This window comes from Pseudoduganella sp. GW821-FHT11H04, assembly GCF_058807935.1.
Window position 1 is genome coordinate 110796 of sequence record NZ_JBXARE010000004.1, and the last position, 115343, is coordinate 226138.

Here is a 115343-nt window from a genome sequence, read left to right on the forward strand (position 1 = left end):
CAGCTGCTTGTCGCCGTTGCCCGCGTAGTAGTGCAGCAAACGCGCACCGCCCGACAGGTCGACCAGGGTCGTAATCGGCACGCCATCGCCACGCGCGTTAGGCAGGGCGGCGACTGGCACGGAGTAGACCTTGCCGTTATCGCCGAAGCCCAGAAGAGTATCCACGGTACGGCACTCGAACGCGCCATACAGCGAGTCGCCTGCCTTGAAGGTGAATTGCGCCGGATCGTGGCCGATGCCGGTACGCGCACGCACCCAGCCTTTTTCGGAGATGATCACGGTCACCGGTTCGTCGGCCACCTTCTGTTCAACGACTGCCTTCTGCGCTTCCTCGATCAGGGTGCGGCGCGCGTCGCCATAAGTCTTGGTGTCGCCGTCGATTTCCTTGATGACCAGGCGGCGCAAGGTGGCAGGGTTGTCCAGCACTTCCTGCAGGCCTTCGCGCTCCTTGCGCAGTTCCGACAGCTCCTGTTCGATCTTGATCGCTTCCAGGCGCGCCAATTGACGCAGGCGGATTTCCAGGATGTCTTCAGCCTGGCGGTCCGACAGCTTGAAGCGTTCGATCAGGGCCGCCTTCGGCTCGTCCGAATTGCGGATGATGGCGATCACTTCATCGATATTCAGCAGGACGATCTGGCGGCCTTCCAGGATATGGATGCGCTCATCGACCTTGTTCAGTCGGAACTGGGTACGGCGGGTCACAGTCGCGAAGCGGAACTCGATCCACTCGCCCAGGATGTCGCTGATGCCCTTCTGGCGCGGGCGGCCATCGCCGCCGATCATCACCAGGTTCATCGAGGCAGAGGTCTCGAGCGAGGTATGCGCCAGCAGCATGTGCATGAACTCAGTCTGGTTCTGGTTCTTCGACTTAGGTTCGAACACCAGGCGCACAGCGGCCTCGCGACCGGATTCATCGCGTACCTTATCCAGCTGGCCAAGCAGCAGGCCTTTCAGCGCCACTTGTTCCGGCGACAGGGCTTTCTTGCCCAGCTTGACCTTAGGATTGGTCAGTTCTTCGATTTCTTCCAGCACCTTCTGCGACGAAGTGCCAGGCGGCAGTTCGTACACGACGGCTTGCCATTGGCCGCGCGCCAGTTCTTCGATTTTCCAGCGTGCGCGCACCTTCATCGAGCCGCGGCCCGAGGCGTACATATCGTCAAGCTGCGCGCGTGGGGTGATCAACTGGCCGCCGCCCGGGAAGTCCGGGCCAGGGATCAGTTCCATCAGTTCCGCGTGGCTGATCTTCGGATTGCGGATCATCGCCACGGCGGCTTTGGCCACCTCGGTCAGGTTGTGCGAAGGGATTTCCGTCGCCAGGCCCACCGCGATACCGGAGGCGCCGTTCAGCAGCACCATCGGCAGGCGCGCCGGCAGCAGGGCAGGTTCCTCGTACGAGCCGTCGTAGTTCGGGATGAAGTCCACGGTGCCCTGGTCGATTTCGTCCAGCAGCAGGCGCGAGATTGGGGTCAAACGGGCTTCGGTGTATCGCATTGCCGCGGCGCCGTCGCCGTCGCGCGAACCGAAGTTACCCTGGCCGTCGATCAGCGGGTAGCGCAGCGAGAAATCCTGCGCCATACGCACCAGCGCGTCGTAAACCGACTGGTCGCCGTGCGGGTGCAGCTTACCCAGCACGTCGCCGACCACGGTGGCGGACTTGCGCGGCTTGGCAGTCGGGCCCAGGCCCAGTTCATTCATCGAGTACAGGATACGGCGCTGCACCGGCTTCTGGCCGTCGCACACGTCCGGCAGGGCGCGGCCCTTGACCACGGAAATGGCGTAGTCAAGGTAGGCGCGTTCGGCGAAGGTCGACAGGGTCAGAGTTTCGCCGCCGTCATCACCGCCACTGCCACCGCTTGGCGGCAGTTCCGGAGTTGGTTCGTCAAAGAGATTTGCTTGAGTCATTTTGTTTGCTTTCTAAACCGGTAATTCGGTGTCAGACCCGCAGGGTCAGACACCAGGCCCGCACCGGTCGCGTACCAGTGTCTGACCCTGCGGGTCTGACACTGGTTTGCCGGGTTTAAATGTCCGCTTCTACTTCGTTGCCGTGTTCCTCGATCCATGCGCGGCGGGCGGCGGCTTCGCCTTTGCCCATCAGCATATTGAAGCGCGCGGAGGAGTAGCCGTGGTCGAAATCGCCCAGCGACACTGGCAGCAGGCGGCGAGTGTCCGGATTCATGGTGGTTTCCCACAGCTGCTCGGCGTTCATCTCGCCCAGGCCTTTGAAGCGGGAGATGGTCCAGGAGCCTTCTTTCAGGCCATCCTTGCGCAGCTTGTCTTCGATCGCAACGAGTTCGCCGTCGTCCAGTGCGTACAGCTTCTGGATTGGCTTCTTGCCGCGTGCAGGCGCGTCGACGCGGTATAACGGCGGACGGGCGATGCAGATATTCCCGTTCTCGATCAGCTTCGGGAAATGGCGGAAGAACAGGGTAAGCAGCAGCACCTGGATGTGGGAACCGTCGACGTCCGCATCGGAGAGGATGCAGATTTTGCCGTAACGCAGGCCGCTCAGGTCCGGCGCGTCGCCGTAGTTGTGCGGGTCGACGCCGATCGCCACTGCGATGTCGTGGATCTCGTTGTTGGCGAACAGGCGGTCCTTGTCGGTTTCCCAGGAGTTCAGCACCTTGCCGCGCAGCGGCAGGATGGCCTGGAATTCCTTGTCGCGGCCCATCTTGGCCGAACCGCCCGCCGAGTCACCTTCGACCAGGAAGATTTCGGTGCGGGTCACTTCATCCGATTCGCAATCGGTCAGCTTGCCCGGCAACACAGCCACGCCGGAAGATTTCTTCTTCTCGACCTTCTGCGCCGAACGCAGGCGCGATTGCGCTTGCTTGATCACCAGCTCTGCCAGTTTCTTGCCGTAGTCGATGTGCTGGTTCAGCCACAGCTCCAGCGCAGGCTTGGAGAAAGTCGACACCAGGCGCACCGCATCGCGCGAATTCAGGCGCTCCTTGATCTGACCCTGGAATTGCGGGTCCAGCACTTTGGCGGACAGCACGAAGGAAGCGCGTGCGAACACGTCTTCCGGCAGTAGCTTCACGCCCTTCGGCAGCAGCGAGTGCAGCTCGACGAAATTCTTCATTGCGCCGAACAGGCCTTCGCGCAGGCCCGATTCGTGGGTACCGCCGTTCGGGGTCGGGATCAGGTTGACGTAGGATTCGCGCACCACGGCGCCTTCCTCGGTCCATGCCACGACCCACGATGCGCCTTCGCCTTCGGCAAAGCCTTCCGCATCCGGGGTCGCAAACTGCTCGCCCTCGAACAGGGGAATCAGGGTTTCGCCGCCCGAGGTGGTCTGGGCCAGTTGCTCGTTCAGGTAGCCGCGCAGGCCATCCTTGTACATCCAGGTCTGTTCGTCGCCGTTCTTGGCGTTCTTCAGCGTGACGGTCACGCCAGGCAGCAGCACGGCCTTGGAGCGCAGCAGTCGTTGCAGCTCGACTTGCGAGATCAGCGGCGAGTCGAAATACTTCGCATCCGGCCAGGCGGTGACGCGGGTACCGGACTTTTTGCCGTCTTTCGGCGCAGGCTCGGAGCGCAGCGGTTCCACCAGGTCGCCGTTTTCGAAGGCGATATTGTGGAAGCCATTGCCGGCGTCGTCTTTACGCCACACTGCGATTTCCAGGCGCTTGGACAGCGCATTAGTCACCGACACGCCAACGCCGTGCAGGCCGCCCGAGAAGGCGTAGGCGCCGCCCGAACCCTTGTCGAACTTACCGCCCGCGTGCAGGCGGGTGAAGACGATTTCCACCGTCGGCACGTTTTCTTCCGGATGCAGACCGACCGGGATACCGCGGCCGTCGTCTTCGACGGTGATGGAACCGTCGGCATTCTGCGTCACGATGATATTTTTGCAATGGCCGCCCAACGCTTCATCGGAGGCATTGTCGATCACCTCCTGGATGATGTGCAGCGGGTTCTCGGTGCGGGTGTACATGCCCGGGCGCTGCTTGACGGGTTCCAGTCCTTTGAGGACGCGGATGGATGATTCGCTGTAGTCGGAAACTGGTTTTTTAGTGGCCATACTTGTTCTTGGTAATGCAAAGTGCTGTGATTATATACAGTATTTCCCGGTAACTTGCGATTAGTTGATGCCTTTCGCACAAGCTTGACCGAACGCATGCTTGCGCATTCTATCCGCAACGGCGGGTGGCGCAAGGGAATCGCGGCAGTAAAATGGGATTATGACCACAGATCGGCGCCCGTTCGCAGTCAGGCTGGTTGGCTTCCCACCGGAGGCCGGGCGGGCGCTTGCGCAGGGTTTGGCCAGGGCGCCGGCCGACGGACCCTTCTATATGTGCCTGTCCGAAGACAGCCTGCAGGACCCCGACATCTACCTCGCCAACGGCACCGAACTGAAAGCACTGGCAGCCATCGCATCGTTGGCTGCAGGCGACATTCGCCCGGCCCTGGTGCTGGGCGCGACCGGCGTTGCGCTGACCTACCCAAACCTGCCGCTGCCGGTGCAATGGGCCACGATGTACGCCGAACTGGCCCGCCTGGTGGAGCGCCGCGCCGAAGTGCTGGCCGGGCTGTCGGCTTCCGGGCAGTCGATGGTGCCCGAGCGCCGCCGCCGCGAACGGCTCGATCTGGACCTGACTGAACCTGGCGTCTATGAAAAGATGCGCAAGCCGCGCCGCGAAGGCGCCGTGCTGTGCGTGGACGCCAACGCCACCTTTAGCGAATACCTGGGGATCTCGCTCAAACAATTCAGCACCCCGGTGTTGTGGGCAGTGGACGGTGTGGCTGCGCTGGCGCTTTGCCGCCAGCAGGCGGTCGCCGTCGTGCTGCTGGACTTCGCCGCCCCCATCATCGACCACTACCTGCTGTGCGCCCACCTGCGCAGCGAAGCCTCGCAGCCCGAGGTGATCTTCCTCGTGCAATCGGCGCACGACTACGACACCACCCGCGCCCACGCCGCCGGCGCCGCCGGCATGCTGGACAAGCCGCTGGCCCAGCACCAGGTCCAAGCCGTCCTCCGCAAATTCATGCGCCTCTGAAATGTCCACCGTGGGGTCAGGAACAATAGTGGACATTTCCCTCAGAAATGTCCACTTTTGTTCCTGACCCCACGGTGGACATTTTTACGCTTCCTTTACTGGCGGGGACTGGGTTTTAAGGCTGTTTTTACGGGCGAATCGATAGAGTTCTGCTTCGACTTCATCGAAGGAATTCGTCACCATGAAAAAACTTATTCTTGCCTCCGCCGTGCTGACGGCGTTCACCGTATCGGTCCGCGCTGAAGAGGCCAAGCCGGATAATGAAATCAGCTTTAATGCTGCCGTTACATCGGACTATCGATACCGTGGCATTTCCCAGACCCGTTTGAAGCCTGCCCTGCAGGGTGGCATCGACTATGTCACCAATCCGACCGGCTTCTATATCGGCGCATGGGCCTCTACTATCAAGTGGGCCAAGGACGCCGGGGGCGGAGGCAGCGTGGAACTGGATATTTACGGCGGCAAGCGTGGCCAGATCACGTCCGATGTCAGCTACGATGTCGGTGTGCTGAGCTACGTCTATGCCGATAATGGCCTGAAACACGTGCCAGGCTTCGCCAACGCCGACACCACCGAAATTTACGGCCAGGTCGGCTATGGCCCAGCGACCCTGAAGTATTCGCATTCGCTGACCAACCTGTTCGGCTATATCGACAGCAAGAACTCCGGCTACCTTGACCTGGGCGCCAATATCGACGCCGGCAACGGCTACACCATCAACCTGCACGCCGGCCACCAGCGCGTGCACCACAACAGCGGTGCCAGCTACACCGACTGGAAAGCCGGCGTGACCAAGGACCTGGGCTTCGCCAGCGTACAACTGGCCGCCGTCGGCACCAATGCCAGCAAGACTGCCTACGCTTCGCCCGCCAATGGCAAGTTCCTGGGCAAGAACGCCTTGCAACTGACCCTCAGCAAAACCTTCTGAGCGGGATAGGGCCTGCGTCCACGGCGTCTGCGGGCGCCATTTTTACGTCTTGTTTACAGCAGCCCGCCGAGTCTTTACACCGATTTTAGGCGCGGCTCGATAAGCTGGTTCACAAGTAAACAAGACTTTTTCGGGGAAAGAAATGGACTTCGTATTTTTAGGCGCAATCGTCGCCTTCATCGCATTGATTGCGGCCATGGCGGCGGGCTGCGACAAGCTGGGAGGTAAGCAATGAACATCTTTTACGTCGTCGGCTCGGTCGCCACGGCCGGCCTGCTGGCCTACCTTCTGATAGCCCTGCTCAAGGCGGAGGATCTGTAATATGAGCACCCAATCCTTCCTGTTACTGGCCGTTTTCATGGTGGTGCTGATTGCCGCCGCCTGGCCGCTGGGCGGATGGCTCGCCCGCGTGGCGGACGGCCGCCAGATGCCGGGCCTGGGCTGGCTGGGCGCCCTGGAAAAACTGCTCTACCGCGCGGCCGGCGTGCCCCTCGACCTAGAAAAGCAGGGCATGGGCTGGAAAGCTTATGCCACTGCGCTGCTGGCCTTCAACGGCCTGGGCGTGCTGTTCGTATACGGCGTGCAGCGCCTGCAGCAATGGCTGCCCTTGAACCCACAGGGCCTGGCCAATATCAGCCCGGATTCTTCGTTCAACACTGCCGTCAGCTTCGTTTCCAACACGAACTGGCAAGGTTATGTGGGCGAGCAGACCATGAGCTACCTGAGCCAGATGTTGGCGCTGGCGCCGCAGAACTTCTTCTCGGCCGCCACCGGCATCGCCGTCGCCTTCGCCCTGATCCGCGGCTTTGCGCAGCGCTCGGCCAATTCGATCGGCAACTTCTGGGTCGACCTGAACCGCGTCACGCTGTACGTGCTGCTGCCGCTGTCCTTCGTCTACGCCGTCTTCCTGGTGGGGCAGGGCGCGATCCAGAACTTCTCCGCCTACAAGGAAGTGAGCCTGGTCGAAACCGTCGCCTATTCGGAAGCCAAAACCGGTGCCGACGGCCAGCCGCTGAAGGATGCCGCAGGCCAGCCAGTCATGGAAGGCAAGACTGCCAGTACCCAACTGATCGCCATGGGCCCGGTCGCTTCGCAGGAAGCGATCAAGATGTTGGGCACCAACGGCGGCGGCTTCTTCAACGCCAACTCGGCCCACCCTTACGAAAATCCGACGCCGCTCTCCAACTTCGTGCAGATGCTGTCGATCTTCCTGATCCCGGCCGGACTGTGCTTCGCCTTTGGCCAACTTGTGGGAGACCGCCGCCAGGGCTGGGCGGTGCTGGCTGCGATGAGCATCATGTTCGTGGTGGCAGCAGGCGGCATCATGGCAGCCGAGCAGTCCAGCCATCCTGCCCTGCAAGCGATGGGTGTTGACCAGTCGGCCACCGCACTGCAGCCGGGCGGCAATATGGAAGGCAAGGAAGCCCGCTTCGGTATTGCCGCATCCGGCCTGTTCGCCGCGGTCACCACCGCTGCGTCGTGCGGTGCGGTAAACAGCTTCCACGATTCCTTCACGCCGTTGGGCGGCATGGGACCGACCCTGCTGATGCAACTGGGCGAAGTGATCTTCGGCGGCGTTGGCTCCGGCCTGTACGGCATGCTGATCTTCGCCATCATGGCGGTGTTCATTGCCGGCCTGATGATCGGGCGCACCCCGGAATACCTGGGTAAGAAGATCCAGTCGTACGAGATGAAGATGACGTCCATCGCCATCCTGGTCACGCCGACCCTGGTGCTGGTGGGGACTGCCGTCGCCGTCATGCTGGAGGTGGGCAAGGCCGGCGTGGCCAATCCCGGCGCGCACGGCTTCACCGAGATCCTGTACGCCTTCAGTTCGGCCGCCAACAACAACGGCAGCGCCTTTGCCGGCATTTCCGCCAACACGCCGTTTTACAACACCATGCTGGCCATCGCCATGTGGTTTGGCCGCTTCGCCATGATCGTTCCGGTTCTGGCCATTGCCGGTTCGCTGGCCGGCAAGCAGCGCCTGCAAGCGACCTCCGGCACCATGCCGACCCATGGCCTGATGTTCGTGTGCCTGCTGATTGCCGTGGTCCTGCTGGTTGGCGTCCTGAATTATGTTCCTGCCCTGGCGCTTGGCCCGGTCATTGAGCACCTGCAACTGTATAAATAAGGAGTGCACACCATGTCGCAATCCCAGGCGATTCCAGTCGCCCAACCAGGCCAGCGCCTCAAGCTGTTTGAATCAAAGCTCGTGCTGCCAGCCATGATCGAGTCCTTCTACAAGCTTAATCCGGCGGTGCAGTTGCGCAGCCCGGTGATGTTCGTCGTGTATGTCGGCAGCATCATCACCTCGCTGCTGTACGTGCAGTCGATCTTTGGCAAGGGCGAAGCCAGCTCCGGCTTTATCCTGGCCACTGCGATCTGGCTGTGGTTCACGGTGTTGTTCGCCAACTTTGCCGAAGCGCTGGCCGAGGGCCGCAGCAAGGCGCAAGCAGCGTCGCTGCGCAGCCTGAAGCAAAGCGTCACCTCTAAGAAGCTGGCCGCTCCGAAGCATGGCGTGCAATGGCTGCCATGCCCGGCCACCGACCTGCGCAAGGGACATTACGTGCTGGTGGAAGCGGGCGACGTGATCCCGATCGACGGCACTGTGATCGAAGGCGTGGCATCGGTGGATGAAAGTGCCATTACCGGCGAATCGGCCCCGGTGATCCGCGAATCGGGCGGTGACTTTTCTTCCGTCACCGGCGGCACCCGCGTGCTGTCCGACTGGCTGGTAGTGCAAGTCACCTCAAATCCAGGCGAGACCTTCCTCGACCGCATGATCGCCATGGTGGAAGGCGCCAAGCGCAAAAAAACTCCCAACGAAATCGCACTGACCATCCTGCTGGTGGCGCTGACCATCGTGTTCCTGGTGGTGACCGCGACCCTGCTGCCGATGTCCATGTTCTCGGTGGAAGTGGCCAAAGCCGGGACCCCGATCACGATCACCGTGCTGATCGCGCTGCTGGTGTGCCTGATCCCGACCACCATCGGCGGCCTGCTGTCGGCCATTGGCGTGGCCGGCATGAGCCGCATGATGCAGGCCAATGTGATCGCTACTTCCGGCCGCGCCGTGGAAGCCGCCGGCGACGTCGACGTGCTGTTGCTGGATAAAACCGGCACGATCACCCTTGGCAACCGCCAGGCTTCCGGCTTCTTTCCCGCTCCGGGCGTGAACGAGCGCGAACTGGCCGATGTTGCGCAACTGGCATCGCTGGCCGACGAAACGCCGGAAGGCCGCAGCATCGTAGTATTGGCCAAGCAGAAGTTCAATATCCGCGAACGCGAGTTGTCGCCGGTCCACGCTACCTTCATCCCGTTCACCGCGCAGACTCGCATGAGCGGCGTCGACATGGACGGCCGTGAAGTGCGCAAGGGTGCCGCCGAAGCAGTGCGCAAGCACGTGGAATCGCAGGGCAAGGACTTTCCTGCCGAAGTGCTGCGCGCCGTCGACGATGTGTCGCGTCGCGGCAGCACGCCGTTGGTGGTGGCCGATTCCGGGCGCGTGATGGGCGTGGTGGAGCTGAAGGACATCGTCAAGGGCGGCATCAAGGAGCGTTTCGCCGAACTGCGCCGCATGGGTATCAAGACCGTGATGATCACAGGCGACAATAAGGTGACAGCTGCCGCCATCGCAGCCGAAGCAGGCGTGGACGACTTCTTGGCCGAAGCAACGCCGGAAGACAAGCTGAAACTGATCCGCGATTACCAGTCCGACGGCCGCCTCGTCGCCATGACCGGCGACGGCACGAACGACGCGCCGGCGCTGGCCCAGGCCGACGTGGCGGTGGCCATGAGCTCCGGCACGCAAGCTGCAAAAGAAGCCGGCAATATGGTCGACCTGGACTCGAATCCGACCAAGCTGTTGGAGATTGTGGAAATCGGCAAGCAGATGCTGATGACGCGCGGCTCGCTGACGACGTTTTCGATTTCGAACGACATTGCCAAGTACTTCGCGATCATTCCGGCCGCCTTTGTCGGCACCTATCCGCAGCTCAAAGCGCTGGACATCATGCACCTGGCCAGCCCGAATTCGGCCATCATGTCCGCCGTGATTTTCAACGCGTTGATCATCGTGTTCCTGATTCCGCTGGCCCTGAAAGGCGTGCGTTACCGCGCCATCGGCGCCACTGCGCTGCTGCGGCGTAACCTGCTGGTCTACGGCGTCGGTGGCCTGGTCCTGCCGTTCATCGGCATCAAGCTGATCGACCTGCTGCTGGCAGCGTTCAACCTCGTTTAAGCTGGAGAATACGATGATTACTACTTTCCGCCCCGCCCTGGTGCTGTTTGGGGTACTTACCCTGGCCACAGGAGTGCTCTATCCGCTGGCAGTGACCGGCGTCGGCCAGGCATTATTTCCGCACCAGGCGGCCGGCTCCATTATTGAGGTGGATGGCAAGGCGATCGGTTCTACGCTGATCGGCCAGCAATTCACATCGCCCAAGTATTTCTGGGGCCGCCCGTCGGCCACCGGCCCGATGCCGTTTAACGCCAACGGTTCCTCGGCCTCCAATCTGGGCCCATTGAATCCCGCATTCACCGATGCTGTCAAAGGCCGCGTGGCTGCGCTGAAGGCTGCCGATCCCGCCAACACGGCGCCAATCCCGGTCGACCTGGTCACGGCCTCGGGCAGCGGCCTGGATCCGGAAGTCAGCCTCGCGGCAGTGAAGTACCAGCTCAACCGCGTGGCAGTCCAGCGCCACATGGCGCCGGAACAGATGCAAAAGCTGGTCGACGAGCACTCGGGCAAGCAGTACTTCGGCATCTTTGGCGAGCCGCGGGTGAACGTGCTGGCGCTCAATCTGGCGTTGGACGGGAAAACACCGCATACTCGCTGACATGATTCCACTCGACGAAGACCGGCCGGACCCCGACGCGCTGCTGGCGCATCTGCAGGAGCAGGATCGCAAGGCCGCGCGCGGCAAGCTGCGCATCTACTTCGGGGCCTCGGCGGGAGTAGGGAAGACCTACGCCATGCTGTCGGCCGCGCGCAAGCTGCAGGCGGCAGGGCAGCAAGTGCTGGTCGGCGTCATCGAAACCCATGGCCGCAGCGAGACTGCGGCGCTGCTCGAAGGGCTCGACGTGCTGCCCCTTAAGCAAATTGATTACCGCGACAAAGTCCTGCGCGAATTCGATATCGACGCGGCGCTCGAACGCCGCCCCCCGTTGATTCTGATCGATGAACTGGCGCATTCCAATGCGCCCGGTTCGCGCCATCCCAAGCGCTGGCAGGACGTGGAGGAGCTACTGGAAGCGGGGATCGACGTTCTCAGCACCGTCAACGTACAGCACCTGGAAAGCCTGAACGACGTAGTGGGCGGTATAACTGGCATCCAGGTCAACGAAACCGTGCCGGACACCGTCTTCGACGCCGCCGACGAAGTGGTGCTGGTCGACATCCCTGCCGATGAACTGCTGGCGCGCCTGAAAGGCGGCAAGGTCTATCAGGAACAGCAAGCCGAACGCGCCGCGCAGAACTTCTTCCGCAAAGGGAACCTGATCGCCCTGCGCGAACTGGCCTTGCGCCGCACCGCCGACCGCATCGAGGACGATGTACGCGCCTACCGTGTCGAGCAATCGATCGACACCATCTGGAAGACCGGCGCCTCGGTGCTGGCACTGGTCGGGCCGCGTCCCGGCTGCGAGCAAGTGGTGCGCAGCGCTGCGCGCTTGGCGGGGCAGTTGGGCACTGAATGGCATGCAATTTACGTCGAGACGCCGGCCTTGCAGCGCCTTCCCGCTGCGCAGCGCGAGCGGGTGTTGAAGATACTGAAGCTGGCGCAGGACCTGGGCGCCACGACGGCGGTCCTTTCCGGCAGCAATGTCGCCTCCGCAGCGGCGGAATACGCGCGCAGCCATAACCTGTCCAAGATCGCGATGGGGCGGGCGCACCGCAGCAGTCCGTGGCGCCGTTCCCATATCCGCAGCCTGGCAGCCTACGCGCCTGACATTGACCTGATCGAGGTCTCGGGTAGCGAACGCGAAGCGCCGACCGCAACGGCGGCCTCCGCCTCCACCGCCGCTGAAGACGCAGTGGAGGACGCGCTGCGCTTCAAGCGGCGCGCCGTTGGCTACGGCGTGGCGGCCGCTTCCAGCGTGGGGATGGCCTTGGTCGCAACGCTGCTGCTGCCATTCTTCGACCTGGCCAATATCGCCATGCTTTTCCTCCTGGTCGTGCTGCTGGTCGCGGTGCGCTACGGACGTGGCCCGTCCGTACTGGCGACTTGCCTCTGCGTGGCGAGCCTGGACTTCTTCTTCGTTCCGCCGCGCTTCAGCTTTGCCATCTCGGACCTGCAATACATGGTCACTTTCGGCGTGATGCTGGCGGTCGGCCTGATCACTGGCTACCTGACGGCTGGACTGCGCTTCCAGGCGCGAGTGGCCTCCTACCGCGAAGCGCGCGCCCGAGCCCTGTATGAATTTGCGCGTGAGATGTCCGGCGTGCTGCAGACGGAGCAGGTGTTCGAAACCACGGCGCGCTTCGTGCAGTCCACGTTCAACGCCAAGGCGACCCTGCTGGTGCCGGATGCCGAGGGCCGCTTACAGCTGCCGCCCGGTGCCGCAGCGCCACGGGCATTGGACCGGGGCGTCGCGCAATGGGCATTCGACCATGCAGAAAGTGCCGGCCTTGGCACTGGCACGCTGCCGGCAAGCCCGCTGTTCTACATGCCCCTGGTCGCGCCAATGCGCACGCGCGGCGTGCTGGCGATCGAGCCGGCGCAGCGGCGCTGGATCCTGATCCCCGAACAGCGGCAGCACCTGGACACCTTCGCCGCGCTGGCCGCCATTGCGCTGGAACGCGTGCACTACGTCGAAGTTGCGCAGGATGCGCTGGTGAATATGGAATCCGAGAGGCTGCGCAACTCCCTGCTGGCGGCCCTGTCGCACGACTTGCGCACGCCGCTTACGTCGCTGGTCGGACTGTCCGAATCGCTGGCCGGATCGCGCCCGGCCTTGTCGGAGCAGCAGCTGGAACTCGCCAATTTCCTGCACGCCGAAGCGCTGCGCATGAGCGCCCTGGTCTCCAACTTGCTTGACATGGCCCGTATCGAAAGCGGTGAACTGAAATTCAACCTTCAATGGCAGCCGCTGGAAGAAGTGGTCGGCAGTTCTCTGCGAGCCAGCCGCCTTCAACTGGCCGGCCATAAAGTGAGCACCCAGCTTTCGCTTGGCCTGCCGCTGCTGCGCTTTGACGCCGTGCTGATCGAGCGTGTGCTGTGCAACCTGCTGGAGAATGCGGCCAAATACACACCGGCCGGAGCGTCGGTCGTCATCTACGCCGTACAGCGCGGCGAATATGTTCGGGTGATGGTGTACGATAACGGCCCCGGCGTGCCGCGCGGCCGCGAAGAAGCGGTGTTTGAAAAATTCACCCGCGGCGAAAAGGAATCTTCCAAACCGGGCGTTGGCCTGGGACTGGCGATCTGCCGCGCCATTGTTGAAGCGCATGGCGGCACCATTGCGACGGACAAATCGCCGATTGGCGGCGCCGCCTTCGTCTTCACGCTGCCGGTCGGCACGCCGCCGCAGTTGCCGGAAATCGAGGAATAATGAGCACGCAAGAAAACGAGATAGCCCCTACAGCCTTGCTGGTGGAAGACGAGCCGCAGATTCGCCGCTTTGTCCGCGCGGCGCTGGAACAGGAGGGCTGGCACGTCCACGAATCGGCCACCATGCAGCGAGGCCTGATCGACGCCGGCACGCGCCGCCCGGACTTGGTGATCCTCGACCTGGGCCTGCCCGATGGCGACGGCATCGACTTCATCGCCGACCTGCGCGAGTGGTCGAATGTGCCGGTGATCGTATTGTCCGCGCGTGTCAACGAAGCGGACAAGATCAAGGCCCTCGACGCTGGCGCAGACGACTACCTGAGCAAGCCCTTCGGAACTGGCGAACTGCTGGCCCGCGTGCGCGCAACCCTGCGCCGCCAGCGGCAGCCGCAAGCCGACAAGGCTGGCCAGGTCAAGTTCGGCGAAGTGCTGGTCGACATACAAAACCGCCGCGTCACCAAGCGCGGCGAACACGTGCACCTGACGCCCACCGAATACCGCCTGCTGTCCGTGCTGGTCGCCAACGCCGGCCGCGTGATGACAGCGCCGCAGCTGCTGCGCGCGGTTTGGGGGCCAGCGCAATCGGACAACAGCCACTACCTGCGCATCTACATGGGCCACCTGCGCCACAAGCTGGAAGACGACCCCGCCCAGCCGCAATACCTGCTGACCGAAACCGCCGTCGGCTACCGCCTCCAAGTCGGCTAAATGTCCACCTTGGGGTCAGGAACGAAAGTGGACATTTCCAAAGGAAAATGTCCACTTCGGTTCCTGACCCCACGGTGGACATTTTTATTTGGAAAGGGAGCGCATTGCGCGCTCGAGGCCTTCGATGGTGATGGGGAACATGCGGTTCTGCATGATCTGGCGGATCACGGAGATCGATTGGCGATATTGCCACAGGCCTTCGGGCTCGGGGTTGAGCCAGATGAACTTGGGGAAGTGGCTGGTGAAGCGGCCTAGCCATTCGGCGCCGGCTTCTTCGTTGTTGTATTCGACCGAGCCGCCGGGCTGCAGCACTTCGTAAGGACTCATGGTGGCGTCGCCGACGAAGATCAGTTTCGTGTCGGGCGGGTATTTGCGCAGCACGTCCCAGGTGGCGAAGCGTTCGGCATTGCGGCGGCGGTTGCTGCGCCACAGGTAGTCGTACACGCAGTTGTGGAAGTAGTAGAACTCCATGTTCTTGAACTCGGTCTTGGCGGCCGAGAACAGTTCTTCCGCGCGTTCAATATGGTCATCCATCGTGCCGCCCACGTCCATCAGCATCAAAACCTTGACGTTGTTCTTGCGCTCGGGCTGCATCTTGATGTCGAGGTAGCCGGCGTTGTTGGCGGTGGCGCGGATGGTCTGGTCCAAGGCTAGTTCTTCCGCTGCGCCTTGGCGTGCGAACTTGCGCAGGCGGCGTAACGCGACCTTGATGTTGCGGGTGCCGAGTTCGCGCTCGCCGTCGTAGTCCTTGTAGGTGCGCTGCTCCCACACTTTCACTGCCGTGCGGTTGCCGCCCTTGCCGCCGATGCGGATGCCTTCCGGATTGGTGCCGCCGTTGCCGAACGGTGAAGTGCCGCCGCTGCCTATCCATTTGTTGCCGCCTTCGTGGCGTTCTTTCTGCTCTTTCAGCAGCTCGTTCAGGCGGTCCATCAGCTTGCCGTAGCCGAATTTTTCCAGCGCGGCGATCTGCTCGGGTGTCAGTTCGCGCTTCATGCGCTGCAGCAGCCAGTCGAGCGGGATTTCTTTCGTGGTGTCGAAGACGGCGTTGATGCCTTTGAAGTACTGGCCGAAGGCGCGGTCGAACTTGTCGTAGTTGGCCTCGTCCTTCACCAGGCACAGTCGGCTCATGTAGTAGAAGTCGTCCAGCGATGGTTCCAGCACCTGCTTTTGCATGGCTTCCAGCAGGGTGAGGAATTCCTTGATCGTGACCGGGATCTTGGCATCTTTCAGCGTGAAGAAGAAGTCGATCAGCATGCCGTTCCCCTACGCGCCAGCAGGTATTTCAGTTGGGCCTTCACTTCCGGCCATTCACCGCGCACGATGCTGTACATGACCGTGTCGCGCACGGTGCCGTCGCGGCGCACGGCGTGGTGGCGCAGCACGCCATCCTTTTTTGCGCCCAGGCGTTCGATGGCGGCTTGCGAGGCGTGGTTGTAGTTGTCGGTGCGGAAGCCGACCAAGGCGCAGCCCAGGGTTTCGAAGGCGTGCGTCAGCAAGAGCAGCTTGCACGTGGTGTTGACGTGGGTGCGCTGCGCGCTGCGTCGGTACCAGGTGTAGCCGATTTCTACGCGGTCGATGGCGGGGACGATGTCGTGGTAGCTGGTGGTGCCCAGCACCGTGCCGCTCGCCGCTTCGATCACGGCGAAGGCGAGGCGGGAAGGGCGCATTTCCAGCGCCGTGGCGATGTAGGCTTCCACTTTGTGCGGCTCGGGCACGGAGGTGATACGCAGGTTCCACAGCTCGCCGTCTTGCGCGGCCTGGCGCAAGCCGTCGGCGTGCTGCGGGCCGAGCGGCTCAAGACGCAGGCCGTTGGCTTCCAGCGTGACCGGGGTTGGAGCTTCCATCAACGGTTGGTCCTCTGCATGAATACCAGGCGTTCGAACAGGTGAACGTCCTGTTCGTTTTTCAGCAGGGCGCCATGCAGCGGCGGGACAGCGGCTTTCTGGTCCTTGCTGCGCAGGACTTCCGGCGGGATGTCTTCGGCCATCAGGAGCTTCAGCCAGTCGAGGAATTCGCTGGTGGACGGCTTCTTCTTCAGGCCCGGCACGTCGCGCACTTCGTAGAAGGTTTGCAGGGCGGTGGCCAGCAATTCCTGTTTCAGGTGCGGGTAGTGGACTTTGACGATGGCTTCCATCGTGTCCTTGTCCGGGAATTTGATGTAGTGGAAGAAGCAGCGGCGCAGGAAGGCGTCCGGCAGCTCTTTCTCGTTATTGGAGGTGATGATGACCAGCGGGCGGTGCTTGGCCGTCACCATTTCGCGCGTCTCGTAGACGTAGAACTCCATGCGGTCCAGTTCGCGCAGCAGATCGTTCGGGAATTCGATGTCGGCTTTGTCGATTTCGTCGATCAGCAGCACGACCGGTTCCGGCGCGGTGAAGGCTTGCCACAGCACGCCTTTGACGATGTAGTTGTGGATGTCGCGCACGCGCTCGTCGCCCAGCTGGGAATCGCGCAGGCGGGAGACGGCGTCGTATTCGTACAGGCCTTGCTGGGCCTTGGTGGTGGATTTGATGTGCCACTGCATCAGCGGCATATCGAGGGCGGCGGCCACTTCTTCGGCCAGCATGGTCTTGCCGGTGCCCGGTTCGCCCTTGATCAGCAGCGGGCGTTGCAGGGTCAGGGCGGCGTTGACGGCCAGTTTCAGGTCATTGGTCGCGACGTAGTTGTCGGAGCCTTCAAAGCGTTGCGGTGCGTGCATATAAATACTTCCGGTGAGGTTATCACCGGAAGTATATGCTACGGACGCTTACGGGGTGCAGTTGCCAGCGGTCGGCCAGGCGGTGGTGCCGTTCACGGCGAACGGCGTCGCCAGTGGTGCTTTGTAGCCCTTCGATTCGCATGGAACTACCCAGAAGCGCTTGCTGGTTGCCGGGTAGCCGTAGCTGGCCACCTGGGTAGCGGCGTTGGCGCTGTATTTGAGGCCCCACATGTCGAAGAAGTTGCGCTGGTCGCGGTGCGTGATGTGCGACATTACTACCAGCATGTAGTCTTCGGCCGTGATGCTCGAGATCGAGCTGCGGTTGGCGTAGACGGCGTTGCCAAAGCCCAGTTTCACACGCTCGATGCTCCAGGATGCATCGCTGTCGTCCGCCTTGGACAGAAGGCGGTCATGCAGGTAGAGCAGTCGATACAAGTCCCAGCCTTCATCGCCCAGGATGTCGCGGTTATCCAACGCGGCTTGCCAGTAGAACATCAGGCGGCCCCAGAACAGGTCGGAACCGTCGAACCACAGGTTGTTCTTCACATAGTCCGCCGGCGCGGATTGCAGCTGGGCGGCTTGCAGCAGGTTGAAGGTCTCTTTCTGCTGCAGGCTGCGGCCTTTTTGCGGGGCCGAAGGGTTGGTGCGGTTGTAGCGCAGCCATTTGTGCATCGGGAAGATGTTGTTCGACACTTCGCCGCTCTGGCCACCATACAGCCTGAAGTGGCCATACTGCAGGTTGTGGCCGAACTCGTGCGATTCACCCCAGCCCAATGGGTCGAAGCCCCACCAGCTGTCAATTGGATTGCCGGAGCACAGGTCGCCGCAATTCGGACGGTCGGCATTGTAATGCTGAACGCCAGTCAAGCCATGGATGGACTGATTCGTGCAATCCCAGCCGTTTTGCTGGCAGAACGCGGTTACGCCGGGCGTCAGTGCCAGGTTGCTGCCGTTGAAGGCGGCCAAGTTGTAAATATCCTGATAGACATAGGTGTCGGTGTCGCTGAGCAAACGGGAGACATCATGGTTGTACAACGCGATCGATTCCTGCATATTAGCTTTGGTCGCGTGGATTTCGATGCTAGGCGTCAGGATTTCCGACCAGCCCAAGGCATTGTTGTTGACATCGGCCGCGAAGCTGGCTGCACTGTCCGGGCCGGTGTAGGCCGCTTGCTGGCCGACGCCGATGAACTTCAGCTGGATGTCGGCCGGCGTTGCGGTCGATTCCACTCGCACATAAATCACGCCGCCATAAGGATGGTTCATCCTCAGCTCGCCGCCTGCGGCCAGCGGGATTTCATTGCCCCACATGAACCTTGGGCGGTCATAGGCATCGCCGAAAATATTGGAGGTGCCGCCGCGCAGCTGGTTAACGTAGACCCAGATCTTGGCCGGGTTGTTATCCAGTCGTTGGACGGTAAAGAACGGGCGGCCAGGCAGGGCGTAGACGGCGGTACTGGTGGTGAATTCCTCGCCGCGCGAAGTAATCGTACGGTTGACGGTCACAGCCGGAACGCTGGCTGGAACCACGGGACTGAAGCTGCTGCCGTTCAGGTTAAGGGCCGGCTGGATGTTACGGTTGTAGGCCAGCGCATAATCGGCGAACAGCGCCTGCAAGAACTTGTTGACCGGGGTCGAGTTCTTGCTCATCGGATAAAGGGTGTTCTTGCGATAATAGTCGCCCAGCAGTACCAGTTCTTTCAGCAAGGTGGTGGCGTCGGGCTGGAACAGGCGCTTGCCCGAGGTTTCCATGGTGGCGATCCAGGTCTTCAGGTATTCCGCACCTTGGTAGAACTCATTGCTGATGCCAGAGAGCGCCTTGCAATCGTCTTGGTTTTTCGGATCGCATTGGCTCAGGTCGAACGTGTAATTGCTAGCGGCAATGTGCTCGACCAGGCGAGACAGCGGTTGCAGCGGCTTCAGCACCGCGGACTGGGCCTCGGCCATTGCATTCTGGTTAGTCCAGCTCGCTTTATCTTCGGACCAGTAATTGCCATTTTCCGGCAGGGACTGCAAGCCCAGCAGATCGGTAATCTGCGTCAGTCCGCCACGAGTGTAGCCGACGGCATGCTCATACAGGAATGGGCGGCCGGAGGCCATCGATTGGTTCAGGAAGCTGACCAAGGCGGCATTGTTGTCATTCAGGGCTGTGCCCTTGCTCCCGACCACCACCAGGGCGCTGCCTTGGGCACAGCTGGACAGCTGCGTGTCATCGTTACAGCTGGTGACTGTCCAGGCCGGGTATTGCTGGTTGAACCAGGTCTTCAGCGAGTTTTGTTCGTTGGTGGTAAAGCGCAGCAGGTTGATGGTGCGTGCGGCGCTGATGTCTTGTTGCTGGCCGGTCAGCAGCCAGGACAGCAAGCGGCGTGTCGGCGTCTGCATGGCCAGGTTGACGCCGTGCTGCAAGTCCCAAATCAGGTCGCCGCCGAAGCCGGCCACGCGGGCAGCTTGGTTACGGCCGGCAACGATGAAGCTGCGGCCGCCATTACCGGCCAGCAGCGAGTAGGTACGGACCGCTTCCAGCGAGTTGGCCGGGGTCAGGAAGGTCGAGGAGTAACTCGGGTCGTAAGTAATGGCATCGCTGCCCCAGACCTGGTTCAGGATTTCGGCCTGCTCGCTGTCGCGTTGGACGAACTCCTGGCGGATAGCCGACAGCAGCTGCACATTATCGGGCAGCTTGTCGACGTTGCCATACGCCAGGGCTGTGGTTAGTGGATCGGTACCGCTGGCGGCCAAGGTGACTTTTTCCTGTCCGGCCTGGGAGCCGTTGGGCGAACTGGTATCGTTGCCGCCGCAAGCAGAAAGCAATGCCGCGAATGCTAACGTTACCATGTTTGGGCGGAATTTCTGACTTAATTTGATTTTCATCATTTTCCCAATGGTTGACGGTGAAAGGACGGGCCCGATGCGCATCGTTAGCGGCGCAGGAACTCACCATCCAATGTAGCATTGATTTCCATGAGGAAACAAAAGTGCGCGCTTTCGGGGTGTAGAAAAGCGGAAGTCGTGCAGCGAAATTTCGAAAATTGAATGAAAGAAGTGAGTGTTGCTAGATCTGCCTTATGGACGATCCTCCAACTAGTAAGGTAAAATCGCAGGTTGAGAGCGCGAAGGGCAGGTTTTTGCGCCAGGCAGTATTCGATTACAACTGATTCTGAAGCCCAAACTATGAAAAAAATCTTCGCACTCCTCGCGCTGGCCGCCGTAGCGCAAGCTGCCGCAGCCGCGGACATCGTCGGCGACGCCAAGAACGCTAAAGGCAAGATCGAGATGTGCATCGGCTGCCACGCAATTGCTGGCTACAAAGCGACTTTCCCGGAAGTGTTCCAGGTTCCAATGCTCGGCGGCCAGAACGCCAAGTACATCGAGAACGCACTGAAGGGTTACCAGAAGGGCGAGCGCAAGCACCCGACCATGAAGGGTATCGCCGTGAGCCTGTCCGACCAGGACATCGCTGACATCGCAGCGTTCTACTCCCAGCAGAAATAAGGCCCGGTACCATGAAAAAACTGATTATTGCTCTGTTCTGCTCCGCAGTGTCGTTTAGCGCCCTGGCTGGCGGTAACGTCGAAAACGGTAAAGCCCTGGCCGAGAAGTACAGCTGTGCTGCCTGCCACGGTAAAGATTTCAACTCCCCGATCGACCCGAGCTATCCTAAGCTGGCTGGCCAGCACAAGGACTACCTGGTGCACGCGCTGACCGCTTACAAGCGTGGTGACGCGCCGAACGGCCGCTCCAACGCGATCATGACCGGCCAGGTTAAGCCGCTGACCAACAAGGACATCCAGGACCTCGCCGCTTACCTGCACTCGCTGCCAGGTTCGCTGGTCCTGAAGCGCTGATCCAGCGCCTCGCTAAAAGAAGCCCGCCACGTGCGGGCTTTTTTGTTGGCCGCCGCGCCGCCCCATAAAAAAACGCCACCCGAAGGTGGCGTTTTTGCATTGCGTCGACGACGCCGTGACCTTAGTAGCCTGCCGGATAGGTGGCGGTGGCAGTCATGACAATCGGCGCTCCCACTTTCGCCGTGGTGGCGCTCAGGTAATTCATCGGGAAGTACAGCTGCTGCACCGCCGGGGTGCCGTAGGCTGCAACCTGCGCCTTCGCTTCAACCGAAGTGGTCACGCCCCACAGTGCGAACATCGGCCCCATGTCGCGTCCAATAATATTGGAGCTGGCGATCAGCAGGAAGTCGTTGCCGCTGATCGAACCTGGATAGGTGGAGTAAGTGCCGAAGCCGTAACCCGTGGACTTGGTGGCCCAGGTCGACGATGCCTGTCCAAAGTTGCGGTCCAACAGATAAAGCAGCGTGAGCACATCCCAGCCGTCCGGGAACTGGCCATTGTAATAGCGTGCATATTCCACCAACTGACGGTAGAACATCACACGCGCCGAGTTGTTGGCGGCATAGGAGGTATCGCTCCAGGTGGAGTTGTACATGGCCGTGGCGGGATCCGTCGTGCCGAGAGCCGCCTTCATATCGTTGAACACCGCTACGCCGGTGTTGGCACGGGCGATGATTGGCGATGCCTGGCCGGCCGTGGTCATGTTGAACTTCATCTGCTTATGCATTGGGAAGATGTTGTTCGAAACTTCGGTCGATTGGCCGCCGTAGACCTTCAGGCGGCCTACCTGGAGGTTATGCCCAATCTCATGCGACTCACCCCAGCCGAGCGGGTTGAATGCCCAGTCCTGGTCGTATGGGTTGCCCGAACAGCCGCTGCCGCACAGCGCGTGAGCATCGCTGATTACATGCTGCATGGTGTCGCGGCGATGCTGCGTGCCGGTGCAATCCCAGCCTTTGCTATTGCAGAAGGCAGTCACTGCGCTGGTCAGGGCGAGCTGGCCGCTGGACGAATTGAAGCCGGCCAGTTCGTAGGTATCCTTGACGGTGTACTTGTACGTGTCGGAAGCCAGGGCAGCCATGTCGCCGCTGTAATCGGCCATGGTTTCCTTGAAGTGGGCCAGGGTCGAATGCAGGGTCAGCGTATCGGTGGCAAAACCTACCCAGTTCGTGGCGGTGGTGTTCACTTCAGCCGCGAAGGTAGCCACCGCCGTCGGATCGTTCGGGTTGCGCAGCACCGGGTGGGTGATGACGCCATCCACTTGCACCGTTACCGTTTGGCTGCCCGATGCTGCGGCGTCGATGAACAGCATCAGCGGGCCGCCGTATGGGCTGGTGATGGAGATCGCCTTATTCGCCGTCAATGCCGCACGCGGCGACGAAATCTGCGTCGGGCGATCGAACTTATCCTTGTCGAACTCCCTGGTGGTGTCGCGCAGCATGTTCAGGCCAAACTTGACCGTGCCCGTACCGCCGTCGGTGCGGGTCAGCGTCACCTTCTTGCCTGGAATGACGTACAGGCCGGTCAGGTACTCCTTGGTTCCGCTGGTTGGCAGCGCGACGGTCACCGTTTGCGAGATGGTCTGTGTGGCGGCCGGAATCATAGTGGCGAAGTTGCCCAGGTTCTTGGCCACTGCCGAACTGTCGCGGCTGATGTACGCGGTTGTATCGGAGAATAAGGCGCGGAAAAAGTCCTGCTTATTGACCGTCTTGTCCATTGGGTAGCTGACGTTCTCGCGGTATTTGTCGCCCAGCAGCACCAGCAGCTTTTCCATCTGGTAGCCAGGCTGGTTGAACAGGCGCGTGCCGTTGGCATCGAGCTGGCGCATGGTAGTGCGAATTTGCCCGGCCAGCGTGCCGAACTCGGACATATAGGTGCTGTCGCTGTCGCAATTGATCGGGCTCGAGGTGCCGCAGCCGCTCCAGGAGGTGCTGAACGTGCCTTGCTCCAGGCGTGCCAGCAGGCTTTGCACGCTCGTCAACCTCGCGGGCTGGGTTGGCAGGGTCGAAGGAGTAAAGCCTTTCAAGCCTTCCTCGCCCCAGTAGTTGGAGGATTGCGCCAGTCCGAAGTAGGTGGACAGGCGAATCGCCAGGTCGCTGGCGTCGCGGTTGTGATTCAGGTAGAGCACAGGAATGCCGAGCGCTTGCGCGCTACTGACCGCTTGCATCACGGTGTCGCCGGAATAGTTCTTCCCTTGGTCGCTGCCGATCACCAGCAGGTTGGCGCCTTGCAGGCAGCCCGCCAGGGCGGCGCCATCGCATGCGTCGTCGGCCTGGGTGCCGGTGCTTGGCTGGCCATTGATGGTGGCGCCCTGGTATTTGGCGTAGAACCAGTCGCGCACTTTCTTCTCATGCGGGTACCAGTAGGTTTCGGTCCCGGGCACCTGCGACACGACCACTTTGAATGTGGCGGGAGAGCCGGCGGCGGCGGAAAGCCAGCCAACCGTGTTGACCATGAACTTGTCCATCTCGGCGTTGCCGGGAACGCCAATCGGATTGCCGCTGAAGGCTGCGTAACGCGCATTGGTCGTCGGTGCGGTGCCTGCAATGCCCAGCGCAACGCCGGTGCCTGCCGTGGCGCCCTTGTACTTCCAGTTACTCGGCAAAATAATATGGTTGCGCGCCGAATCCTGCAGCGTGAAGTAGCCGGAATCGTGTGATGGGTCCCAGTCGATGTTGCCTACGTTGCTGGAGAGCGCTTGCCGGACATTGGCATAGGCGGTGATTTGCGTGGACAGTACCGACTGGGCCGCCGTCAACACTGCTGGCAACGTCACATTGCTGGAATTGCCAGAGCCCAGCGCGACTTCGAGCGGCGAAGTGCTTGGGCCGTTCGGAGGGGGAGGGGTAGTTGGTGTAGTCGGCGTGGTCGGCGTGCCCGGATTGGTGGTGACGGGAGGAGGCGTCGTGCTGCCAGGGCTTCCGGGTGGGTTGGTGCTGCCGCCGTCGCCTGCACTGGTACTGCCGCCGCCGCCGCAACCAGCCAGGCTGGCTGCAATGACGAGCAATGGCATTGTTGCGCGCAGGCCGCGATGGACCGTAAGTAGTCTAGCGATATTCATCTATTCGGATAATTGTTGACGCAAAGAAAGATAACGGTAACATGAAAATGGACTAATTTTGTTTTCTTGTTACAACTGGCAAAGACATTTGTGCGAATTGGTTGCTTAAAAGTAACAAGTTGCCTGCGCGCTCAAACCACGCTTGCCGAGTTTCGTCACAGCGGCGGATCCGTTCAGTTCCGCCGCTGTTAATCTTTCTGCATCTGGCTGGGGAGAAGACGATGGCTTACAAACTGAATATCAATGGCGTGGCGCGTACCGCGGATGTTGAGGGGGACATGCCGCTGCTGTGGGTGCTGCGCGATACGCTGGGGCTGACAGGGACCAAGTATGGCTGCGGCGCCGGTGCTTGCGGGGCGTGCACCGTCCAAATCGACGGGCAGGTGGTGCGCAGTTGCGTGATGCCTGTCAGTGCGGTCGGCAAGGGCAAGGTGCGCACCATCGAGTCGCTGTCGCCGGATCGTTCGCACGCTTTGCAGCAGGCCTGGATCGCGGAGCAAGTGCCGCAGTGCGGTTACTGCCAGTCGGGCATGCTGCTGGCGGCCGCAGCGCTGCTCAAGTCCCACCCCAAGCCAACGGATGCGCAGATCGAGGCGGCCATGACGAATCTTTGCCGCTGCGGTACTTATCCTCGCGTGCGGCGTGCGATCAAGCGCGCTGCGGGCATGAAGGTGGAGGAAGCAGCATGAGTGGCCGTCGCGATTTCCTGAAGACCTTGGCCGCTGGCGGCTTGCTGGTCGCGGTCGGGCCTGCGCTTGTCGCGAATGCGGCCGAGGCGCCGGCTGCGGGCGCTGCACCGGCGCCGGTACCGCCTCCGCCGGGCTGGGTGCGCATTGCTCCGGACGGCGGCGTCACCATCCTTTCCAATACCAGCGAAATAGGGCAGGGCACCGGCACCGCCATCGCCCAGTTGCTGGCCGATGAAATGGACCTGGACTGGAAAACCGTGCGCATCGACATGGCGCCGGTGGAGAAGCAGTTCATCAACTCCGGCTGGGGCGAGTACGCGACGTACGGCAGCGGCGGCGTGGCGCGCCAGTTCATGCAGTTGCGCAAGGCTGGCGCACAGGCGCGCGCCATGCTGGTGGCTGCGGGCGCCGCGGAATGGAAAGTGCCGGCGAGCGAATGCGATACGCAGCTTGGCGCGGTGATCCACAAGCCGACCGGCCGCAAGCTGTCGTACGCGCAGCTGGTGGCGCAGGCTGCCGCGCAGCCGGTGCCGGCCGAGCCGCCGCTGATGCCGAAGGAGCGCTGGCGCCATATGGGCAAGGACGTGGCGCGCCTGGACCTGCCAGCCAAAACCGACGGCAGCGCGGTGTACGGCATCGACGTCAAAGTGCCGGGCATGCTGTACGCGGCGATCCAGCAATGCCCGCACTTTGGCGGTAAACTGGCCTCAGTCGATCCACAGCCCGCGCTGTCCCGGCGCGGTGTGAAGAAAGTGGTGCAGTTGCCGGATGCAGTGACCGTGGTGGCCGACAGCTACTGGCGCGCGCAGCAGGCGCTCAACGCGCTTAAGCCGGAATGGGATCTCGCCGCAGCGAGCAAGCATTCCAGTGCGCCTTATCGCGACATGCTGCGCGAGGCCGTCCTGAAGGATGGCGACGTGGTGTTTCCGCGCAAGGGCAAAGCGGAAGATGTCCGCGCGGCGCACGACGCTGCCGCCGCCAAAGCCACCACATGGCTGGAGCGCAGCTACAGCGTGCCCCTGCTGGCCCACGCAACGATGGAGCCGATGAACGGCACCGCCAGCGTGAAGGATGGCAAGGCAGAACTCTGGCTGCCAACGCAGGCCCAGGACACGGCGCGCACCCATGTCAGCAAGGCACTGGGCATCGCGCCGGAAGCGGTCACCATCTATACCACCTTGAGCGGCGGCGGTTTCGGGCGCCGCATCGAGGCGGACTTCGCCGTGCAGGCCGCTCTTGTTGCGCGCGAGGCTGGCGTGCCGGTCAAGCTTGTATGGAGCCGTGAGGAAGATATGCGCCACGGCTACCATCGCCCGGCGGCCTTGCTGCGCATGCGCGCAGGCTTTGACGCCAGCGGCGCGGTGGCGGCAGTGAGCCAGGACAGCGCAAGCGATACCGTGTTCAATTACTCGCGCTTTGGCGCGGACAAGCAATACGCCAAGCCCTTCGACGGCAGCGCTGTGGGCGTGCTGATTACTCGCTACTACGGCTTACCAGGTTTCGTGCACCGCACCCACACCGTCGAAGCCGGCGTGCCGCTTGGCTACTGGCGTTCAGTCGCTGCGTCCCAGAACAACTTTGCCACCGAGTCCTTCGTGGATGAACTGGCCCAGCATGCGAAGCAAGACCCCTTCGATTACCGGCGCAGCCTGATGAAGCAGGGCAGCCGCGAACGCGGGGTGCTGGACCGGCTGGAAGCGGCTTCCGGCTGGCGCGACAAGGCCGCGCCGGGACGCCATCGCGGTATGGCTTTCGCCTGGGCCAATGGCACCTATATCGGCCAGGTGGTCGAGCTGTCGGTTGATGCGCAATCGCGCGTCAAGCTGCACCGTATCACCACGGTGCTCGATTGCGGTATCACCGTCAATCCACGCAATGTGCGGGGCCAGATGGAGGGCGGCATCATCTTCGCGTTGACGGCGGCCTTTTATGGCGAGATCACGGTCAAGGAGGGGGCGGTGGAGCAGTCGAACTTCACCGACTACCGGCTGCTGTCGCTGGCCGAAACCCCGGCCATCGATGTCGTGATCGTCGATAGCAGCGAGGCGCCCGGCGGCGTGGGCGAAGAAGCGGTCGGCCCGCTGGCGCCGGCCCTGGCTAATGCCTTGTTTGCTGCTACCGGCAAACGCTATACCGACTTGCCCCTGGTGAAGGCAGGCCTGCGCCTGGCTTAAATTTTTGCTGCACTGCGATTATTGGATAGTTTCCGCACGGAACGATTCGTCTATGATGACCGTATCGAGTCTTCGCGGAGGTGCAGGGAAATGGTGGTCTTGCTAACTGCATTGCTGGCGGGCGTGGCAGTGCTGGCGCTTTGCCTGCTGGCCAGGCTGGGGCGCCGGTCGCAAGCCTTGCTGGCGGCCACGCTGCCATGGCTGATCAACGTCGGCCCGGCGCTGGCGGTGGGATCGGAACACTTGATGCGTCCAGTGATTTTTGCGGCGATCACCAGCCCGCTGGTGTTCGCCCTGATCTGGCATATGCCGATCGTCCGGGTGGACGAAGTTTAAATCCGGCGCTTGACCGCTTCCACGTAGGCGGCGCCATCCGGCGGCACGCCGCGGCGCTGGGAATTCCAGATCATCTCGCCCAGGCACTCCATGATTTCGTGGTGGGCCGCATGTTCGGTGCCCAACTTGCGCGCCAGGCCGATGAAAGCTTCGCGGATGCCGCGCGGCTGGTCGATCGACAGCTGCTCCGTGATCGAGAGGTGCATCGACAGGTGCAGGAAGGGATTGGCCTCGCTGCCTTCCACCGAATAGTCGCGCGCAATGGCGGCTTCCACATCTTTCAGCTGGTCGTGGTATTCGGGGTGGGCCATGATCCAGTCACGGGCGATCAGCTCGATCGGATCCATGATTTCATTGGCATTGGCTTTGCGGTAGACGTCGCAGAAGAAGCGGCGGACGTCGTGGGAAGACGGTGTAAACATAGCCCGGCATTATATAAGACAAAAGGGACAGCCCTCGCAGGCTGCCCCTTTTGTTATTCCTTTGTTACCAGTTCCGTATCCGGCGGCGGCGTCACTGTCGGCGGTTGTGGCTTATCGCCGCTGCGCTGTCCACGCTGGCCGTGAGGCTGGCGCAGGTAGCGCGAGGAGTGGCGGCGGTCGCCATGAGCAGGCCAGGTCAGGAAGCGCGATAGCTCCTGCAAGGCGCGCTGATAGACTTCGCGCTTGAATTCGATCACCACGTCCAGCGGAACCCAGTAATCGTGCCAACGCCAGGCGTCAAACTCAGGATGGTCGGTCAAGCGCAGGTTCACGTCGTTGTCGCGCGCGCACATGCGCAACAGGAACCAGATCTGCTTCTGGCCACGGTAATGGCCGCGGATTTCCCGCTTGATGAAGTGATCAGGCACCTCGTAACGCAACCAGTCGCGCGTGCGGCCGATAATCTTGACGTGCTCCGGACGCAGTCCGATTTCCTCTTCGAGCTCGCGATACATTGCTTGCTCCGGCGTTTCACCATACTTGATCCCGCCCTGCGGGAACTGCCACGAGTGCTCGCGCACCCGCTTGCCCCACCACACCTCGTTATGCGAGTTGAGCAGGATGATGCCGACGTTGGGGCGAAACCCTTCACGATCGAGCATATTGCACCTCAAACTTTCTGTGGCCGAGGCGTCCTTTTATATTTTTGACTACAAATCAAACTGCAATAGCGCTCTTTGTATAAAGTTTGGACGCATCGGGCCAGCTAATCCTTTAAAATTAGGTTGATTATAACTCTCTCTTTTTAAAAAGAATTCACCGATATGCGTGCATCTCGTTTTTTTATTTCAACCCTCAAGGAAGCTCCATCTGACGCGGAAATCGTCAGCCACAAGTTGATGATGCGCGCGGGCATGATCAAACGCCTCGGTTCCGGCATTTATACCTATATGCCAATGGGCCTGAAAGTGATCCGGAAAGTCGAAGCAATCGTCCGCGAGGAAATGAATAATGCCGGCGCTATTGAGCTGCTGATGCCTTTGGTACAGCCAGCCGAGCTTTGGCAGGAAACCGGCCGCTGGGACAAAATGGGGCCGGAGCTGATGCGCGTAAAAGACCGCCATGGCCGCGACTTCGCCATCCAGCCAACTTCCGAAGAAGTTATTACCGATGTGGTGCGTAGCGAGATTAAATCCTACCGCCAGATTCCGTTGAATTTTTACCACATCCAGACCAAGTTCCGCGACGAACGCCGCCCACGCTTTGGCCTGATGCGCGGCCGTGAATTCACCATGAAGGATGCGTATTCCTTCGACCGCGACCTGGAAGGCATGCAGAAGTCGTACCAGATCATGTTCGACGCCTACACCCGCATCTTCACCCGCTTCGGCCTGAAGTTCCGTGCTGTGGCGGCCGACAACGGCGCCATCGGCGGTACCGGTTCGCATGAATTCCACGTGATCGCCTCCACCGGCGAAGACGCGCTGGTTTACTGCCCAAGCTCCGACTATGCGGCCAATATGGAAGCGGCGGAAGCTGTCGCTACCGGCGCCCGCGCTGCTGCCGGTGCGGCATTGGCCAAAACTTCGACCCCGAAGGCTGCCAAGTGCGAAGACGTGGCCAAGCTGCTGGGCATCGACCTGAAACAGACCGTCAAGACCATCGCCCTGACTTCCGAAAAAGAAGACGGCTCCAAGCAGCACTTCATGCTGCTGCTGCGCGGCGACCATGAACTGAACGAAATCAAGGCGAGCAAGGTGCCGGGCCTGGCGCAGAACCGCTTCTCGACCGAAGCCGAAATCCTGGAAGTCTATGGCTGCAAGCCTGGCTACCTGGGCCCAATCGGCGCCAAAGGTCCGGTGACCGTGGTGGCTGACCGCACCGTGGCGCTGATGTCCGACTTCGTGACCGGCGCCAATGAGGAGGATTTCCATTTCACCGGCGCCAACTGGGGCCGCGACATGGCGGAACCGGCCCTGGTGGCCGACCTGCGCAATGTGGTCGAAGGCGATGCTTCGCCGGACGGCAAGGGCGTGCTGGCCATCGAGCGCGGCATCGAAGTGGGTCACGTGTTCCAGCTGGGCACTGCTTACTCTGAATCGATGCAAGCGACTTACCTCGATGAGAACCAGAAGCCGGCCCCGCTGCAGATGGGCTGCTACGGTATCGGCATCACCCGTATCCTGGGCGCCGCCATCGAGCAGAACTTCGACGACAAGGGCATCATCTGGCCGGCTTCGCTGGCGCCGTTCGAACTGGTGCTGTGCCCAATGGGCATGGACCGCTCGGAGCTGGTGAAGGCCGAGACCGAGAAGCTGTACAACGCGGCAGTGGAAGCCGGCATCGACGTCATCCTGGATGACCGCGGCCAGCGTCCGGGCGCCATGTTCGCCGACTGGGAACTGATTGGTGTTCCCCATCGCGTCGTGATCGGCGATCGCGGCCTGAAAGAAGGCAACCTGGAATACCAGGGCCGCCGCGATGCTGAAGCGACTGCCGTTCCTGTGGCTGAAGCCCTGGCCTTCATCAAGGGCAAGATCCAGAAGTGATCGCCATGGCCGGTACACCGCGCAAACAGGGACGTGACCGCCGCCGCTGGTGGGCGCGTCCGCTGCGCTGGTGGCATACGCTGGCCTTCGCCAGCGGCGTGCTATGCGCGCCGTTCGGCTTTGCCGGCAACCAGAAGGAGGAAGCGCTGGCCGACGGTGTGCGGCTGGCGTTGTCCAACGCCATCATGGATGCGCGGCCGCCCAAGCCCGTCTTCCCCAATCCCGCCGACCGTACGCAGTACGATGCCTGGTTTGGCGCCATGTCGGACCGGCTGAAGCGCCGCTTGCCGGACGAACTCACGCGCCGCGAATTCCTCGAAACCGCCTGGTACGAGGCACGCCGTGCCGGCCTGGAGCCGAGCCTGGTGCTGGGACTGATTCAGGTCGAATCGGCCTACCGCAAGTACGCCGTGTCGATTGTCGGCGCGCGCGGCTATATGCAGGTGATGCCGTTCTGGACCAATGTGATCGGCGACAGCGACCGCTCCAAGCTGTTCAATATGCAGACCAATTTGCGCTACGGCTGCTCCATCCTGCGCATGTATCTCGACATGGAGCAGGGCAACCTCTACCTCGCCCTGGGGCGCTACAACGGCAGCCGCGGCAAGCCCGAGTATCCCAATGCCGTCCTATCCGCCTGGAATAAGTGGAAGCTTTAAACTATCTAAAAATGTATTGATTTGTCGGAAATCTTTACAGATGTTTAATTTTGAACATTTGTAAATTCGCTAAGTAACTGAGGGAAAAGGGAATTTTCTTTTAGGCATGATTCCTGCTTGGCAATGTTGCTTTATCTAAAACATTACCATCTAGGGAGAATGCAATTTTGGGCAATACCGCAATCAAGAAGCTGCTGGGCGTAGTTCTGGCAATTGGCGCCATCGGCAGTGCATCGGCGACGCCAGGTACCTCGCTGACTTCTGGCAACACGCCAATGATCACCTCCGGCGCCCTGCCGGATTCTCCAGGCGCCCACGTTGATCCGAACGTCGCATCGTCGCGCTTCTCGGGCGTGGTCAGCCTGGCTATCCAGTACGACGGCTCGCAGTACATTTGCTCCGGCACCCTGGTCAGCAAGCGCCAGATCGTAACCGCCGGCCACTGCGTCGACACCAACGGCAACGGCGCGCTGATCGACCTGAACAAGCCTGGCAATAACGTGCTGGCCGTGTTCAACTCGACTTCCTCCGGCGCCGGCTCGGCTGTGATCGCTGCCTCGAAGGTGTCGATGCACGCTGATTACCAAGGCTTCGGCCGTTGCCCGGTCGGCTCCGGCCTGACCGGCCAGTGCGTCAACGACGACGTAGCCGTTGTGACCCTGAACCGCGATGCGCCTGCCAGCGCCAAGATCTACAAGATCGCCACCAACGAACTGGTGTCCGGCACCCACATCATCATGGCCGGCTACGGCACCTCCGGCGACGGCGTGAACGGCTACACCGTGAGCCCAGCCTTCCGCGTCAAGCGCAGCGGCGAAAACTATGTCGACCTGTTCGGCCTGGACGATGAGCATGGCCGCACCGGCCGTGCTGAAATCTGGTACGGCGACTTCGACGGCGGCGGCAAGGACACCTTCTGCACCCGTTACGACGCTTGCTCGCCAATCCTGCCGAACAACCGTGAATCCGGTATCGGCGGCGGCGACTCCGGCGGTCCTTCCTTCGTTGAGATGTACGGTGAGCTGATGCTGATCGCTACCAACACCTTCAGCAATTCCGCTGGCTACACCGCTGGCACTTTCGGCAGCTACTTCGGCGGCATGGTGCTGCATAGCTACCTGGACTACATCGCCCAGGAAACCGGCGGCACCGCGCTGTTCGTGCCGGAGCCGGGTTCGCTGGCCGTGTTCGGCCTGGGCCTGCTGGCGCTGGCTGGCGTGGCTCGTCGCCGCAAGCAAGGCTAATTAAATCGGTAGCAGGATCGCGCTGGCACTGACCATCGCGAACAGCAGCCCTCCCAAGGGCAGCAAGCCGTAATGCAGGAAAGGCGCCACCAGTTGCGTGGCGCCCGCGACGCAGGCAAAGGAGAGGAACATCAGCAGTCCTGCGCCTTTGCCGGCGTCGTCACCGGCGGCGCTCAAGGCGCCGCCCATGGTGGCTGCGCCGCGCAGTCCCAAGCCGCCGCAGAACAGGGCGGCAAGAATTGCCAGCACGAGCAGGCCTTGTGTGCCGGTCAGTCCCAGCAAGGCCATTCCCATCAAACCAGCTCCCGCCACGAATTGCAGCAGCGTCCCGCTGCGCATCAGCCATTGCTGGCCGAGGCTTTTCACCAGCCCCACGGCAGCCGTGGCGCCGGCCATGAAGGCCAGCACACCGCAGATCTGCAGGATGGCGAAGGCTTCGATTCCCAGCCCAAGCGCGTGCGTGACCAGGACCGGCGCGCTGGCCACATACATCAGCAGGGCGCCGAACATGAGGGCATAGCCCAGGGCGTAGCGCAGATAGCGGCGGTTGCGCAGCAGCGGCGCGTAACCGGTCGAGGCCGCGGCGCCGGCGTTCTTTGGCGCCGCGTCGGCGGAGGCGGTGGCCGGGCCGACGATGCGCGCGACCAGCGGCAGCAGCAGGAGCGACATCGCTGCGATCAGCCAGAACGTCGTGCGCCAGTCGGCGTACAGCACAATCGCTGCACCGGCGACGGGACCGATGGCGGGAATGGTGGATTCGGCCATGGCCACCATGGCCAGCGCCTTCACCGCATCCGCTTCGTCGAAGCGGCGCCGGATCAGGGCGGGTACGGCAACCGTTGCGGCGCCAGCGCCGAGGCCTTGCAGCAAGCGGCCCGCCAGCATCCAATCGATGCCGGGCGCCATAGCGCAAACCAGGCTGCCGCCTCCAAGCAAAGCGGTGCCGGCCATGATGGTACGGCGGTCGCCAAAATGGTCGGCCGCCCAGCCCCAGGCCAGTTGCGACAGCGCCAGTGCCGCCATGAACAGCGCCATGGTGGCCTGGGCGGCAGGAATGGACGCGCCCAGTTCAGCCGCCATGACGGGAATCGCCGGCAGGTACAGGTCGGAAGCGAGCAAGCCCAGTGCAGTCAGGCTGGCCAGCGGGATGGCGAGTCGATGTAGGGCGCGCATAAATAAAAAGCCCCGAGCGCGTGGCGTCGGGGCTCCTCGAATGGCTGCAACAGCCAGAAGCAGCTTATTTCAGGTGGTCGGAAATCAGCTTGGTCATTTCAAACATGGAAACCTGGGCTTTGCCGCCGAAGACAGCTTTCAGCTTGTCGTCCGCATTGATCATGCGGCGGTTTGCGGCGTCCTGCAGGTTCAGTTTCTTAATATAGTCCCAGACTTTTTTGGTCACTTCGGTACGCGGCAGCGGTGCGGAACCGACTACGGCGGACAGTGCGCTCGATGGAGTCATTGCCTTCATGAAGGCTGCGTTAGGTTTACGTGCTGCTGGTGCTGCGGCTTTCTTTGCTGCTGGCTTGGCGGCTGCCTTCGCTGGAGCGGCTTTTTTAGCTGCTGGCTTGGCGGCGGCTTTCTTTGCTGCTGGTGCTGCTTTCTTGGCTGTTGCCATATTCGAGCCTCCTTAACAAACAAATGGATAATTGCGCAATACTATCGCACGGCTAATATTGGCGGGGGTTTGCAGCTTGTGCAAGTGTTTTTGTGGGTTTTTTAGGGGAAACAAGACTTAAACACAAAAAAAGCCGCCCGAGGGCGGCTTTTTGCGGCTTCGCGGGGCTTAGCGCATGCCCGGCATCATGCCTTTCATCGAGCGCATCATCTTCATCATGCCGCCGCCCGAGAGCTTTTTCATCATGGTCTGCATCTGGTCGAACTGGGCCAGCATGCGGTTGACTTCCTGCACCTGGACCCCGGCGCCGGCCGCGATGCGGCGTTTGCGGGCGGCCTTGATCAGTTCCGGCTTGGCGCGCTCTTTCGGGGTCATGGAGTCGATAATGCCGACCATGCGGCGCACCTGCTTTTCAGCCTGGTCCATATTGGCGCCGGACGCCGCTTGCTGGAACTGGGCCGGCAGCTTGTCGAGCAGGCCGGACATGCCGCCCATTTTCTTCATCTGCGCCAGCTGGGCCTTGAAGTCGTTCATGTCGAACTTGCCGCCCGATTTGACCTTGGCGGCCAGTTCGGCGGCGGCCTTGGTGTCAACGTTCTTCTGCGCTTCCTCGACCAGGGCCAGGATGTCGCCCATGCCCAGGATGCGGTTGGCCATACGCTGCGGGTCGAAGGCTTCCAGGCCGTCCAGCTTTTCGGACACGCCGGCGAACTTGATCGGCTTGCCGGTGATGTGGCGCACGGACAGCGCAGCACCGCCGCGCGAGTCGCCATCGAGCTTGGTCAGCACCACGCCGGTCAGCGGCAGGGCGTCGTTAAAGGCCTTGGCGGTGTTGATCGCGTCCTGGCCCAGCATGGCGTCGACCACGAACAGGGTTTCGATCGGCTTGACCGCGCCGTGCACGGCGGCGATCTCTTTCATCATCTCTTCGTCGATACCGAGGCGGCCGGCGGTGTCGATGATCAGCACTTCATGGTGGTGCTTCTTGGCCCAGTCCAGCGCGGCCAGGGCGATGTCGACCGGCTTGTCCTGCGCGGTGGAGGGGAAGAAGTCGGCGCCCACTTGCGCGGTGACCGATTGCAGCTGGGCGATAGCGGCGGGACGATAAACGTCGGCCGATACGGTCAGCACTTTCTTTTTCTTCTGTTCTTTCAGGTACTTGGCCAGCTTGCCGACGGTGGTGGTCTTACCCACACCTTGCAGGCCAGCCATCAGGATGATGGCCGGCGGCTGCTGGGCAAAGGACAGCTGGGAAGCGTCCGCACCGAGGTCGGCCCCCATCAGGGCGCCCAGTTCGCGCTGCACCACGCCGACCAGGGCCTGGCCCGGGGTCAGCGAGGAAATCACTTCTTCGCCGAGCGCCTTTTCCTTGACCTTGGCGATAAATTCGCGCACGGCCGGCAGGGCGACGTCGGCCTCCAGCAGCGCCATGCGTACTTCGCGCAGCATCTCGGCGGTGTTGGATTCGGTCAGGCGAGCCTCGCCGCGCATCGTCTTGACGACTTTGGCAAGGCGCGTAGTCAGGTTGTCTAGCATTGGTGGCCTACTAATAATAGAAGCGGAAAATCCCGCCATTTTACCTTAGGAGTTGGCCGCGACGGCAGCGGCACTCTTTGCAGCCCGCTCTCTCACCAATTGTCACTCTCGTGCACAATTTGTGAAATAAACAAAGTTTCCTGTTGACAAGATGCGCTGGCGCCGTGCATCTTGCTGATAAGTTAATTTTCGAAAGCATTTGTGCAAACGCTGGCTGTTCCAGACCTGATCGACACCCCCGCGCCTGGCCGGCGGCGCGTGCTGCGCCATTGGCGCCGCGCGGTGTTGTTTGCCCTGGCTTGCGCCGGGCTGGCAGTGGCCTGGCAAATGGCGCGTCCGGCGGCCGCGCAGCGGCTGGCCGACGCCATGCCGCCGGAACTGGCGGTCCAGCTGGGCCAGGACATGTTGCACGAACTGGATATCCATACCCTGCTGCCGAGTGAGCTCGATATCGCGCGCCAGCATCGCATCAGCAGCGCCTTCGCCAGCCTGCAGGCGCCGCATGAAGGTGCGCCGCGCCACCGCTTGCTGTTCCGCAGCGGGCACGCCGGCGCTACCGCTTTCACCCTGCCTTCGGGCGACATCATCGTGACCGATGCGCTGGTGCGGGCCTTGCCCGACGACGGCGCGGTGCTGGCCGTGCTGGCGCATGAACTGGGCCACCTGCACCGGGGCCATATGCTGCGCCGCCTGGCGCAGGAGGCGATGCTGCCCGCCGCCGCCAGCGTGGTGCTGGGGAATACGGAATGGCAGGTCGCCAGCGTGGCGGCGCGTGCGCCCAACCTGGCCTGGCCGCTGCAGGACGAAGTGGAAGCGGACGATTACGCCGCCGACCTGCTGGAACATAACGGCCTGTCGCTGCGCAACCTCGCCGAAGTGCAGGAAGAGCTGTCCCGCCTGGGCAGCATGCAGCGCGCTTACCTGGCGATCCATCACCCCAGCGCCGAACGCCTGGCGCACCAGCGCGAACGCAGCGCACTTTAATCCCCGCTGTTGTCGATGTATGATGGGCGCGCGGCCGCGCCGGCCAAAATTTACCTATGGAGAGAGCTGGATGAAACTGAAAAGTATCGGCAAATCGGTAGCGCTTGCTGCGCTCGTGTTCGCAGGCAGCGCGCAGGCGCAGGAAGTTGTACGCCTGGGTAACCTGAAGTTCGCCCACTACGGCGCCGTGTCGTATATCAAGGAGATTGCGCCGAAGTGCGGCATCAAGGTTGAAGAGCGCGTATTCGCCAAGGGCCTGGACGTGATGTCGGCCATCCTGGCGGGCGAGCTTGACGTGGGCGCCACCGCTTCCGAAGCGGCTATCTCCGGCCGTGCCGGCGGCGCGCCTATCTACGCGGTGGCCGGCTTTGCCAAGGGCGGTGCGCGCCTGGTGAGCCGCAGCGACCTGAATATCAAATCCATCAAGGACCTGAAAGGCAAGAAGGTCGGTGTGACGCGCGGCGGCATCCAGGAAGTATTGCTGCTGGCCGAACTGCAGCAGGCCGGCCTGACGGCATCCGACCAGCCGGGCAAGGACGTGCAACTGGTGCTGCTGGCCTATGCTGACCTGAACCAGGCCCTGCTCGGCAAGCATATCGACGCCATGATGCAGTCGGAGCCGCAATCCTCGCAGGCCATCAACAAGGGCTACGGCATCGAGATCATGAAGCCGTATAACACGCCGATCGGCGAACCAATCCGTACCATGGTCATGACGGAGAAGTTCTACAAAGAGCGCCGCCAGGTGGCGGAGAAGTTCATGCGCTGCTTCGTGGAGTCGACCAAGACTTTCATCGACCAGCCGGCGACCGCTGAAAAATACGTGCGCGAGACTGTGTTCAAGGGCCAGATCACCAGCGACGATTTCCAGGATGCGATCGGCAATTCACCATACTCCTACGACATCTCGCCTGAACATATCCAGGTCACCACCGACATCATGGTCAAGACCGGCGTAGGCCGCATGGCCAAGCCTCCGGTGGCCAAGGAATGGGTCAAGACCGACCTGCTGGAGCAAGCCAAGAAATCGCTGGGCGTTAAATGAAGCTGGCCTGGCGCGACATAGGCGTTGGGCTGCTGGCACCGGCGACGCTGGTGCTGGTCTGGCATTTCGTGACTTACCACGGCTGGGTCAATCCGCAGGCGCTGCCTTCGCCGGAAGCAGTGGCGCGCAAGTGGGTGGAATACCTGCTGCCGCTGCAGCCGTATGACGGCAATGGCCACTGGCTGTCCTGGGCCTTCTCCGGTGAGTTGATCCAGGACGCAATGGGCAGCATGTTCCGCGTCCTGGTCGGTTTTGCCCTCGGTGCGGGCCTGGCCTTGCCGCTCGGCCTGGCCATGGGGGCCAGCGCCCATGCCTACCGCCTGTTCAATGTGCTGGTGCAGATCATCCGCCCGGTGCCGCCGATCGCCTATATTCCGTTGTCGATGCTGTGGTTCGGGCTGGGCAATCCGCCGGCCATTTTCCTGATTTCGCTGGGCGCTTTCTTCCCGGTGCTGATCAACACCATCGCCGGCGTGCGCCAGGTCGACGGCATCTATCTGCGGGCGGCGCGCAACCTGGGCGCTTCCGGCCCGACCATGTTCCTGCGCGTGATCCTGCCGGCAGCCGTGCCGTCCATCCTGGCCGGCGTGCGCATCGGCATCGGCACGGCCTTCATCGTGGTGATCGTGGCGGAAATGGTGGCGGTGAATAACGGCCTTGGCTTCCGCATCAGCGAGGCGCGCGAGTACTTCTGGTCGGACAAGATCATCGCCGGCATGATCACCATCGGTTTGCTGGGCCTGGCCATCGACGTGGCCATGGACCGCCTGAACAACTACCTGCTGCGCTGGCACCGCGGCCTGGAGAGCTAATGAGCGCCGCGCATATTGAAGTAAACGGTGTCAGCAAGGTATTCGGCACCTCGGTGGTGGCGCTGCAGAACATCAACCTGGAAATCCCGCGCGGCCAGTTCGTCTGCCTGCTGGGGCCTTCGGGCTGCGGCAAGTCGACGCTGCTGAACGCCATCGCCGGCTTTGCGCCGCCTTCCAGCGGCAGCATCATCGCCGACGGCAAGCCGGTGAGCGAACCGGGGCCGGAGCGCGGCATGGTGTTCCAGGAGTACGCGCTGTTCCCGTGGATGACGGTAGCCGACAACGTGGCCTTCGGCCTGGAGATCAAGGGCATGCCGAAGGCGGAGATCGATGCCACCGTGGAGCGGCTGCTGAAAACCCTGTCGCTGCAGGATTTCCGCCACCGCTTCCCGAAAGACCTGTCGGGCGGCATGCGGCAGCGGGTGGCCATTGCGCGCGTGCTGGCGCTGGATTCGCCGATCATGCTGATGGACGAACCATTCGGCGCACTCGATGCACTGACCCGGCGCAACCTGCAGGACGAGCTGCTGCGCATCTGGGGCGAGCTGAAAAAGACCATCATCTTCGTCACCCACAGTATCGAAGAAGCGATTTACCTGGCCGACCGCATCGTGGTCATGACTTACCGTCCGGGCACGGTGAAGCGCGATCTCCTGGTCGACATGCCGCGCCCGCGCGACCCGTCGGCGCCGGAGTTCAATGCTTTGAAGCGTGAGCTGGGACAGTTGGTGATGGAAGAACAACAACGGCACCATAACGACGAGTTGCGGGCCGCGGCCGTTGATTAGCCGCAGTGTTAAACTTACTGGATGCAAACTTACTTTCTGATCGCAGCAACGCTGCTTTACCTGGTCTGTGGTTTCCTCCCCTCGCGCAAGGCCGTGCCCATCGCCGCATTGACGGCGGGCGCCTGGCTGCTGCACGGGGCGGCATTGTGGGCCGACGTCATGGTGCCCGGTTCGCTGCGCGTCGGTTTTGCCACCATGCTGTCGTCGGCGCTGTGGATTTCGGTCGGCGCCTATTGGCTGGAGAACCAGAATTACACGCTGGACGGCCTGCGCCGCATCGTGCTGCCGGTGGCTGCGCTGGCGGTGGCGCTGCAGGCGGGCTTCCCCGGTTCGCTGATCCCGACCACCGGCCGTCCGGTCATGCTGGGCTGGCATATCGCCATCGCCACGCTGGCTTATAGCACGCTGACAATCGCCGCCTTCCACGCGGTGCTGATGGCGCTGCAGGAGTCGCGCTTGCATACGCGCGACGACCGGCCCGGCTTTTTCGCCACGGCGCTGGACCAGCTGCCGGCGCTGCTGACGATGGAAAAGCTGCTGTTCCGCCTGATCGGTTTCGGCTTCGTGCTGCTGAGCCTGACCGTCCTGTCGGGCATCGTGTTTTCCGAAGAATTGTTTGGCCGGGCGCTGAAGTGGGACCACAAATCGGTCTTCACCCTGTTGTCCTGGGTCCTGTTCGCATCCCTGCTGGCCGGCCGCCACTTCCGCGGCTGGCGCGGCAAGACGGCCCTCAGCTTCACGCTGGCGGGCTTTGCGACTCTGCTGCTGGCCTATGTCGGCAGCCGCTTTGTACTGGAAGTTGTTTTGCATCGAGGGTTGGTATGACACGCATTCTTTTCTGGCTGGCGCTGGTGTTCCTGGTGATCGCCGCCATCCGCAGCAAACTGCGTAAGATGAGCGGCCCGCCGCAAGGCAGCCAGCAAGACGGCCAGGCCGCGCCGCGCCAACAGCAACGCCCATCGGAGCTGGCGACTGAAAAGATGCTGCAATGCGCGCATTGCGGCGTGCATTTCCCCGCCTCTGAAAACGTGCCGGCCAATGGCCGTGACTACTGCTGTGCGGCGCACGCCCCGCACTAAGGCGCTACCAGCGTGTTTGCCCGCCTCCATTCCCTGTCGGCCGCATCGCGCGATACCTTCTGGCGCTCTTTAAAGGCGCTGGGCGCGACCCGGATCGTGATCGCCCTGGTGCTGATGGTGTATTTCGGCACCGAGCGCCTGCGTCTGTCGCATGAACTGACGGTGCAGATTTGCCTCATCTACCTGGTGACGGCCGTGGCGCTGCAGGCGCTGGCCAGCCGCTGGCGGCGCCAATTCATGCTGCAGCTGATGTCGCAGGTGGCCTGCGACCTGACCTGCATCTCGCTGCTCTATATCGCCGCCGGCGGCATGCGTTCCGGCCTGGCCATCCTCTACCTGTTCCCGCTGGCCGGCTGCGCGATCCTGGCGCCGCTGGTGCTGGCCTTGTTCAGCGCTTCGCTGGCCACGCTGTTCATGCTGGGCCACACCATCTACGAAGCCATCTCCGAAGGCGACTCGCCGGTGCTGCAGGCCGGCCTGTATGGCGTTGCCTGGTTTGCCGTCGTGCTGGTGGTGAACCGCATGGCGGCGCGCCTGATCGGCCAGGAAGAACTGGCGGCCCAGCGCGGCATTGAGGTTGGGGTGCAGCAGGCTGTCAACCGCCTGGTGATTGCGCATTCGGCCGACGGCATCCTGGTGGTCGGCGCGGACGGCGCAATCTATATGAGCAACCCGGCCGCGCAGCAAATGCTGGGCGGCACGGCGCTGGTGCTGGAAGGTGCGGCATTGCAGCCGCTGGCCTCTGCCTACGAAAGCTGGCGCGCCGACCCGTCGCAGGCCACCGCCTTCATCACCATCAAGCCCTATGCCGACCCGGAGCAGGAAGAAATGACGGCTGCCTGGAGTGCGCGGCGCGACGTGCCGCTGCACCTCAAGCTGCGTTTCGCCGCCGCCGATACGGCCGGCCTGGACGTCGAGCGCAATGTGATCTTCCTGGAAGACGTGACCGGCATCGAGGAAAAGGCGCAGCAGCTGAAACTGGCCTCGATGGGCCGCCTGACGGCCAGCATCGCGCATGAAGTGCGCAACCCGCTGTCGGCGATCGGCCACGCCAACTCGCTGCTGGAAGAAGATTTGCAGGCGCCGGTGCACAAGCGCCTGCTGAAGATCATCAACGACAATGTGGCGCGCGTGAACCGGATGGTGGAAGACATCCTGAAGCTGTCGCGCAAGGCGCAAAGCCACCACGACCCGATGGAGCTGGATTCCTTCCTCAACGAGTTGAAGGCGGAATTCGACGAGACCCACCGCCTGGACAGCAAGATCCTGTGCCTGGGCGGCATGCGAAAAGTGACGGTGCGCTTCGATCCGCTGCACTTGCGCGAGGTGGTACTGAATCTTTTAAACAACGCTGTGCGCTACGCCAGCGGCACCCCTTCCAGCATCCGTGTTTTCACCGTGCAGGCGGCAGGACACCCGCTGGAGCTGCATGTACAGGACGATGGCCCCGGAATTTCACCGCAGGTGAGGGCGCATTTGTTCGAGCCTTTTTACACCACGTCCAGCAAGGGCACCGGACTGGGTTTGTACCTCGCTCGCGAATTGTGTTTGAATAACGATGCCATGCTGGATTACGAACATCGCTTCGATGCCGGCGTGGATGAGGGCGGCGCACGCAAGTCGAGTGGCCGCTTTGTTATTACTTTTGCGAGATTTGCATGACTTCTCCACGTGTGCTGGTCGTTGATGATGAAGCCGACCTGCGCGAACTGCTGGAAATAACCCTGTTGAAGATGGGGCTGGACGTGGACAGCACCGAGACCCTTCAGCATGCGCGCCAGCTGTTTGCCGAAAATGATTACCAACTGGTGCTGACCGATATGCGCCTGCCCGACGGCCTTGGGCTGGAACTGGTGCGCGAAGTATCGGCCAGCGGCAAGAACATCCCCATCGCTGTGGTGACGGCTTTTGGCAGCGCCGAAAACGCCGTGGTGGCGCTGAAGGCGGGCGCCTTTGACTATGTGAGCAAACCGGTGCAGCTGGACCAGCTGCGCGTGCTGGTGCAGTCGGCGCTGCGCGTGACCGACAGCGCACCGGCGGCCGCGCCGGCGCGCGGGCAGCAGCCAAGCCGCTTGCGCGGCAATTCGGCGGTGATCCAGTCGCTGCGCGCGCAGATCGCGCGCCTGGCGCGTTCGATGGCGCCGATCGCCATCAACGGTGAGTCGGGTAGCGGCAAGGAGCTGGCGGCGCGTGAAATCCATGCTCAGAGCTCGCGCGCGGACAAGGCTTTCATCGCGGTCAACTGCGGCGCCATTCCCGAAGCTTTGATGGAGGCTGAATTCTTCGGCTACCGCAAAGGCGCTTTCACCGGCGCGGCCGACGAACGCGATGGCTTCTTCCAGGCGGCCAATGGCGGCACACTGATGCTGGACGAGGTGGCGGACCTGCCGCTGGCCATGCAGGTCAAGCTGCTGCGTGCGATCCAGGAACGGCGCGTGCGCAAGATCGGCGCCACAGCGGAAGAACCGGTGGACGTGCGCATTATCAGCGCCACCCACAAGAACCTGGAAAAGCTGGTGGAGGCAGGCCAGTTCCGGCAAGACTTGTTCTACCGCCTGAACGTGATCGAGCTGCGCCTGGCGCCGCTGCGCGAACGGCTGGACGACCTGGAAGAGCTGGTCGGGGCCATCCTGGCGCGGCTGGGGAGCTTTGAGCACAAAGCGGTGCTCGGGCCGGGCGTGCTCGAGGTGTTGAAGACTTATTCCTTCCCGGGCAATGTGCGGGAACTGGAAAATATCCTGGAGCGCGCGCTGGCGTTTTCCAATGATGGCGTGATTTCGGCGGAAGACCTGGCCTTGAAGGGCGGGGCGATGCCGCCACCTGCGCCTGCTGTGGCGGCCGTACCGGCTGCGCCGGTCGTGCCCGAAGCAGCCGCCGAGCCGGAGCCGGTGCCCGACGCCGAGCCTGCTCCGATTGAAGCGCCATCCATGCCGCCGTTGCCGGTGCTCGACATCCTGCCGAGCAACCTGCCGGCCTACCTGGAAGCGGTGGAGCGCGAGATTATCACCCGCGCCCTGACGCAAACTCATTACAACCGCACCCAGGCCGCCCAATTGCTGGGCATCAGCTTCCGCCAGCTGCGTTACCAGATGCAGAAGCTGAACATCCAGGATCCCGGGTGACCAGGATCCGGGCGGCGCGACCTGCGCCGCCCGGATCGACTATAATCCCGGTCCGCCGCGAAAAAGACCCCATTTTGCTGTAGCGTTTTTGCCAACGCACAATCTCCTGCTGCGTCGCAACATTGCTTATTAAATCAGCAAAGAAAAAGCAGTGTTAGTGCTCGCTCACCGCCAATCGCCCGCAGTGATTGGAGAATGCAAAAGTCAATAAGAAATCGTGGTCTAAACGAAAAAATTTCACCTTGTATGATCGGGAAGCGGTCACTACAATTAGTGGACGGAATTCGATGGTTCACTAGATATAGTGGTCATAAACAAATACTGAATACGCGGAGCATAAATGCAATCTACTCAAGACATTTCCACCACTCAGGCGCCTCAAGTGCCTGTTTCCGCTGGCGAAACCGCTGGCGGCGTCGCTGTTTCCGCTAGCCAACTGGCCGACTACCGCATCATCCGCCGCAACGGCGCCGTGGTAGCTTTCGAGCCATCCAAGATCGCCGTGGCAATGACCAAGGCCTTCCTGGCAGTGAACGGCGGCCAGGGTGCGGCTTCCGCCCGCATCCGCGAACTGGTGGAAGAACTGACCCAGAAAGTGGTGGCAGCGCTGATGCGTCACCAGCCAACCGGCGGCACCTTCCATATCGAAGACGTGCAAGACCAGGTTGAACTGGCCCTGATGCGCTCCGGCGAACACGATGTGGCGCGTTCCTACGTGCTGTACCGCGCCAAGCACATGGAAGAACGCCGCCTGAAGAAAGAAGCGGCCGGCGCCACCGCCACCGCAGAACCACAGATCAACGTCACCGAGAACGGCGTTGCCCGTCCGCTGGTGATGCAGGAAGTGCGCGACCTGATCGGCGCCGCCTGCAAGGGCCTGGAAAAGCACGTCGATGCCGACGCTATCCTGGCCGAAACCGTGAAGAACCTGTACGACGGCGTGCCGGTCGAAGAACTGCACAAGTCCGCCATCCTGGCTGCCCGCGCGCTGATGGAAAAGGACCCTGCGTACTCCCAGGTGACCGCACGCATCCTGCTGCACACCATCCGTAAGGAAGTGTTCGGCAAGGAAGTGCCGCAAGCCGGCGCCGCCGCTGCCTACATCGAGTACTTCCCACAGTACATCGCCAAAGGTATCGCTGCTGAACTGCTGAACGAAGAACTGGGCAATTTCGACCTGGCCAAGCTGGCCAAAGCCCTGGTTGCCGACCGCGACCTGCAATTCGGCTACATCGGCCTGCAAACCCTGTACGACCGCTACTTCCTGCACGTGCGCGATGTGCGCATCGAAATGCCGCAGGCCTTCTACATGCGTGTCGCCATGGGCCTGGCCCTGAACGAGACCAACCGCGAAGCGCGCGCCATCGAGTTCTACAACCTGCTGTCGACCTTCGACTTCATGTCGTCGACCCCGACCCTGTTCAACTCCGGCACCCAGCGTTCGCAGCTGTCCTCCTGCTACCTGACCACCGTGTCCGACGACCTGGAAGGCATCTACGACGCCATCAAGGAAAACGCATTGCTGGCCAAGTTCGCCGGCGGCCTGGGCAACGACTGGACCCCGGTGCGTGCACTGGGCGCCCACATCAAGGGCACCAACGGCAAATCGCAAGGCGTGGTTCCGTTCCTGAAAGTGGTGAACGACACCGCCGTGGCAGTGAACCAGGGCGGCAAACGTAAGGGTGCAGTCTGCGCCTACCTGGAAACCTGGCACATGGACATCGAGGAATTCCTCGACCTGCGCAAGAACACCGGCGACGACCGCCGCCGCACCCACGACATGAACACCGCGAACTGGATTCCGGACATGTTCATGAAGCGCGTGATGGAAAAGGGCAGCTGGACCCTGTTCTCGCCGTCCGACGTACCTGACCTGCACGACAAGTTCGGCAAGGAATTCGAAGAAGCTTACCTGGGCTACGAAGCCAAGGCCGCTTCCGGCGAACTGCGCCTGTTCAAGAAGATCGAAGCGCTGGACCTGTGGCGCAAGATGCTGTCCATGCTGTTCGAAACCGGCCACCCATGGATCACCTTCAAAGATCCTTGCAACATCCGTTCGCCACAGCAGCACGTAGGCGTGGTGCACTCCTCGAACCTGTGCACCGAGATTACCCTGAACACCAACGCCGACGAAATCGCCGTCTGCAACCTGGGTTCCGTGAACATGCCTGCCCACATGAAGGAAGGCAAGATCGACCACGTCAAGCTGCAGAAGACCATCCGCACCGCGATGCGCATGCTGGACAACGTGATCGACATCAACTACTACGCCGTTGAGAAAGCACGCAACGCCAATATGCGCCACCGTCCGGTCGGCCTGGGCGTGATGGGCTTCCAGGACTGCCTGCACATGATGCGCCTGCCTTACGCTTCGATGGAAGCGGTGCAGTTCGCCGACACCTCGATGGAAGCAGTGTGCTACTACGCTTACCTGGCTTCGACCGAGCTGGCGGAAGAGCGCGGCCGTTACCAGTCGTACGAAGGTTCCCTGTGGTCGCGCGGCATCCTGCCGCAAGACTCCGTGCGCCTGCTGGCAGAACAGCGCGGTGGCTACCTGGAGCAGGACCTGTCGTCCTCGATGGACTGGACCCCGGTCCGTGAACGCATCGCCAAGTTCGGCATGCGTAACTCGAATTGCGTGGCGATCGCCCCGACTGCAACCATTTCGAACATCATCGGCGTGTCGGCTTGCATCGAACCGACTTTCCAGAACCTGTACGTGAAGTCCAACCTGTCCGGCGAATTCACCGAGATCAACGCCTACCTGGTGCGCGACCTGAAGGCACGCGACCTGTGGGACGAAGTGATGATCGCCGACCTGAAGTACTTCGACGGCTCGCTGAGCAAGATCGACCGCGCACCGCAAGACCTGCGCGACATCTACGCCACCGCGTTCGAAGTGTCGCCAAGCTGGCTGGTGGAAGCAGCATCGCGCCGCCAGAAGTGGATCGACCAGGCGCAGTCGCTGAACATCTACATGGCAGGTGCGTCCGGCAAGACCCTGGACGAAACCTACAAGCTGGCATGGCTGCGTGGCCTGAAGACCACCTACTACCTGCGCACCATCGCTGCGTCGCACATGGAGAAGTCGACTTCCCGCACCGGCGCCCTGAACGCCGTGTCCGCGAACGTGCCTGACGCTCCAGCCGCCGTAGCTGCTGAGCCAGACGGCGCCGCCTGCTACCTGCGTCCTGGTGACGACGGTTTCGAGGAATGCGAAGCCTGCCAGTAATAAAATAAGGTGTAAGCTTGGTGTCGGACCCTGCGGGTCTGACATCGGTTTACCGGTTTTGAATACAAGAGGAAATAATACAAATGCTATCCTGGGACGATGAAGCCGCGGCAGCACCGCGCGCCAACCCTGCAGTAATGGGCGCCGCCGCCGAAGCGAGCGCCGAACAAGTCGCGCTGCGCGTGAATGCCGACGACAAGCGCGTCATCAACGGCCAGACCGACGTCAACCAGCTGGTGCCATTCAAGTACAAGTGGGCCTGGGACAAATACCTGGCCGGCTGCGCCAACCACTGGATGCCGCAGGAAGTGAACATGCAGCGCGACATCGAGCTGTGGAAGAACCCGAACGGTCTGTCCGAAGACGAGCGCCGCCTGGTCAAGCGTAACCTGGGCTTCTTCGTTACCGCCGACTCCCTGGCAGCGAATAACATCGTGCTGGGCACCTACCGCCACATCACCGCTCCTGAGTGCCGCCAGTACCTGCTGCGCCAGGCGTTCGAAGAGGCGATCCACACCCACGCTTACCAGTACATCGTGGAGTCCCTGGGCCTGGACGAGCAAGAGATCTTCAACGCCTACAACGAAGTAGCGTCGATCCGCGACAAGGACCAGTTCCTGATCCCGTTCATCAACGTGTTGACCGAACCGACTTTCAAGACCGGCACCCTGGAGACCGACCAGCAGCTGCTGAAGTCCCTGATCGTGTTCGCCTGCCTGATGGAAGGCCTGTTCTTCTACGTCGGCTTCACCCAGATCCTGGCGCTGGGCCGCCAGAACAAGATGATGGGCGCTGCCGAGCAGTACCAGTACATCTTGCGTGACGAATCGATGCACTGCAACTTCGGTATCGACCTGATCAACACCATCAAGCTGGAAAACCCGCAACTGTGGACCCCGGCCTTCAAGGAAGAGATCAAGGGCCTGTTCCTGCAGGCTGTTGAGCTGGAATACCGCTACGCCGAAGACACCATGCCACGTGGCGTGCTGGGCCTGAACGCCGCCATGTTCAAAGGCTACCTGCGCTTCATCGCCAACCGCCGCGCGACCCAGATCGGCCTGGAAACCCTGTTCGACCAGGACGAGAATCCATTCCCATGGATGTCGGAAATGATCGACCTGAAGAAGGAACGCAACTTCTTCGAAACCCGCGTGACCGAGTACCAGACCGGCGGCGCGCTGAGCTGGGATTAAACTCCCGCTCCACGATGAAAGCCCGGCACCGCCGGGCTTTTTTTTTGTAAATCGCGGATTACCGGGAGCCCCACCTTATTGCAGACGGTGGCGCAGGTGTGTCAGACCCTTGCCGGATGGCCGTCCCGTCTGACACGGGTTTACCGGGTCTTGCTTTACTCAGCCGCTAGCCGTGTACGCCTTGGCGACATCTGTGTTGAACGAGAGGCAAACGGGTCGCCTTGAACTGTTGTCAGCCCGATTTCCAAAACCAACCCGGCAAGGGTCTGACCCGCCGGCACCACCGACAGCGGCAAGATGGTAGGGCCGGTAATCCGTGATGCGCCTTTTTTTGTCGATCCGCCAGCACGTCGTCCGTCGTGTCATTACAAACACGAGGAGACGATCATGGCGCTGACGCTACTTCTTTTATATGCCCGCCCGATGACGATCTGGGGTTGGCACTTGTTACTCGCCTTCTGTCACTCTGCCAGGCGCTCAGGGATGGGCTTGAGCCGGTAGACTTCATGGAAGAACAAATCCGCCTTGTGCTGGTCGGAGCAGAAGTTGGTGACTTCCTTGATCCTGCCTTCTTCGAAGCGGAATACCAGGCACCAGGTCAGATCGAGCCCGCTGCCGTGCGTGCTCCATCCGCGGTGGTGGTCGATGACGTAGTCTTCATGCTCGGCGATCGCATAGGGCTGGGCCTGGAATCCGGCTTTGCCCAGCTGATCAAAGAACGCCAGCACTTCCTTGATGCCATGCTTTTCCCCGGCGAGCGGATGGTGGCCGGGAATGCGCCAAATAATGTCTTCAGCCAGGACGTCCCTGACAGCTGCGACGTTATTGTTGGCATACGCTTCGAACAATGCACCGATCTTTGGCAGGTTGGACACGGAGATCTCCTTCTAAGTTAAGTGGTTCAATGTGAGCGCCAGTTTAGAAATTAACGGGCAAAGGTAGTGTAGCGATCTTGCGGAAGCTGTCGTGAAATTGCGATGGCATGGTAGATTGTCATATGACCTCCGCTTCCAACCTGGCTGCAGCCGATGAGTTGTCACGCGTCCTGAGTACCACGCCGCCGCTTGATCCGCAGGCGTATCGGGGCGATGTGCGGCTGACCACGCGCTTCCGTCATGGGGCCGTCAATGGCCGGGTTTTGCCAATGAATGAGCACGTCGTAATGACTTATTACGGTGCAAGTCAGTCGTATTCATGGCGCGATGGCCAGCGCCGTTCGATCGGTGTCAAAAGGCCGGGCTTGATGACTTTCATTCCCAGGGGGCATGAGGCGCATTGGGATGTGGCCGGCAACGTGGAGGTGTCGCACGTTTATCTGTCCGATGCACAGCTTCAGTCTTGTGCGGCGACGTTGGGGAGCGATTTACAGGACGTGCAATTTGCGGACCGGATTTCTTTCGACGATCCTGTCGCATCGCACATGCTTCAGGTACTGGCGTTGGAGGCTGCGAATCCTCTTGAGCATAGCCGGCTGTTTGCGGATCAGGCCATAGAGCTGCTGTGCTTGCATCTTGTTCGGTCGCATGTTGCGGCGGGCATGCGTCCTGTGCGGGACGCGCTTCCGGGCTTGCAGGCGTGGCAGCTAAAGCGGCTTCGTGAATATGTCCATGAGCGGCTGGACCAGGATCTTCTGCTCGATGAACTTGCTGGCATCGCTGGGCTCAGCCGATTCCATTTCTGCGTGTCGTTCAAACGCGCCACCGGCCAAACGCCTCACGAATGGCTCACCCATCTGCGAATGGAGCGAGCACGCGCACTGTTGGCCCTGCCGCAGTTGTCGATTTACGAGGTTGCACTCGAAGTCGGCTACCAAACGCCGTCGGCATTCGCGTCGGCTTTCCGCAAGACGCAGGGCACGACGCCATCGGCTTTTCGTGCCGCTGTTACGCGCGCTTGACCTGATCCACCACGCTCTTGAGCTTACTTTCCTCGTCTGGCGCCAGCGTGACGAACTTGCAGCCGATGTGAAGCTGCTCGCCTAGCAGGAAAGAGCGGAAGGCGCGGGTGACGCGGATTTCCATTTCCGTGACCGTGATGGTTTCCGCTCCCATATCCAGCACCACGTCGCGCAGTTTTCGGCCCCGCAGCAAGCCCTTCGCCTCGAGCTTTGAACAGCGAAGGCCAATACCGCCCTGCGAGAAATCGTAAATCGGTATCTCATGGGGAGTCGTGCCGTTCATGACGAACGAGGCCAGGAAATTGGCGCCGAGCGGCGTTTCAAGGCGCTCGAAGGCGCGCCGGTTCATGACTGTGCAGGTCTCGGGGAACGTCATCGGAATCAGATGAGGCTTGCCGGGCACAGGCCTCCATTCCGGATCTGTCTGGCGAAACTGCATTTTCGCGTTGCCGAGTACAGTCACGAAGGTTAGCTTGCCGGGCTGCAGGGTGGCGCCCTCGTTCAACTCCATCACGAAGTGCGGCAATTCGGGATCGACGGACAGGATGCGTGCCAGTACTGGCTCGCGGCTGCCGGCAGCGTAGATTGAGATTGCATCGCCATTCGCCGCCAGCAAGGTCAGTGCGTCGCCGATCTCATCTTCGCTGGCCATGTCATATGAATTGGCTGAAGGCGGGAAAGGTGCAATCGCATCTTGTGGCCTTGGCGGCCCTTTGCGGATCGGGATTGCTTTGGGATCGCTGAGCAGCATATCGTTGATAGCGCGTGTCTATAAACTCATCATAGGTTGTGATTTGCTCAATAGCAACGTATTTCCCGAAAGCTTGTCGATTTGGCTGGGTCTCGTCCGTCGTGAGATCACAGACACAAGGAGAATCCGATGACTATCACCATTTCCGCATTTGAACGTTCGCCGGATGGCGGCAAGGGGCTGGCGCGCGATACGCGTCTTCGCTGGGCGCTGGAGGAAGTGGGGCAGCCTTACGAGGTGCGGCCGGTTTCCTTCGCAGCGATGAAGGAGCCGGCGCATCTGGCGCTTCATCCCTTCGGGCAGATTCCCACCTTTGAGGAGGGCGATCTTGTGTTGTTTGAGTCGGGCGCGATTATCTTCCATATCGCCTCGCACTTCGCGGGTTTGTTGCCGGAGGAGGGCAGTGCCCGAGCTCGGGCGATTACGTGGATGTTTGCTGCGCTGAATACAGTGGAGCCGCCGATTCTTGAGCTGTCGATTGCCAAGTTCCAGGAGGGCGACAAGCCGTGGAGCCAGGAGCGCTTGCCGCTGATTGCGGACCGGATCCGCATCCGGCTGGGTCAACTATCCGCCCGCCTGGGCGATGCAGAATGGCTGGATGGCGAATTCAGTGCGGGAGATTTGATGATGGTCTCGGTGCTGCTACGAGTGCGGCCATCGGGCATCCTGGATGAATTCCCCCGCCTTGCCGCCTACGTCGCCCGCGGCGAAGCGCGCCCGGCATACAAGCGGGCCTTCGCTGCCCAATTGGCGTTTAACACGGCCCAGCCGGCCAGTTGAGGGGCAAGCTATCTATTGGCCTGCAAGGAGTCTCCGCATCAGCAATGCCTTGAGATCGCGTCTGGCATCGCACACGAGGTGAATATATGCGGTATTGCCGCGTATTTCGTAGACGATGCGATTCATGCCGGAATTGACTTGGCGGTATTGGCGAAACTGGAGTTTTTCCAATTCGGCGGGAATTGATCTAGGGCGCGGCAAACCCCGTCGATTACGGCGGGGTCAAGAGCGCGGATGGCGAACGCCTTTTCCAGTCATGGTTCTTCACGCTCAAGGTCAGCCAAAACGTCTTCAGCTGGACGGAACTGCCCTTGATCGATCTCTTTCTGGCCAAGTGCAAGTATCTTGAGAAGGGCAAGACTCTGCTCATTTTCTTCGTAAGTGCGCACATCCATGACGACCAGCTTTGCTTCGCCATTTTGTGTAATCAGATAAGGCTCGCGGCTTTGGCTGACCTCGCGGACGATTTCGGCTGCATTGCTTTTCAGATAGCTGATCGGCTTGATGTTGGTTGAGAATTTCATGATAGGCCTCGGGAGTGCAGGGTGCCCGGTCAATCATAGTCCGAATTCCATCTGAATTTAGTCGGGGTGGCGCACGGTTGAAATCACGTTTTCTTGATCTTTGTATAATTGCGCTTTTTGTAAGATTTCCGCAAATCAACTATCAAGAAGCAATGGAAGAAGTGACGACAACTGGCCGGAAGCCCTCCAGGAAATGGGTTCGTATCGCGATTTATGTTTTTGCCGCTGTGGGTTTGCTGTTCTCCGCGATGATCGCGGTGATGGCGTTCCGCGATAGGCCGCAGGCGCTACATTCCTTCGATGCGAATGAGGCGATTTCCGAACTCATGACGCGCAACTATGGGAAGTATTCGGAGTCTCAGCGTGGCTGGCTGTATGTCGACGAGGAGAACCATTCGACTTACCTGGTCACGGTGGTGCAGCAGAAGAAGGTCGATGGCAAGGAGGGTGATGAGCTTTATGTCGTTGCCAGCGGCCGCACGATCGAAACCAATGGCGCGCAGGATTCGTTCTATGGCGTGTTCCAGCTGCGCTATAGCGGCGGGCAGCTGTATGAGTATAGCGACGTACGGCGTTCGAGCGGCGCCGATCCGGTGACGCCGGAGCGTGTGCATTTCGAGGCGCTGAGCGCTGATGTCTGGGGCTGGGTGGTAAAGGTCTCTGATATTGAGACCGGCGATGGCGAAGAGATCACCAATACGCGCAATGTGGTGCTGGCTCCGCACAATGAGCAGATTGCAGTCCTGGCGCAGTTCGATGCTGCGTCCGAGGTGATCGGCTCCGGTGGATGCGAGGAGACTGAGCGTCGCTATGCCGAGTGGAAGCAGGCGAAAAGCGAGAAAAAACCGGCGAAGACCGAGGGCGACACTTCAGGTGAATCCACTTCGGAAGTGGAAGACGACGGCGAAGACTGGGAGCCTCCGCGCTGCACCAGGCTGCAGTGGACTTATCGCACGGACCCGGTTGGCGATTCGACGTTTACGCCGCTGTACGTCACGCGCAAGCCGGGCATGAAAGACGGCGTGAAGCTTGAGGCGAAAACCTGGAAGGTGATGTTCGATCCGAAGAGCTACACCTATCTGCTGCCGGAAGAATTGAAAAACATCGGCCTTTAACGGAATTGGGCCATGATGCGTGACAGCGTGCCGTCTTTGGCGGCGGCCGCGATGGCGTGGTTGGCTTCGGCCAGGCTGAGATGGCCCCGGCGCGATACGGCGCAGCGTGTATCGAAGCTCGCTGCCGTCAATGGCGGATGCAGATTGAGCGGTGCGGCCCGCACTCGCTGTCGGTAATCGAGCACGCCGCGTGCAATCAGGATGTGGTGCACCCGGCCGCGCGCGAGCTTTTCAAGATTGGTTTGCATATTGGGCGAGTCGTCCCGCACAAAACCATCGCCAAGTACTGCTTGGATCTCCGGATGCTGGTAGCCGAGGATGGTGCCGATGGGCTGTCCGCGCAGGTCGGCGATTGATTGCGGGCGCGGTTGGCTGGCATCGGTGACCAGGACTTCTTCCGCCGTGAAGACAGGCTCAGTCCACAGGTAATCCCCCTCGATCCATTCCGGCATATAGCCGCACAGGATGTCAGCCTGGCCTTCCTGCAGCGCCCTTGCGATGCGCTTGCGCGGCAGAAGCAGGAAGCGCAATTCGCGGCCCGTGCCTCGGGCCAGCATCTCCCCAAGCATCTTGTGTACGCCATCGGTGAGGCGGCCGTTTTCAATGCGCGACATCGGCATATCGGCCGCGCGGTCGACCAGTACAACAAGTTCGGTGCACCAGGCCAGTGGCGCCGACATGAGCAGGCAGGTGAAAACGAGGAGACGCAAGGGAGCCATACGAAGCGGGGCAGAAAAGATGCCTCATTATGCACTGCGATGGCCGCTTTAAATGGTGATATGATGTCCGACTGAATTACATCATATTGTGATATATAATGCCGTCCTCACCAGATTCACTGGACAAGGCCGACTTCATGGCCCTGTCCGAGTTCCGCTACCAGATGCGGCGCTTCGAGCGCTTTTCCGAAAACGCAGCGCAGGCCGAGGGCATCACGCCGCTGCAGTACTTGCTGCTTTTGCATATCAAAGGCTATCCGGCCCGGGACTGGGCCACGGTGGGCGAGTTGGCCGAGCGGCTGCAAGCGCAGCAGCATGGCGTGGTTGCTTTGCTAAGCCGCTGCGAGGCGGCTGGGCTGGTCGAGCGCCGGCCCAATGCCTTGGACCGGCGCAAGGTCGAAGTCCACGTGCTGCCTGCCGGCGAAGAGGTGCTGCTGCGCCTGGCCGCCATCCACCGCGCAGAACTGCAATCGCTGCATGGCGTGTTCACTGTTCCAAACTTGCCTCAGAAACCATGAAACCTTACGATCCGCGCCGCGACTTCAGCGGCGACGCGCGCCTGCTGCCGATTGGCGCCATGGCTGCTTTTATCGGCGCGCTGAGCACGGGCACTGCCTGGCTGCTGCTGAAGGCGATTTCGCTCTTCACAAACTTGTTCTTCTTCCAAAGCCTGTCGACGGCGCAGCAGTCGCCGGCTGGCCATGCGTTGGACGCTTGGGTGATTGCGGTGCCGGTGATCGGGGCGCTGGTCATCGGCCTGATCGCGCGCTACGGTTCGGAGCAGATTCGCGGCCACGGCATTCCGGAGGCGATCGAGGCCATCCTGTTCAAGCGCAGTGCAATGTCGCCCAAGGTGGCGGTGCTCAAGCCGCTGGCGTCGGCGATTGCCATCGGCAGCGGCGGACCGTTCGGTGCGGAAGGTCCGATCATCATGACGGGCGGCGCGGTCGGTTCGCTGTTCGCCCAGCATTTCCACTTGAGCGATGCTGAGCGCAAGACCTTGCTGGTGGCGGGCGCGGTGGCGGGCATGACGGCCGTATTCGGCACGCCGATTGCGGCGCTGCTGCTGGCGGTCGAGCTGCTGCTGTTTGAATTGCGCCCGCGCAGCCTGCTGCCGGTGGCGATTGCCTGCGCGGTGGCCGGCTTCCTGCGGCCGCTGCTGATGGAGGCGGGGCCGCTGTTCCCGCAACAAAGCCCGGTGCTGCCGCCGGTGGCCTTGCTATCCTGCGCCCTGGCCGGTGTGCTGTGCGGCGCCATGGCATGGCTTCTGTCGACAGCTTTGTACCGGGTTGAGGATGGCTTCCACAAGCTGCCTATCCACTGGATGTGGTGGCCGGCGCTGGGCGCGATTGCCATTGGCGTGGGCGGCTATTTCCAGCCGCGTGCCCTGGGCGTGGGCTACGACGTGATCGGCGACCTGCTGCAAATCCACCTGGCTGCCGGCGTGGTGGTCACGCTGCTGGTGGCGAAAGCTGTCATGTGGCTGATCGCACTGGGCTCGGGTACATCAGGCGGCGTGCTGGCGCCCTTGCTGATGCTGGGCGCTGGTCTTGGCACGTTGTTGGGACCTTACCTTCCGGGCGGTACGCCGGCGGTCTGGCCGTTGGTGTTCATGGCCGCCACGCTGGGCGGCATGATGCGCGCGCCGATCATGGCGACGGTGTTCGCCTATGAGCTGACGCACGATGCGAACGCGCTGCTGCCGGTGCTGGCCGCTTCAGTGGTGGCCTATGGCTTTACCGTGATCACCATGCACCGCTCGATCCTGACCGAGAAGATCGCCCGCCGCGGCCACCACATCTACCGCGAATACGGCATCGATCCGCTGGAGAGGCATAGCGTCGAAGAGGTGATGACGACTACGCCGGTGTCCATCGAGGCCGATGCGCGCGTGGACGACGTACTGGCTTCGTTCTTCGGGGTGGGCCAGCGCCATCGCGCCTTCCCGGTAACGAAGGGCGGCGCGGTGATGGGCATGCTGGACCGGGCAGCGCTGGAGCAGGCGGGCGATGCGGTCCATGTGCGCGAGCTGTATGGGGTGAACGCGCCCATCGTGGCGCTGCGCGGCGAGACCTGCCGCACGGTGGCGATCAGGCTGGCGGTGCATGGGCTGGAGCGCTTGCCGGTGGTGGCCGATGCCGAGGGCCGCCAGCTGGTGGGCATCATCAGCCGCAGCGATATGATCAAGTCCTCTCTCTCGCTGGACAACGAGGAGCACCGGCGCCACCGTTTCCGCCGCTTTACGCTGGGGTCTTAACGCTGGGGCCAGTTGGCATACTTGCGGTCGATGGCCGCCGCGGTACCATCTTTTAAGATGTCAGCCATGGCGGCCGACATGGCGGCAATGGTCGCATCCGGCACGGCCTTGTTGCAGGCCAGGTAGGCGCGCGATGTATGGAAGGTGAGCAGGGGGACGATCTTGCCGACCAGTCCTTCGCGCTCGATCAAGCCATGGGCCAACTGGTGGCTGGTCACCCACAGGTCGATGCGGCCGCCCATCAGCTTGCGCGGATTGGAGAAATTGTCCGGCGCGACATCGACCGTGAAGCCCCGGTCTTGCAAATACTGGACGCGTACGTCGCCGTTGTAGCCGCCGATGCGCAGCTTCTTGGCGTCGTCAAGGGTCGCCAGTTGGAGGGGGGAATTGGCCAGGCCGTACAGGGTCCAGTCGAATTCGCGCAAGGGTCCGACCCATTTGAACAGCGCCTCCCGTTCGGGTGTGCGCGAAGTGGAAAATACGCAGGAATTGGGTGTGCGCAGCGCCAGTTCGTAGGCGCGCTTCCAGGCCATGATCTCCATGGTGTATTTGATGCCGGCGCGCGACATGATTTCTTTCACCTTGTCGGGCGAGATGCCGGTGATGCGCTCGCCGTCGCGCATGATGTCGGGCGGCGTGTTCTCAGTAAACAACTGCAAAGTGCCCGCCTGCGCTGCGATTGGGAGCGCAAAAACCCATGCGGCGAGCAGCAGCGTCTGTTTTTTCATCAGGCAATCATGTGCGTCTTGCCGGGCGAAGTCAACGTAAGAAACAGTCAAGTAGAAAGCCTTACTTGAATCCCCTATTGATTGCTGGTAAAACTATTACTAGTAGTGCAATTCAAATCAACCAACATCAATGGGAGAACACATGATGAAACGACGCGCCATTATTTCCGCACTGGCTTGCCTGCCCCTGCTTGGCGCCGGCCTTGCGCAGGCACAGAATTACCCTACCAAGCCGATCACCATGATCGTGCCATTCGCCGCCGGCGGTCCTACCGACACCGTGGCGCGCCTGCTGGCGCAATCCATGGGCACCAAACTGAAACAGCAGATCATCGTGGAAAACGTCGGCGGCGCCGGCGGCACCATCGGCGCAGCGCGCGCAGCTAAGTCGGCGCCGGATGGCTACACTATCTTCCTGCACCATATCGGCCACTCGACCGCGCCAGCCCTGTACCGCAAGCTGAGCTACAACGCCATCGACAGCTTCGAGCCGATCGGCCTGGTGACCGACGTGCCGATGACCCTGGTTGCGCGCAAGGACTTCCCGGCCAAGGACTTCAAGGAGCTGCTGGCCTATGTGAAGGCCAATAAGACCAAGGTCACTTACGCCAATGCCGGCCTGGGTTCGGCTTCTCACCTGTGCGGCATGCTGTTCATGTCCGCCATCCAGACCGACCTGACCACCGTGCCGTACAAGGGCACCGGTCCGGCCATGAACGATTTGCTGGGCGGCCAGGTCGACTTCATGTGCGACCAGACCACCAATACCACCAGCCAGATCAAGGGCGGCAAGATCAAGGTGTACGGCGTCACCACCAAGACCCGCGTGCCGTCGATGCCGGACGTACCAACCCTGAACGAAGCCGGCCTGCCGGGCTTTGAGGTGGCGGTGTGGCACGGCATGTACGCGCCGAAGGGCACGCCGAAGCCAATCATCGACAGCCTGGTCGGCGCCTTGCAAGTGGCGCTGAAAGACCCTGCGGTCAAACAGCGCTTCGCCGACCTGGGCACCGAGCCGGTTGACGAAAAACGCGCCACGCCGGAAGCACTGCGCGCCCACCTGAAGGCCGATATCGACCGTTGGGGTCCGATCATCGCTAAAGCAGGGGTGTACGCTGACTAAGGGGATGATGATGTCTGCTATCCGCCACCCGAAGGATTTCTGGATCGGGGCGATCTTTATCGCAATTGGCCTGGGCGCCGTGTTTACGCGCGGCGACCTGAACATGGGCACGTCCTTCCGCATGGGGCCCGCCTTCTTCCCTGTGGTGCTGGGCATCCTGCTGGCCGTGATCGGCGCGGCCGGCGTGCTGCGCTCCTTCTTCCGCAAGGGCGAGGCGATGGAAAAGCTGCACCTGGCGCCGCTGGCCCTGGTCACGCTGGCCGTGGCGCTGTTCGGCCTGCTGATGCGCGGCGCCGGCCTGGTGCCGGCGGCCGTGGTGCTGGTGCTGGTCAGTGCCTACGCCAGCCCCAAGTTCCGCTGGAAGGAAGCGGGGCTGCTGGCCGTCGGCCTGGCGGCCTTCGCCTACGTGCTCTTTATTAAGTTGTTGGGATTGCCGATACCTGCGTTCGGCTCCTGGCTCGGTTTCTAAGGGGCTGCCATGGAAATTTTAAGCAACCTGGGGCTGGGCTTTGAAACTGCCTTCACCCTGACCAACCTGGCGTACTGCCTGATTGGCGTCTTCATCGGCACGGCGGTCGGTGTGCTGCCGGGCCTGGGCCCGATCGCCACTATCGCCATGCTGCTGCCGGCGACCTTCGGCCTGCCGCCGGTGGCGGCGCTGATCATGCTGGCCGGTATTTATTACGGCGCCCAGTATGGCGGCTCGACCACGGCTATCCTGGTCAACCTGCCGGGCGAGTCATCCTCCGTGGTGACCGCCATCGACGGCTACCAGATGGCGCGCAAGGGCCAAGCCGGCAAGGCGCTGGCAACGGCGGCCCTGGGCTCCTTCTTTGCCGGCACGGTGGCGACCGTGGTGGTGGCCTGCTTTGCGCCGCCGCTGGCCGACCTGGCGCTGAAGTTCGGCCCGGCCGACTACTTCTCGCTGATGGTGCTGGGCCTGGTGGCTGCCGTGGTGCTGGCCAGCGGTTCGCTGCTGAACGCGATCGGGATGGTGATCCTGGGCTTGTTGCTGGGCATGATCGGTACCGACGTCAATTCGGGCCAGCAGCGCTACACCTACGATATGCCGGAGCTGGCGGAGGGCATTTCCTTCGTGATCGTGGCGATGGGCATGTTCGGCATCGGCGAGATCGTGCGCAACCTGGAGCATGACGAGGAGCGCCACATCCTGATGGACAAGGTAAAGGGCCTGATGCTGGACAAGGCGGACTTCAAGCGCATCCTGGCGCCTGTCCTGCGCGGAACCCTCCTCGGTTCGGCGCTGGGCATCCTGCCGGGCGGCGGCGCCATGCTGGCGTCCTTCGCCTCCTACTCGCTGGAGAAAAAGGTGTCGCCCAATGCCAAGGAGTTCGGCAAGGGAGCCATCGAGGGCGTGGCGGCGCCGGAGTCGGCCAACAACGCCGGCGCCCAGACCTCCTTCATCCCGATGCTGACGCTGGGCATCCCGTCCAACCCGGTGATGGCCCTGATGATCGGCGCCATGATCATCCAGGGCATCACCCCTGGACCGGCGGTGATGACGGAAAAGCCGGAGCTGTTCTGGGGCCTGATCGTCTCCATGTGGTTCGGCAACCTGTTCCTGGTGGTGCTGAACCTGCCGATGATCGGCCTGTGGGTGAAGATGATCACGGTGCCTTACCACCGCCTGTTCCCGGCCATCCTGCTGTTCTGCGCGATCGGGGTCTTCAGCCTGAATAACGCCCAGTTCGACGTCTGGCTGATGGCGCTGTTCGGGGTGTTCGGCTATATCTGCGCCAAGCTCGATGCCGAGCCGGCGCCGATGCTGCTGGGCTTTATCATCGGCCCGATGCTGGAGGAATACCTGCGGCGCGCCATGCTGCTCTCGCATGGCGACCCGATGGTGTTTGTCAGCCGGCCGATCAGCGCCACCCTGCTGGCGCTGGCGGCGCTGGCCCTGATCGTGGTGCTGTCGCCGGCACTGCGCAAGAAAAGGGAAGAGGCCTTCCACGAGGAATGAAGATGCTGCGCTGCCTGGTTATCCTGTCTTTCCTGGCATGCGCAGCAACGGCGCAGGCGGCCTGCAGCCGTCCGGTCAAGGTGGCCATCAGCCCCATGGGGCGCAATATGATGGTTGCCGCGGACGGTACTGTGGGCGGCCTGGTGCCGGATTTCCTGCAGCTGGTGAGCGAGCGCACCGGCTGCCAGTTTGAATTCTTTACCGTGCCGCGCGCCCGAGCGCTGAAGATGCTGCAATCGGGCGCGATCGATCTTTTGCCCGGCGCCACCCGCACCGCTGAACGCGACCGGGTCGGCATCTTCGTCCATATGTATAACTCGCGCGCCATGCTGATCGCACTGGCCGGCAAGCTGCCGCCCGAGCTGGCGCTGGACGAGGTGCGCGAGCGCGAGCTGAGCTTCGGCGCGATACGCGGCAATAACTACGGCCCCGAATACATGCGCATGGTGGAGGAGGCGGGCAGCCTGCCGCGCCTGTCCCTGGTGCCCGATCCCGATACGGCGGTGCGCATGCTGGTCGCCGGCCGTTTCGATGCGGTGCTGGCCGGCCCCTCCGTGTTTGCCGAGGCGGTGCAGCGCGCTGGCCTGGCCGACAAGGTTGCCATTACTTCAGTAAACGGCATGCAGCCGGCACAAGTGGGTTTCTACCTGCACCGCAAGTCCCTGACGGCGGCCGACATGGAACAACTGCGCGAGGCGGTGAGCTTCCTGGTGACACGCGGCGAGTACAGCAAACTGGTGCGCCAGTATTACGCTGAGCCGAAATGGAGCGCGCTGGGCCTCGATGCCCGCCTCCCTGCGCCGCCCAAACCCTGAGACGCGTTGCGGCCGGACAACGGCTACGCAGATTTTCGCGCGCTTCTTTTAACTGCTTAAAGCATGCGCAGTCATTCGTGACAATGCGTGAGATTCCTAGGGTGGCGGCTGTCTATACTGAAGATTCCTACTGGCAACAACTTTCCCCCTACAGGAGCCTACCCAAATGAACAGCCCAGTCATCCAGGAAGCCCAACTCCAAGAAGTCGAACTGCAGGCGATCAACGCCGCCCTCAACCGCGTGCAAGCGGTCATTGAGTTCCAGCTCGATGGCACGATTTTGCATGCGAATGACAACTTCCTGAAGGCGGTCGGCTACACCCTCGATGAAGTGCAGGGTCACCACCACTCGATGTTCTGCGACAGCGAATTCGCCGCAAGCGAAGCATATAAACAATTCTGGGAGCGCCTGCGCGGCGGCCACTTCGAACATGGCGAATTCAAGCGCGTCGGCAAAGGCGGCCGCGAGATCTGGATCAATGCATCCTACAACCCGGTGTTCGATGCTGAGGGCCGTCCTTATAAAGTGATCAAGTTCGCCACGGACGTCACCGCCACCAAGTTGCGCAACGCGGAATACGAAGGCAAGGTGAGCGCGATGGACAAGGCGCAGGCCGTGATCGAGTTCGACATGAGCGGCCACGTGCTGACCGCCAACAACAACTTCCTCGATGCGATGGGCTATACGCTGGACGACATCAAGGGCGAACACCACCGCATGTTCTGCGAAACCGACTATGCCGCCAGCGTCGACTACAAACGCTTCTGGCAGAAACTGAACCGCGGCGAATATGACAGCGGCCGTTACAAGCGCGTCGGAAATGGCGGCAAATCGATCTGGATCCAGGCGACTTACAACCCGATCATGGATATGAACGGTACGCCTTTCAAAATCGTTAAGTTCGCCAGCGACATTACCGAGCAGGTGATGATGGAGCAGGGCATCAAGGACAAGGCGGCCAGCGATGCGATCAAGATCGAGCGCCTGCTCGATGCCGTGGCGCGCGCGGCCAAGGGCGACCTGACCGCCAAAGTGCCGACTGCAGGCGAGGAGCCGCTCGACCAACTGGGCGCCGGCATCGGCAAGATGATGGGAGACTTGCGCGGCGTGATCGGCCAGGTGGTGATGTCCGCCACCGCTTTCGCCGACGATGCCGAGGAAATCGCCAACCGCGCCGGCGTGGTGGCGGGCGGCTCGCAGGAGCTGGGTGCGACGGTGGAGGAAATGAATGCCACGGTCGACGGGCTGACCCGCTCCATCGACGCGATTGCGACCAGCACCGGTCATGCCAACGATCTCGCCAAGTCGACCCAGGACGAAGCCGAGGCGGGCGCCAAGGCGGTGGCGCGTTCGATCGAGGCTATGGACCTGATCAATCGCTCTTCGGAAGATATCGGCGAGATCGTGAAGGTGATCAGCGATATTGCCAACCAGACCAATATGCTGGCCTTCAATGCGGCCATTGAGGCGGCGCGCGCCGGTGAACATGGCCTGGGCTTCTCGGTGGTGGCGGACGAGGTGCGCAAGCTGGCCGAACGCTCGTCGCAGGCGACCAAGGAAATCTCCAAGCTGATCAGCGAGTCGGTCAAGCGCGTGAATACCGGCACCGCCATCTCGCACCAGGCCAGCGAAGCATTCGACCGCATCGTGAAGGGCGTGGGCAAGACCAGCGAGGCGATTGCCGAGATTTCGCATGAGGCCAAGGAGCAGCTCTTGTCGGCGCGCGAGGTGAGCGTGGCGATCAACCACATCGCCGAAGCAGCGGAGCAGTCGGCCGGCAGCTGCGACAGCATTGCCTCGTCGACGTCCAGCTTGAATTCGCGCGCCGGGGAGTTGAACAAGCTGGTCGCCGGTTTCGTGGTGTAAGCCATGGAAGCCTTGCGCGTAGTTCCGGCAGGGGAGCCGGGGGGCTCCCTCGCGCCGGCGATGGAGCTGTTCGGCTCCTTCATGCTGGGCGCCAGTGAGTTCGCGCTGCCGGCCTTGTGCATCCGGGAGGTGGTCAACTTCCCTGAGCGCATGACCAGCTTGCCGCTCGCCCCGTCTTATCTGGAAGGCATGTTCACGCTGCGCGGCAGCGTGATCCCGGTGGTGAACCTTGGCCGCCTGTTCGATCCGGCCGCCGAAGCTGCCAAGCCGACCGACAAGATCGCGATCATCGATTACCAGGAAGTGCAGGTCGGTTTGCTGGTGCATGCGACCGGCGAGATCCTGCGCGTGCGGCCCGAACAACGCAGCCGGTTGCGTTATGCGGAAGGTTCGACACAAGGGGTAGTAGCCGGCACCATCTTGTTGGAAGAGGGCAGGCGCCTGCTCCAGGTGCTCGACATCGACCGCCTGGTGCGCATCGAGAACGTACCGCAGGTGCATTCGATGCGCACGGCCGGCGCCGAAACGCGGCGCCAACTGCGCGTGGTCGGCGAGCGCCGCCATGCGATCAGCTTCCGCGCCGCGGGCGCCCGCTTCGCGATGGAGATGAAGGCGATCCAGGAAATCGTGCGGGTGCCGGAGCTGTCGGAGACGGTGCTGGCCAGTCCCCTCTGCCTGGGGCGCATGCACTTCCGCGGGCTGCAGGTGCCTGTGGTGGACTTCGCCGCGCTGGCGGGCGGACAGCGGGCGTCGGAGGACTCCGAGCAGCGCGTCCTGGTGGCACATATCGGCGAAGCGACGGTCGGCTTCCTGGTCGATGCGGTGGAAAGCATCCTGCATTTCACCAGCGATGAAGTTCTGGCCATTCCTCTGCTCAGCAAAGAACGCAGCGCCATGTTTGCCGGCTGCGTGGCGCGCGCCGGCGAGGAGGATGTGATCCTGCTGGACCACGAGGGCATCTTCTCGCGCAGCGAGATCGGCGAGATGGATATCGGCCACCGCCAGCTCTATCCGACCCAGGGCGCGCAGGCTGACGCCGCGGCGCGCCAGCGTGCCGGCCGCAAGGTCTACCTGAGCTTCCGGGTCGGCGAACTGTTCGCGCTGGAGCTGAAGCAGGTGCGCGAGATCATCGATCACGCCGGCGACATCAGCCATCCGCCCGGCATGCCGGACTACCTGTGCGGCGTGCTGAACCTGCGTCAGCAGCTCATCAGCCTGGTCGACTTGCGCCGCCTGTACGGGATGGAAGCGGCCGGCGAGGGCGCCGGCAAGGTGCTGGTGATTGAGCGCGAAGAGGGACGCTATGGCCTGGTGGTCGATGCGGTGGCCGACATCGTCACCATTGACGATGGCAAACGCTTCGCCACTCCTTCGTTGATGAAGAAGGAGGAGTCGCTGGGTCTGTCGGCCGAATCGAATGAAGTGCTGGAGCTGCCGCAAAGCGATGGAAGCACGCACAGCACCTGTTTGCTCGATCTCGAACGCGTGATGAAGCGAATTTTGCATGTCGCGTAATCGCGACGAAAAAAAATTTTCAAACGCCGTCGTCAAGCGCCCCGGTCTCGCGTTCAAGCGCAGGCCGGGGCGCTTCGTTTTTTATAAAGCCTTTACCTAAAGGTGTTATGCGAAGCTGCTCGTTTGTTCGATGGCCGCGCGCGGTCGGCGAACGCATCGCGAAGCGCGTTCCAATGTGCGCCAACGCGCTGATCGACACAAAAAAAGAAGAAGAAAATCATTCGTGCTGGTTGCGCATCGACAAGCTTTCGTGTACTTTGCGAACTTGAAATCGCGTGAATATGCAAGCACTGTTTTTTCGAGTGTGTTGTTACCGCAAAAATCGAAAAATAATGGGAACCATAAACGCATAAGTATGCTGAAAGACCACACGACGACAGCGAAGCCGCTCTCCTGATCTCCCGATCAGGCCGGGCGGTTTTTTATTTGAACGCTGGCTGTCACACGTGGCCCGACGATGGGTCGAGGAGCTGAATGTACGCCCCACCCGCGCAATCGTCGCGACAAAGAATTTGAGTCCTGCGCCGACAAGCACCGACGCAGGAATCGATGGCTGAAGCGCTGCACTTGTGAGGAGGTGCAGCAGTTCAGCTGGGTGCCGAATTCATTAGCGCAAACCGCAATCCTGTTTGTGCCGATGAATAATTCGCCTGGTCCAGCGCAGGGCCGGACGGGTTTAAATCTTGTGCGTGAATTTTTCCCATCCCAGATGAAGGAGAACTAAAAATGGCAACCGCCGCTAAGAAGAAACCAGCAGCCGCTAAAGCAGCTGCTCCAGCAAAGAAAGCTGCCGCTAAGCCGGCCGCTAAAGCCGCAGCTAAGCCAGCTGCTAAACCAGCTGCCAAGAAAGCCGCTGCCAAGCCAGCCGCTAAACCAGCAGCCAAGAAAGCCGCCGCTAAGCCAGCTGCAAAACCAGCAGCTAAGAAAGCAGCAGCTAAGCCAGTAGCGAAAAAAGCCGCTGCTAAGCCAGCAGCAAAACCAGCAGTTAAGAAAGCAGCAGCTAAACCAGCAGCGAAGAAAACCGTCGCTAAAGCAGCAGCTAAACCAGCAGTTAAAAAAGCTGCCGCTAAACCAGCAGCTAAAAAAGCCGTCGCTAAAAAAGCAGCAGCTAAGCCAGTAGCAAAGAAAGCAGCAGCTAAGCCAGCAGCCAAGAAAGCCGCAGCTAAACCAGCAGCTAAGAAAACCGTAGCTAAAGCCGCTGCCAAGCCAGCTGCTAAGAAGCCTGCTGCCAAGAAAGCTGCTGCAAAGCCAGCCGCTAAGAAAGCCGCTGCTAAGCCAGCTGCGAAGAAAGCCGCTGCTAAACCAGCTGCCAAGAAAGCTGCTCCTAAAGCCGCTGCCAAGCCAGCTGCAAAAAAGCCAGTAGCTAAGAAAGCCGCTGCCAAGCCAGCTGCTAAAAAAGCCGCTCCTAAAGCCGCCGCAAAACCAGCTGCCAAGCCTGCAGCTAAAAAGGCCGCCCCAAAAAAAGCCTCGGCTAAGCCAGCAGCTAAGCCAGCTGTTGCGCCAGTAGCCGTAGCACCGGCTGCAGCTCCTGCTGCAAAACCAGCTGCCCCTAAAAAGGCCGCTCCTAAGAAACCAGCTGCTCCTAAGAAGGAAGCTGTGAAGCCAGCCGCCGCACCAGCACCTGCTGCTGCAGCCGCTCCAGCTCCAGCCGCCGCTCCGGCAGCTAAAACCGTGATCGCCCCGGCAGCCGCCTGGCCGTTCCCGACCAGCACCCGTCCTTCCTAAGCCTTTAAACGCTTAGTGCCGGATGGCGAAAACACCGCTGTGTGAGACAATCGCACAGCGGTTTTTTTATTTGGAGTGAACTCGTGTTTAGTATTCTTAAGCTGATCGTCGATGTCATCGCCGGCCTTCTCGGTGGCGTGCTCTTACTGCGATTCTGGATGCAGGCTATCCGCGTCCGTCCGCCTTCGTCGGTGGCACAGTTTACTTTTCAATTATCGGATTGGCTGGTGCGCCCGCTGCGCCGCATCGTCCCCGGCATGGGGGGCTATGACTGGGCCAGCCTGATTGGTGCTTTCCTGATTGTGATCCTGGCGACCTCGGTGCTGTTCCTGGTGGGGGCGACGCCGGAACTGGTGCTGCTGGCGGCTTTGCACCGCTTCCTGGAGTGGATTCTGTTTGGGTTTATGGCGCTGCTGATCATCGAGGCGATTTTCAGCTGGGTCAATCCCCATGCACCCCTGGCGCCGTTCGTACGCGCGTTGAATGAGCCGCTGCTCAATCCTATCCGCAAGGTGGTGCCGCTGGTGGGTAACCTGGATTTGTCGCTGCTGGTGGCGCTGATTTTGCTGCAGATCTGCCAGATTTTGCTGGGGATGCTGTTTAGCGGTTAGCCGCTCGGCTTTTAAACCGGCAAACCGGTGTCAGACCCACAGGGTCAGACACCAATACGCGGCCGCCGCCGGCAAGTGTCAGACCCTGCGGGTCTGACACTGGTTTACCGGGTTAGAAGCGGTAGCCGAAGGCGGCTTCGAACTTGTCGGCGATTTCGGCCGGGGTGAACACGTGGTTCTGCGCGCCCTTGGTCACGATCTTGATCGCGCCCAGCAGGCTGGCCAGGCGGCCGGTCGATTCCCAGCCCAGTTCATTCACCAGGCCAAACAGCAGCCCCGCGCGGTAAGCATCGCCGCAGCCAGTCGGATCCAGGTCAAGCGACGAATCCACCACCACAGCCGGAATATCAATCCGCTTGCCGCCGGTATAAATCTCCGAACCCTTCTCCCCGCGAGTCACAATCAGCGCTTCCAGCTTCGAAGCAATTTCCGGGATGGTCAGGCCGGTACGCGACATCAGCAACTCGATCTCATAATCGTTGCAGGTCACATAAGTGGCTTTCTCGATGAAGCCAATCAGCTGCTCAGGCGTGAACATCGGCATCTGCTGGCCCGGGTCGAACACGAAGGGGATGCCCAGGCGTGCCAGGTCTTCCGCGTGCTTCAGCATGCCCAGGTGGCCGTCCGGCGAGATGATCGCGATGCGGGCGGCGCCGGCTTTCTCGATCGGGTTCTCGTGTGCAAACGACATGGCGCCAGGGTGGAAGGCGTTGATCTGGTTGTGGTCCGCATCGGCCGTGACGAAGCATTGCGCGTTGTAGGCATCCTTCTTGATCAGGATGTTGTCGGTCGACAGGCCGAGCTTCTGGAAGCGTTCCAGGTAAGCCGCGCAATCCTGGCCAAGCACACCCACGATGCGCGGATCACCGCCCAGCATCTTCAGCGAGTAGGCGATATTGCCGGAGCAACCGCCAAACTCGGTGCGCATGGTCGGCACCAGGAAGGACACATTGACCTTGTGCAGCTGGTCTGCCAGCAGCGTGTCGCCGAAGCGGCCTTCGTATTGCATGATGATGTCGATGGCCAGCGAGCCACAGACAAGCGCGGTTTTAGTCATAGTTTTTAAGGGTAAAAGATGGCGATGTGATAGCCGGAGGCTTTGAGCTGTTTCAGCTCGAAGTACAGTTTAATGCTTTGCTCGCTGCGCGGGCCGAATCCTTTTTCGGCTTCGGCTGGCGAAGGCAGATACTCGCGCGGGGCGAACACGCGGCGCAGTACCGGCTTGTCGGCGTTGTCGTTCAGGGTCAGTTCGATGTGCGGCCAGGTTTGCGCTGTCTTGGACTGGTTGCGCAGCACGGTCGTGAAGGTGAAGGTGTTTTCGGCCATGGTGGCCAGCTCGCCTTGCTCGATGCTCAGGGCGTCGAGCTGGGTGGGCAGGGCGATCTTGCAGCCGAGCGGCTGGCACATGGCGGCCAGGGCTGGCTTCAGTTGCGGGTAGTTGGCGGCCAGCGTGTCGCGGAACGTGGTGCCGGCTTGCAGGGCGAGGCCGGCCAGCAGTAACGGGATGCCGATGGCCATGGTGATGGTGGCGGCCTTGCCGTATTTCTGGCTGCGGTCGACGCGCTTGACGAAGCTCAGGTCGGAGTGGTCGAGATCATCGGCTTCGTCGATGCCGGCGAGGGCGCGCATGCGGGCGGCGGCGAGGGCGGCTTCGGCGGCTGCCTGTTCTTCGTCGCTTGGCAGGGATTCGCCGTCGTCGGGGACGTCGGTATTGACGGCTGCTACGGCGTGCAGGGCGGTGTCGTCGCGTTCTTGTTCGGGCTCGGACAGGCTCCAGGGTTCGCCGGTTGGGGCGAGGGCGTCGGCGGCGTCTTCGGCGGCGGGCCAGGGTTCTTCGGCCAGGGATGGTTCGCTGGTGCCGGCGTCGGTGTCGGCGGTTTCGCTTGCATCGGCTTCAATGTTGGCGTCGAAGCTGGCGGTGAAAGGCTCTTCCTGCGGCAACTCGGCCGGTGGGAGGTCTTCAAAATGGTGCGCGTCGTCGATTGCGGCGAGGACGATGTGTTCTTGCGGCGTGTCGAGCGAGGGCTCGATGCGGCCGTCAGGGTGCGTGTTATCGGCGGACCATTGGTCGATGGCTTCGATCAGGGCCGCGCCGGCGGGGGCTGCCGGTTCGGTTTCCGCCTCGGCCTCGGTCTCGATGGCGGGGACGTCTTCCGCAGGCGCGGATTCTTCCTGCGAAGGTTCTTCGATTGCAGCTTCTTCGCACGCAGCTTCTTCGCACGCAGCTTCTACATGCGCAGGTTCTTGCTCCTCAGGCGCGTCGAGCACGGGCTCCACCTGCTCAGGTTCGGCGTGCACAGGCTCGGCGTTGGCGGGTTCGATGTGCTCAAGCTCGACATGTTCAGGTTCGGCATCCGCAGCCTCGATACGCGCAGGTTCGGCATGCTCAGGCTCGACGTGCTCCGGTTCGACGCGCTCCGGTTCGACGTAAAGAGGGACGTCATGCTCAGGTTCGGCGTCTTCAGGCTCGGGGTGCACGGGCTCGAGCTGTTCAGGTTGGGCTTGCTCGAGTTCAACGTGCGCCGGTTCGACATGTTCAGGTTCGGCGTCCGGAGGCTGCGGCTGCGGCGCGACTGTGGGCGCCAGGAAGTCGGGGGCGAGTTCTTCACCGAAGTGTTCGGGCTCCCGCGCGGGGGCGGAGGGGCTCTTGACGTGCTTGAAGGCGCGGGCGACGGCGGCCATCGCGGCGGCGTCGGATGCTGCCGATGCGTTTGCGGGAAGGTCTTCCCAGACCAGCAGCTTTTCGTCGATCGTGGACGATGGCGTGGCGACTGGTGGCAGTGGGGCGGCGGGTGTCGGTACTTCAGGCGACCATGGGCCGGTAGTCGGCAATTCGCCGGCTAATTCGGAGAATGCGTCGTCTGGCGAAACCAGGGATGCCAGTGGATGCGGTGCGGCTGGCGGCGTGGTTGCGGCGGCGAAGGCACGGGCAACGGCGGCGCGGGCTGTATCGTCGGGCGTTGGCTCGGCGGCTGGCGCATGCGAAGCGGCGGTGCGCCAGACGGCAGGCGCGGGGACTGCTTCTGGCGGCTCGTCGATGGGGAGCGCTGGCTCGTCGGCGAAATCGAGTTCGAAGTCGACGGGGGTGCCGTGGACATAGTCGGATATCGCCGGAATGGCGTGAGCCGGTGCGGCGCGTTCGGCGACGACGTCGGGGATAACGGGAGTCGGCTTGGCCGCCGGTTCGACCAGCGCGGAGTTGCCATCGAAGACCTGGTGGCAAGAGCCACAACGGACAATGCCCCCGCGCAGTTTCAGCTGGTCAGCCGCGACCCTGAAGATCGTATTGCAGTGGGGGCATTTAGTGGCGAGCGCCATCAGTCGGGAAAATTACCTTATGCCAGCGTGCCGGACAGGCACACCCAGCCTTCGTGCTCAGCCCAGACGCTCAGCTTGATGAACGGCGCGTAGGCCGCTGCGACTTCTTCCGCCTGGCGCGCCAGCACGCCGGACAGCACCAGCGAACCGCCCGGCGCAACGCGGCCGGACAGCATCGGCGCCATCAGCTTCAGCGGCGAAGACAAAATATTGGCCACAACGATGTCGAAACGCGCCGAGGCGAACGACGATTCCGCGAAATCATCCGGCACAAAGTACTGGATATCTTCCACGCGGTTGCGCACCGAATTGTCATTGGCGGACACGATAGCCTGTGGATCGATATCCACACCCGCTACGGTCGTAGCGCCCAGCTTGCGCGCCACCATGGCCAGGATGCCCGAACCGCAGCCGTAGTCCAGCACGGACTTGCCCGGAGCAGGATGGGCTTCCAGCCATTCCATGCACAGCTTGGTGGTCGGGTGTGAACCGGTACCGAAGGCCAGGCCAGGGTCCAGTTCCAGGATCAGCGCGGATGGATCCGGCGCTTCGTGCCAGCTTGGCACGACCCAAATGTTCTTGCCGATGTGGATCGGCTCAAATTGCGACTGGGTCAGGCGCACCCAGTCAGCGTCCTCCACCTTGCGGGTGGTGAACTTAGGCAGGTGAGCCAGCCCGATCGCGCCGGCGGCAGCCGCCACGATCAGGGCCTGGTCTTCCTCGTCATCGGTCAGCGCGACTACGCGGCTATGATCCCATGCCGCTTCGGTCGGTTCCATGCCCGGCTCGCCGAACAGGGGTTTTTCGGCGTCGGTGCCTTCATCGGCATCCTCCACCGACACCGACAGCGCGCCCGCATCCATCAGCGCCTCGGACAATGCTTCGGCGTGTTCACGGGCTACTTCGATGACGATTTCAGTCCAGCTCATTTATTACTTACCTGCCTTATTTACTTACCTGCCTTAGGCATTTCTGCCAGGCGTTGTTCCAGATAGTGGATGTTGGTGCCACCTTCGATGAAGCGCGCGTCAACCATCAACTCGCGGTGCAGCGGGATGTTGGTCGAAATGCCTTCAACAACCATTTCCGACAGTGCAATCTGCATGCGGCGGATAGCCTGCTCGCGGGTTGCGCCGTAGGTAATGACCTTGCCGATCATCGAATCGTAGTTCGGTGGTACAAAGTAACCCGCATAGGAGTGCGAGTCAACACGCACGCCTGGGCCGCCCGGTACGTGCCAGGAGGTGATGCGGCCTGGCGAAGGGGTGAACTTGAACGGGTCTTCGGCATTGATACGGCACTCGATGGCGTGACCGGACAGCATCACGTCGCGCTGGCGGAAGCGCAGCTTCTCGCCCGAAGCGATGCGGATCTGTTCCTGTACGATGTCGATACCGGTGATCATTTCGGTCACTGGGTGCTCAACCTGCACGCGGGTGTTCATTTCGATGAAATAGAACTCGCCGTTTTCGTACAGGAACTCGAAGGTACCCGCACCGCGGTAACCGATCTTGCGGCAAGCTTCGGCGCAACGGTCGCCGATCTTTTCGATCAGCTTGCGCGGGATGCCTGGCGCCGGCGCTTCTTCGATCACCTTCTGGTGGCGGCGCTGCATGGAGCAGTCACGTTCGCCCAGCCAGACGGCGTTTTTGTGTTCGTCGGCGAGGATCTGGATTTCCACGTGGCGTGGATTCTCCAGGTACTTCTCCATATAGACTTCCGGGTTGCCGAAGGCGGCGCCGGCTTCCGACTTGGTCATGGTGACCGCGTTCAGCAGGGCAGCTTCAGTGTGCACCACGCGCATGCCGCGGCCACCGCCGCCGCCTGCCGCCTTGATGATGACCGGGTAGCCGACTTTGCGGGCGATCTGCACGATGACTTTCGGGTCATCCGGCAGGGCGCCTTCGGAACCTGGCACGCAAGGCACGCCGGCTTTGATCATCGCGTGCTTGGCCGACACTTTGTCGCCCATCATGCGGATCGATTCGGCGCGCGGGCCGATGAAAACGAAACCGGATTTTTCCACGCGCTCGGCGAAGTCCGCGTTCTCGGACAGGAAGCCGTAGCCCGGGTGGATCGCTTCCGCGTCGGTCACTTCGGCCGCGGAAATGATGGCCGGCATATTCAGATAGGACTGGGCCGAAGGCGCAGGGCCGATGCAGACGGATTCGTCTGCCAGCTTTACGTATTTGGCGTCACGGTCGGCTTCTGAGTGCACGACCACAGTCTTGATGCCCAATTCGCGGCACGCGCGCTGGATGCGCAGGGCGATTTCGCCGCGATTGGCAATAAGGATTTTTTCAAACATGGCAGCTTCTATGTTTGTGAAAGAAGAGGAGCTTGTGCTGGCCGCCGGGTGGTCCACAGCGGCCATAGTCCGGCTTTAGCCGATCACAAACAGCGGCTGGCCGAATTCGACCGGTTGGCCGTTCTCGACCAGGATCTGGGTAATTACGCCGCCCTTGTCGGTGTCGATTTCGTTCAGCAGCTTCATCGCTTCGATGATGCAGAGGGTATCGCCTTCCTTGACGGTGGCGCCCACTTCCACGAAGGCTGGGTTGCCTGGTGCGGATGCGCGGTAGAAGGTACCGACCATTGGCGACTTTACAACGTGGCCGGTTGGTTCGGCAGCTGGAGCGGCTGCGGCAGGCGCGGCGACCGGTGCGGCGACTGGAGCGCCGGCAGGTGCGTAATGGGTTGGCGCTTGCGGCTGCATCATCATTACCTGGTTTGGCATGACGCCGCCGGACTTGACGATGCGAACCTTGCTTTCGCCTTCGGTCACTTCCAGTTCAGCGATGTCCGACTCTGCTACCAGGTCGATCAGCGTCTTCAGCTTGCGTAGATCCATGTTGTTGGCTCCCTTGTTCTATCTATTATGTTGATGGTTTCTGCGACGCCAGCTCGTGGTTGGCATCGCGTCAGATGCGCGCAGATCGCGGTAGATTACTTGCTTTTTAAGGCAAAGTCGATGGCGAGACGATATCCCTCGATACCAAGCCCGCAGATCGTCCCCTGTGCGATAGCGCTGAGATAGGAATGGTGGCGGAATTCCTCCCGCCGATAAATATTCGAAATGTGTACTTCAATAAAAGGGATCGCTACGCCGGCCAATGCATCGCGCAAAGCGACGCTGGTGTGGGTGTAGCCTCCCGGGTTGATGACGATGAAATCCACGCCCTCGGTTCGGGCTGCGTGGATGCGGTCAATCAACGCTCCTTCGTGGTTACTTTGGAAACAGGCGAGCTGCACTCCGGCTGCTTTGGCTTGTGCCTGCGCCGCCTGTTCAACGTCTGCCAAGGTGCTGGCGCCGTAGGTTTCAGGCTCGCGCGTCCCCAACAAATTCAGGTTGGGGCCATTAAGAAGCAGCAGGTGACTTGCCATGATTCCCTGACCATTTTCTGCGAAAGTTCCGCATTTTGCCGCCATCTACAAGCATTGGCAAGAGAAAATAGCTTTGCGGAAGTTAATAGAACGGTCGTTCGACGACCTTTTTTGCCTAGTTCAGGGCTGCCAGGTCGGCTTTCAGCGCGTCGAATTTGAGGCGTGCGAGATAGGTCTTTTTCACCGTACCATCAGCGCCAATAAGGACGGTGAAGGGTAGTCCGCCCTGGGTGTTGCCGAACTGCCGGGACAGTTCGGTGCCGCTCATCCCCGCCACGTAGATGGGGTAGGCGACTTTCACTTTTTGTGTGAATTCTGCAATATTGGATGGGGAGTCGATGCCGATCCCAATCACCTGGATCTTTTTGCCGAGTTCGGAATTTTGCAGTTCCGACAACTCTGGCATCTCTTCCACGCATGGGGTGCACCACGGCGCCCAGAAATTCACCAGCAGGTTCTTGCCTTGGTATTTAGACAGCGCTTCCTTCACGCCTTTCTCATTTGGCAAGGTCTCGGCCATCATGGCTGCCACCGGGCTGGTCACGCCGGCAGGGGCGGTGGTGGTGATGGGGCCTGGAGCTTGTTTGGTGCGGGTGCCATACCAGGCGCCGGCGCCCAGGAACAGGACGGCGACCACGGTGTATGTTGCGAATTTTTTCATTGCTGGGCTGGATGGGGGCTGTTAATCAGTATGGTGCGCAGTTCGGAGATGTCGGCGCGCAGCGGTTTGTCGCCGCTTTTCTTCTTGGCGCCGCGCAGGTCGTCCTGTTCATATAGTTCGACGTGCACGCCGGCGTTCTTCCACATGAAGCTTGCCGTTTCCACATCCTCGAAACGAGGGCCGCGGAAATGGGGCGATTCGGAGATCTCGATTTGCAGGTTCTTGTTCAATAAATAAATTTCCACTTCCTTGGCGCTGTCCACGAACACTTGCAGGTGGATGTCGTCATTCATCCCCGCGGTGCCGTGCAGCACGGAGCCGGTCAGGAAGGGTTGGTATTGTTCCAGCATTTCCATTACTTGCAAAGCCAGGCCGCGCAATTTGAATATGTGCGCAGGGTGGGTGTCTGCGTTATATAAAGCGTGGTATAGGCGGACTTCTTCTTCGATCTGTTCGTTGTCGGGGAGGGCGTCGGACAGGTCGCGGGCTTGCGAGTCGCCCAGGATCTGGCGGGCGGCTTTGCGTTTGGCGCTGCCGTAGTCGGCGCCATCCTGCGCGATCATGCGGGCGGCGGCGGCGGCGATTTCGGTTTTGATCTGGGGGTTCATGAATGCATCATACCCAAAACCCGGTGAACCTGGGTCTGACCCGCAGGGTCAGACCCCGTACGGTCTCCCGGCTACGGGGCTGGGTCAAGGCTTTTGACTTTTTGAGAAGATCAACGTCGCACAACCGTATCCCCTGGCAGACGACCAGACGGGGTCCGACCCTGCGGGTCGTACCCCGGGTTACCGGTTCTAATGGGTTAAAATCCGCCACTTGATTCTTTTCCATCACCACCATGCACATCCACATCCTCGGCATTTGCGGCACTTTCATGGGCGGTCTTGCCGTCCTGGCAAAAGAAGCCGGCCACCGCGTAACGGGTTGCGACGCCAACGTCTATCCTCCGATGAGCACGCAGCTGGAGGCCCAAGGCATTGAACTGATCCAGGGATTCGGCCCTGAGCAGGTGGAACTGAACCCCGACCTTTATGTGATCGGCAACGTGGTTTCGCGCGGCAATCCGCTGATTGAAGAGATCATGAACCGCAACCTGCCGATGATCTCCGGCCCGCAATGGATCGGTGACCATATCCTGAAAGACAAATGGGTGCTGTCCGTCGCCGGCACGCACGGCAAGACCACGACTTCGGCCATGGTTGCCTGGATCCTGGAACACGCCGGCTACGCGCCTGGCTTCCTGATCGGCGGCATCCCGCAGAATTTCGGCATTTCGGCGCGCCTGACCGGCCCCGGCGCCAACTCCGAATTCTTCGTGATCGAAGCCGACGAATACGACACCGCCTTCTTTGACAAGCGCAGCAAGTTCGTGCACTACCACTCGAAGACGGCCATCATGAACAACCTGGAATACGACCACGCCGATATCTTCCCCGACATCGGCGCCATCGAAACCCAGTTCCACCACCTGGTGCGCACCGTGCCGGGTATCGGCCGCGTCATCGCCAATGGCGACGAAGCGAGCCTGCAGCGCGTGCTGAAACGCGGCTGCTGGAGCGAGAAGGAATTGTTCGGCAGCGCCGAATGCGCCGACTGGACCATGAACGAACACGCCGACGGCAGCTTCGACGTCATCTTCCAAGGCGCCAAGGCCGCCACCGTAAAGTGGGAGCTGACCGGCAAACATAACCGCTACAACGCGCTGGCCGCGATTGCCGCCGCCCGCCATGTGGGCGTGCCGATCGAAATCGCCGCCGAAGCGCTGGGACAATTCCAAAGCGTGAAGCGCCGCATGGAAGTGCGCGGCACCGTCAACGGCGTGACTGTGTATGACGATTTCGCCCACCACCCAACTGCGATCGACACCACGGTGGGCGGCCTGCGCCAGAAGATCGGCGCCACGGGCCGCATCCTGGCCGTGCTGGAGCCGCGCTCCAACACCATGAAGCTGGGCACCATGAAGGATGCTTTGCCCGGGAGCCTGAATGCTGCTGACCTGGTATTCGGCTTCGGCAGCGAGCAGGCCCTGGGCTGGAACCTGGGCGAGGCACTGTCGCCGATGGGCGCAATGGCTTCGGCCTACGAAGACCTGGAAGTGATGGTCAAAGCCATCGTCGCGGCGGCCAAGCCGGGCGACCATATTATTGTGATGAGCAATGGCGGCTTCGGCGGCGTCCACCAGAAATTGCTGGAGGCGCTGCAGTAATGATTTTGTACCTGCATGGCTTCCGTTCCTCGCCATTGTCGATGAAGGCGCGGCTGACCGGGGAGCGGATGGCGCAGCTTGGCCGCAGCGCGGAATTTATTTGCCCGCAACTGCCGGCGAGTCCCACGCTGGCCATGGACCTGGCATTCGGCCTGGTGGCCGGCGTACCGGCGGAAGAACTGACCATCGTCGGCTCTTCGCTGGGCGGCTACTACGCCACCTGGATGGCCGAGAAGCTCGGCTGCCGCGCAGTCCTGCTGAATCCCGCCGTGGTTGCGGCGCTTGACCTCGAAAAGCACGTCGGCGTCGCAACCGCCTACCACTCTGACGAACCGTTTGAATTCAAGCGTGAATATATAGAGGAGCTGCGCGCGCTGGCCGTGCCGCAGATCTCGCAGCCCGAACGCTACTTCCTGGTCGCCTGCACCGGCGACGAGGTGCTGGATTACCGCGATATGGTGGCCCATTACGCCGGCGCCAGGCAAAAAGTAGTGCAGGGCAGCGACCACGCCATCAGCGAGTACGCCGACTACCTCGCTGAAGTACTAGAGTTTTGCGGAGTGCGATGAAAGGCCAATCCCTACGCCAGGCCAACTGGCACGGTCACGTGCTCGCCGCGAACCCGCCGCATCCCTACCGCCACTGGCTGACCGGCGGCGGTTCGCTGACCAATAAGCTGAAAGAGCACAGCCGCGCCTTCCGCGTGCAGCTGCTGCACCAGGACACGGCCATCTGCCTCGCCGATGAGGCCAATATCATCGGCTACCACCGTCCCGGCCGCGTCTGGGAGAGGGAGGTTTTGCTGCGGTGTGATAATACGCCTGTGGTGTTCGCCCATACCGTGGTGCCGATGTCGGCCGACGCCTCTGATTGGCCGCTGTTCAGCGCCTTGGGCGAACGCTCGCTCGGCAGTACACTGTTCGGCGACCCGCAAGTGCGGCGCGGCGAGCTGCAATTTGCGCGACTGCGCGCGACTCATCCGCTGGCGCGGCGCGCCCGCGCGGCATTGTCGGACCAAGGGGCGGACGTGCCGGACGACGCTTTACTGTATGCACGGCGCTGCCTGTACCAGCGCCACGAAGGAACTTTGCTTGTGACCGAGGTCTTCCTGCCTCCGGTTCTCCAGCTTCACAGGACTAATGATCAATGAATGTATTTTTTGAAGAATCCGGCGATTTCAAAGTAGGCAGCGTGCTGTCGCAGGCAGGCGAGGCCTACCAGGTTGAAATGGCCAGCGGCAAGCGCAACAAGGTGAAAACCAAGGATGTGATGCTGCAGTTCGACAAGCCGTCGCCGGCCGAGCTGATGGAACAGGCCAAGGCCATCGCGGCCGACGTCGACCTGGACTTCCTGTGGGAAGTGGCGGGCGAAGAGGAATTCGGTTTCGCCGAGCTGGGCGCCGAGTATTTCGGCCACGCTCCGCAAGCTGCCGAAGCGGCCGGCCTGATCCTGAGCTTGCACGCCGCGCCGATCTATTTCCACAAGAAGGGCCGCGGCCGCTATAAGAAAGCGCCGGAGCAGACCTTGAAGGCGGCGCTGGCTGGCATTGAGAAGAAAAAGCAGCAAGCCATCATCCAGGGCCAGTATGCCGAGGAGCTGAAGGCGGGCAACCTGCCGTCCTCGATGCAGAACATCGTGAACCAGCTGCTGTTCAAGCCGGACAAGAACACGATTGAATTCAAGGCGCTGGAGCAGGCCGCGAACGAAGCGCACACCACGCCGGCGCGCATGATGCTGTCGGCCGGCGGCATCAAGTCGCCGAAAGACCTGCATATGGCGAAATTCCTGTTCGAGAATTTCCCGAAAGGCCACGGCTTCCCTGAGATGCCGGTGCCTGCCGCACCGGCCGGCCTGCCGCTGGCGGCGGTCGAGGCCTTCTCCATCGATGACGTGACGACCACCGAAATCGACGATGCCTTCTCCGTGGTGCACCAGCCGGATGGCAAGGTGCGCGTGGGTATCCACATCGCCGCACCGGGCCTGGGCATCAAGCCGGACGACGCCATCGACAAGATCGCGCGCGGCCGCATGTCTACTGTCTATATGCCGGGCGATAAGATCACCATGCTGCCGGACAGCATCGTCGACGCGTTCACCCTGGCTGAAGGCAAAACCTGTCCGGCGCTGTCGCTATACGCCGTACTCGATCCGGCCGACTGGTCGGTGATCTCCACCGAGACCAAGGCCGAGCTGGTGCCGATCGCGAACAACCTTCGCCACAACACGCTGGACGAGCTGGTCAACGAGCAGACCCTGGCCAGCGGCGAGGGCGATTATCCGCGCAAGGCCGAGCTGACCTTGCTGTGGGGCTGGGCCCAGCACCTGGAAGCGGGCCGCATGCTCAAGCGCGAGGCGTTTGGCCTGAAGCCTGAGCAGAACAACCGCGTCGACTTCAACTTCTATGTGGAAGACGATGTGGTCACGATTTCGCGCCGCAAGCGCGGTGCGCCGCTGGACAAGATCGTGGCCGAGCTGATGATCTTCGCCAACTCCACCTGGGGCAAGCTGATGCACGACCATGGCGTGCCGGGTATTTACCGTACCCAAGGCCAGGGCGTGGGCGGCTGGGCGGCCAAGATGCAGGTGCGCATGATGACGCAAGCTGCGCCGCACCAGGGCCTGGGCGTGGACCAGTATGCGTGGTCGACTTCGCCGCTGCGCCGCTACACCGACCTGGTCAACCAGTGGCAGATTTTGGCTTGCGCTTCGCATGGCGTGACTGCGCCGATGGTGGCGCCGTTCAAGCATAAGGATGCGAACCTGTTTGCGATTGTGTCGGCGTTTGATGCGGCGTATGCGGCGTATGCGGACTTCCAGTCGAATATGGAGCGCTATTGGTGCCTGCGCTGGCTGGGGCAGGAGAATGCCAAGGAAGTCGAGGCTGTGGTGCTGAAGGATGAAGTGCTGCGTTTGTCCGAGATTCCGCTGATCGTGCGCATGCCGGGCATGCCGGCTGTTGCGCGCGGGTCACACGTGAAGCTGGATGTGCTGCGCTGGGATGAGGTGGATCTGGCGATCGAGACGCGCTTGCAGGAAGGCTCGATTACCTTGCCGGTCGAGCCGGAGGCGGAGCTGGATGAGGAGGAGGCGCCGGCTGATCCTGCACAACCTACTGAGGTGGATGCGGAGGAGGCGTCGTTGGCCAGCGAGGCGGTTGTTACGGAGCCTGGACCGCAGTAAACCCGGTAACCTGGGTACGACCCAAGCCGGATGGCCGTCCCGTCGGACCCAAGTACGCGGCTGCCGCCGGTCGGGTCTGACCCTTGGGTCAGACCCAGTATTTCCGGGTTTTGTCGTAGAATCCAAGATTCTCAAAAGCATCATTTTAGAATTCAGCGCGTGAAGTATTTCAAAGAAAACCAGTTCCTTGTCATTGCTTCCACCCTTTCGGTGGCGGTCCACGCCGTGGCGCTGATGGTGCATTTCGTCGCTCCCAAGGCCTTCAAGGTTGAACCAACCGATCCTGGCCTGGAAGTCATCCTGGTCAACGCCAAGCACGCCTCCAAGCCGCTGAAGGCTGACGCGCTGGCGCAAGCCAATCTCGATGGCGGCGGCAATGCCGATGCCGGCCGCGCCAAATCCCCGCTGCCGGACATGCGCCGCATGGAAACGGGCGAGAACATCCAGGCCGCACAGCGCTATATAAAAGAGCTGGAAGAACGCCAGAAAAACCTGCTGACCCAGGCGAAGAAGAGTCCCCTTTCCGCCCCGCCGGTAACGGACAAGAATCAGGCCGACCCAACCCGCAGCGGCGCCGACCTGATCGAAAGCAGCAAGGCGATGGCGCGCAGCATGGCTGAAATCACGCAGACCATCGAAGACCAGAACAAGCGCCCGAAGAAAACCTTCCTTTCTCCAAGCACCAAGGAAGTGGGCTACGCCATGTACTACAAGACCTTCCAGCGCCGCGTGGAAGAAATCGGTACCCTGAATTTCCCGCAGATGAGCGGCAAGAAGATGTACGGCCAATTGGTGCTGTACATCCCGATCTTCATGGACGGCACGATTTATATGAAGGATGGCGGCATCCGCATCGAGCGCAGTTCGGGCAACCCGGCGCTGGATGCCGCGGCCATCAATATCGTGCGGCGGGCCGCCCCGTTCGGCAAATTCCCGCCGAATATGCTGTCGCATGACCGTGACGACCTGTGGGTCATCATCACCACCTTCAAGTTCACCCGCGAAGAAAAGATGGAAGCCGACCTGACCGGCGGCATTCAATAATGGATAAGTACTGCGTCTTCGGCAACCCGATTGCCCACAGCAAATCGCCGGAAATCCACGCTGCCTATGCCGCCCAGACCGGCCAGTCCTTGAACTATGAGAAGTGGCTGGCGCCGCTGGATGGCTTCGGCGCAGCCGTGCAAGCATTCATTGCCGTCGGCGGCAAGGGCGCCAATGTCACTGTGCCGTTCAAGCTGGAAGCGCACAAGCTGGCGACGGCGCTGACCGTGCGCGCGCAGGCAGCTGGCGCCGTCAACACCCTGGTCTTCGGCGAAGACGGCAGCATCACCGGCGACAACACCGATGGCGCTGGCCTGGTCGCCGACATCGTGCAAAACGCCGGCGTGCCGCTGGCCGGCAAGCGCGTGCTGCTGCTGGGCGCCGGCGGCGCCGCGCGCGGCGTGGTGCTGCCGATCCTGGAACACCGTCCCGCCGCACTGGTGATCGCCAACCGCACCGTCGCCACTGCGCAAGCGCTGGTCGAGCAGTTTGGCGCACTGGCCGGGCCGGGCGTCTTGTCCGCCTGCGGCTTTGCTGAAGTGGCTGGCGCCTTCGACGTCATCGTCAACGCCACCTCGGCCAGCCTGAGCGCCGACCTGCCGCCAGTGCCGGCAACCGCCTTCGCACCCGGCGCGCTGGCGCTGGACATGATGTACGGCGCCAAGCCGACCGTCTTCATGGAGTTCGCCTCCAGCCATGGCGCCATCGCCCGCGACGGCCTGGGCATGCTGGTCGAGCAAGCCGCCGAAGCGTTCGAGGTATGGCGCGGCGTTCGTCCTCAAACAAGCGAAGTCCTGGCGCACCTGCGCGCCAAGCTATGAACAAGCTCAAAAAGCTGAAGTGGTTTTTCATTGTACCGATCGCGATTTTCCTCGCGGTGCAGTTGTATTTCTTTGTGCAGATCTGGTGGTGGGTTGACCATAATCCGACTATGACGGCCTTCATGCGCGAGCAACAGGCAGCCATGCAGGAGACGGATCCGAAGGCGCGGGTCAAGCAGATGTGGGTGCCGTACGCGGCGATCTCTGCCAACTTGAAGCGGGCGGTGATCGCGTCCGAAGACGCGAACTTCGCCGAACATGAGGGTGTGGACTGGGAGGCGCTGCAAAAGGCCTACGAGCATAACCAGGAAAAGAAGAAGGGCAAGAAGATCCACGGCGGTTCGACCATCACCCAGCAACTGGCCAAGAACCTGTTCCTCTCCGGTTCGCGCAGCTACCTGCGAAAGGGGCAGGAGCTGATCATCACCTATATGCTGGAGATGCTGATGGATAAGCGCCGCATCTTCGAAATTTACCTGAATGTGGCGGAGTTTGGCCGCGGTATTTATGGCGCGGAGGCTGCTGCGCGCTACTATTACCGGATTCCGGCTTCCAAGCTTGGACCGGAGCAGGCGGCGCGGCTGGCTGTCATGCTGCCACGGCCAAAATATTTCGACGCCCATCGCGACTCGTCCTATCTGGCGCGACGTGCGGGGGTGATCATGCAACGAATGAATTCGGCGGAGCTGCCTTGAAAAAATATCAATCAGGAGTCAGCCTGGTGGCGGTGGTTGTCGTCATGGGCTTGCTGGGGGCGGCGGCGGTGTTTGCGCTGATCTCGATGAGTAAAGAGCGCAACCTGTTTGCCGAGGGGCTGGACAAGGTCGGCGCCAAGGCTAGGGAGGTGGCCGCGCCGGTGGTGTCGCAGGCGGCCCCGCCAGCGCCGATGCGCAAATGTGTCATCAACGGCAAGACTGTGATTTCAAATACCGACTGCGCGGACCAGGGCAAAGTGATCGAAATCCACGATTCGAAGGGATTCGAGGCGCCCAAGCCGCCGCCGAAGCCGGCGCCTGAGGCGCAGCCGACGGCTTCGGATCGCGCGATTCAGCGCGCGACACAATAAACCGGTAACACAGTGTCTGACCCGCAGGGTCAGACACTGGCATGCGGCCGCCGCCAGCTGGTGTCTGACCCTGCGGGTCGGACACCGGGTTACCGGTTTGCCGGTTTAAAAAAATGCATCAACGGGACTGGCACCTCGCCCCCCTTTGCGGGTACACTTGCGAAGTTTTTTAGAACCCGCGCTCTACACCCCTGTCCGGCTGAGATTGCCTATGATTAATGTTTTCGTTTTACAAAATGGCCGGCTCAACCAGGTGCCTATTGAGACGCGCGAAGACCTTGAGCAAGCGGCACCGGTCTGGGTCGACCTGACTGATCCGACAGAAGACGAACGCGCCTGGGTTAAATCCATCTACGGCGTGATCCTGCCTGGTGAAGACGAGGTCAAGGACATCGAAGCCTCCGCCCGTTACTACGAGGCGGAAAACGGCGACCTCCACCTGCGCACCGATTTCCTGCTGGAAGAAGATGAAGGCCCGTCGCGCGTGGTGACGGTGGCGTTCATCCTCGCCAAGAAAATGCTGTTCTCGGTCCATACCGACGACCTGCCTGTGTTCCGCCTGGTGCGCATGCGCGCCCGTTCGCGCCCCGGCTCGATCGCCGACTACATGGACGTGCTGCTGGACCTGTACGCCACCGACGCCGAGTATTCGGCGGATGCGCTGGAAGGTATCTACCAGAACCTGGAAGAAGTCTCCGGCCGCGTGCTGCAGGAAGAGTTCACCGACAAGGACGCAGCCGACGCCCTGAGCGCCATCGCGCACGAGGAAGACTTGAACGGCCGTATCCGCCGCAACATGATGGACACGCGCCGTGCAGTGTCCTTCCTGATGCGAGGCCGCCTGCTCAATTCCGAGCAGTTCGAGGAAGCGCGCCAGATCTTGCGCGACATTGAATCGCTGGATGGCCACACCTCCTTCCTGTTCGATAAGATCAACTTCCTGATGGATGCCACCGTCGGCTTCATCAACATTAACCAGAATAAGATCATCAAGATCTTCTCGGTGGCGTCGGTCGCCTTCCTGCCGCCGACCCTGATTGCGTCGGTGTACGGCATGAACTTCGATTTCATCCCGGAGCTGAAATGGCAGTTGGGCTATGGCTGGGCCTGGGGCCTGATGGTGGTCAGCGCCGCCGCGCCATTGTTGTATTTCCGCCGCCGCGGTTGGTTGCGTTAACTCAAGTAATAATATTTATTTGCCAACCACTTATTGCCGGAAGTAAGATCCAGTCCTTACTTTTACAATAAGGAAATAGCATGAACTTCCGCTTCGCCTTCGTTGCGGCTGCCGCCTTGGCATTCCTCACTGGCTGCGCTACCCCGCCTCAATCCCCGGTTGCCCTGTCGTCCAAAGTATTCGTCGAGAAGGGCGCTCGCGTCGGGGTCGCCATGACCAAGCTGCCTAAAGTGGACACCAATTTCCCTGGTGCTGGCTGCTTGCTGTGCATGGCCGCAGCGTCGGTGGCCAACTCTTCTCTGACGGCCCACACCCAAACCTTGTCGGCCGACGACCTGCTGCGTCTGAAGGCGGATGTCGCCGAAGCGCTGGCCAAGAAAGGCATGGTACCGGTGCTGATTGATGGCGACCTGAACGTTGCCGACTTGCCGTCCGCCTCCAGCAGCGTGCCAAATGCGGCGCGCAAGGACTTCAGTTCCGTAAAGTCCAAGTATCAGCTCGACAAGCTGCTGGTAGTCGACCTGAATCAGGTCGGTATCGTCCGTTTTTATTCCGCCTACGTTCCCGTCAGCGATCCTAAGGGCGTGGTCAGTGGCAGCAGCTACCTCGTCAACCTGAAAGACAATTCTTACGACTGGTACTTGCCGCTGCTCACCCAAAAAAGTGCCCAAGGGGCATGGGATGAGGCACCGTCATTCCCAGGGTTGAGCAATGCGTACTTCCAAGCAGTGGAAGAAACGCGTGACGCCATCCTGAAGCCATTGGCGAATTAAGTCCATGACCGGACTTCGACAGCTAGCGCTGGCCGCGCTATTGGCATGCCATTGCGCGGCCCAGGCTGCCGACGCGGCGCCAGCCGAGCAGACCTGGTCGTTGCGCATGCCTGCGCAACAGAAGGTCGATTTCCGCGGTCAACTCAATCTCGATAAGGCGGGACAGGGCGCAGGCGGGATGATGTATCCAACGAATGGCTTGGGCCTCGCTGGCCTGCTGGTCGGAATTGCGACCCACGCAGTGATCGTCAACGGGACGCGCAGCGGTGAGAAGAGCAAGTTGGAGCTGGAGGCCGACAAAGTACTGCTGCCGTTCCAGGATGTGCTCAATGGCTTCCACCAGGGCGACCTGGCGGGACTGGCGCTGCCGGCAGAGGCCAATCTGCCGCTGCTGCCGGACGACTCCAAGCCCGCGGGCGTGGTGATCGTCAGCTCACCCGTGTTTTATATGACCCAGGACCGCAGTGCGCTGATTCTCGATAACACCGTGTCAGTATTCAATGTCGCCAGCGGCGACCAGCCGATTTACCAGAATACTGTGCGTGTGGTGTCGCGAGCCAGCGATGACGCAGACCAGGTCGCGCATTGGCAGGGCGATGCGGGCAAGGCGCTTAGAGATGAAAGCGCCCAGTTGTTCCGCCATTCCGTCGAAATCGTGCGCCAGCACGCTTTGGCCCCGCCATCGGGCGCTGCAACCGCGCGAACTTTCCGCTACCTTGAGGGGCAAAAGGAAGCGATGGAGCGTGCGCAATTGGTCAGCGAGACTTGCGATCGGGCATTGGTCAAGAACCTGCGCGGCTGGCTGATGTCGATTCCACTCAAGCGCAAGGAGGCACTGGCGCCGGAGTGTGAGGCCTCGGCGCAAGTGCTGTAACCGTTGCAACATATCTCACCCGCGCCCTTAAGGGCGGGTGAGCTGCAATAACGCAACGCTTTGTAACCTGTGGTTGGCTTGCCGCAGCTGCTTTATCCCTTGCCGCGCCCACTGCTGCGCGGCTTTGTACTTGTCAATCACTGGATAGCGTTCTGCCTCAGCTTGACACGAAAGTAAGGGCGTCACATTCTTTCGATTCACAATTCACATTTCGGGGGAACGCATGACTGCCGTCGCATTGTCTCCATCCTCCCAGGCGATGCTGGCCTTGCGCGGCCAGGTTATCGAAGCCTGGCGCCAGGCTGCGCGGGAGACGCTATGCAAGGCCGGCGACCTGCCCGACCCGATCTTGCTCAATACCTTGCCGACCTTTTACGAGCACCTGGCGCGCCTGCTGACGCAAGAGTTCTACCAGGCCAGCGGGGTCGATGTAGCCATCATCGCGCAAGAACATGGCGGCGAGCGGGCGCGCCTGAGCGGCTACGACACCACCACCCTGATCCGCGAATACCAGCTGTTCCGCCAGGTGCTGTTCCGCATGCTGCACCAAGGCGGCGTGCTGCTCACGCATGAACAGCGCGAAGCCATGGCTACCTCGATCGACAGCGCGATCCGCGAAAGCGTGACCGCGTTTGCCCTGATCCAGTCGGCCCTGCGCGAACAATTCATCGCCGCGCTGACGCATGATTTGCGCACGCCGCTGTCCAATGTCAGCGTGGCGGCGCAGGTGATCGAGACGCGCGCGCAGAGCGAAGACATTCGCCGGCTCGCAGAGCGCATCGTCGCCAACGCTCAGCGCATCGAAAATATGACGCGCGACCTGCTGGACTGCATGGTGTTCGAAGGCGGCGAGCGGCTGCCGCTGCATATCGAAGAATTCGACATGGCCATGCTGGCCTATGAAGTGGCGCAGCAGGAGAAGGAGCGCAGCGGGGTAGAAGTGCGGGTTGAATTCGAATCGGCCGTCGGCTTCTGGTGCCGGGCGTCGCTTCAGCGCGCGCTGGAAAACCTGCTGGGCAACGCCATCAAATACAAGGCGGCTGGAACGCCGATCGTGGTGCGGGTGAACAGTGACGAACTACGCGTGCAGCTGGCGGTGCACAACGAAGGGGACCCGATCCCGGCGGAGGAAATGGAATCGATCTTCCAGGTGTATCGCCGCGCGCGTGGCGGCAGGTGCAACAAGGATGGCTGGGGCGTCGGGCTGCCTTATGCGCGCCGGGTGGCGGAAAGCCATGGCGGCAGCATCATCGTCACCAGTTCGGTGGCGCTCGGTACTACCTTCCTGATCGACATCCCGATGGACGCGCGGCCCTTTGGCAGCTCTCCTGTTTCTGGCTAATTTACTGGAAGAAATAGCAAGCTAAGGATAGAATCCCCGGCAATCTTATCAAATTGTCTAAAGGGGAGCCGGATGAAACACATCTGGAATCTGCTCGTACGCGTCGTCGCCACCATTTTCGGCAGTGTGTCCTGGTCTCCTCCCGGCTGGCTGCGCAGCATCGGGCAGCGCTTGTTGCCGCTGCGCGCATGGACCGGGCGCCATATGCGTGTGATGGCGGCGCTGGTCGTCGTCGTCGTGGCCGGCCTGGTCACCTACCCCTTCATCAAGAGCCGCTTGCCCTACCTGCATCCGGACAAGATCGCGTCCAGCGATGCCGGCGTGCGCATCCTCGCACCGGGCCGCACGGAGCTGGAAAACGATGGCCAGCCGCAGCCGCTGCGCATTGAGTTCACCGCATCGGCCGCGCCGCTGTCGCGAGTGGGGCGCGAGGCGACGGACGTGACGCTGTCGCCTGCCATCGCCGGCAAATGGACCTGGAATACCGACCACGAACTGGCGTTCCAGCCGGCCCAGGATTGGCCGGTCGGTCAGAAGTACACGATCAAGTTCGGCCCGAAGGCGCTGGCCGCGCACGTGAAGGCGGAAAAGGAATACGAGTTCGAAACCGTGCGCTTTGCGATCCCCATCGTGAACGGCGAGTTTTACCAGGACCCCACACAGTTCAACCTGCGCAAGGGAGTGTTCGACGTGAGGTTCACACACCCGGTTGCGCCGGCCGATTTCGAGAAGCGCCTGCACATGGACCTGGACGGCAAGCCGATCAAGTTCACGCTCACTTACGATAAGTGGAAAGTCAGCGCCACCATCCAGTCCGAGCCACTGGCGATTCCGCAGGATACTTCTGCGCTAACGCTGCACATCGATTCGGGCGTAAAAGCCCAGCGCGGCGGCGACGGTACGCCGGAAGCAATGACCAAGGCCGTGGCGGTGCCCGGCCTGTTCGGGCTCGAAGTGCAGGCGATTGACACGCATATCGTCACCGGCGAGACAGGCGATATGGAGAACGTGCTGCAGATCACCACCGGCATGGCGGTCAACGAAAAGGAAGCGGCACGCGCAGTCAGCGCATGGGCGCTGCCGGCGGCCACCAATGATTCCAAGAGCTGGGACGATCCGGCCGAAGTGACAGATGCGGTGCTGAAAAAGGCCAAGCGCCTGACGCTGACGGCGCTGCCGCAGGAGCGCGACAACACCGAGATCCATGCCTTCAAGTTCGAGGCCGAACCGGGCAGCTTTATGTTCGTGCGCATCGCGCAGGGCATGAAGTCTGTCGGCGGTTATCAGCTGGGGCAGAAGCGCGACGTGATCCTGCAGGTGAAAGCCTCCGCACCCGAGTTGTCCATCATGGGCACGGGCGCGCTGCTGGCGCTGAATGGCGAACGCAAACTGCCGATCATGGTGCGCGATATGCCGGGCGTGAAGATCGAGATCGGCCGCGTGCTGCCGCACCAGCTGCATTTCCTCGCCACGCACGCCGATGGCAACTTCGCCAAACCGCAGTTCTACCAAGGTTTGACGCCGGACAGCCTGACCGAGCGCTTCGAGAAGAAGCTGCCGTTGAAACTGGCGCCGGGCAAGACGCATTTCGAGACCATTGATTTTTCGGAGTACCTGAAAACCGACGGCGCTGAACGCCGCGGTATATTCCTGGTCAAGATCAATGGCTACGACCCAGCCAAGGCGGACGATGGCCAGCAGGAAGTCCAGCAAACCAATCAGTATGAAGGCGAAGGTGAAGGCGAGGGCGAGCCTGGCGAGTATGCCGGCGACCCGAGCGCAATGGCGGACAGCCGCCTGATCATGCTGACCGACCTGGGCCTGGTCAGCAAGCGCGCCCTGGATGGCTCGCAGCAGGTGTACGTGCAGTCCATCAGCAGCGGCGCGCCGGTAGCCGGTGCGACTGTGGAAGTCTGGGGCCGCAACGGCCTGGTCCTGCACACGCAGGCGACCGATGCCGGCGGCACTGTGCGCCTGCCTGACCTGCGCGGCTACACGCGTGAGAAACAGGCGGTGCTGCTGGTAGTGAAAAAAGCCGGCGATACCGCCTTCATGGCGCTCAATCGCAATGACCGTGCGCTGGACATGTCGCGCTTCGACGTCGGCGGCACGCACAGCGGCGGCCTGCCGAACCAGATGCGCGCTTACCTGTTCTCCGACCGCGGCATCTACCGTCCGGGCGACACGATCCAGGCCGGCATCATCGTCAAGAGCGGCGACTGGAGCCAGAACCTGAAGGACTTGCCGGTGGAGGCCGAAGTGGTCGATGCCCGCGGCCAGACCGTGCGGCGCGAAAAGCTTAAGCTCGGCGCAGCCGGCATGGCGGAAATTTCGCATCCGACGCTCGATAGCGCGCCGACCGGCAACTACACGATCTACCTGAACCTGCCGCGCGACGGTGCGCAGGGTGAACCTGTGCGCCTTGGCTCCACCACGGTGAAGGTGCAGGAATTCCTGCCGGACCGCACCAAGGTCGCGCTCAAGTTGTCGACCGATGCGGGCGAGGGCTGGGTCAGCCCGCAGTCGCTGACGGCGCAGATGAATGTACAGAACCTGTTCGGCACCCCGGCGCCTGACCGCAAGGTGGAAGCGGTGGTGACGCTGACGCCGGCCTATCCGGCTTTTGCTTCCTGGCCGGGCTTCAGCTTCTACGATCCTCAGCGCGCCAAGGAACGCTTCACCGACACCATCTCGGACCAGAAGACTGACGACAAGGGCGATGCGAGCTTCGACCTGGGCTTGCATCGCTACCAGTCCGCGACCTACCAGCTGCATGTGCTGGCCAAGGCCTTCGAGCCGGAAGGCGGCCGCAGCGTCAGCGCGGAAGTGCAGGCACTGGTGTCCGATGCTCCCTACCTGATCGGCTACAAGGCCGATGGCGACCTGTATTACATCAACCGCGGCGCGGTGCGGAATGTGCAGCTCATCGCAATCGATCCGAAGGCGCGCAAGACGGCAGTTTCCGGCCTGACGCTGGAACGCTATGAAAACCGCGTGCTGTCGGTGCTGGTCAAGCAGCCAAACGGCTTGTTCAAGTACGAGTCGCGCGGCAAGGACGTTCTGCTGAAAACCGAACCGTTCGCGATCGGGGCGGCTGGCGTGCAGCTGGCGCCGGCGACCGATGCGCCGGGCAATTTCACCTACGTGCTGAAAAACGCACAGGGCACGGCGCTGGCCCAGTTCCGCTACAGCGTGGCCGGTACCGGCAACGTGACGCGCAGCCTGGACCGGAACGCCGAACTGCAACTGACGCTGAACAAGAAGGATTACCAACCGGGCGAAGAAATCGAGATCAGCGTGCGTGCGCCATATACCGGCTCGGGCCTGATCACGATTGAGCGCGACAAGGTCTATGCCTACAAGTGGTTCAAGGCCGACAAGAACGCCTCGGTGCAGAAGATCACGCTGCCGAAGGACTACGACGGCAACGGCTATGTCATGGTGCAATTCACGCGTGATCCGTCCTCCGACGAGATCTACATGAGCCCATTGAGTTACGGCGTGGCGCCATTCGCGACCAGCCTGGATCGGCGCACCACCAAGTTCACGCTGAAGGCGCCGGAGCTGGTCAAGCCGGGACAGACGGTGCAATTCCACCTCGACTCGGCCAAGCCGGTGCGCGCCGTGGTGTTCGCGGTGGATGAAGGAATCCTGCAGGTGGCGCGCTACAAGAATCCTGATCCGCTGCAGTACTTCTTCCAGAAGCGCGCGCTCGAAGTGACGACCGCGCAGACGCTGGACCAGATCCTGCCGGAGTTCCGCAAACTGATGCAGGGCGCAGCGCCGGGCGGCGACGCCGATGGCGAGGCTGGTAAACACCTCAATCCGTTCAAGCGCAAACGCGACAAGCCGGTGGCTTACTGGTCGGGCATTGTGGACGTGAAGGGCGGTCGCGATTTCAGCTACACGGTGCCGGATTACTTCAACGGCAGCCTGCGCGTGATGGCAGTGGTGGTGGACGATAATTCGGCTGCCGCAGCCAGCACCAAGACCACGGTGCGCGGCGATATCGTGCTGCTGCCGAACGTGCCGGTGGCGCTGACGCCGGGCGACGAGGCCGAAGTTGGCATCGGCGTGGCGAACAATATCAAGGGCTCGGGCAAGGGCGCCCCGGTGGCGCTGACGCTCCAAGTGGCGCCGTCGCTGGAAGTGGTGGGCAAGGCGCAGTTGACGCTGGCCATCAATGAAGGCGGCGAAGCGACAGCGCGCTTCCGCGTGCGCGCCCGCAGCGGCGCCCAGGCGCAACTGGGTTCGGCCAGCGTGGTGTTCAGCGCCCAGTACCAGGAGCGCAAGGCGAAGCTGTCGACCGACCTGTCGGTGCGCCCGGCTTCGGCGCTGGTGACGCTGGTGCAGACCGGACGCTTCAAGGGCGGCGGCGAGATCGCGACGCAAGGCCAGTTCTATCCTCAGATGCAGCGCAGCGAATTGTCGATGTCGGCTACGCCGTGGTCGATGGCGGCGGGCATGGTGCGATACCTGCAGGAATACCCATATGGCTGCACCGAGCAGATCGTCAGCCAGATGACGCCGACGGTGCTGCTGGCTAACCGCCCGGACTTCGCCAAAGAGCTGCAAGCGCAAAAGGCCGCCGGCGGCGCGGCTGTCGATCCGAAGAAGGCCTTCGAACGGACGCTGACCGTGCTGCGTTCGCGCCAGACAGGTGACGGCGGTTTCGGCCTGTATTCGCCGGGCGAAACCGCGCATCCGTTTGCCACCGTGTACGCGGTGCAGATGCTGCTGGAAGCGCGCGAGCACAAGATGCAGGTGCCGGAGGACATGTTGGCGCGTGCACTGGCATGGATGCAGAACCATGTAGCGCGCGGCGGCGATAACCGCTACGACTGGCGCACCCGTGCGCAAGCCGTCTACCTGCTGACCCGCAGCGGTGCGGTGACGACGGCGGCGCTGGTGAACCTGCGCGGTTCGATGCCGAAGGACGCGCGCAACGGACCGGTGGCCGATTCCGACCTCGGTAACGCCTACCTGGCGGCCAGCTACCAGATCCTCAAGCAGGACCAGGTGGCGAGCCAGTTGCTCGAACCGCTGTGGAAGGATATGTTGGCGCGCTTGGCGAAGAAGGATGATTTCAAGACCTGGGGCTGGTATTACGACTCGCTGGTGCATGACGCCACGCTGGTGACCCTGGTGTCGCGCCACTTCCCGAACCGCCTCAGGGACTTGCCGCCGGAAGCGTTCGACCGCATGGGCGCCTGGTTGAGTGATGGCTGGTACAGCAGCCTGTCGTCGGCCTCCGTGGTGATGGCCGTGGATGCCTACAGCAATGCCGCCGCCAGCGGCGCTGCCGGCACGCTCACGGCCAAGGCAATCGACCGACAGGGTAAGGAAAAAGCGTTGGAACTGGGCGCCTTGAGCGCGATCGCCAAGACAGCTGTGCCGGGCGATGCGGCCAAGCTGAAGATCGGCAGCAGCGGAGGTTTGCCGCTGTACTACTCGCTGGCGGAAACCGGTTTTGAGCGCAATATCCCTGTGACTGCAGCCTCCAACGGTATCGAGATCATTCGCGAGTTCGTTGATGCCGCCGGCAAGCCGCTGTCCGAGGTCACGCTGGGCGACGAGGTGACGGTGCGCGTGCGAGTGCGCGCAGTCGGCCGCCGCGAAGTGCAGCAGGTGGCGCTGGTGGACGTGCTGCCGGGTGGCCTGGAACCGGTCCTGAGCAGCCCTTCGGATGAAGATTCCGACGCGCCGCTGTGGCAGCGCCGTGTCGGCACCAAGGGCTGGACCTGGAATGTGGACTACGTCGATATGCGCGAAGACCGCGTCATCATCTTCGGCAACGTGGGCAGCGGCCAGACCGAGATCACTTACAAGGTGCGTGCTACCAACGTCGGTGATTTCGTGGTGCCGGGCGCGTTCGGCGAAGCGATGTACGAGCGCAAGGTGTTCGGCCGCTCCGCTGGTTCGAAGCTTGTGATCAAGGACCGCAAGTAAATGCCGCAAGGCCTGCGCGCCCTGGCTGGCCGCTGGCGGCGCACCGCCCGCGTCGCCGGCGTCTGTGCGTTGGCCGCGCTGCTGCCGCTCACGTTGCGCGTATGGCCGCGCGAGCCCCTGCTGGCGGCCCAGCCATGGTCGCACGCGGTGCATGCCAGCGGCGGCGAGCTGCTGCGCCTGACGTTGGCGGCGGACGAGCAGTTCCGCCAGCCCTTGCGGCTGCAAGACATGCCGGCAGCGCTGCCGGAAGCGGTGCTGTTGTACGAAGACCGTTGGTTCTACTGGCATCCCGGCGTCAACCCGATGGCGCTGGTGCGCAGCGCCTGGGCCAGCGCGACGGGCACGCGCCGGCAGGGCGGGTCCACCATCACCATGCAGCTGGCGCGCCGCCTGTACCACATCGACAGCCGCAGCATCGGCGGCAAGCTGCGCCAGGCCGGCGCCGCACTGTGGATCGAAGCGCGCTACAGCAAGCGCGAGATCCTGGAAGCCTATCTGAACCTCGCGCCCTACGGTGGCAACGTCGAGGGCGTGGGAGCGGCCAGCTTGGTCTACTTCCGCAAGAGCGCCGCATCGCTGGTGCTGCCGGAGATGCTGGCTCTGGCCGTCATTCCGCAGAACCCGCGCCAGCGGTTGGTGGGCTACAAGGCGCCGGGCGCTTTGCGCGCTGCGCGTGAGCGCCTGTGGCAGGTCTGGCAGGAGCGTCATCCGGATGACCGCCGCTGGCAGGCCGATATGCAACTGCCACTGCACACGGAAGGGAAGGCGAACATGCCCTTCCTGGCGCCGCACCTGGTCGACCTGCTGCTGCACGAACAGCAGCAAGTGCAGGAGACTCAGGGCGAAATCGACTCGAGCCTGGACCTGCGCGCGCAGCGCGTGCTGGAGCGCGTGATCGGCGATTACCTGCGTTCGCGCGCCGAGACAGGCGTCGTCAACGCCAGCGCCATGCTGGTGGATACGTCGACCATGCAGGTGAGGGCGCTGGTGGGGTCGGCCGATTACAGCAACTCCGCAATCGCCGGGCAGGTGAACGGCACGCTGGGCCGCCGTTCGCCCGGGTCGACTCTCAAACCCTTCATTTACGGCCTGGGACTGGACCAGGGCCTGCTGCATCCGAAGACGGTCCTGCGCGATACGCCATCCGCCTTCGGCGCTTTCACGCCGGAGAATTTCGACGGCCGCTTCGTCGGCCCACTGGCTGCGGAAGACGCCTTGATCCGCAGCCGCAATGTGCCCGCCGTCGCGGTGGCTGCCAAACTGTCGCGGCCGGACTTGTACGACTTCCTGCAGCAAGCCGGCGTGGCGCATCTGGACACGCGCGAGCATTACGGCCTGGCACTGGTGCTGGGCGGCGGCGAGGTAACGATGGAGGAGCTGGTGCAGATGTATGCCATGCTCGCCAACGGCGGCCAATGGCGTCCTGTCACCTACCGCGGTGCGGCGGCCCAGGCGCAGCAACGCCGCCTGCTTAGCGAAGAGGCTTCCTACATCACGCTCGATATGCTGCGCCGTAATCCGCGCCCCGATACTGCAGCTCCCGGATCGCCCGTAATTGCATGGAAGACCGGCACTTCCTGGGGCTTCCGCGATGCATGGACTGCGGGCGTATTCGGCCGCTATGCACTGGCGGTCTGGCTGGGGAATTTCGATGGCGCCGGCAATCCGGCGCTGGTGGGCGTCGACATGGCCGCGCCGCTGTTCCTGCGCATCGTCGATGCCCTGCGTGCTGAGCGGCTCGATCCCGGTCCCGTGCCGCGCGAGCTGCCGCCGGACCTGCGCCTGGTCGACGTATGCGCCGCCAGCGGCGATTTGCCGGATGAAGCCTGCCCGCGCGTGGTCCAGTCCTGGTTCATCGCCGGCAAATCGCCGATCAAGCGCAGCACGCTGCACCGCCAGGTGTGGATCGACAAGGACAAGGGAACGCTGGCTTGCAAGCAGGGCCCGAACACCGTGGCGAGGACTGTCGAAACGTGGACGTCCGACGTGCAGCAGTTGATGCGCCAGGCGGGCCTGCCATTGCGCGATACCAGTGCCTGCGGCGCCTCTGATGGCGAAAGCGCGCCACGCATCCTGCAACCGCTGCGCGGCGTGCGCCACGTGCTGCGCGCAACGCATCCCGATCCGATCCTGCTGGTGGCGCAGGCTGCAGGCGATGTGCGTGAATTGTTCTGGTTCGTCGACGGCGCGCTGGTGGGCCGCGCGGCGCCCGGCGAGACCGTCGCCTGGAAGCCGTCTGGTCCCGGTCACCACACGGTACGCGTCGCCGACAGCAACGGCCACGCCGACACACGCGACATTGATATCGATCTGCTGCCATAAGGCTTGCGCAGCGTTTACACGGCGTTTACACCCGCGTAAAAGACATTTACACCATCTTTATACGTCCCTCGATAAGCTGGAACCGTCGCTTATCTATGAAAGGACGACGTATGTTGCAGTACTATTTGATTGCTGGCCTGGTGCTGTTGATCATCCTGGTCATCGCCAGCAACTGCATTGTTTACATCCCCAACGAGAAGATCGGCATCGTTGAAAAAAATTGGTCGGGACGCGGTTCGGTGCAAGGCGGCTTTATCGCTTTGAACGGCGAAGCCGGCTTCCAGCCTGCAGTCCTGCGCGGTGGCTTCCACCTGTTCTTCCCCTTCCAGTACCGCGTGCATCGCCACGACCTGGTGACCATCCAGCAAGGCACGCTGGCCTATGTGTTTGCACGTGACGGCTCGCCGATGGCGCCTAGCCAGAACCTGGCCTGCAACAAGGCCGCGAATGATTTCACCGACGTGCGCAGCTTCCTCGAGAATGGCGGCCAGAAAGGCTTGCAGCGCAAGATCATGCGCGAAGGTACCTACGCCATCAACCTGGCGCAGTTCGTCGTGCTGACCGAAGACCGCGTGTACGCACTGCGCCTGCCGGGCGACGGCAATATCAACGGTAAAGGCGAAGTAGTGGGCTCGTTGGCGGGCGTGCTGGAAGATTTGTCCTCGCGCGGCGGTTTCCGCCCGCTGGTGATCCGCGAAGACAAACTGGCTGTGATTACCACGCATGAAGGCCGCTCGCTGCCGGAAGGTACCATCGTCGCCCCTGTAGTCGCGGGCGAGCACCGCGACTACCAGGAGCCGGAAGCCTTCATCGATTATGGCGGCTTCAAAGGCCGCCAGTTGCAGGTGCTGGTGGAAGGTACCTACTACCTGAACGCGCGCTTTGCGACGCACGAGATTGTGGCCAAGACCATTGTGCCTGTGGGCTTTGTGGGCGTGGTCGTCTCCTATACGGGTAATGCCGGCAACGACCTCACCGGCGATAGCTATCGCCACGGTGAACTGGTCGGCGACGACGAGAAGGGCGTGCAGGCGACACCGCTGCTGCCTGGTAAATATGCGTTGAATCCATACGCCAAGAAAGTCATCGAAGTGCCGACCACGAACTTCATCCTGAAGTGGCAAGCCGGCCAGGTTGGCTCGCATGAACTGGACCGCAGCCTGTCGGAGATTTCGCTGATCACCAAGGATGCGTTCGAACCTGACCTGCCATTGTCGGTGGTGGTGAATATCGACTACAAGATGGCGCCGTTGGTTATTCAGCGTTTTGGCGACATCCGCCGCCTGGTGGAGCAGACGCTCGACCCGATGGTCGCCGCCTACTTCAAGAACATCGGCCAGGGCAAGACGCTGATCGAGCTGCTGCAGGAGCGCTCGGACATCCAGGAGCGCGCCAAGGATGAAATGCGCCGCAATTTCGGCGGCTATAACCTGACGCTGAACGAAGTGCTGATTGGTACGCCGCGCGCCAAACAAGGCGACACGCAGATCGAGACCATCCTGCGCCAGCTGCGTGAACGCCAGGTGTCGCGCGAACAGCTCGAGACGTACAAGACCAAGGAAGCGGCGGCGGTGCAGGAGCGCATCCTGCGAGAAGCGGAAGCACGCGCCAGCCAGCAGACTTCGATCACCCAGTCCGAACTGGCTGTGAAGATCGCCGAGAATAACGGTTCCGCCGCGGTGCAGAAAGCGATCAAGGCAGCGGAAGAAGCGCGCCAGATGGCAGCTGGTTCCGCCGATGCCAAGCGCAAGCTGGCTGAAGCCGAGGCTTACCAAGTGGCCGCGATTGGCCAGGCGCAGGCTAAGGCGACGGAGATGAACGTCGCCGCGTATGGCGGCCCGGAACTGCAGTTCCAGCAGACGGTGCTGATGCGTTTTGCCGAAGCGATTGAACGAGGCCAGGTGCAGCTGGTGCCATCAATCCAGGTCGGCGGCAGCAGTCAGGGAGGCGGCAGCGCGATCGACGCCTTCATGGCGATGGCCGTAAAGGAAATGGCAGCACGCCAGCTCAAGCAAGAGCAGCCAGCCGCCTAAGCTGCAAATGTCCACCTTGGGGTCAGGCACCGAAGTGGACAAAGAACTACCTTGTCCACTTTGGAGCCTGACCCCAAGGTGGACATTTGCTTGACGCGGCGCTGAACCTTTACAGCGTTGCGAAGACTTTTTTGGCGGCGGCGATGGTGGCGTCGATCACGGCGTCGTCGTGCTGGGCGCTGACGAAGCCGGCTTCAAACGCTGCCGGGGCGAAGTAGACGCCTTCGTCCAGCATCTTGTGGAAGAACACGTTGAACTTCTCGCGGTCGCCCGCCATCATCTCGGCGTAGTTGTTCGGCGGGGTGGCGCTGAAGTAGAGGCCGAACATGCCGCCTTCGGCGTCGGCGCAGAAGGTGACGCCGGCTTCTTTGGCGGCGGCGGTCAGGCCGTCAGCCAGGCGGCGTGCGCTGCGTTCCAGGCCTTGGTAGAAGCCGGGCTGCTGGATCAGCTTCAGGGTGGTCATGCCTGCTGCCACGGCGACCGGGTTGCCGGACAGGGTGCCGGCCTGGTACACCGCGCCAACCGGCGACATTTTCGACATCAGTTCTTTCGAGCCGCCGAAAGCCGCCACCGGCAGGCCGCCGCCAATCACCTTGCCCAGCGCGGTCAGGTCAGGCTTGATGCCGTACAGTTCCTGCGCACCGCCCAGGCCCACGCGGAAGCCGCACATCACTTCGTCGAAGATCAGGATGGCGCCGTGCTTGCTGCACAGCTCGCGCAGCGCGCCCAGGAATTCCGGGCTGCCCTTGATCAGGTTCATATTGCCGGCCACCGGTTCCACGATGACGCAGGCGATTTCATCGCCGTATTCTTCGAACGCGGCGCGGATCGCTTCCACGTTGTTGTAGTCCAGCACCAGGGTGTGCTTCACGAAGTCTTCCGGCACGCCGGCCGAAGTCGGGTTGCCGAAGGTGAGCAGGCCGCTGCCGGCTTTCACCAGCAGGGAGTCGGCGTGGCCGTGGTAGCAGCCTTCGAATTTGATGATCTTGTCGCGGCCGGTGGCGCCGCGCGCCAGGCGCAGGGCGCTCATGGTCGCTTCGGTACCCGACGACACCAGGCGTACCTGTTCGATCGACGGCACCAGGCGGCAGATTTCTTCAGCCATCTCGATTTCCGCTTCGGTCGGTGCGCCGAAAGACAGGCCGCGCGTGGCCGCTTCCTGCACCGCCCTCACCACGTCAGGATGGGCGTGGCCCACAATCGCTGGGCCCCAGGAGCCGATGTAGTCGATATAGCGCTTGCCGTCCGCATCCCAGAAATAAGGGCCTTCGGCGCGGGTGATGAAGCGCGGCGTGCCGCCTACGGAACGGAAGGCGCGCACTGGCGAATTGACGCCGCCCGGGGTGGATTTCTGGGCGCGTTCAAACAGGATGTCGTTTTTCGAAGTGGTCATGGTTTGAAGAATCGATTGGGGACAAAACGGCCCATGCCATAGCGTTGGGCATGGAGCAGGGTCTGGTAAGTGTATTGTTCGGCGCGTTCCACCGCGTCCGGCACGGTCATGCCATGCGCCAGGCAGGCGGCAATCGCGGCCGACAGGGTGCCGCCGGCGCCGACGAAGGGGCCCGGCAGGTGTTGCCATTTGTCGTGGCGCAGTACTCCTTCGCCGCTGTACAGGGTGTTGGCGCGCTGGCCGCTGCCGGCATTGGTGCCGGTCACCAGCACGTATTCGCAGCCAAGGTCGATCAGGTGCTCGGCGTCGTCGGCCATGGTTTCGCCGTTGCCCAGGTCGCGCCAGGTTTCGGCCATGCGCGCCAGTTCGACTTCGGACAGCATCAAGAGGGTGGCTTGCGGCACGAGCAGCTGGCGCACAACGGTCAGGAGTTCTTCGGGATCGTCTTCGTCGCTCGGCTGCGGCAGCTGGCTGCCGAAGGGGTCGAGCACCAGGGGCGCGTCGGGATAGTCGGAGACGATTTCGGCCAGGGTGGAGACATGTTCCAGGTGGTCCAGTGCGCCAATCTTGAAGGCTTGCACCGGCACGTCTTCCAGCACCATGCGGGCCTGGTCGGCCACCCAGTCGGGGTCAACGTGCTGCTGCTCTTCGACACGGGCACTGTCACCGACCAGCAGGGCGGTGGTGGCGGACAGGCCGCGGCATCCGAGGGCGTTGAAAACAGCGAGGTCGGCATGCACGCCAACCGCGCCGACCGGATCGGCCACGCCAAAAGTCAGGATCAGGGGAGATGTTTGGTTTTGCACGGCGGGTAGATTAAGATACCTAATTCAGCATTTTACTTTATTAGAAGGTGACTCAACGTGAGCAGCAATGAACCAAGCCAGGAATTCCAAAGCTGGATGTGCCTGATCTGCGGCTGGATTTATGACGAAGCCGCCGGCTTGCCGGAAGAGGGCATCGCCCCAGGCACCCGCTGGGCCGATGTACCGATGAACTGGACTTGTCCTGAATGCGGCGCGCGCAAGGATGATTTCGAGATGGTCGCCATCTAAAGAAATTATCAGTCTGTCAATTGAGTTTCATTTTGCTCAAATAGTGTTTCAAAGCTATCAAATAAATAAGTGTTTCTTTTAAGCAGCAGACGCTCCTAAGCGGCTGTCCCCTGTGCTATCGTAGCGAGACTATAGGGTGAACATATTTGAAATGACGACTACACCGCTGAAAATCATGGTGATCGACGATAGCAGCACCATTCGCCGGTCCGCAGAAATTTTCCTGACCCAAGCGGGTTACCAGGTGGTTTTAGCCGAAGATGGCTTCGATGCGCTGGCCAAGATCAACGACCATCAACCGTCGTTGATTTTCTGCGACATCCTGATGCCGCGCCTGGATGGTTACCAGACTTGTGCCCTGATCAAAAAGAGCGCGAAGTTCCATTCCACCCCAGTGCTGATGCTCTCCTCCAAGGATGGCTTGTTCGACCGTGCGCGCGGCGCCATGGTCGGTTCGGCTGCCTACCTGACCAAACCCTTCACAAAAGATAGCCTGTTGGCTGCAGTGCGAGAGCACACTGCGGCTGCCAGTGCGTAATACACCGTAATACAGAGAGAGAAGCATGGCAATTCAACGAATCCTGATCGTAGACGACTCCCCAACCGAGCGTTATTACCTGACCGATATCCTGGTGCGCAGCGGCTTCACCGTCTCCACCGCAGAAAATGGCGAAGAAGCCATGGCCAAGATCAAGGCCGACAAACCGCAGCTGATCCTGATGGACGTGGTCATGCCTGGCCAGAACGGCTTCCAGGTTACCCGCGCCATTGCCAAGGATCCGGAACTGCAGGACGTGCCGATCATCATCTGCTCGTCCAAGAACCAGGAAACCGACCGCATCTGGGGCATCCGCCAGGGCGCCAAGGATTACCTTGTCAAACCGGTCGACGCAGCCGAGCTGCTGGCCAAGATCGCCGCACTCGGTTAAGCGATGACGACCGAACAGCAGGCGCCGTCGGGCGCAGAACGCCGCAGCCGCCTGCGGCAATACCAGGTTACGCTGCTTGAACGCATGCAGGCCGCCAAGGCCGGCACGGGTAATTCCGGCCGCGAACTGGGCGTGCTGCTGGGCGGCCGCCGCTGCCTGCTGGACCTGACGCAGGTCGGTGAAATTGTTCCATTCCAGGCCGTGACGGCAGTTCCGCTGTCGCAGGACTGGTACCGCGGCCTGGCAAATATCCGCGGCAACCTGGTCGGCGTGATCGACCTGGCGCGCTACATGGGCGAGGCTGGCACCCAGCCAAGCCCGGACAGCCGCCTGGTGACTTTCGCCACCCACCTTGGCTTCAATTGCGCAATCCTGGCTGGCCGTGTGCTTGGCCTGCGCAACCCGGATGAAATGGTGGAGCAAGCACCGGACAGCGGGCAACCTGCCTGGGGTAGCCAGCAATTCAACGACCGTGAAACGCAGCAGTGGACCAGGCTCGACCTGACCGAGCTGGTGCGCGAAGCACGGTTCCTGCAAGTCGGCCTGTAATTGCGACCCGCCAGGGGGCGGGCGCCACAATATCGAAAGCGATCGGGGGACGTAGTAATGGCATTTAAATTGTTCTCGCGCTCCGTACCGGAGACCAGCCCTGAGCTTGGCTCCAATTCGGAGTTTTCCAGTTTCAATAATTCGGCATACGACCAGCCAGGAGCGGCTGTAGCCGAAGCTGTTGCTGCGCCTGAAGTGGCCGACAACACTGCCGCCACGGCCGAAGCGGCTGAAGGCACGCGCGGCTTGCTGGAGCGCCTGCGTTCGAGCGCTGTGGGCGAGGCTGCGGCCAACGTCAAGCTGCCCCTGATCGGCCACCTGCCTAGCGCACGCCAACTGAGCCTGCTTTCCACCACCCTCGGTGTTTCGATCCTGCTGTCGGTCGTGTTCGTGGCATGGAACGCGTACAACAGCGCCGTGGCGTCGACCCGTACCCAGATCGCTTCCGACGTGCTGATGCACTCGCAGCGTATCGGTAAGGCGGCGCCTAACGCGATTAAGGGTAATAAGGATGCGACCAAGCAGCTGGAAGACAGCCGTAACGAGCTGAACCGCGCGTTGCTGACGCTGGCCGACGGCGGCCGCTACGCCGGCCACTCGGTGCTGTCGGCGCCAGGCGCGGTGCTGCCTTCGCTGAACGACGCCCGCAAGAAGTGGACCGCTTCCGACAAAGCCGCATCCACCATCGCCAAATACAAGTGGGACTTGGCCGGTCTGGACGAGACACTGCAAAAGCTGAACGCCATGTCGCCTGACCTGCTGTCGCTGACCGAGGAAGTGTCCTCGGCGCGCCTGAAGCAGGGCGGCAGCGCCAAGGAACTGGCGGCGCTGGGCAAGCTGGGCATGCTGACCCAGCGCATGAGCCGTAGTGCATCGACCTTCCTGACGGAGGGCGGCATTTCCTCCTCCGAGACCGCGTTCCAGTTGGGCCGGGATGCAACCGTGTTCCGCCAGACCGTGGACGGTTTCCTGAGCGGCAGCGATTCGCTCGGCCTGCCTTCTGTGAAGGATGGCGAAACCCGCGAAAACCTGCAAGCCCTGAAGAAAGGCTTCGAGGACTACGACAAGCTGGTCAAGTTCATTCTGGACCGTCTGGAAAAATTCTCCGCTGCGAAGAGCGCGGAACGACTGCTGTTTACCGAGAACGAAGACGTGCGTGCCAGCTTTGCGACCCTGCAGGGCAAGCTGCGTGAGCAGCAGGATTCGCTGGGCCTTTCGTTCTGGCTGATGGTGGCCGGCCTGGTGGTGACCTTGATCTCCGCTGCGGCGATCGGCCGTGTGCTGCTGCTCGATTCGCAGAATCGTGGCCGCGCTTCCGAGCGCCGCCGCCAGGAAGCGGAAACCATGCGCCAGAAAGCGCAGCAGCAGGAAGAAGAAACCAAGGCCATTAACGAGCAGAACCAGGCCGCAATTTTGCGCCTGATGAACGAACTGCAGGAAGTGGCGGACGGTGACTTGACCGTGCAGGCAACCGTTTCGGAAGACATTACCGGCGCGATCGCTGACTCGGTTAACTACACCGTGGAAGAACTGCGCGGCCTGGTAGGCCGTGTGACGGTGACGGCGGAGCAGGTTACGTCCGCATCGACCCACGCGCAAGGCATTTCCAATGACCTGCTGACCGCATCGGCGGCGCAGTCGAAAGAGATTCAGGACGCGTCCAACACCGTTGTGAAGATGGCCAACGAGATTACCGACGTGTCGCGTAGCGCGGCAGAGTCGGCAGACGTTGCGCGCCAGTCGGTTGATGCGGCACGACAGGGTGCGGACGCGGTGCAGAACGCGATCAAGGGTATGGACGAGATCCGTGAGCAGATCCAGGAAACCTCGAAGCGCATCAAGCGTCTGGGTGAATCCTCGCAGGAGATTGGTGAAATTACCGAGCTGATTTCCGACATTACCGAACAGACCAACGTGCTGGCGCTGAACGCTGCGATCCAGGCGGCATCGGCAGGTGAAGCGGGCCGAGGCTTCTCGGTGGTTGCGGAAGAGGTTCAGCGACTGGCGGAACGTTCCGCTGAAGCGGCGAAGCAGATCGGTGCGCTGGTGAAGACTATTCAGACCGACACCCACGACGCGGTGGCCGCTATGGAAAAATCCACGCAGGGTGTGGTTGAAGGTGCAAAACTGTCCGACGCGGCGGGTACCGCACTGCAGGACATTTCGCAGGTTTCGAACCGCCTGGCGGAACTGATTCAGGGCATTTCCTACGCAACCGGCCAGCAGGCGACATCGGCAAACGGCGTCGCGCATAATATGCAGCACATCCTGCAGGTGACGCAGCAAACCCAGGACGGTACCCAGCAAACCGCAACGTCGGTTCGCAAACTGACCTCCCTGGCGCAGGAGCTGAAGAACTCCGTGTCGCGATTCCGAGTAAGTGCTTAATTAATAGATTCCATGAGCAAACCTGATCTTTCGTTCACCGCTTTGCCCCAATACGACACCGGGCCTCTGTCCTGGGTCATGGGGGAGATCCGCGAAGCGCTAGCCCGTTCCCGTACCGCGCTGTTTGAGGCCGGCGGGCGTGACCCGGAAGATCAGACCACGGCGCTGATGCACGCCAAGTCGCACCTGCACCAGGCGCACGGCGCCCTGCAGATGGTGGACGTGGACGGCGTCGCCCTGCTGACCCAGTTGGCGGAAGTGGTGCTGGACCGCATGCGCGACGGCACGCTGAAATGCACGCCGGACCACGTGCAGCTGCTGGCCAATATGTACCAGGCGCTGACCGAGTTCCTGGAGGAGTTGCTGGCTGGTGCGCCATTCCAGCCGGTGCGCCTGTTCCCATTCTTCCGCGACATCCAGGATTTGCTGGGCATCGACCGGGTGCACCCGGCCGACCTGTTCTTCCCTGACGTGTCGCATGTGCCGGAGCTGCCGGCGGCCTTGCCGGCTGCCGGCATGCCTACCGGCGAACCAGATTACAAAGCGTTGCGCCAGCGTTTCGAACGCGCCTTGCTGCCTTACCTGAAAGCCGCCGATACGGGCAGCCAGGCTATCCACGCCGCTGCACTGCAAGCGGCCATCACCGACGTGGCCGACCAGCAGCGCGAGCACAAGCCGCGCGTGTTCTGGCGCGCCATGCAGGCCTTCGCCGAACTGGTGGTGGACGGTCAGCAGGAGAGCAACCGTTACGTCAAGCAGCTGTTCGGCCTGATCAACCTGCAGCTGCGCCGCCTGTCGGCCGGCTCGCCGGAACTGCCGGACAATGTGCTGCGCGAAGCGCTGTTCTTCGTTGCCTCCGCCGATCCGGAAACCTTGCCGCCGCTGGCACGCCAGCTGCGCGCCGGCTATGCCCTGGAAGGCATGGTGCCGCACGATTTTGAATCCCGCCGCTACGGCAATATCGACGATGATTCGCTGGCCGCTGCGCGCGACGGCATCGCCCATGCGCGTTCGGTGTGGCAGCGCCTGGAGCAGAGCGAGAACACGGCTGAGCTCAATAACGATTTCGAACAGTCCCTGGCCAAGGTGGCCGACTCCAGCGACAAGCTGGGATTGGGCGCGCTGGCTGCGCTGCTGCGCCAACTGGCCGATTCGGCGCGTGCTACCGCCGGCGCCCGCCGCAGCGAGGCGCTAGGCCTGGAAATGGCCACCGCGCTGCTGTTCGCGGAGCACGGCATCGCCCAGATCCGCCATTTGCCTGATGATTTCAACGCCCACGCCGACACCATTGCGGCGCGCCTGAAAGCCCTGCAGGGCGGCGGTGCTGCACCGGAACCTGCACAGTGGCAAGGCAGCCTGGCACGCCAGTTGCACGAAGACGACACCGTGGTGGCGCTGGCGCAAGAAATGAAGAGCGGCCTGCGCCAGGTCGAGAAGGTGCTGGACGAGTACTACACCGACCCAGCACAGCGTACTTCCCTGGGTGAGCTGGACAAGGTGCTGCACCAGCTGCACGGCGCTTGCGCGATCCTGGACCAGGACGAGGCAATGAATGCGGCGGCGCATGTGCGCATCGAGATCGGCCGCCTGGCGACCAGCCAGTTCGACGAGGCACATGAAGCCAAAGCCCTGAGCGATATCGCGCAGAACGTTGGCGCGCTGGGCTTCTTCGTCGACATGCTGGCCCAGAATCCGTCCGGCGCACGCGAACGCTTTGCCTTCGATCCGGAACATGGCACTTTCCGCGCCGTGCCGTTCAAGAAAATTTCGGGTCCTGAATCGATCCCGGTACTGGAAGAAGCGCTGCCGGAACCGGAAGCGGCTCCCGAGCCTGTGCTGACTGCACCTGTGCCGGAAGCTAGCGCTGCCGGCGACGAGCAGGTGGAAGCGGAACTGCTGGAGATCTTCATCGGCGAGGCGCAGGAAGTACTGGCCTTCGTGCGTGAGACGCTGGCGCGTCCGCATTCCGAAATCTCCAACCTCGATACGCAGACCATGCTGCGCCGCTCCTTCCATACCTTGAAGGGCAGCAGCCGCATGGTGGGCCTGAACCGTTTCGGCGACGGCGCGCATTCGATCGAGAAAGTCATGAATTTGTTCCTGGCCGAGGAGCGCAAGCCGAGCGAAGCCCTGTTTGGCCTGCTCAATTACGCGGCCGAAGAGATGTCGGCGTGGGTCGATGAACTGGCTGCCACCGGCAATTCGGCCCGTCAGGAACAGCCGATCGTCGATGCCGCTACGCGCGTGCAGGATGGCGGTCCATTTGAACGCCCTGCAGTGGGCACGCAAGCTGCCCCGGCTGCCGCACCTGTGGCCGACGCCGTCGCCGAAGCTGCGCCAGTCGATGCGCCTGCCGCCGCCGAGGAAATCATCCTCGATGCGCTGCCTGTTGAAGAACCTTCGATCGACGCAGCCGTCGAAGAACTGAGCTTCGCCGAGCCGATCGCCGCAGCGCCGGTAAGCGAGCCCGTTGCCGAACCATTCGACCTGGCCGCGCTGGACGGCGACCTGGCCCTGGACCTGCCGCAAACCGAAGCACAGGAAGCACCGCAGGCACCGGAAACCGAACATATCGAACTGGCCGACGACCTGCCGCTCGCAGAACTGCAGCTCGAAGCGGTCGAAGCAGACGAGGCACCGGCCCGCGCCACCAACGTCATCGACTTCCCCACCGCCACCGCGCCAACGCCGCCAGCGCCGCCGGCGGAAGACAATATGAAGTTTGTGGGTCGCCTGGCGATCCCGCTCCCGCTGTACAACATCTACATGGCGGAAACCGACGAACTGGTACGCCACATCTCGCGCGATTTCGGCGAATGGCGCCACGAACAGCGCCCGGTCAATCCGGAAGCGCTGCAGGCCGTCCATACCCTGACCGGTACTTCCGGCACGGTAGGTTTCAAGCCGCTGCGAGAATTGTCCTACGCACTGGAAACCACGCTGCAGCAGCTGCAGCCGCCAGCGCCGCACCTGGATGCTACCCAGCATGACCTGTTTGACTTCTGCATCGAGCGGATTCGCCAGATGCTGCAAAGCTTCGCCACCGGCGAACTGCCGGAGGACCAGCCTGAACTGATCGAAGCGCTGCACAAGTTGCGCGACCAGCTGGCGCACCCGCCGGAAGTCGGCCACGCATTGGACGAGCGCCTGGACAGCATCGTCGGCGAACCTGCCAACGGCCAGCTGGAAGAACGCCTCGACCACCTGCTCACCGATACTTATCACAGCCTGGTGGCCGAGCCGCCTGCGGAGCCTGAGCGCGAGGCCGAGCCGCAGCAGCCGGCAGTCACGCAGGACGAAAACATCGACAACCTGTTCGATTCCGCTTTCGATGATGCCTTCGATGCGCCGGAACTGACGCAGGCCGCACCTGCCGCCGAGCCGTTGCACCTGGTTTCGGCTGACGAAGAAGTTGAAGCCGCTGCGCCAGCCGCCCCGGAAGAAATCGAAGCGCCTGCGCCAGCCGCCGAGGAAATTGAAGCTGCCGCGCCGGTCGCTGTCGAAGAGGACGCGCCTGCGCCAGCCGCAGCCGAAGAAATCGAAGCCGAAGCCGCAGCACTGCTGGCAGAAGCCGACGCCGCGACTGCCGAAGCCGCGATCGAAGTCGACGCCATCGACGCCACCGCCTTATCGGCCGGCGAAGCCATCGAACTGGATGCGGTCGACCTGGACCACGCCACCCCTGGCGAAGTGCAGGTGGTCGAACTGGAAGAAAGCCCGCACCTGCTGGGCGCCAGCACCACCGACATCCATGACGAGCTTGACCCGGACTTGCTGCCAGTGTTCCTGGAAGAGGGCACCGACTTGCTGCCGCAAATTGGCGAGTCCCTGCGCGCATGGCATGCCAACCCGACTGATTTCAGCCACGCCCACAACCTGCAGCGCGTCCTGCACACCGTGAAGGGCAGCGCCCGTATGGCCGGTGCAATGCGCCTTGGCCAACACGCGCACGAAATCGAAACGCACATTGAAAACATGGTGCACGCAGGCAGCGCTTCCCAGCACTCGTTCGACGAGCTGATGGCGCACTATGACCACGCCCTGCTGCTGTTCGAACAACTGCAAAACCCCGAAGCCTACGCCGCTGCGATGGCTGCCGCGCAAGCAAGCGCTGCTGCCGCATCCCTGGACGGCGAAGATGTCGCCGCCGTAGCAGCTGCGCCGGCCGGCGAAGGCGCAGCGCCCTCGCTCAGCACCCTGGCTGCCCGCCTGGCATCGGTGCACGCGCCGGTGGCCCGTGCCGAGGAACCGGACGCCGCTGCCAAGGCTTCGCCGCTGGTGCGTGTACGTGCAGACATTCTTGACCGCCTGGTGAACCAGGCCGGTGAAGTGTCGATCACCCGTTCGCGACTGGAAAACGAAGTGGGCTCGCTGCGCACCTCGCTCTCCGACTTTCAGGAAAACTTGAATCGCCTGCGCCGTCAGCTGCGTGAAGTTGAAATGCAAGCGGAATCGCAGATTGCATCGCGTATGTCGATTGCCGGCGAACGTGAATTCGACCCGCTGGAGTTCGACCGCTTCACCCGCCTGCAGGAATTGACCCGCATGATGGCCGAATCGGTGAACGACGTGGCCTCCTTCCACGAGGGCCTGTTCCGATCCATCGACAGCGCCTCCGGCGACTTGAACCAGCAAGCGCGTATGACGCGCGACCTGCAGCGCGACCTGATGCGCGTGCGCATGGTGCCGTTCAACAGCGTCTCCGAGCGTCTGTTCCGCGTGGCGCGCCAAGGTGCGAAAGAAACCGATAAGCGCGTCAACCTCGACATCCGCGGCGGCGGCGTTGAAATGGACCGTAGCGTTCTGGAACGCATGGCGGCGCCATTCGAACACTTGCTGCGTAACTCCATCGTGCACGGCATCGAGTCGCGTGCAAGCCGAGTTGAGCATGGCAAGGGCGAGACCGGCGAGCTGCTGGTGCAGGTCAGCCAGCAAGGTAACGAAGTCGTGCTGGAGTTCAGCGACGACGGCGCAGGTTTGGACCTGCAGCGTATCCGCGCCAAGGCGCGCAGCGTAGGCTTGCTGGCGGAAGGCCAGGAAGTCAGCGATGCCGAAGCGTCCAACCTGATCTTCCATCCAGGCTTCTCCACCGCGGAATCGCTGACCGAACTGGCCGGCCGCGGCGTGGGTATGGACATTGTGCTGTCCGAAGCACAGGCCCTGGGCGGCCGCGTTGAGACCTTCACCGAAGCAGGAAAGGGTACCCGCTTCACCATCCGCCTGCCGCTGACGCTGGCCGTTACCCAGGTGGTGCTGATCTCCGCCGGCGGCCGTACCTACGCCGTGCCCGCGCTGATGGTGGAACAGGTTCTGCAAATGAAGGAAGGCGCGCTGGCAGAAGCCACCGCCAAGGGCGCCGTGGTGCACCACGGCCAGCACATCGCATTGCGCTACCTGGCGACCCTGCTGGGCGATAGCGAAGCGCGTCCGCTGCTGCAGCGGTCCTCGCCTGTGATGATGCTGCGTAACGGTTCCGACCGCGTAGCGCTGCACGTCGACGAGATCGTCGGCAACCGCGAGGTCGTTATTAAGAACATTGGCCCGCAGCTGTCACGTATGGCCGGTATTTCCGGTGCAACGGTCCTGGGTTCGGGCGAAATCGTTCTGATCCTGAATCCGGTGGCGCTGCAGCTGCACGTGGCGCAGCATCCGGAACTGGCGCCGCGCACCGCCGCGACTCCGGCGCCAGCGCCGGCCGGCGGCGGTTCTGCGGAACCAAGCGCGCCGACGCGCGCCCACGGCACCGTCATGGTGGTCGACGATTCGCTCACCGTGCGTAAGGTTACCCAGCGTCTGCTGGAGCGTGAAGGCTATACCGTCATGCTGGCAAAAGACGGCGTGGATGCGCTGGAACAGATGCAGGACCGACTGCCGGAGCTGATGCTGGTCGACATCGAGATGCCGCGCATGGACGGCTTCGATTTGACCCGCAACGTGCGCGGCGACGAACACACCAAAGAGATCCCGATCATCATGATCACCTCGCGTTCGGCGGACAAGCACCGCAACTACGCTTTGCAGCTGGGCGTGAACGCCTACTTCGGTAAGCCGTTCCAGGAAGACATCCTGCTCGGCGCTATCGCGGGCCTGCTGCCGCAAAACCGCTAAAACCGGTAAAACCGGTAAACCAGGGTACGACCCAAGGGTCGGACCCTGTCAGCTCCGCTGCCGCGCCTTGGGTTGCGCGCCGTTGATCTTCTGCGAATGTCAAAGACGAAAACCCCGCCCCCTTCATTGACCCTGGTTTACCGGGTTTTTGACGACCGCATACCGCTCAAGCGTCCGCTTGCGCGCCTCATCGTGATCAACAACAGGATCGCGTGGCAGGTGAATCTCCTTCGCCGACAAGCGCGCCAATTGCGGCAGGTAGCGCTTGATGAACTTCCCTTCCGGATCAAATTTTTGCGATTGCGTGACCGGGTTGAAAATCCGGAAGTAGGGCTGCGCATCGCAGCCTGAAGACGACGCCCATTGCCAGCCGCCGTTATTGGACGACAGCTCGAAATCATTGAGATGCAGCGCGAAATAAGCCTCGCCGCGGCGCCAGTCGATGCCCAGGTCTTTGCATAGGAATGACGCCACCACCATGCGCAGCCGGTTATGCATATACCCGGTGCGGTTCAATTGCAGCATGGCCGCATCCACCAGAGCGTAGCCGGTGCGGCCTTCGCACCAGGCGGCAAACAGCTGGTCCGCCTCCGGCCCCGTTTCCCATTCAATCTTGTCGTAGGCGGGCTTGAAAGCACTGTCGACCACATGCGGATTGTGGTACAGGATCTGCATGTAGAACTCGCGCCAGATCAGCTCCGACAGCCACACCGCACCGCCTTCACCGGCAGCGCCGCGCGCCGACATGGTCATCACAGTGCGCACCAGGTGGCGGATCGACACCGTGCCGAATCGCAGGTGCATCGACAGGTAGGACGGCCCTTTCACGGCAGGATAGTCGCGCGCCACGCCGTAATCGGCGATGCGGCCAAGGAAGTCCTCAAACAGCGCCCGGCCATCGCCTATGTCCAGTTCATGCAGGTTGGTGCGCTCAAACCCGATATCGCTTAGCGATGGCAGAACGCTGCGACCAGGCGCAAAACGGCCGCGCTGGTGCGCGCTGCCCGGCTCGATTGTCCAGGGCGCCAGCACCGAAGGATCGGCTTCCAGCTTGCGCAGCCAAGCGTTTTTATATGGCGTGAAGACGGAAAAGGGCTGCCCGGCCTGCGTCAGGACTTCATCGCGTTCGAACACCACCTGGTCCTTGAAAGTGCGCAGTTCACGGCCCGCCGCATGCAGCGCTGCGGCCACCGCCCCATCGCGGGCGATGGCCGAAGGTTCGTAGTCATGGTTGGCAAACACAGCCTCCACGTCCAACTCAGCAGCAAGCTTTGGGATTGACTTCTCGGCAATGTTATGCAGCACGATCAAATGACCGCCTACCACCTCCAGTTCAGCTGCAAGACTTGTCAGGGTGTCATGAATGAACTCAACCCTGCGGTCGGCAGGGGGCAGGGAATCGAGGATGGCGCGGTCGAAAACGAAGGCACAGTACACTGTCCCGGCAGAGGCAAGAGCATGGTGCAAGGCGGCGTGATCGAACAACCTTAGGTCACGGCGCAACCAGACAAGGGCGTTTTTCATGGCTGGATCAGCAATTCATAGTAAACTGTGGGTATATCCGACAGTTGCAGCGCGGATATTACAGTAAAGAACTCTTAACAGTCCTGCATTGAGGGCAATCATGAAAAAAGTCAAATTGACCAGAAGCATGCCTGTGCCGGGACTGTTACCGGAAACTATCGAACTGAAGGAGCTAAAGGCGCCTATGACTGCCCCTGCGCTCAACCTGGCAAATCATTTTCTGATTGCCATGCCATCCATGCAAGACCCGATTTTTGGCGGCACGGTCGTGTATGTATGCGAACACAATGAAAACGGCGTGCTGGGCGTCGTGATCAATAAGCCAACCGATATGACCATGGAAGTGCTGTTCGACCGGATCGACCTGGAAGTGTCGTCCGCCGCCGAACGCCACCTGGAGTCGGAGCCGATCATGTTCGGCGGCCCGGTGCAGGATGACCGCGGCTTTGTACTGCACACCCCGGGCGCGCATTATTCGTCCTCGCTGACGGTGACCAACGACGTCGCCTTCACCACCTCGATCGACGTGCTGGAAGCGGTCGCCCGCGGCCAGGGTCCGGAACGCATGATGGTCTCCATCGGCTACGCCGGCTGGAGCCCGGGCCAGCTGGAAGACGAACTGGCACGCAATGGCTGGCTGACCGTGGCCGCCGACCCGCGCATCGTGTTCGATGTGCCGATCGAAGAGCGCTACCAGGCCGCCATCAAGCTGCTGGGCTTCGACCCCCTGATGCTTAACTCTGAAGCGGGTCATGCATAGTCCGGAAACTGTTTTAGGCTTCGACTTCGGCATCAAACGCGTTGGTGTCGCAATGGGAAACACGATGATCGGCCAGGCCACTCCCCTGGCCGTCATTCAATCCACAGTCAACGATGCACGCTTCGCCGAGATCAAGGCCCTGATCGACAAATGGGGGCCGACGAAACTGGTTGTGGGCCTGCCTTTCCACCCGGATGGGGCAGAGCATGAAATGACGGCGCGCTGCCGCAAGTTCGCCAACCAGTTGAACGGCCGTTTCAATCTTCCCGTGGTGCTGGTCGACGAACGCTATTCGTCGGTGATGATTTCCGCCAAGCGCGGCGAGATCATCGACGACCGCGCAGCCGCCATCATCCTTCAACAATACTTTGATGAATATGTCCCACATTGATCCCCAACAGCTGGACGCGGAAGCGCTGTACGCCAGCTTGCTCGAGCAGGTCAAAGCCGGCATCGCCGGCGCCAATGACCCCGCCATCGTCGGCATCCACTCCGGCGGCGCGTGGATCGCCGAGCGCCTGGCCAAGGACCTGGACCTCACTGCGCGCCTGGGTGTGCTGGACGTGTCCTTCTACCGCGACGACTACGCGAAGAAGGGCCTGCCGCACGACGTGAAGCCGACCCATATCGCCTTCGACGTGAACGGCGCCACCATCGTGCTGGTGGACGACGTGCTCTACACCGGCCGCACCACGCGCGCCGCCATCAACGAATTGTTCGACTACGGCCGCCCGGCGCGCATCATGCTCGCCTCGCTGGTGGACCGCGGCGAACGCCAATTGCCCGTGGCTGCCGATTTCGTCGCAGCCCACACCCGCTGCGCCGCAGGCCAGGCGCTGCGCCTGCAGCAAGCCGGCGACGGAAAGTTTTCCCTGACTATTGAACAGAACCATGCTTAATCCGCAACTCAACAAACACGGCGAGCTTCAGCACCTGCTGACGACCGAGGGCCTGCCCAAGGCCATCATCAACCAGATCCTCGACACCGCCTCCTCATTCGTTTCCGTATCGGACCGCGAAGTGAAGAAGGTCCCGCTGATGCGCGGTAAGAGCGTTTTCAACCTGTTCTTCGAGAATTCCACCCGTACCCGCACCACCTTCGAGATCGCGGCCAAGCGCCTGTCGGCCGACGTGATCAACCTGAATATCGCGGCGTCTTCCGCCAGCAAGGGCGAGTCGCTGCTGGACACCATCGACAACCTGTCGGCCATGCACGCCGATATGTTCGTGGTGCGCCACTCGCAATCGGGCGCGCCATACCTGATCGCCAAGCACCTGCATGACACGAAGCAGAACCACGTGCACGTGGTGAACGCCGGCGACGGCCGCCACGCACACCCGACGCAAGGCCTGCTGGACATGTACACCATCCGCCACTACAAGAAGGACTTCACCAAGCTGCGCGTGGCAATCGTTGGCGACATCCTGCACAGCCGAGTGGCCCGTTCCGACATCCACGCGCTGACCACCCTGGGCGTGCCTGAAATCCGCGCCATCGGCCCGCACACCCTGCTGCCGGGCGGCCTGGAACAACTGGGCGTGCGCACCTTCACCAATATGGACGAAGGCCTGAAGGATGTGGACGTGATCATCATGCTGCGCCTGCAGAACGAGCGCATGAGCGGCGCGCTGCTGCCGTCCGCCGGCGAGTACTTCCGCGCCTACGGCCTGACGCCTGAGCGCCTGGCGCTGGCCGCACCGGACGCCATCGTGATGCACCCGGGCCCGATGAACCGCGGCGTGGAGATCGACTCCGCCGTGGCCGACGGCCCGCAAGCGGTGATCCTGTCGCAGGTCACCTTCGGTATCGCAGTCCGCATGGCGGTGATGAGCATCCTGGCAGGCACGCAAGCATAAAAATGAACGTACTTATCCAAAACGGCCGACTGATCGATCCGGCCAACATGATCGATTCCAAACAAGACCTGTACATCGTGGACGGCAAGGTTGCTGCTGTCGGCAGCGCGCCGGCCGGCTTCAAGGCCGACCGCACCATCGACGCCGCAGGTAAAGTCGTAGCGCCCGGCCTGGTCGACCTGTCCGCGCGCCTGCGTGAGCCGGGCTTCGAATACAAGGCGACGCTGAAATCGGAAATGCAGGCAGCAGTGCAGGGCGGCGTGACCTCCCTGGTCTGCCCGCCGGATACCGACCCGGTGCTCGACGAGCCGGGCCTGATTGAAATGCTGAAGCACCGCGCCAATGCGCTGAACCAGGCACACGTGCACCCGCTGGGCGCGCTGACCCACGGCCTGAAAGGCGAAGCGCTGACAGAGCTGGTGGAATTGACCGGCGCCGGCTGTATAGGCTTCTCGCAAGCCGAAACCCCGATCAAGGACACCACTGTGCTGCAGCGCTGCATGCAGTATGCCGCCACCTTCGGCTTCACCATCTGGCTGCGCCCGCAGGATGCGTACATCGGCCGCGGCGGCGTGGCCAATAGCGGTCCCCTGGCTTCGCGCCTGGGACTGTCCGGCGTGCCGGTGATGGCCGAGACCATCGCCCTGCACACCACCTTTGAGCTGATGCGCTCGACCGGCGCCAAGATCCACCTGTGCCGCATGTCGTCCGCTGCCGGCCTGGAACTGGTGCGCGCTGCGAAGGCCGAGGGCTTGCCGATCACCTGCGACGTGGGTGCGCACCACGTGCACCTGACCGACACCGACATCAATTTCTTCGATTCCAACGCGCGCATGGACCCGCCATTCCGCACCCAGCGCGACCGCGATGCAATCCGCGCCGGCCTGCTGGATGGCACCATCGATGCGATGTGCTCCGATCACACCCCGTGCGACGACGATGAAAAGCTGCTGCCTTTCGGCGAAGCTTCGCCCGGCGCCACCGGCCTGGAACTGCTGCTCTCGCTGGCGATCAAGTGGGCCGACGATTACGCCGGCGTCCAGGGCAAGGACGATGCGCTGTCGCGCGCCGTGGCCCGCGTCACCAGCGAAGCCGCTCGCGTAGCGGGCCTGGCGCAAGCCGGCCAGCTGGGCGTAGGCAGCGTGGCCGACGTGGTGGTGTTCGATCCGGCCGTGCGCTGGACCGTCACCGGCAACGCGCTGGCCAGCCAGGGCAAACACACCCCGTTCCTCGGCTACGAGCTGGCGGGCCAAGTCCAGGCGACGATCGTAGCGGGCCGCGTGGCGTATGAACGCAACGCCAGCTAATCAGCCAGCCAAGCGCAACCTCGACTGGCGCCTGGTGCTGCGCATCGGGCGCATGGCGTTCCACCTGCTGGCCGGCATGGCTATCTGCGCTTTTGTCTTCCCCTTCATCGGGACGGAAAAGCGCAATGGCCATATCCGCCGCTGGTCGCGCCAGCTTCTGGCGATCTGCAATGTCGCCGTGCAAATGACGCCGGGCAGCGCGCAGCCGCTGGAGCAGGGCATGATCGTCTGCAACCACATCTCGTGGCTGGACATCTTCGTTATCAACGCGCTGTATCCATGCCGCTTCGTGGCCAAGTCTGAAATCCGTGACTGGCCGCTGGCGGGCTGGCTGGTGGCGCAGGCAGGCACCGTGTTCATCGCACGCGGCAACAAGCGTGAGCTGCGCAATATCTTCAAGGGCCTGGTGCATGCCCTGCAGGATGGCCAGCGCGTGGCCTTCTTCCCGGAAGGCACGACGGCCGCGCAAGGCACGCTGCTGCCATTCCACGCCAACCTGTTCGAGGCGGCGGTCGATGGCAAGGTGCCGGTGCAGCCCTTCGCGCTGTCTTACGTCGATGCGGCCGGCCAGCCGCATACGTCGGTGGACTTCATTGGCGACATGACTTTCGTGCAGAGCGTGGTTAATATCCTCGATGGCAAGCCGGTGCGCGCGCACTTGTCGGTGCTGCCGGCGATTCCGGGCGAGGGCGCCCACCGCCGCGAGCTGGCCGAGGCCACGCACCAGGCGATCGGCAAGGCGCTGGGCATCGTGCCGGAGACTGAAAATTTACAGGAGCAATCAGCATGAGCAGGATCAGTGTGCTGGCAGCCTGCCTGCTGTTGGCGGCTTGCGGCGGCGATACCTTCACCAACTCCAAGACCCTGCGCACGCAGGCGACGGAAAGCCTGGCGCAGAAAAACTACGGCATCGCGGCCGATAAAGCTTATGCCGCTACGCTGAAGGCGCCGAAGGAGGCGGAGTCTTACTTCCTGCTGGCGCAGGCGCAGGCGCAGCTGGGGCGCAAGAACGCCGCCATGGCTTCGTTGGAAAACGCCATCGTGAATGGCTTCACCGATGAAGAAGCGATCAAGGGCAGCACCAACCTGGAGCCGTTGCGCAAGTCGGAAGCCTATAAGGAATTGATGACGGCGACCTTTGCACCGCCGGCTGCGGCGCCGGCGGAAGCCAGCGCACCGGCTGCGACTGGCGCTGCGGAAGGGGCGAGTGAAGCAGCTAAAGCTGAAGGTCATGCAGCCCAGGCGCAAGCCTCAGCCCCGGCCGAGGCCCCGCAAAAGCATTAAACCGTCCGGTACTCCGGGCAATCCACCTGCAGCAAGCTGTGGTCTTCAAGGCAGACGGCCGACAGCTTGCCGCCCCATACGCAGCCGCTATCGAGCGCGATCAGGCGCGGCATGATGCGCAGCCCCAGCGCCGACCAGTGGCCGAACACCACGGTGACATCGCTGGTACGGCGACCCGGCACTTCGAACCACGGCATCAGGCCGGTCGACGGATCGGCGTGCGCGGACTCCTTCATCTTGAAATCCATGACGCCCTCGGCGCTGCAGAAGCGCATGCGCGTCAATGCGTTGACGATGCAGCGCAGGCGCGCCGCACCGGTAAGAGAGTCGTCCCAGCGGTCCGGCTGGTTGCCGTACATCTCGCG

General features: G+C 62.0%; 97 protein-coding genes (2 of these 97 cut by a window edge). 67 read left to right on the forward strand and 30 right to left on the reverse strand.

Features of this window, described 5'->3' with window-relative positions:
* Both parC and AC1RTP_RS10750 read right to left on the reverse strand, forming a co-directional pair.
* On the reverse strand, positions 1–1902 hold the 5' portion of the coding sequence (gene parC, locus AC1RTP_RS10745) for a DNA topoisomerase IV subunit A (protein WP_498607355.1). Its footprint begins 441 nt before the window's first position; only the first 1902 of its 2343 coding nucleotides appear in the window; its start codon is at positions 1900–1902; the stop codon falls past the left edge of the window.
* Between the two features lie 115 nt (positions 1903–2017).
* A complete protein-coding gene (locus AC1RTP_RS10750; protein ID WP_498607356.1) occupies positions 2018–4018 on the reverse strand; it encodes a DNA topoisomerase IV subunit B in 2001 nt (666 codons plus the stop codon).
* Between the two features lie 160 nt (positions 4019–4178).
* Between AC1RTP_RS10750 and AC1RTP_RS10755 the strand changes: the two genes are divergently transcribed.
* From AC1RTP_RS10755 to kdpE, 8 genes are all read left to right on the forward strand, one after another.
* Complete coding sequence (locus AC1RTP_RS10755) at positions 4179–4994, forward strand: response regulator (protein ID WP_498607358.1); 816 nt, start codon at positions 4179–4181, stop codon at positions 4992–4994.
* A gap of 181 nt (positions 4995–5175) precedes the next feature.
* A complete protein-coding gene (locus AC1RTP_RS10760; RefSeq protein ID WP_498607359.1) occupies positions 5176–5922 on the forward strand; it encodes a TorF family putative porin in 747 nt (248 codons plus the stop codon).
* Between the two features lie 231 nt (positions 5923–6153).
* The gene (locus AC1RTP_RS10765; protein ID WP_498607361.1) at positions 6154–6243 is read left to right on the forward strand and encodes a potassium-transporting ATPase subunit F; all 90 of its coding nucleotides are present in this window, start codon (positions 6154–6156) and stop codon (positions 6241–6243) included.
* A 1-nt stretch (position 6244) separates the two neighbouring features.
* A complete protein-coding gene (gene kdpA / locus AC1RTP_RS10770) occupies positions 6245–8056 on the forward strand; it encodes a potassium-transporting ATPase subunit KdpA (RefSeq protein ID WP_498607363.1) in 1812 nt (603 codons plus the stop codon).
* 12 nt (positions 8057–8068) lie between these two features.
* The gene (kdpB, locus tag AC1RTP_RS10775) at positions 8069–10165 is read left to right on the forward strand and encodes a potassium-transporting ATPase subunit KdpB (RefSeq protein WP_498607365.1); all 2097 of its coding nucleotides are present in this window, start codon (positions 8069–8071) and stop codon (positions 10163–10165) included.
* Positions 10166–10178: 13 nt separating this feature from the next.
* Positions 10179–10763 carry a potassium-transporting ATPase subunit KdpC gene (gene kdpC / locus AC1RTP_RS10780; protein WP_498607366.1) on the forward strand — a complete coding sequence of 195 codons (585 nt, stop codon included), beginning with the start codon at positions 10179–10181 and terminating at the stop codon, positions 10761–10763.
* Position 10764: 1 nt separating this feature from the next.
* Positions 10765–13476 carry a two-component system sensor histidine kinase KdpD gene (gene kdpD, locus AC1RTP_RS10785; protein WP_498607368.1) on the forward strand — a complete coding sequence of 904 codons (2712 nt, stop codon included), beginning with the start codon at positions 10765–10767 and terminating at the stop codon, positions 13474–13476.
* Positions 13476–14183 carry a two-component system response regulator KdpE gene (gene kdpE / locus AC1RTP_RS10790; protein WP_498607370.1) on the forward strand — a complete coding sequence of 236 codons (708 nt, stop codon included), beginning with the start codon at positions 13476–13478 and terminating at the stop codon, positions 14181–14183. The genes kdpD and kdpE overlap by 1 nt, the downstream gene beginning before the upstream one ends.
* 84 nt (positions 14184–14267) lie before the next feature.
* Here kdpE and AC1RTP_RS10795 read toward each other — a convergent pair whose 3' ends face one another.
* From AC1RTP_RS10795 to AC1RTP_RS10810, 4 genes are read right to left on the reverse strand one after another with little or no spacing between them, the layout of a single operon-like run.
* The gene (locus tag AC1RTP_RS10795) at positions 14268–15437 is read right to left on the reverse strand and encodes a vWA domain-containing protein (protein ID WP_498607372.1); all 1170 of its coding nucleotides are present in this window, start codon (positions 15435–15437) and stop codon (positions 14268–14270) included.
* On the reverse strand, positions 15431–16027 hold the full coding sequence (locus AC1RTP_RS10800; RefSeq protein ID WP_498607373.1) for a GNAT family N-acetyltransferase: 597 nt from the start codon (positions 16025–16027) through the stop codon (positions 15431–15433). The genes AC1RTP_RS10795 and AC1RTP_RS10800 overlap by 7 nt, the downstream gene beginning before the upstream one ends.
* The gene (locus AC1RTP_RS10805; RefSeq protein WP_498607375.1) at positions 16027–16881 is read right to left on the reverse strand and encodes an AAA family ATPase; all 855 of its coding nucleotides are present in this window, start codon (positions 16879–16881) and stop codon (positions 16027–16029) included. The genes AC1RTP_RS10800 and AC1RTP_RS10805 overlap by 1 nt, the downstream gene beginning before the upstream one ends.
* A 48-nt stretch (positions 16882–16929) precedes the next feature.
* Positions 16930–19713, reverse strand: a complete 2784-nt coding sequence (locus AC1RTP_RS10810; RefSeq protein WP_498607377.1) for an ImpA family metalloprotease — start codon at positions 19711–19713, stop codon at positions 16930–16932.
* A 336-nt stretch (positions 19714–20049) separates the two neighbouring features.
* Here AC1RTP_RS10810 and AC1RTP_RS10815 point away from each other — a divergent pair, with 336 nt between their 5' ends.
* Together AC1RTP_RS10815 and AC1RTP_RS10820 are read left to right on the forward strand one after the other, a co-directional pair.
* Positions 20050–20370, forward strand: a complete 321-nt coding sequence (locus tag AC1RTP_RS10815) for a c-type cytochrome (protein WP_155453218.1) — start codon at positions 20050–20052, stop codon at positions 20368–20370.
* Between the two features lie 11 nt (positions 20371–20381).
* Entirely contained in the window at positions 20382–20723 is a 342-nt protein-coding gene (locus AC1RTP_RS10820) for a c-type cytochrome (RefSeq protein ID WP_498607379.1), read from the forward strand.
* Between the two features lie 121 nt (positions 20724–20844).
* Here the strand turns inward: AC1RTP_RS10820 and AC1RTP_RS10825 are convergent, their stop codons facing one another.
* A complete protein-coding gene (locus AC1RTP_RS10825) occupies positions 20845–23736 on the reverse strand; it encodes an ImpA family metalloprotease (RefSeq protein ID WP_498607381.1) in 2892 nt (963 codons plus the stop codon).
* 269 nt (positions 23737–24005) lie between these two features.
* Between AC1RTP_RS10825 and AC1RTP_RS10830 the strand changes: the two genes are divergently transcribed.
* The 3 genes from AC1RTP_RS10830 (at position 24006) to AC1RTP_RS10840 (ending at position 26983) form a co-directional block, all read left to right on the forward strand.
* Positions 24006–24473: a (2Fe-2S)-binding protein gene (locus AC1RTP_RS10830; protein ID WP_498607383.1), complete on the forward strand. Its 468-nt coding sequence runs from the start codon at positions 24006–24008 to the stop codon at positions 24471–24473.
* Complete coding sequence (locus tag AC1RTP_RS10835; protein WP_498607385.1) at positions 24470–26647, forward strand: xanthine dehydrogenase family protein molybdopterin-binding subunit; 2178 nt, start codon at positions 24470–24472, stop codon at positions 26645–26647. Before AC1RTP_RS10830 ends, AC1RTP_RS10835 begins: the two co-directional genes overlap by 4 nt.
* A gap of 99 nt (positions 26648–26746) precedes the next feature.
* On the forward strand, positions 26747–26983 hold the full coding sequence (locus tag AC1RTP_RS10840) for a hypothetical protein (RefSeq protein WP_498607386.1): 237 nt from the start codon (positions 26747–26749) through the stop codon (positions 26981–26983).
* Here AC1RTP_RS10840 and AC1RTP_RS10845 read toward each other — a convergent pair.
* Both AC1RTP_RS10845 and AC1RTP_RS10850 read right to left on the reverse strand, forming a co-directional pair.
* Complete coding sequence (locus tag AC1RTP_RS10845; RefSeq protein ID WP_130310403.1) at positions 26980–27405, reverse strand: DUF1841 family protein; 426 nt, start codon at positions 27403–27405, stop codon at positions 26980–26982. The two genes, AC1RTP_RS10840 and AC1RTP_RS10845, sit on opposite strands and share 4 nt — an antisense overlap.
* Before the next feature lie 53 nt (positions 27406–27458).
* Complete coding sequence (locus AC1RTP_RS10850) at positions 27459–28067, reverse strand: RNA pyrophosphohydrolase (protein ID WP_498607388.1); 609 nt, start codon at positions 28065–28067, stop codon at positions 27459–27461.
* Between the two features lie 162 nt (positions 28068–28229).
* Here AC1RTP_RS10850 and AC1RTP_RS10855 point away from each other — a divergent pair, with 162 nt between their 5' ends.
* The 3 genes from AC1RTP_RS10855 (at position 28230) to AC1RTP_RS10865 (ending at position 31857) form a co-directional block, all read left to right on the forward strand.
* The gene (locus AC1RTP_RS10855) at positions 28230–29954 is read left to right on the forward strand and encodes a proline--tRNA ligase (RefSeq protein WP_498607390.1); all 1725 of its coding nucleotides are present in this window, start codon (positions 28230–28232) and stop codon (positions 29952–29954) included.
* Positions 29955–29959: 5 nt separating this feature from the next.
* A complete protein-coding gene (locus AC1RTP_RS10860) occupies positions 29960–30613 on the forward strand; it encodes a lytic transglycosylase domain-containing protein (protein WP_498607392.1) in 654 nt (217 codons plus the stop codon).
* Between the two features lie 167 nt (positions 30614–30780).
* Positions 30781–31857 (forward strand): trypsin-like serine protease, encoded by a 1077-nt coding sequence (locus AC1RTP_RS10865; RefSeq protein WP_498607394.1) that lies wholly within the window; start codon positions 30781–30783, stop codon positions 31855–31857.
* On the opposite strand, the gene AC1RTP_RS10870 is transcribed toward AC1RTP_RS10865, so the two are convergent.
* The 3 genes from AC1RTP_RS10870 to ffh all read right to left on the reverse strand — a co-directional run bounded on the left by AC1RTP_RS10870 (position 31858) and on the right by ffh (position 35008).
* Entirely contained in the window at positions 31858–33030 is a 1173-nt protein-coding gene (locus AC1RTP_RS10870) for an MFS transporter (protein WP_498607396.1), read from the reverse strand.
* A gap of 64 nt (positions 33031–33094) precedes the next feature.
* Entirely contained in the window at positions 33095–33472 is a 378-nt protein-coding gene (locus tag AC1RTP_RS10875; RefSeq protein ID WP_055929217.1) for an SWIB/MDM2 domain-containing protein, read from the reverse strand.
* A gap of 168 nt (positions 33473–33640) precedes the next feature.
* Positions 33641–35008: a signal recognition particle protein gene (gene ffh, locus AC1RTP_RS10880; RefSeq protein WP_498607397.1), complete on the reverse strand. Its 1368-nt coding sequence runs from the start codon at positions 35006–35008 to the stop codon at positions 33641–33643.
* Between the two features lie 201 nt (positions 35009–35209).
* Here ffh and AC1RTP_RS10885 point away from each other — a divergent pair, with 201 nt between their 5' ends.
* The 10 genes from AC1RTP_RS10885 to AC1RTP_RS10930 all read left to right on the forward strand — a co-directional run bounded on the left by AC1RTP_RS10885 (position 35210) and on the right by AC1RTP_RS10930 (position 47263).
* Entirely contained in the window at positions 35210–35992 is a 783-nt protein-coding gene (locus AC1RTP_RS10885) for a M48 family metallopeptidase (RefSeq protein WP_498607399.1), read from the forward strand.
* 70 nt (positions 35993–36062) lie between these two features.
* Positions 36063–37037, forward strand: a complete 975-nt coding sequence (locus tag AC1RTP_RS10890; RefSeq protein WP_498607401.1) for an ABC transporter substrate-binding protein — start codon at positions 36063–36065, stop codon at positions 37035–37037.
* Complete coding sequence (locus AC1RTP_RS10895) at positions 37034–37849, forward strand: ABC transporter permease (RefSeq protein ID WP_498607403.1); 816 nt, start codon at positions 37034–37036, stop codon at positions 37847–37849. The genes AC1RTP_RS10890 and AC1RTP_RS10895 overlap by 4 nt, the downstream gene beginning before the upstream one ends.
* Positions 37849–38637, forward strand: a complete 789-nt coding sequence (locus AC1RTP_RS10900; protein WP_498607405.1) for an ABC transporter ATP-binding protein — start codon at positions 37849–37851, stop codon at positions 38635–38637. The genes AC1RTP_RS10895 and AC1RTP_RS10900 overlap by 1 nt, the downstream gene beginning before the upstream one ends.
* Positions 38638–38658: 21 nt before the next feature.
* Entirely contained in the window at positions 38659–39462 is an 804-nt protein-coding gene (locus AC1RTP_RS10905; protein WP_498607407.1) for a cytochrome C assembly family protein, read from the forward strand.
* Positions 39459–39716 (forward strand): PP0621 family protein, encoded by a 258-nt coding sequence (locus AC1RTP_RS10910; protein ID WP_498607408.1) that lies wholly within the window; start codon positions 39459–39461, stop codon positions 39714–39716. The genes AC1RTP_RS10905 and AC1RTP_RS10910 overlap by 4 nt, the downstream gene beginning before the upstream one ends.
* Before the next feature lie 12 nt (positions 39717–39728).
* Complete coding sequence (locus tag AC1RTP_RS10915) at positions 39729–41378, forward strand: sensor histidine kinase (protein ID WP_498607410.1); 1650 nt, start codon at positions 39729–39731, stop codon at positions 41376–41378.
* Positions 41375–42838 (forward strand): sigma-54-dependent transcriptional regulator, encoded by a 1464-nt coding sequence (locus AC1RTP_RS10920; protein WP_498607412.1) that lies wholly within the window; start codon positions 41375–41377, stop codon positions 42836–42838. The genes AC1RTP_RS10915 and AC1RTP_RS10920 overlap by 4 nt, the downstream gene beginning before the upstream one ends.
* Before the next feature lie 340 nt (positions 42839–43178).
* On the forward strand, positions 43179–46070 hold the full coding sequence (locus tag AC1RTP_RS10925; protein ID WP_498607414.1) for a ribonucleoside-diphosphate reductase subunit alpha: 2892 nt from the start codon (positions 43179–43181) through the stop codon (positions 46068–46070).
* An 83-nt stretch (positions 46071–46153) separates the two neighbouring features.
* Positions 46154–47263: a ribonucleotide-diphosphate reductase subunit beta gene (locus AC1RTP_RS10930; protein WP_498607416.1), complete on the forward strand. Its 1110-nt coding sequence runs from the start codon at positions 46154–46156 to the stop codon at positions 47261–47263.
* A 461-nt stretch (positions 47264–47724) separates the two neighbouring features.
* On the opposite strand, the gene AC1RTP_RS10935 is transcribed toward AC1RTP_RS10930, so the two are convergent.
* Positions 47725–48138 carry a nuclear transport factor 2 family protein gene (locus AC1RTP_RS10935; RefSeq protein WP_498607418.1) on the reverse strand — a complete coding sequence of 138 codons (414 nt, stop codon included), beginning with the start codon at positions 48136–48138 and terminating at the stop codon, positions 47725–47727.
* A 122-nt stretch (positions 48139–48260) separates the two neighbouring features.
* Between AC1RTP_RS10935 and AC1RTP_RS10940 the strand changes: the two genes are divergently transcribed.
* On the forward strand, positions 48261–49160 hold the full coding sequence (locus AC1RTP_RS10940) for a helix-turn-helix transcriptional regulator (RefSeq protein WP_498607419.1): 900 nt from the start codon (positions 48261–48263) through the stop codon (positions 49158–49160).
* Here the strand turns inward: AC1RTP_RS10940 and AC1RTP_RS10945 are convergent.
* Positions 49147–49911, reverse strand: coding sequence for a flagellar brake protein (locus AC1RTP_RS10945; protein WP_498607421.1), 765 nt, complete (start codon positions 49909–49911; stop codon positions 49147–49149). The genes AC1RTP_RS10940 and AC1RTP_RS10945 overlap by 14 nt on opposite strands.
* A gap of 129 nt (positions 49912–50040) precedes the next feature.
* On the opposite strand from AC1RTP_RS10945, the gene AC1RTP_RS10950 reads away from it, so the two are divergent.
* A complete protein-coding gene (locus tag AC1RTP_RS10950; protein ID WP_498607423.1) occupies positions 50041–50691 on the forward strand; it encodes a glutathione S-transferase family protein in 651 nt (216 codons plus the stop codon).
* Between the two features lie 254 nt (positions 50692–50945).
* Here the strand turns inward: AC1RTP_RS10950 and AC1RTP_RS10955 are convergent, their stop codons facing one another.
* On the reverse strand, positions 50946–51215 hold the full coding sequence (locus AC1RTP_RS10955) for a type II toxin-antitoxin system Phd/YefM family antitoxin (protein ID WP_498607425.1): 270 nt from the start codon (positions 51213–51215) through the stop codon (positions 50946–50948).
* Positions 51216–51367: 152 nt separating this feature from the next.
* Between AC1RTP_RS10955 and AC1RTP_RS10960 the strand changes: the two genes are divergently transcribed.
* Positions 51368–52330, forward strand: coding sequence for a hypothetical protein (locus AC1RTP_RS10960; protein WP_498607427.1), 963 nt, complete (start codon positions 51368–51370; stop codon positions 52328–52330).
* Here the strand turns inward: AC1RTP_RS10960 and AC1RTP_RS10965 are convergent.
* Positions 52327–53040: a substrate-binding periplasmic protein gene (locus tag AC1RTP_RS10965; protein ID WP_498607429.1), complete on the reverse strand. Its 714-nt coding sequence runs from the start codon at positions 53038–53040 to the stop codon at positions 52327–52329. The genes AC1RTP_RS10960 and AC1RTP_RS10965 overlap by 4 nt on opposite strands.
* 107 nt (positions 53041–53147) lie before the next feature.
* On the opposite strand from AC1RTP_RS10965, the gene AC1RTP_RS10970 reads away from it, so the two are divergent.
* Positions 53148–53567, forward strand: a complete 420-nt coding sequence (locus AC1RTP_RS10970) for a MarR family winged helix-turn-helix transcriptional regulator (RefSeq protein WP_498607431.1) — start codon at positions 53148–53150, stop codon at positions 53565–53567.
* Entirely contained in the window at positions 53564–55306 is a 1743-nt protein-coding gene (locus AC1RTP_RS10975) for a chloride channel protein (RefSeq protein WP_498607432.1), read from the forward strand. The genes AC1RTP_RS10970 and AC1RTP_RS10975 overlap by 4 nt, the downstream gene beginning before the upstream one ends.
* Here AC1RTP_RS10975 and AC1RTP_RS10980 read toward each other — a convergent pair.
* Entirely contained in the window at positions 55303–56034 is a 732-nt protein-coding gene (locus tag AC1RTP_RS10980; RefSeq protein WP_498607434.1) for a substrate-binding periplasmic protein, read from the reverse strand. The two genes, AC1RTP_RS10975 and AC1RTP_RS10980, sit on opposite strands and share 4 nt — an antisense overlap.
* 145 nt (positions 56035–56179) lie before the next feature.
* Here AC1RTP_RS10980 and AC1RTP_RS10985 point away from each other — a divergent pair, with 145 nt between their 5' ends.
* The 6 genes from AC1RTP_RS10985 to AC1RTP_RS11010 all read left to right on the forward strand — a co-directional run bounded on the left by AC1RTP_RS10985 (position 56180) and on the right by AC1RTP_RS11010 (position 63335).
* Complete coding sequence (locus AC1RTP_RS10985) at positions 56180–57157, forward strand: tripartite tricarboxylate transporter substrate binding protein BugD (protein ID WP_498608046.1); 978 nt, start codon at positions 56180–56182, stop codon at positions 57155–57157.
* 4 nt (positions 57158–57161) lie between these two features.
* Entirely contained in the window at positions 57162–57626 is a 465-nt protein-coding gene (locus AC1RTP_RS10990; RefSeq protein WP_498607436.1) for a tripartite tricarboxylate transporter TctB family protein, read from the forward strand.
* Positions 57627–57635: 9 nt separating this feature from the next.
* The gene (locus AC1RTP_RS10995) at positions 57636–59138 is read left to right on the forward strand and encodes a tripartite tricarboxylate transporter permease (protein WP_498607438.1); all 1503 of its coding nucleotides are present in this window, start codon (positions 57636–57638) and stop codon (positions 59136–59138) included.
* Positions 59139–59140: 2 nt separating this feature from the next.
* Positions 59141–59953 (forward strand): substrate-binding periplasmic protein, encoded by an 813-nt coding sequence (locus tag AC1RTP_RS11000; RefSeq protein ID WP_498607440.1) that lies wholly within the window; start codon positions 59141–59143, stop codon positions 59951–59953.
* 166 nt (positions 59954–60119) lie between these two features.
* The gene (locus AC1RTP_RS11005) at positions 60120–61820 is read left to right on the forward strand and encodes a methyl-accepting chemotaxis protein (protein WP_498607442.1); all 1701 of its coding nucleotides are present in this window, start codon (positions 60120–60122) and stop codon (positions 61818–61820) included.
* Between the two features lie 3 nt (positions 61821–61823).
* Positions 61824–63335 (forward strand): chemotaxis protein CheW, encoded by a 1512-nt coding sequence (locus AC1RTP_RS11010; protein ID WP_498607444.1) that lies wholly within the window; start codon positions 61824–61826, stop codon positions 63333–63335.
* 587 nt (positions 63336–63922) lie between these two features.
* Here AC1RTP_RS11010 and AC1RTP_RS11015 read toward each other — a convergent pair.
* Positions 63923–64768 carry a hypothetical protein gene (locus AC1RTP_RS11015; RefSeq protein ID WP_498607446.1) on the reverse strand — a complete coding sequence of 282 codons (846 nt, stop codon included), beginning with the start codon at positions 64766–64768 and terminating at the stop codon, positions 63923–63925.
* A gap of 163 nt (positions 64769–64931) precedes the next feature.
* On the opposite strand from AC1RTP_RS11015, the gene AC1RTP_RS11020 reads away from it, so the two are divergent.
* Positions 64932–65060, forward strand: coding sequence for a hypothetical protein (locus tag AC1RTP_RS11020; protein ID WP_267874961.1), 129 nt, complete (start codon positions 64932–64934; stop codon positions 65058–65060).
* An 83-nt stretch (positions 65061–65143) separates the two neighbouring features.
* Positions 65144–65671, forward strand: a complete 528-nt coding sequence (locus AC1RTP_RS11025) for a YggT family protein (RefSeq protein ID WP_498607448.1) — start codon at positions 65144–65146, stop codon at positions 65669–65671.
* Positions 65672–65783: 112 nt separating this feature from the next.
* Here the strand turns inward: AC1RTP_RS11025 and AC1RTP_RS11030 are convergent, their stop codons facing one another.
* The 8 genes from AC1RTP_RS11030 to AC1RTP_RS11065 all read right to left on the reverse strand — a co-directional run bounded on the left by AC1RTP_RS11030 (position 65784) and on the right by AC1RTP_RS11065 (position 73642).
* On the reverse strand, positions 65784–66728 hold the full coding sequence (locus AC1RTP_RS11030; RefSeq protein ID WP_498607449.1) for a carbohydrate kinase family protein: 945 nt from the start codon (positions 66726–66728) through the stop codon (positions 65784–65786).
* Between the two features lie 5 nt (positions 66729–66733).
* On the reverse strand, positions 66734–68989 hold the full coding sequence (locus tag AC1RTP_RS11035) for a DUF3426 domain-containing protein (RefSeq protein WP_498607451.1): 2256 nt from the start codon (positions 68987–68989) through the stop codon (positions 66734–66736).
* Positions 68990–69006: 17 nt separating this feature from the next.
* Positions 69007–69918: a 50S ribosomal protein L11 methyltransferase gene (gene prmA / locus AC1RTP_RS11040; protein WP_498607452.1), complete on the reverse strand. Its 912-nt coding sequence runs from the start codon at positions 69916–69918 to the stop codon at positions 69007–69009.
* Between the two features lie 20 nt (positions 69919–69938).
* Complete coding sequence (gene accC, locus AC1RTP_RS11045; RefSeq protein WP_498607453.1) at positions 69939–71297, reverse strand: acetyl-CoA carboxylase biotin carboxylase subunit; 1359 nt, start codon at positions 71295–71297, stop codon at positions 69939–69941.
* Between the two features lie 75 nt (positions 71298–71372).
* Complete coding sequence (gene accB, locus AC1RTP_RS11050) at positions 71373–71840, reverse strand: acetyl-CoA carboxylase biotin carboxyl carrier protein (protein ID WP_498607454.1); 468 nt, start codon at positions 71838–71840, stop codon at positions 71373–71375.
* Positions 71841–71935: 95 nt separating this feature from the next.
* Positions 71936–72373, reverse strand: coding sequence for a type II 3-dehydroquinate dehydratase (gene aroQ / locus AC1RTP_RS11055; RefSeq protein WP_498607456.1), 438 nt, complete (start codon positions 72371–72373; stop codon positions 71936–71938).
* 115 nt (positions 72374–72488) lie between these two features.
* A complete protein-coding gene (locus AC1RTP_RS11060; RefSeq protein ID WP_498607457.1) occupies positions 72489–73034 on the reverse strand; it encodes a TlpA family protein disulfide reductase in 546 nt (181 codons plus the stop codon).
* Positions 73031–73642 carry a hypothetical protein gene (locus AC1RTP_RS11065; RefSeq protein WP_498607458.1) on the reverse strand — a complete coding sequence of 204 codons (612 nt, stop codon included), beginning with the start codon at positions 73640–73642 and terminating at the stop codon, positions 73031–73033. The genes AC1RTP_RS11060 and AC1RTP_RS11065 overlap by 4 nt, the downstream gene beginning before the upstream one ends.
* A 233-nt stretch (positions 73643–73875) precedes the next feature.
* Between AC1RTP_RS11065 and mpl the strand changes: the two genes are divergently transcribed.
* The 15 genes from mpl (at position 73876) to AC1RTP_RS11140 (ending at position 95824) form a co-directional block, all read left to right on the forward strand.
* Positions 73876–75243 carry a UDP-N-acetylmuramate:L-alanyl-gamma-D-glutamyl-meso-diaminopimelate ligase gene (mpl, locus tag AC1RTP_RS11070; protein ID WP_498607460.1) on the forward strand — a complete coding sequence of 456 codons (1368 nt, stop codon included), beginning with the start codon at positions 73876–73878 and terminating at the stop codon, positions 75241–75243.
* Entirely contained in the window at positions 75243–75812 is a 570-nt protein-coding gene (locus AC1RTP_RS11075) for a YqiA/YcfP family alpha/beta fold hydrolase (RefSeq protein ID WP_498607462.1), read from the forward strand. The genes mpl and AC1RTP_RS11075 overlap by 1 nt, the downstream gene beginning before the upstream one ends.
* A complete protein-coding gene (locus tag AC1RTP_RS11080) occupies positions 75809–76393 on the forward strand; it encodes a chorismate--pyruvate lyase family protein (RefSeq protein WP_498607464.1) in 585 nt (194 codons plus the stop codon). The genes AC1RTP_RS11075 and AC1RTP_RS11080 overlap by 4 nt, the downstream gene beginning before the upstream one ends.
* Positions 76390–78423 (forward strand): ribonuclease catalytic domain-containing protein, encoded by a 2034-nt coding sequence (locus AC1RTP_RS11085; RefSeq protein ID WP_498607466.1) that lies wholly within the window; start codon positions 76390–76392, stop codon positions 78421–78423. The genes AC1RTP_RS11080 and AC1RTP_RS11085 overlap by 4 nt, the downstream gene beginning before the upstream one ends.
* 159 nt (positions 78424–78582) lie before the next feature.
* Positions 78583–79467 carry a TonB family protein gene (locus AC1RTP_RS11090; protein WP_498607468.1) on the forward strand — a complete coding sequence of 295 codons (885 nt, stop codon included), beginning with the start codon at positions 78583–78585 and terminating at the stop codon, positions 79465–79467.
* A complete protein-coding gene (aroE, locus tag AC1RTP_RS11095; protein ID WP_498607470.1) occupies positions 79467–80288 on the forward strand; it encodes a shikimate dehydrogenase in 822 nt (273 codons plus the stop codon). Before AC1RTP_RS11090 ends, aroE begins: the two co-directional genes overlap by 1 nt.
* Positions 80285–80983 (forward strand): monofunctional biosynthetic peptidoglycan transglycosylase, encoded by a 699-nt coding sequence (gene mtgA, locus AC1RTP_RS11100; RefSeq protein WP_498607472.1) that lies wholly within the window; start codon positions 80285–80287, stop codon positions 80981–80983. Before aroE ends, mtgA begins: the two co-directional genes overlap by 4 nt.
* The gene (locus AC1RTP_RS11105; protein WP_498607474.1) at positions 80980–81354 is read left to right on the forward strand and encodes a DUF4124 domain-containing protein; all 375 of its coding nucleotides are present in this window, start codon (positions 80980–80982) and stop codon (positions 81352–81354) included. Before mtgA ends, AC1RTP_RS11105 begins: the two co-directional genes overlap by 4 nt.
* A 211-nt stretch (positions 81355–81565) precedes the next feature.
* Complete coding sequence (gene corA, locus AC1RTP_RS11110) at positions 81566–82531, forward strand: magnesium/cobalt transporter CorA (RefSeq protein WP_498607476.1); 966 nt, start codon at positions 81566–81568, stop codon at positions 82529–82531.
* An 80-nt stretch (positions 82532–82611) separates the two neighbouring features.
* The gene (locus AC1RTP_RS11115) at positions 82612–83304 is read left to right on the forward strand and encodes a hypothetical protein (RefSeq protein WP_498607477.1); all 693 of its coding nucleotides are present in this window, start codon (positions 82612–82614) and stop codon (positions 83302–83304) included.
* Between the two features lie 4 nt (positions 83305–83308).
* Positions 83309–84178, forward strand: a complete 870-nt coding sequence (locus tag AC1RTP_RS11120; RefSeq protein ID WP_498607479.1) for a hypothetical protein — start codon at positions 83309–83311, stop codon at positions 84176–84178.
* A gap of 223 nt (positions 84179–84401) precedes the next feature.
* The gene (locus tag AC1RTP_RS11125) at positions 84402–85520 is read left to right on the forward strand and encodes an ATP-binding protein (protein ID WP_498607480.1); all 1119 of its coding nucleotides are present in this window, start codon (positions 84402–84404) and stop codon (positions 85518–85520) included.
* 72 nt (positions 85521–85592) lie between these two features.
* Positions 85593–91469 carry an alpha-2-macroglobulin family protein gene (locus tag AC1RTP_RS11130; protein WP_498607482.1) on the forward strand — a complete coding sequence of 1959 codons (5877 nt, stop codon included), beginning with the start codon at positions 85593–85595 and terminating at the stop codon, positions 91467–91469.
* Complete coding sequence (gene pbpC / locus AC1RTP_RS11135) at positions 91470–93791, forward strand: penicillin-binding protein 1C (protein WP_498607484.1); 2322 nt, start codon at positions 91470–91472, stop codon at positions 93789–93791.
* 110 nt (positions 93792–93901) lie between these two features.
* Positions 93902–95824, forward strand: coding sequence for an SPFH domain-containing protein (locus AC1RTP_RS11140; protein ID WP_498607485.1), 1923 nt, complete (start codon positions 93902–93904; stop codon positions 95822–95824).
* A gap of 109 nt (positions 95825–95933) precedes the next feature.
* Here AC1RTP_RS11140 and hemL read toward each other — a convergent pair whose 3' ends face one another.
* Complete coding sequence (gene hemL / locus AC1RTP_RS11145) at positions 95934–97217, reverse strand: glutamate-1-semialdehyde 2,1-aminomutase (protein ID WP_498607487.1); 1284 nt, start codon at positions 97215–97217, stop codon at positions 95934–95936.
* Positions 97214–98023 carry a bifunctional hydroxymethylpyrimidine kinase/phosphomethylpyrimidine kinase gene (thiD, locus tag AC1RTP_RS11150; protein ID WP_498607489.1) on the reverse strand — a complete coding sequence of 270 codons (810 nt, stop codon included), beginning with the start codon at positions 98021–98023 and terminating at the stop codon, positions 97214–97216. The genes hemL and thiD overlap by 4 nt, the downstream gene beginning before the upstream one ends.
* Positions 98024–98119: 96 nt before the next feature.
* Between thiD and AC1RTP_RS11155 the strand changes: the two genes are divergently transcribed.
* The 6 genes from AC1RTP_RS11155 to AC1RTP_RS11180 all read left to right on the forward strand — a co-directional run bounded on the left by AC1RTP_RS11155 (position 98120) and on the right by AC1RTP_RS11180 (position 108246).
* Positions 98120–98272: a rubredoxin gene (locus tag AC1RTP_RS11155; protein WP_028104578.1), complete on the forward strand. Its 153-nt coding sequence runs from the start codon at positions 98120–98122 to the stop codon at positions 98270–98272.
* A 151-nt stretch (positions 98273–98423) separates the two neighbouring features.
* On the forward strand, positions 98424–98810 hold the full coding sequence (locus AC1RTP_RS11160; RefSeq protein ID WP_498607491.1) for a response regulator: 387 nt from the start codon (positions 98424–98426) through the stop codon (positions 98808–98810).
* 25 nt (positions 98811–98835) lie between these two features.
* Positions 98836–99201 (forward strand): response regulator transcription factor, encoded by a 366-nt coding sequence (locus AC1RTP_RS11165; protein WP_055929369.1) that lies wholly within the window; start codon positions 98836–98838, stop codon positions 99199–99201.
* 3 nt (positions 99202–99204) lie between these two features.
* Positions 99205–99750: a chemotaxis protein CheW gene (locus AC1RTP_RS11170; protein WP_498607493.1), complete on the forward strand. Its 546-nt coding sequence runs from the start codon at positions 99205–99207 to the stop codon at positions 99748–99750.
* A 57-nt stretch (positions 99751–99807) separates the two neighbouring features.
* Complete coding sequence (locus AC1RTP_RS11175; RefSeq protein ID WP_498607495.1) at positions 99808–102138, forward strand: methyl-accepting chemotaxis protein; 2331 nt, start codon at positions 99808–99810, stop codon at positions 102136–102138.
* 12 nt (positions 102139–102150) lie between these two features.
* The gene (locus AC1RTP_RS11180; protein WP_498607497.1) at positions 102151–108246 is read left to right on the forward strand and encodes a hybrid sensor histidine kinase/response regulator; all 6096 of its coding nucleotides are present in this window, start codon (positions 102151–102153) and stop codon (positions 108244–108246) included.
* Between the two features lie 123 nt (positions 108247–108369).
* On the opposite strand, the gene AC1RTP_RS11185 is transcribed toward AC1RTP_RS11180, so the two are convergent.
* On the reverse strand, positions 108370–109770 hold the full coding sequence (locus AC1RTP_RS11185; protein WP_498607498.1) for a cryptochrome/photolyase family protein: 1401 nt from the start codon (positions 109768–109770) through the stop codon (positions 108370–108372).
* 184 nt (positions 109771–109954) lie between these two features.
* On the opposite strand from AC1RTP_RS11185, the gene AC1RTP_RS11190 reads away from it, so the two are divergent.
* From AC1RTP_RS11190 to AC1RTP_RS11220, 7 genes are read left to right on the forward strand one after another with little or no spacing between them, the layout of a single operon-like run.
* Entirely contained in the window at positions 109955–110530 is a 576-nt protein-coding gene (locus tag AC1RTP_RS11190) for a YqgE/AlgH family protein (RefSeq protein ID WP_498607499.1), read from the forward strand.
* Complete coding sequence (gene ruvX / locus AC1RTP_RS11195; protein WP_498607501.1) at positions 110523–110921, forward strand: Holliday junction resolvase RuvX; 399 nt, start codon at positions 110523–110525, stop codon at positions 110919–110921. The genes AC1RTP_RS11190 and ruvX overlap by 8 nt, the downstream gene beginning before the upstream one ends.
* Positions 110908–111429: a bifunctional pyr operon transcriptional regulator/uracil phosphoribosyltransferase PyrR gene (gene pyrR, locus AC1RTP_RS11200; RefSeq protein WP_498608047.1), complete on the forward strand. Its 522-nt coding sequence runs from the start codon at positions 110908–110910 to the stop codon at positions 111427–111429. The genes ruvX and pyrR overlap by 14 nt, the downstream gene beginning before the upstream one ends.
* Entirely contained in the window at positions 111422–112387 is a 966-nt protein-coding gene (locus AC1RTP_RS11205; protein WP_498607503.1) for an aspartate carbamoyltransferase catalytic subunit, read from the forward strand. The genes pyrR and AC1RTP_RS11205 overlap by 8 nt, the downstream gene beginning before the upstream one ends.
* A 2-nt stretch (positions 112388–112389) precedes the next feature.
* Complete coding sequence (locus AC1RTP_RS11210) at positions 112390–113694, forward strand: dihydroorotase (RefSeq protein ID WP_498607505.1); 1305 nt, start codon at positions 112390–112392, stop codon at positions 113692–113694.
* Positions 113675–114484 (forward strand): lysophospholipid acyltransferase family protein, encoded by an 810-nt coding sequence (locus AC1RTP_RS11215; protein WP_498607507.1) that lies wholly within the window; start codon positions 113675–113677, stop codon positions 114482–114484. Before AC1RTP_RS11210 ends, AC1RTP_RS11215 begins: the two co-directional genes overlap by 20 nt.
* A complete protein-coding gene (locus AC1RTP_RS11220) occupies positions 114481–114978 on the forward strand; it encodes a hypothetical protein (protein ID WP_498607509.1) in 498 nt (165 codons plus the stop codon). The genes AC1RTP_RS11215 and AC1RTP_RS11220 overlap by 4 nt, the downstream gene beginning before the upstream one ends.
* On the opposite strand, the gene AC1RTP_RS11225 is transcribed toward AC1RTP_RS11220, so the two are convergent.
* Positions 114975–115343, reverse strand: partial view of a symmetrical bis(5'-nucleosyl)-tetraphosphatase gene (locus AC1RTP_RS11225; RefSeq protein ID WP_498607510.1) — the final stretch only. The gene runs 477 nt beyond the window's last position; the window shows 369 of its 846 coding nt (coding positions 478–846); its start codon lies beyond the right edge, outside the window; the stop codon is at positions 114975–114977. The two genes, AC1RTP_RS11220 and AC1RTP_RS11225, sit on opposite strands and share 4 nt — an antisense overlap.

Bases quoted from the DNA above. Each gene is read 5' to 3' on its own strand.
- AC1RTP_RS10750 (WP_498607356.1), bottom strand. From the start codon at position 4,018: ATGGCCACTAAAAAACCAGTTTCCGACTACAGCGAATCATCCATCCGC.
- AC1RTP_RS10755 (WP_498607358.1), top strand. From the start codon at position 4,179: ATGACCACAGATCGGCGCCCGTTCGCAGTCAGGCTGGTTGGCTTCCCA.
- AC1RTP_RS10760 (WP_498607359.1), top strand. From the start codon at position 5,176: ATGAAAAAACTTATTCTTGCCTCCGCCGTGCTGACGGCGTTCACCGTA.
- AC1RTP_RS10765 (WP_498607361.1), top strand. From the start codon at position 6,154: ATGAACATCTTTTACGTCGTCGGCTCGGTCGCCACGGCCGGCCTGCTG.
- kdpA (WP_498607363.1), top strand. From the start codon at position 6,245: ATGAGCACCCAATCCTTCCTGTTACTGGCCGTTTTCATGGTGGTGCTG.
- kdpB (WP_498607365.1), top strand. From the start codon at position 8,069: ATGTCGCAATCCCAGGCGATTCCAGTCGCCCAACCAGGCCAGCGCCTC.
- kdpC (WP_498607366.1), top strand. From the start codon at position 10,179: ATGATTACTACTTTCCGCCCCGCCCTGGTGCTGTTTGGGGTACTTACC.
- kdpD (WP_498607368.1), top strand. From the start codon at position 10,765: ATGATTCCACTCGACGAAGACCGGCCGGACCCCGACGCGCTGCTGGCG.
- kdpE (WP_498607370.1), top strand. From the start codon at position 13,476: ATGAGCACGCAAGAAAACGAGATAGCCCCTACAGCCTTGCTGGTGGAA.
- AC1RTP_RS10795 (WP_498607372.1), bottom strand. From the start codon at position 15,437: ATGCTGATCGACTTCTTCTTCACGCTGAAAGATGCCAAGATCCCGGTC.
- AC1RTP_RS10800 (WP_498607373.1), bottom strand. From the start codon at position 16,027: ATGGAAGCTCCAACCCCGGTCACGCTGGAAGCCAACGGCCTGCGTCTT.
- AC1RTP_RS10805 (WP_498607375.1), bottom strand. From the start codon at position 16,881: ATGCACGCACCGCAACGCTTTGAAGGCTCCGACAACTACGTCGCGACC.
- AC1RTP_RS10810 (WP_498607377.1), bottom strand. From the start codon at position 19,713: ATGGTAACGTTAGCATTCGCGGCATTGCTTTCTGCTTGCGGCGGCAAC.
- AC1RTP_RS10815 (WP_155453218.1), top strand. From the start codon at position 20,050: ATGAAAAAAATCTTCGCACTCCTCGCGCTGGCCGCCGTAGCGCAAGCT.
- AC1RTP_RS10820 (WP_498607379.1), top strand. From the start codon at position 20,382: ATGAAAAAACTGATTATTGCTCTGTTCTGCTCCGCAGTGTCGTTTAGC.
- AC1RTP_RS10825 (WP_498607381.1), bottom strand. From the start codon at position 23,736: ATGCCATTGCTCGTCATTGCAGCCAGCCTGGCTGGTTGCGGCGGCGGC.
- AC1RTP_RS10830 (WP_498607383.1), top strand. From the start codon at position 24,006: ATGGCTTACAAACTGAATATCAATGGCGTGGCGCGTACCGCGGATGTT.
- AC1RTP_RS10835 (WP_498607385.1), top strand. From the start codon at position 24,470: ATGAGTGGCCGTCGCGATTTCCTGAAGACCTTGGCCGCTGGCGGCTTG.
- AC1RTP_RS10845 (WP_130310403.1), bottom strand. From the start codon at position 27,405: ATGTTTACACCGTCTTCCCACGACGTCCGCCGCTTCTTCTGCGACGTC.
- AC1RTP_RS10850 (WP_498607388.1), bottom strand. From the start codon at position 28,067: ATGCTCGATCGTGAAGGGTTTCGCCCCAACGTCGGCATCATCCTGCTC.
- AC1RTP_RS10855 (WP_498607390.1), top strand. From the start codon at position 28,230: ATGCGTGCATCTCGTTTTTTTATTTCAACCCTCAAGGAAGCTCCATCT.
- AC1RTP_RS10860 (WP_498607392.1), top strand. From the start codon at position 29,960: ATGGCCGGTACACCGCGCAAACAGGGACGTGACCGCCGCCGCTGGTGG.
- AC1RTP_RS10870 (WP_498607396.1), bottom strand. From the start codon at position 33,030: ATGCGCGCCCTACATCGACTCGCCATCCCGCTGGCCAGCCTGACTGCA.
- AC1RTP_RS10875 (WP_055929217.1), bottom strand. From the start codon at position 33,472: ATGGCAACAGCCAAGAAAGCAGCACCAGCAGCAAAGAAAGCCGCCGCC.
- ffh (WP_498607397.1), bottom strand. From the start codon at position 35,008: ATGCTAGACAACCTGACTACGCGCCTTGCCAAAGTCGTCAAGACGATG.
- AC1RTP_RS10890 (WP_498607401.1), top strand. From the start codon at position 36,063: ATGAAACTGAAAAGTATCGGCAAATCGGTAGCGCTTGCTGCGCTCGTG.
- AC1RTP_RS10895 (WP_498607403.1), top strand. From the start codon at position 37,034: ATGAAGCTGGCCTGGCGCGACATAGGCGTTGGGCTGCTGGCACCGGCG.
- AC1RTP_RS10900 (WP_498607405.1), top strand. From the start codon at position 37,849: ATGAGCGCCGCGCATATTGAAGTAAACGGTGTCAGCAAGGTATTCGGC.
- AC1RTP_RS10905 (WP_498607407.1), top strand. From the start codon at position 38,659: ATGCAAACTTACTTTCTGATCGCAGCAACGCTGCTTTACCTGGTCTGT.
- AC1RTP_RS10910 (WP_498607408.1), top strand. From the start codon at position 39,459: ATGACACGCATTCTTTTCTGGCTGGCGCTGGTGTTCCTGGTGATCGCC.
- AC1RTP_RS10920 (WP_498607412.1), top strand. From the start codon at position 41,375: ATGACTTCTCCACGTGTGCTGGTCGTTGATGATGAAGCCGACCTGCGC.
- AC1RTP_RS10925 (WP_498607414.1), top strand. From the start codon at position 43,179: ATGCAATCTACTCAAGACATTTCCACCACTCAGGCGCCTCAAGTGCCT.
- AC1RTP_RS10930 (WP_498607416.1), top strand. From the start codon at position 46,154: ATGCTATCCTGGGACGATGAAGCCGCGGCAGCACCGCGCGCCAACCCT.
- AC1RTP_RS10940 (WP_498607419.1), top strand. From the start codon at position 48,261: ATGACCTCCGCTTCCAACCTGGCTGCAGCCGATGAGTTGTCACGCGTC.
- AC1RTP_RS10945 (WP_498607421.1), bottom strand. From the start codon at position 49,911: ATGCTGCTCAGCGATCCCAAAGCAATCCCGATCCGCAAAGGGCCGCCA.
- AC1RTP_RS10950 (WP_498607423.1), top strand. From the start codon at position 50,041: ATGACTATCACCATTTCCGCATTTGAACGTTCGCCGGATGGCGGCAAG.
- AC1RTP_RS10955 (WP_498607425.1), bottom strand. From the start codon at position 51,215: ATGAAATTCTCAACCAACATCAAGCCGATCAGCTATCTGAAAAGCAAT.
- AC1RTP_RS10960 (WP_498607427.1), top strand. From the start codon at position 51,368: ATGGAAGAAGTGACGACAACTGGCCGGAAGCCCTCCAGGAAATGGGTT.
- AC1RTP_RS10970 (WP_498607431.1), top strand. From the start codon at position 53,148: ATGCCGTCCTCACCAGATTCACTGGACAAGGCCGACTTCATGGCCCTG.
- AC1RTP_RS10975 (WP_498607432.1), top strand. From the start codon at position 53,564: ATGAAACCTTACGATCCGCGCCGCGACTTCAGCGGCGACGCGCGCCTG.
- AC1RTP_RS10980 (WP_498607434.1), bottom strand. From the start codon at position 56,034: ATGAAAAAACAGACGCTGCTGCTCGCCGCATGGGTTTTTGCGCTCCCA.
- AC1RTP_RS10985 (WP_498608046.1), top strand. From the start codon at position 56,180: ATGAAACGACGCGCCATTATTTCCGCACTGGCTTGCCTGCCCCTGCTT.
- AC1RTP_RS10990 (WP_498607436.1), top strand. From the start codon at position 57,162: ATGATGATGTCTGCTATCCGCCACCCGAAGGATTTCTGGATCGGGGCG.
- AC1RTP_RS10995 (WP_498607438.1), top strand. From the start codon at position 57,636: ATGGAAATTTTAAGCAACCTGGGGCTGGGCTTTGAAACTGCCTTCACC.
- AC1RTP_RS11000 (WP_498607440.1), top strand. From the start codon at position 59,141: ATGCTGCGCTGCCTGGTTATCCTGTCTTTCCTGGCATGCGCAGCAACG.
- AC1RTP_RS11005 (WP_498607442.1), top strand. From the start codon at position 60,120: ATGAACAGCCCAGTCATCCAGGAAGCCCAACTCCAAGAAGTCGAACTG.
- AC1RTP_RS11010 (WP_498607444.1), top strand. From the start codon at position 61,824: ATGGAAGCCTTGCGCGTAGTTCCGGCAGGGGAGCCGGGGGGCTCCCTC.
- AC1RTP_RS11030 (WP_498607449.1), bottom strand. From the start codon at position 66,728: ATGACTAAAACCGCGCTTGTCTGTGGCTCGCTGGCCATCGACATCATC.
- AC1RTP_RS11035 (WP_498607451.1), bottom strand. From the start codon at position 68,989: ATGGCGCTCGCCACTAAATGCCCCCACTGCAATACGATCTTCAGGGTC.
- prmA (WP_498607452.1), bottom strand. From the start codon at position 69,918: ATGAGCTGGACTGAAATCGTCATCGAAGTAGCCCGTGAACACGCCGAA.
- accC (WP_498607453.1), bottom strand. From the start codon at position 71,297: ATGTTTGAAAAAATCCTTATTGCCAATCGCGGCGAAATCGCCCTGCGC.
- accB (WP_498607454.1), bottom strand. From the start codon at position 71,840: ATGGATCTACGCAAGCTGAAGACGCTGATCGACCTGGTAGCAGAGTCG.
- aroQ (WP_498607456.1), bottom strand. From the start codon at position 72,373: ATGGCAAGTCACCTGCTGCTTCTTAATGGCCCCAACCTGAATTTGTTG.
- AC1RTP_RS11060 (WP_498607457.1), bottom strand. From the start codon at position 73,034: ATGAAAAAATTCGCAACATACACCGTGGTCGCCGTCCTGTTCCTGGGC.
- AC1RTP_RS11065 (WP_498607458.1), bottom strand. From the start codon at position 73,642: ATGAACCCCCAGATCAAAACCGAAATCGCCGCCGCCGCCGCCCGCATG.
- mpl (WP_498607460.1), top strand. From the start codon at position 73,876: ATGCACATCCACATCCTCGGCATTTGCGGCACTTTCATGGGCGGTCTT.
- AC1RTP_RS11075 (WP_498607462.1), top strand. From the start codon at position 75,243: ATGATTTTGTACCTGCATGGCTTCCGTTCCTCGCCATTGTCGATGAAG.
- AC1RTP_RS11080 (WP_498607464.1), top strand. From the start codon at position 75,809: ATGAAAGGCCAATCCCTACGCCAGGCCAACTGGCACGGTCACGTGCTC.
- AC1RTP_RS11085 (WP_498607466.1), top strand. From the start codon at position 76,390: ATGAATGTATTTTTTGAAGAATCCGGCGATTTCAAAGTAGGCAGCGTG.
- aroE (WP_498607470.1), top strand. From the start codon at position 79,467: ATGGATAAGTACTGCGTCTTCGGCAACCCGATTGCCCACAGCAAATCG.
- mtgA (WP_498607472.1), top strand. From the start codon at position 80,285: ATGAACAAGCTCAAAAAGCTGAAGTGGTTTTTCATTGTACCGATCGCG.
- corA (WP_498607476.1), top strand. From the start codon at position 81,566: ATGATTAATGTTTTCGTTTTACAAAATGGCCGGCTCAACCAGGTGCCT.
- AC1RTP_RS11115 (WP_498607477.1), top strand. From the start codon at position 82,612: ATGAACTTCCGCTTCGCCTTCGTTGCGGCTGCCGCCTTGGCATTCCTC.
- AC1RTP_RS11120 (WP_498607479.1), top strand. From the start codon at position 83,309: ATGACCGGACTTCGACAGCTAGCGCTGGCCGCGCTATTGGCATGCCAT.
- AC1RTP_RS11125 (WP_498607480.1), top strand. From the start codon at position 84,402: ATGACTGCCGTCGCATTGTCTCCATCCTCCCAGGCGATGCTGGCCTTG.
- AC1RTP_RS11130 (WP_498607482.1), top strand. From the start codon at position 85,593: ATGAAACACATCTGGAATCTGCTCGTACGCGTCGTCGCCACCATTTTC.
- pbpC (WP_498607484.1), top strand. From the start codon at position 91,470: ATGCCGCAAGGCCTGCGCGCCCTGGCTGGCCGCTGGCGGCGCACCGCC.
- AC1RTP_RS11140 (WP_498607485.1), top strand. From the start codon at position 93,902: ATGTTGCAGTACTATTTGATTGCTGGCCTGGTGCTGTTGATCATCCTG.
- hemL (WP_498607487.1), bottom strand. From the start codon at position 97,217: ATGACCACTTCGAAAAACGACATCCTGTTTGAACGCGCCCAGAAATCC.
- AC1RTP_RS11155 (WP_028104578.1), top strand. From the start codon at position 98,120: ATGTGCCTGATCTGCGGCTGGATTTATGACGAAGCCGCCGGCTTGCCG.
- AC1RTP_RS11160 (WP_498607491.1), top strand. From the start codon at position 98,424: ATGACGACTACACCGCTGAAAATCATGGTGATCGACGATAGCAGCACC.
- AC1RTP_RS11165 (WP_055929369.1), top strand. From the start codon at position 98,836: ATGGCAATTCAACGAATCCTGATCGTAGACGACTCCCCAACCGAGCGT.
- AC1RTP_RS11170 (WP_498607493.1), top strand. From the start codon at position 99,205: ATGACGACCGAACAGCAGGCGCCGTCGGGCGCAGAACGCCGCAGCCGC.
- AC1RTP_RS11175 (WP_498607495.1), top strand. From the start codon at position 99,808: ATGGCATTTAAATTGTTCTCGCGCTCCGTACCGGAGACCAGCCCTGAG.
- AC1RTP_RS11180 (WP_498607497.1), top strand. From the start codon at position 102,151: ATGAGCAAACCTGATCTTTCGTTCACCGCTTTGCCCCAATACGACACC.
- AC1RTP_RS11185 (WP_498607498.1), bottom strand. From the start codon at position 109,770: ATGAAAAACGCCCTTGTCTGGTTGCGCCGTGACCTAAGGTTGTTCGAT.
- AC1RTP_RS11190 (WP_498607499.1), top strand. From the start codon at position 109,955: ATGACTGCCCCTGCGCTCAACCTGGCAAATCATTTTCTGATTGCCATG.
- ruvX (WP_498607501.1), top strand. From the start codon at position 110,523: ATGCATAGTCCGGAAACTGTTTTAGGCTTCGACTTCGGCATCAAACGC.
- pyrR (WP_498608047.1), top strand. From the start codon at position 110,908: ATGTCCCACATTGATCCCCAACAGCTGGACGCGGAAGCGCTGTACGCC.
- AC1RTP_RS11205 (WP_498607503.1), top strand. From the start codon at position 111,422: ATGCTTAATCCGCAACTCAACAAACACGGCGAGCTTCAGCACCTGCTG.
- AC1RTP_RS11210 (WP_498607505.1), top strand. From the start codon at position 112,390: ATGAACGTACTTATCCAAAACGGCCGACTGATCGATCCGGCCAACATG.
- AC1RTP_RS11215 (WP_498607507.1), top strand. From the start codon at position 113,675: ATGAACGCAACGCCAGCTAATCAGCCAGCCAAGCGCAACCTCGACTGG.
- AC1RTP_RS11220 (WP_498607509.1), top strand. From the start codon at position 114,481: ATGAGCAGGATCAGTGTGCTGGCAGCCTGCCTGCTGTTGGCGGCTTGC.